92 protein-coding genes, 6 tRNA genes and 8 pseudogenes (1 of these 106 only partly in view) are annotated in these 115,343 nt (G+C 34.0%); 56 read left to right on the top strand and 50 right to left on the bottom strand.

The window, feature by feature from the left end:
• The 6 genes from bamA to lpxB form a co-directional block, all read left to right on the top strand.
• Positions 1 to 579: the end of an outer membrane protein assembly factor BamA gene (gene bamA, locus BJB63x_RS03515; RefSeq protein WP_078719027.1), read on the top strand. The gene continues 1,818 nt to the left of window position 1, outside the view; only the last 579 of its 2,397 coding nucleotides appear in the window; its start codon lies beyond the left edge, outside the window; its stop codon occupies positions 577 to 579.
• A gap of 67 nt (positions 580 to 646) precedes the next feature.
• Positions 647 to 1,693, top strand: a complete 1,047-nt coding sequence (gene lpxD, locus BJB63x_RS03510) for a UDP-3-O-(3-hydroxymyristoyl)glucosamine N-acyltransferase (protein ID WP_078719026.1) — start codon at positions 647 to 649, stop codon at positions 1,691 to 1,693.
• A gap of 1 nt (position 1,694) precedes the next feature.
• The gene (gene fabZ / locus BJB63x_RS03505) at positions 1,695 to 2,171 is read left to right on the top strand and encodes a 3-hydroxyacyl-ACP dehydratase FabZ (RefSeq protein ID WP_078719025.1); all 477 of its coding nucleotides are present in this window, start codon (positions 1,695 to 1,697) and stop codon (positions 2,169 to 2,171) included.
• A 13-nt stretch (positions 2,172 to 2,184) separates the two neighbouring features.
• Positions 2,185 to 3,009: an acyl-ACP--UDP-N-acetylglucosamine O-acyltransferase gene (gene lpxA, locus BJB63x_RS03500; protein WP_078719024.1), complete on the top strand. Its 825-nt coding sequence runs from the start codon at positions 2,185 to 2,187 to the stop codon at positions 3,007 to 3,009.
• Between the two features lie 2 nt (positions 3,010 to 3,011).
• Positions 3,012 to 3,884, top strand: a complete 873-nt coding sequence (locus BJB63x_RS03495; RefSeq protein ID WP_078719023.1) for an LpxI family protein — start codon at positions 3,012 to 3,014, stop codon at positions 3,882 to 3,884.
• Positions 3,877 to 5,070 (top strand): lipid-A-disaccharide synthase, encoded by a 1,194-nt coding sequence (lpxB, locus tag BJB63x_RS03490; protein WP_078719022.1) that lies wholly within the window; start codon positions 3,877 to 3,879, stop codon positions 5,068 to 5,070. The genes BJB63x_RS03495 and lpxB overlap by 8 nt, the downstream gene beginning before the upstream one ends.
• A 9-nt stretch (positions 5,071 to 5,079) precedes the next feature.
• Here lpxB and BJB63x_RS03485 read toward each other — a convergent pair whose 3' ends face one another.
• From BJB63x_RS03485 to gltX (BJB63x_RS03460), 6 genes are all read right to left on the bottom strand, one after another.
• Positions 5,080 to 5,859, bottom strand: a complete 780-nt coding sequence (locus tag BJB63x_RS03485) for an amino acid ABC transporter ATP-binding protein (protein ID WP_078719021.1) — start codon at positions 5,857 to 5,859, stop codon at positions 5,080 to 5,082.
• Between the two features lie 78 nt (positions 5,860 to 5,937).
• On the bottom strand, positions 5,938 to 6,645 hold the full coding sequence (locus BJB63x_RS03480) for an ABC transporter permease (RefSeq protein ID WP_078719020.1): 708 nt from the start codon (positions 6,643 to 6,645) through the stop codon (positions 5,938 to 5,940).
• Positions 6,646 to 6,650: 5 nt separating this feature from the next.
• Positions 6,651 to 7,364, bottom strand: coding sequence for an ABC transporter permease (locus BJB63x_RS03475; RefSeq protein WP_078719019.1), 714 nt, complete (start codon positions 7,362 to 7,364; stop codon positions 6,651 to 6,653).
• Between the two features lie 81 nt (positions 7,365 to 7,445).
• On the bottom strand, positions 7,446 to 8,198 hold the full coding sequence (locus BJB63x_RS03470; RefSeq protein WP_078719018.1) for a transporter substrate-binding domain-containing protein: 753 nt from the start codon (positions 8,196 to 8,198) through the stop codon (positions 7,446 to 7,448).
• A 752-nt stretch (positions 8,199 to 8,950) separates the two neighbouring features.
• On the bottom strand, positions 8,951 to 10,255 hold the full coding sequence (gene gltA / locus BJB63x_RS03465) for a citrate synthase (RefSeq protein ID WP_078719017.1): 1,305 nt from the start codon (positions 10,253 to 10,255) through the stop codon (positions 8,951 to 8,953).
• A gap of 232 nt (positions 10,256 to 10,487) precedes the next feature.
• The gene (gltX, locus tag BJB63x_RS03460; RefSeq protein WP_078719016.1) at positions 10,488 to 11,918 is read right to left on the bottom strand and encodes a glutamate--tRNA ligase; all 1,431 of its coding nucleotides are present in this window, start codon (positions 11,916 to 11,918) and stop codon (positions 10,488 to 10,490) included.
• A 114-nt stretch (positions 11,919 to 12,032) separates the two neighbouring features.
• On the opposite strand from gltX (BJB63x_RS03460), the gene BJB63x_RS03455 reads away from it, so the two are divergent.
• Positions 12,033 to 14,297, top strand: a complete 2,265-nt coding sequence (locus BJB63x_RS03455; RefSeq protein WP_078719015.1) for a ComEC/Rec2 family competence protein — start codon at positions 12,033 to 12,035, stop codon at positions 14,295 to 14,297.
• A gap of 70 nt (positions 14,298 to 14,367) precedes the next feature.
• Here BJB63x_RS03455 and bfr read toward each other — a convergent pair whose 3' ends face one another.
• Positions 14,368 to 14,853: a bacterioferritin gene (gene bfr, locus BJB63x_RS03450; protein ID WP_078719646.1), complete on the bottom strand. Its 486-nt coding sequence runs from the start codon at positions 14,851 to 14,853 to the stop codon at positions 14,368 to 14,370.
• 488 nt (positions 14,854 to 15,341) lie between these two features.
• Here bfr and rpiA point away from each other — a divergent pair, with 488 nt between their 5' ends.
• The 7 genes and pseudogenes from rpiA (at position 15,342) to gltX (BJB63x_RS03420) (ending at position 22,881) form a co-directional block, all read left to right on the top strand.
• On the top strand, positions 15,342 to 16,046 hold the full coding sequence (gene rpiA / locus BJB63x_RS03445) for a ribose-5-phosphate isomerase RpiA (RefSeq protein WP_078719014.1): 705 nt from the start codon (positions 15,342 to 15,344) through the stop codon (positions 16,044 to 16,046).
• Between the two features lie 67 nt (positions 16,047 to 16,113).
• Entirely contained in the window at positions 16,114 to 16,671 is a 558-nt protein-coding gene (locus tag BJB63x_RS03440; protein WP_078719013.1) for a DUF2059 domain-containing protein, read from the top strand.
• Positions 16,672 to 16,866: 195 nt separating this feature from the next.
• A complete protein-coding gene (gor, locus tag BJB63x_RS03435) occupies positions 16,867 to 18,249 on the top strand; it encodes a glutathione-disulfide reductase (RefSeq protein WP_078719012.1) in 1,383 nt (460 codons plus the stop codon).
• A gap of 115 nt (positions 18,250 to 18,364) precedes the next feature.
• Positions 18,365 to 18,859: pseudogene (locus tag BJB63x_RS06795) on the top strand (3-deoxy-7-phosphoheptulonate synthase).
• A gap of 102 nt (positions 18,860 to 18,961) precedes the next feature.
• Positions 18,962 to 19,705: pseudogene (locus BJB63x_RS06790) on the top strand (3-deoxy-7-phosphoheptulonate synthase); the annotation flags it as partial.
• Between the two features lie 99 nt (positions 19,706 to 19,804).
• Positions 19,805 to 21,481: an NAD+ synthase gene (locus tag BJB63x_RS03425; RefSeq protein WP_078719011.1), complete on the top strand. Its 1,677-nt coding sequence runs from the start codon at positions 19,805 to 19,807 to the stop codon at positions 21,479 to 21,481.
• An 11-nt stretch (positions 21,482 to 21,492) separates the two neighbouring features.
• Entirely contained in the window at positions 21,493 to 22,881 is a 1,389-nt protein-coding gene (gene gltX / locus BJB63x_RS03420) for a glutamate--tRNA ligase (RefSeq protein ID WP_078719010.1), read from the top strand.
• A 50-nt stretch (positions 22,882 to 22,931) separates the two neighbouring features.
• Here gltX (BJB63x_RS03420) and BJB63x_RS03415 read toward each other — a convergent pair whose 3' ends face one another.
• Positions 22,932 to 24,329, bottom strand: a complete 1,398-nt coding sequence (locus BJB63x_RS03415) for a DEAD/DEAH box helicase (RefSeq protein ID WP_078719009.1) — start codon at positions 24,327 to 24,329, stop codon at positions 22,932 to 22,934.
• Between the two features lie 150 nt (positions 24,330 to 24,479).
• Complete coding sequence (locus BJB63x_RS03410; RefSeq protein ID WP_078719008.1) at positions 24,480 to 25,253, bottom strand: NAD kinase; 774 nt, start codon at positions 25,251 to 25,253, stop codon at positions 24,480 to 24,482.
• Between the two features lie 252 nt (positions 25,254 to 25,505).
• Here BJB63x_RS03410 and BJB63x_RS03405 point away from each other — a divergent pair.
• The 3 genes and pseudogenes from BJB63x_RS03405 (at position 25,506) to BJB63x_RS03395 (ending at position 28,901) form a co-directional block, all read left to right on the top strand.
• Positions 25,506 to 25,582 (top strand) — tRNA-Arg (locus tag BJB63x_RS03405).
• A gap of 67 nt (positions 25,583 to 25,649) precedes the next feature.
• A pseudogene (locus tag BJB63x_RS03400) lies at positions 25,650 to 27,152 on the top strand (histidine ammonia-lyase).
• A 378-nt stretch (positions 27,153 to 27,530) separates the two neighbouring features.
• Complete coding sequence (locus tag BJB63x_RS03395) at positions 27,531 to 28,901, top strand: amino acid permease (RefSeq protein ID WP_078719007.1); 1,371 nt, start codon at positions 27,531 to 27,533, stop codon at positions 28,899 to 28,901.
• A 302-nt stretch (positions 28,902 to 29,203) separates the two neighbouring features.
• Here BJB63x_RS03395 and BJB63x_RS03390 read toward each other — a convergent pair.
• From BJB63x_RS03390 to BJB63x_RS03380, 3 genes are all read right to left on the bottom strand, one after another.
• Positions 29,204 to 29,278, bottom strand: a tRNA-Val gene (locus BJB63x_RS03390).
• Positions 29,279 to 29,370: 92 nt separating this feature from the next.
• A complete protein-coding gene (cpdR, locus tag BJB63x_RS03385; RefSeq protein WP_078719006.1) occupies positions 29,371 to 29,733 on the bottom strand; it encodes a cell cycle two-component system response regulator CpdR in 363 nt (120 codons plus the stop codon).
• A gap of 393 nt (positions 29,734 to 30,126) precedes the next feature.
• Positions 30,127 to 31,014, bottom strand: a complete 888-nt coding sequence (locus tag BJB63x_RS03380) for a serine aminopeptidase domain-containing protein (protein WP_078719005.1) — start codon at positions 31,012 to 31,014, stop codon at positions 30,127 to 30,129.
• A 276-nt stretch (positions 31,015 to 31,290) separates the two neighbouring features.
• Between BJB63x_RS03380 and BJB63x_RS03370 the strand changes: the two genes are divergently transcribed.
• Complete coding sequence (locus BJB63x_RS03370) at positions 31,291 to 31,788, top strand: Hsp20 family protein (protein WP_078719534.1); 498 nt, start codon at positions 31,291 to 31,293, stop codon at positions 31,786 to 31,788.
• 175 nt (positions 31,789 to 31,963) lie between these two features.
• On the opposite strand, the gene BJB63x_RS03365 is transcribed toward BJB63x_RS03370, so the two are convergent.
• Positions 31,964 to 32,040, bottom strand: a tRNA-Pro gene (locus BJB63x_RS03365).
• A gap of 199 nt (positions 32,041 to 32,239) precedes the next feature.
• Here BJB63x_RS03365 and BJB63x_RS03360 point away from each other — a divergent pair.
• The gene (locus tag BJB63x_RS03360) at positions 32,240 to 32,620 is read left to right on the top strand and encodes an iron-sulfur cluster assembly accessory protein (protein ID WP_078719004.1); all 381 of its coding nucleotides are present in this window, start codon (positions 32,240 to 32,242) and stop codon (positions 32,618 to 32,620) included.
• Positions 32,621 to 33,157: 537 nt separating this feature from the next.
• On the opposite strand, the gene BJB63x_RS06735 is transcribed toward BJB63x_RS03360, so the two are convergent.
• The 8 genes from BJB63x_RS06735 to BJB63x_RS03320 all read right to left on the bottom strand — a co-directional run bounded on the left by BJB63x_RS06735 (position 33,158) and on the right by BJB63x_RS03320 (position 45,696).
• Positions 33,158 to 33,316, bottom strand: a complete 159-nt coding sequence (locus BJB63x_RS06735; RefSeq protein WP_335617787.1) for a hypothetical protein — start codon at positions 33,314 to 33,316, stop codon at positions 33,158 to 33,160.
• A 135-nt stretch (positions 33,317 to 33,451) separates the two neighbouring features.
• Positions 33,452 to 34,381: a lipid A biosynthesis lauroyl acyltransferase gene (locus tag BJB63x_RS03350; RefSeq protein WP_078719686.1), complete on the bottom strand. Its 930-nt coding sequence runs from the start codon at positions 34,379 to 34,381 to the stop codon at positions 33,452 to 33,454.
• 9 nt (positions 34,382 to 34,390) lie between these two features.
• Complete coding sequence (locus BJB63x_RS03345) at positions 34,391 to 35,419, bottom strand: zinc-binding dehydrogenase (RefSeq protein ID WP_078719003.1); 1,029 nt, start codon at positions 35,417 to 35,419, stop codon at positions 34,391 to 34,393.
• 62 nt (positions 35,420 to 35,481) lie between these two features.
• Positions 35,482 to 36,756 (bottom strand): beta-ketoacyl-ACP synthase, encoded by a 1,275-nt coding sequence (locus BJB63x_RS03340; RefSeq protein WP_078719685.1) that lies wholly within the window; start codon positions 36,754 to 36,756, stop codon positions 35,482 to 35,484.
• Positions 36,757 to 36,771: 15 nt separating this feature from the next.
• The gene (locus BJB63x_RS03335; protein WP_078719002.1) at positions 36,772 to 37,947 is read right to left on the bottom strand and encodes a beta-ketoacyl-ACP synthase; all 1,176 of its coding nucleotides are present in this window, start codon (positions 37,945 to 37,947) and stop codon (positions 36,772 to 36,774) included.
• A 10-nt stretch (positions 37,948 to 37,957) separates the two neighbouring features.
• Positions 37,958 to 38,242 carry an acyl carrier protein gene (locus BJB63x_RS03330; RefSeq protein WP_078719001.1) on the bottom strand — a complete coding sequence of 95 codons (285 nt, stop codon included), beginning with the start codon at positions 38,240 to 38,242 and terminating at the stop codon, positions 37,958 to 37,960.
• Positions 38,243 to 38,444: 202 nt separating this feature from the next.
• A complete protein-coding gene (locus BJB63x_RS03325) occupies positions 38,445 to 40,784 on the bottom strand; it encodes an NADP-dependent malic enzyme (RefSeq protein WP_078719000.1) in 2,340 nt (779 codons plus the stop codon).
• 337 nt (positions 40,785 to 41,121) lie between these two features.
• The gene (locus BJB63x_RS03320) at positions 41,122 to 45,696 is read right to left on the bottom strand and encodes a hypothetical protein (RefSeq protein ID WP_078718999.1); all 4,575 of its coding nucleotides are present in this window, start codon (positions 45,694 to 45,696) and stop codon (positions 41,122 to 41,124) included.
• Between the two features lie 727 nt (positions 45,697 to 46,423).
• On the opposite strand from BJB63x_RS03320, the gene hfq reads away from it, so the two are divergent.
• The 4 genes from hfq (at position 46,424) to BJB63x_RS03300 (ending at position 51,159) form a co-directional block, all read left to right on the top strand.
• Positions 46,424 to 46,663 (top strand): RNA chaperone Hfq, encoded by a 240-nt coding sequence (gene hfq / locus BJB63x_RS03315; RefSeq protein WP_078718998.1) that lies wholly within the window; start codon positions 46,424 to 46,426, stop codon positions 46,661 to 46,663.
• A gap of 64 nt (positions 46,664 to 46,727) precedes the next feature.
• A complete protein-coding gene (hflX, locus tag BJB63x_RS03310) occupies positions 46,728 to 48,074 on the top strand; it encodes a GTPase HflX (protein WP_078718997.1) in 1,347 nt (448 codons plus the stop codon).
• 170 nt (positions 48,075 to 48,244) lie between these two features.
• Positions 48,245 to 49,933, top strand: coding sequence for a hypothetical protein (locus BJB63x_RS03305; protein WP_236823839.1), 1,689 nt, complete (start codon positions 48,245 to 48,247; stop codon positions 49,931 to 49,933).
• Between the two features lie 149 nt (positions 49,934 to 50,082).
• Positions 50,083 to 51,159: a COX15/CtaA family protein gene (locus BJB63x_RS03300; protein WP_194284799.1), complete on the top strand. Its 1,077-nt coding sequence runs from the start codon at positions 50,083 to 50,085 to the stop codon at positions 51,157 to 51,159.
• A 21-nt stretch (positions 51,160 to 51,180) separates the two neighbouring features.
• Here BJB63x_RS03300 and argC read toward each other — a convergent pair.
• A pseudogene (argC, locus tag BJB63x_RS03295) lies at positions 51,181 to 52,115 on the bottom strand (N-acetyl-gamma-glutamyl-phosphate reductase).
• A 319-nt stretch (positions 52,116 to 52,434) separates the two neighbouring features.
• Here argC and glyA point away from each other — a divergent pair.
• From glyA to nusB, 6 genes are all read left to right on the top strand, one after another.
• Positions 52,435 to 53,748, top strand: a complete 1,314-nt coding sequence (gene glyA, locus BJB63x_RS03290; protein WP_078718994.1) for a serine hydroxymethyltransferase — start codon at positions 52,435 to 52,437, stop codon at positions 53,746 to 53,748.
• Positions 53,749 to 53,760: 12 nt separating this feature from the next.
• Positions 53,761 to 54,243, top strand: coding sequence for a transcriptional regulator NrdR (gene nrdR, locus BJB63x_RS03285; RefSeq protein ID WP_078718993.1), 483 nt, complete (start codon positions 53,761 to 53,763; stop codon positions 54,241 to 54,243).
• Positions 54,236 to 55,363, top strand: coding sequence for a bifunctional diaminohydroxyphosphoribosylaminopyrimidine deaminase/5-amino-6-(5-phosphoribosylamino)uracil reductase RibD (ribD, locus tag BJB63x_RS03280; protein ID WP_078718992.1), 1,128 nt, complete (start codon positions 54,236 to 54,238; stop codon positions 55,361 to 55,363). The genes nrdR and ribD overlap by 8 nt, the downstream gene beginning before the upstream one ends.
• A complete protein-coding gene (locus BJB63x_RS03275; RefSeq protein ID WP_078718991.1) occupies positions 55,345 to 55,962 on the top strand; it encodes a riboflavin synthase in 618 nt (205 codons plus the stop codon). The genes ribD and BJB63x_RS03275 overlap by 19 nt, the downstream gene beginning before the upstream one ends.
• A gap of 80 nt (positions 55,963 to 56,042) precedes the next feature.
• On the top strand, positions 56,043 to 56,501 hold the full coding sequence (locus BJB63x_RS03270) for a 6,7-dimethyl-8-ribityllumazine synthase (protein WP_078718990.1): 459 nt from the start codon (positions 56,043 to 56,045) through the stop codon (positions 56,499 to 56,501).
• Between the two features lie 2 nt (positions 56,502 to 56,503).
• Positions 56,504 to 56,974, top strand: a complete 471-nt coding sequence (nusB, locus tag BJB63x_RS03265) for a transcription antitermination factor NusB (protein WP_078718989.1) — start codon at positions 56,504 to 56,506, stop codon at positions 56,972 to 56,974.
• A gap of 53 nt (positions 56,975 to 57,027) precedes the next feature.
• Here the strand turns inward: nusB and BJB63x_RS03260 are convergent, their stop codons facing one another.
• Positions 57,028 to 57,546, bottom strand: coding sequence for an outer membrane protein assembly factor BamE (locus BJB63x_RS03260; RefSeq protein ID WP_078719533.1), 519 nt, complete (start codon positions 57,544 to 57,546; stop codon positions 57,028 to 57,030).
• Positions 57,547 to 57,770: 224 nt separating this feature from the next.
• On the opposite strand from BJB63x_RS03260, the gene BJB63x_RS03255 reads away from it, so the two are divergent.
• The 5 genes from BJB63x_RS03255 (at position 57,771) to BJB63x_RS03235 (ending at position 61,595) form a co-directional block, all read left to right on the top strand.
• On the top strand, positions 57,771 to 58,328 hold the full coding sequence (locus BJB63x_RS03255) for a DUF177 domain-containing protein (RefSeq protein WP_078718988.1): 558 nt from the start codon (positions 57,771 to 57,773) through the stop codon (positions 58,326 to 58,328).
• A gap of 140 nt (positions 58,329 to 58,468) precedes the next feature.
• Entirely contained in the window at positions 58,469 to 59,539 is a 1,071-nt protein-coding gene (gene plsX / locus BJB63x_RS03250) for a phosphate acyltransferase PlsX (RefSeq protein ID WP_078718987.1), read from the top strand.
• 49 nt (positions 59,540 to 59,588) lie between these two features.
• The gene (locus tag BJB63x_RS03245) at positions 59,589 to 60,560 is read left to right on the top strand and encodes a beta-ketoacyl-ACP synthase III (RefSeq protein ID WP_078718986.1); all 972 of its coding nucleotides are present in this window, start codon (positions 59,589 to 59,591) and stop codon (positions 60,558 to 60,560) included.
• 75 nt (positions 60,561 to 60,635) lie between these two features.
• Positions 60,636 to 60,947: an integration host factor subunit alpha gene (locus BJB63x_RS03240; RefSeq protein ID WP_078718985.1), complete on the top strand. Its 312-nt coding sequence runs from the start codon at positions 60,636 to 60,638 to the stop codon at positions 60,945 to 60,947.
• A gap of 144 nt (positions 60,948 to 61,091) precedes the next feature.
• The gene (locus BJB63x_RS03235; RefSeq protein ID WP_078718984.1) at positions 61,092 to 61,595 is read left to right on the top strand and encodes a MerR family transcriptional regulator; all 504 of its coding nucleotides are present in this window, start codon (positions 61,092 to 61,094) and stop codon (positions 61,593 to 61,595) included.
• 44 nt (positions 61,596 to 61,639) lie between these two features.
• On the opposite strand, the gene thrS is transcribed toward BJB63x_RS03235, so the two are convergent.
• The 3 genes from thrS to BJB63x_RS03220 all read right to left on the bottom strand — a co-directional run bounded on the left by thrS (position 61,640) and on the right by BJB63x_RS03220 (position 64,524).
• Complete coding sequence (thrS, locus tag BJB63x_RS03230) at positions 61,640 to 63,616, bottom strand: threonine--tRNA ligase (protein ID WP_078718983.1); 1,977 nt, start codon at positions 63,614 to 63,616, stop codon at positions 61,640 to 61,642.
• Between the two features lie 134 nt (positions 63,617 to 63,750).
• Positions 63,751 to 64,095 carry a membrane protein insertion efficiency factor YidD gene (gene yidD, locus BJB63x_RS03225; RefSeq protein WP_078719643.1) on the bottom strand — a complete coding sequence of 115 codons (345 nt, stop codon included), beginning with the start codon at positions 64,093 to 64,095 and terminating at the stop codon, positions 63,751 to 63,753.
• A complete protein-coding gene (locus tag BJB63x_RS03220; RefSeq protein WP_078718982.1) occupies positions 64,096 to 64,524 on the bottom strand; it encodes an iron-sulfur cluster assembly scaffold protein in 429 nt (142 codons plus the stop codon). It lies immediately after the preceding gene.
• A 125-nt stretch (positions 64,525 to 64,649) separates the two neighbouring features.
• Between BJB63x_RS03220 and folE the strand changes: the two genes are divergently transcribed.
• From folE to BJB63x_RS03200, 4 genes are all read left to right on the top strand, one after another.
• Entirely contained in the window at positions 64,650 to 65,252 is a 603-nt protein-coding gene (gene folE, locus BJB63x_RS03215; RefSeq protein ID WP_442855953.1) for a GTP cyclohydrolase I FolE, read from the top strand.
• Positions 65,253 to 65,404: 152 nt separating this feature from the next.
• Positions 65,405 to 65,489 (top strand) — tRNA-Leu (locus BJB63x_RS03210).
• A gap of 201 nt (positions 65,490 to 65,690) precedes the next feature.
• Positions 65,691 to 66,872, top strand: coding sequence for an alpha/beta hydrolase (locus tag BJB63x_RS03205; RefSeq protein ID WP_078719532.1), 1,182 nt, complete (start codon positions 65,691 to 65,693; stop codon positions 66,870 to 66,872).
• Between the two features lie 142 nt (positions 66,873 to 67,014).
• Entirely contained in the window at positions 67,015 to 67,506 is a 492-nt protein-coding gene (locus BJB63x_RS03200; protein ID WP_078718980.1) for a hypothetical protein, read from the top strand.
• A 501-nt stretch (positions 67,507 to 68,007) separates the two neighbouring features.
• Here the strand turns inward: BJB63x_RS03200 and glpD are convergent.
• Positions 68,008 to 69,513: a glycerol-3-phosphate dehydrogenase gene (gene glpD / locus BJB63x_RS03195; RefSeq protein ID WP_078718979.1), complete on the bottom strand. Its 1,506-nt coding sequence runs from the start codon at positions 69,511 to 69,513 to the stop codon at positions 68,008 to 68,010.
• A 269-nt stretch (positions 69,514 to 69,782) separates the two neighbouring features.
• Between glpD and BJB63x_RS03190 the strand changes: the two genes are divergently transcribed.
• From BJB63x_RS03190 to cobT, 6 genes are all read left to right on the top strand, one after another.
• On the top strand, positions 69,783 to 70,652 hold the full coding sequence (locus tag BJB63x_RS03190; protein ID WP_078718978.1) for a DsbA family protein: 870 nt from the start codon (positions 69,783 to 69,785) through the stop codon (positions 70,650 to 70,652).
• Between the two features lie 226 nt (positions 70,653 to 70,878).
• Positions 70,879 to 71,358, top strand: coding sequence for an acetyl-CoA carboxylase biotin carboxyl carrier protein (accB, locus tag BJB63x_RS03185; protein ID WP_078719642.1), 480 nt, complete (start codon positions 70,879 to 70,881; stop codon positions 71,356 to 71,358).
• Between the two features lie 14 nt (positions 71,359 to 71,372).
• A complete protein-coding gene (gene accC, locus BJB63x_RS03180) occupies positions 71,373 to 72,731 on the top strand; it encodes an acetyl-CoA carboxylase biotin carboxylase subunit (RefSeq protein WP_078719641.1) in 1,359 nt (452 codons plus the stop codon).
• Between the two features lie 317 nt (positions 72,732 to 73,048).
• Positions 73,049 to 73,124 (top strand) — tRNA-Thr (locus BJB63x_RS03175).
• A gap of 960 nt (positions 73,125 to 74,084) precedes the next feature.
• A complete protein-coding gene (gene dusA / locus BJB63x_RS03170) occupies positions 74,085 to 75,065 on the top strand; it encodes a tRNA dihydrouridine(20/20a) synthase DusA (protein ID WP_078719531.1) in 981 nt (326 codons plus the stop codon).
• A gap of 358 nt (positions 75,066 to 75,423) precedes the next feature.
• Positions 75,424 to 76,413, top strand: coding sequence for a nicotinate-nucleotide--dimethylbenzimidazole phosphoribosyltransferase (gene cobT / locus BJB63x_RS03165; protein ID WP_078718977.1), 990 nt, complete (start codon positions 75,424 to 75,426; stop codon positions 76,411 to 76,413).
• Between the two features lie 584 nt (positions 76,414 to 76,997).
• On the opposite strand, the gene BJB63x_RS03160 is transcribed toward cobT, so the two are convergent.
• From BJB63x_RS03160 to BJB63x_RS03105, 11 genes and pseudogenes are all read right to left on the bottom strand, one after another.
• Positions 76,998 to 77,633: a uracil-DNA glycosylase family protein gene (locus tag BJB63x_RS03160; RefSeq protein ID WP_078718976.1), complete on the bottom strand. Its 636-nt coding sequence runs from the start codon at positions 77,631 to 77,633 to the stop codon at positions 76,998 to 77,000.
• Between the two features lie 43 nt (positions 77,634 to 77,676).
• Positions 77,677 to 78,180: a thermonuclease family protein gene (locus BJB63x_RS03155; RefSeq protein ID WP_153300751.1), complete on the bottom strand. Its 504-nt coding sequence runs from the start codon at positions 78,178 to 78,180 to the stop codon at positions 77,677 to 77,679.
• A 536-nt stretch (positions 78,181 to 78,716) separates the two neighbouring features.
• Positions 78,717 to 80,347, bottom strand: a pseudogene (locus BJB63x_RS03150) (fumarate hydratase C-terminal domain-containing protein).
• 478 nt (positions 80,348 to 80,825) lie between these two features.
• Positions 80,826 to 80,993: a 50S ribosomal protein L33 gene (rpmG, locus tag BJB63x_RS03145; protein ID WP_041849655.1), complete on the bottom strand. Its 168-nt coding sequence runs from the start codon at positions 80,991 to 80,993 to the stop codon at positions 80,826 to 80,828.
• Between the two features lie 97 nt (positions 80,994 to 81,090).
• A complete protein-coding gene (locus BJB63x_RS03140; protein WP_078718974.1) occupies positions 81,091 to 82,263 on the bottom strand; it encodes an MFS transporter in 1,173 nt (390 codons plus the stop codon).
• Positions 82,264 to 82,803: 540 nt separating this feature from the next.
• The gene (gene rnr, locus BJB63x_RS03135) at positions 82,804 to 85,002 is read right to left on the bottom strand and encodes a ribonuclease R (RefSeq protein WP_078718973.1); all 2,199 of its coding nucleotides are present in this window, start codon (positions 85,000 to 85,002) and stop codon (positions 82,804 to 82,806) included.
• A gap of 3 nt (positions 85,003 to 85,005) precedes the next feature.
• Entirely contained in the window at positions 85,006 to 87,597 is a 2,592-nt protein-coding gene (topA, locus tag BJB63x_RS03130; protein ID WP_078718972.1) for a type I DNA topoisomerase, read from the bottom strand.
• 380 nt (positions 87,598 to 87,977) lie between these two features.
• Positions 87,978 to 89,182: pseudogene (gene dprA / locus BJB63x_RS03120) on the bottom strand (DNA-processing protein DprA).
• Positions 89,169 to 89,795 (bottom strand): glycerol-3-phosphate 1-O-acyltransferase PlsY, encoded by a 627-nt coding sequence (plsY, locus tag BJB63x_RS03115; RefSeq protein WP_078718969.1) that lies wholly within the window; start codon positions 89,793 to 89,795, stop codon positions 89,169 to 89,171. The pseudogene dprA and the gene plsY overlap by 14 nt, the downstream one beginning before the upstream one ends.
• Positions 89,795 to 91,108, bottom strand: a complete 1,314-nt coding sequence (locus BJB63x_RS03110) for a dihydroorotase (RefSeq protein WP_078718968.1) — start codon at positions 91,106 to 91,108, stop codon at positions 89,795 to 89,797. Before BJB63x_RS03110 ends, plsY begins: the two co-directional genes overlap by 1 nt.
• Positions 91,105 to 92,070 carry an aspartate carbamoyltransferase catalytic subunit gene (locus tag BJB63x_RS03105; RefSeq protein WP_078718967.1) on the bottom strand — a complete coding sequence of 322 codons (966 nt, stop codon included), beginning with the start codon at positions 92,068 to 92,070 and terminating at the stop codon, positions 91,105 to 91,107. The genes BJB63x_RS03110 and BJB63x_RS03105 overlap by 4 nt, the downstream gene beginning before the upstream one ends.
• Positions 92,071 to 92,196: 126 nt before the next feature.
• On the opposite strand from BJB63x_RS03105, the gene BJB63x_RS03100 reads away from it, so the two are divergent.
• Positions 92,197 to 93,825: an acyl-CoA dehydrogenase family protein gene (locus tag BJB63x_RS03100; RefSeq protein ID WP_078718966.1), complete on the top strand. Its 1,629-nt coding sequence runs from the start codon at positions 92,197 to 92,199 to the stop codon at positions 93,823 to 93,825.
• On the opposite strand, the gene ruvX is transcribed toward BJB63x_RS03100, so the two are convergent.
• Entirely contained in the window at positions 93,796 to 94,290 is a 495-nt protein-coding gene (gene ruvX / locus BJB63x_RS03095; RefSeq protein WP_078718965.1) for a Holliday junction resolvase RuvX, read from the bottom strand. The genes BJB63x_RS03100 and ruvX overlap by 30 nt on opposite strands.
• A 167-nt stretch (positions 94,291 to 94,457) precedes the next feature.
• Between ruvX and gatC the strand changes: the two genes are divergently transcribed.
• Both gatC and gatA read left to right on the top strand, forming a co-directional pair.
• Positions 94,458 to 94,745, top strand: a complete 288-nt coding sequence (gatC, locus tag BJB63x_RS03090) for an Asp-tRNA(Asn)/Glu-tRNA(Gln) amidotransferase subunit GatC (protein WP_078718964.1) — start codon at positions 94,458 to 94,460, stop codon at positions 94,743 to 94,745.
• 30 nt (positions 94,746 to 94,775) lie between these two features.
• Positions 94,776 to 96,260 (top strand): Asp-tRNA(Asn)/Glu-tRNA(Gln) amidotransferase subunit GatA, encoded by a 1,485-nt coding sequence (gene gatA / locus BJB63x_RS03085; RefSeq protein WP_078718963.1) that lies wholly within the window; start codon positions 94,776 to 94,778, stop codon positions 96,258 to 96,260.
• Between the two features lie 747 nt (positions 96,261 to 97,007).
• Here gatA and BJB63x_RS03080 read toward each other — a convergent pair.
• From BJB63x_RS03080 to BJB63x_RS03060, 5 genes are all read right to left on the bottom strand, one after another.
• Positions 97,008 to 97,718 carry an ABC transporter ATP-binding protein gene (locus BJB63x_RS03080; protein WP_078718962.1) on the bottom strand — a complete coding sequence of 237 codons (711 nt, stop codon included), beginning with the start codon at positions 97,716 to 97,718 and terminating at the stop codon, positions 97,008 to 97,010.
• Positions 97,705 to 98,487 carry an ABC transporter ATP-binding protein gene (locus tag BJB63x_RS03075; protein ID WP_078719530.1) on the bottom strand — a complete coding sequence of 261 codons (783 nt, stop codon included), beginning with the start codon at positions 98,485 to 98,487 and terminating at the stop codon, positions 97,705 to 97,707. Before BJB63x_RS03075 ends, BJB63x_RS03080 begins: the two co-directional genes overlap by 14 nt.
• Positions 98,484 to 99,542 (bottom strand): branched-chain amino acid ABC transporter permease, encoded by a 1,059-nt coding sequence (locus BJB63x_RS03070; protein ID WP_078719640.1) that lies wholly within the window; start codon positions 99,540 to 99,542, stop codon positions 98,484 to 98,486. Before BJB63x_RS03070 ends, BJB63x_RS03075 begins: the two co-directional genes overlap by 4 nt.
• Complete coding sequence (locus BJB63x_RS03065) at positions 99,542 to 100,618, bottom strand: branched-chain amino acid ABC transporter permease (protein WP_078718961.1); 1,077 nt, start codon at positions 100,616 to 100,618, stop codon at positions 99,542 to 99,544. The genes BJB63x_RS03070 and BJB63x_RS03065 overlap by 1 nt, the downstream gene beginning before the upstream one ends.
• A gap of 107 nt (positions 100,619 to 100,725) precedes the next feature.
• A complete protein-coding gene (locus tag BJB63x_RS03060) occupies positions 100,726 to 101,868 on the bottom strand; it encodes an ABC transporter substrate-binding protein (protein ID WP_078719639.1) in 1,143 nt (380 codons plus the stop codon).
• Between the two features lie 329 nt (positions 101,869 to 102,197).
• Here BJB63x_RS03060 and BJB63x_RS03055 point away from each other — a divergent pair, with 329 nt between their 5' ends.
• The 3 genes from BJB63x_RS03055 (at position 102,198) to BJB63x_RS03045 (ending at position 104,151) form a co-directional block, all read left to right on the top strand.
• Positions 102,198 to 102,773, top strand: coding sequence for a cold-shock protein (locus BJB63x_RS03055; RefSeq protein WP_078718960.1), 576 nt, complete (start codon positions 102,198 to 102,200; stop codon positions 102,771 to 102,773).
• A gap of 285 nt (positions 102,774 to 103,058) precedes the next feature.
• Positions 103,059 to 103,397 (top strand): DUF192 domain-containing protein, encoded by a 339-nt coding sequence (locus tag BJB63x_RS06665; protein WP_236823871.1) that lies wholly within the window; start codon positions 103,059 to 103,061, stop codon positions 103,395 to 103,397.
• Positions 103,378 to 104,151 carry an alpha/beta fold hydrolase gene (locus tag BJB63x_RS03045; RefSeq protein WP_078718959.1) on the top strand — a complete coding sequence of 258 codons (774 nt, stop codon included), beginning with the start codon at positions 103,378 to 103,380 and terminating at the stop codon, positions 104,149 to 104,151. The genes BJB63x_RS06665 and BJB63x_RS03045 overlap by 20 nt, the downstream gene beginning before the upstream one ends.
• A 404-nt stretch (positions 104,152 to 104,555) precedes the next feature.
• Here the strand turns inward: BJB63x_RS03045 and BJB63x_RS03040 are convergent, their stop codons facing one another.
• Positions 104,556 to 105,242 (bottom strand): alpha/beta hydrolase, encoded by a 687-nt coding sequence (locus BJB63x_RS03040; protein WP_078718958.1) that lies wholly within the window; start codon positions 105,240 to 105,242, stop codon positions 104,556 to 104,558.
• Between the two features lie 177 nt (positions 105,243 to 105,419).
• On the opposite strand from BJB63x_RS03040, the gene BJB63x_RS03035 reads away from it, so the two are divergent.
• The 6 genes and pseudogenes from BJB63x_RS03035 to BJB63x_RS03010 all read left to right on the top strand — a co-directional run bounded on the left by BJB63x_RS03035 (position 105,420) and on the right by BJB63x_RS03010 (position 111,954).
• Positions 105,420 to 106,568: a cysteine desulfurase family protein gene (locus tag BJB63x_RS03035; RefSeq protein WP_078718957.1), complete on the top strand. Its 1,149-nt coding sequence runs from the start codon at positions 105,420 to 105,422 to the stop codon at positions 106,566 to 106,568.
• 156 nt (positions 106,569 to 106,724) lie between these two features.
• The gene (sufB, locus tag BJB63x_RS03030; protein ID WP_078718956.1) at positions 106,725 to 108,236 is read left to right on the top strand and encodes a Fe-S cluster assembly protein SufB; all 1,512 of its coding nucleotides are present in this window, start codon (positions 106,725 to 106,727) and stop codon (positions 108,234 to 108,236) included.
• 41 nt (positions 108,237 to 108,277) lie between these two features.
• Entirely contained in the window at positions 108,278 to 109,033 is a 756-nt protein-coding gene (gene sufC / locus BJB63x_RS03025; RefSeq protein WP_078718955.1) for a Fe-S cluster assembly ATPase SufC, read from the top strand.
• 11 nt (positions 109,034 to 109,044) lie between these two features.
• Complete coding sequence (gene sufD, locus BJB63x_RS03020; protein ID WP_078718954.1) at positions 109,045 to 110,313, top strand: Fe-S cluster assembly protein SufD; 1,269 nt, start codon at positions 109,045 to 109,047, stop codon at positions 110,311 to 110,313.
• Between the two features lie 156 nt (positions 110,314 to 110,469).
• Positions 110,470 to 111,566 (top strand): annotated as a pseudogene (locus BJB63x_RS03015) (cysteine desulfurase).
• A complete protein-coding gene (locus BJB63x_RS03010) occupies positions 111,559 to 111,954 on the top strand; it encodes an SUF system Fe-S cluster assembly protein (protein WP_078719638.1) in 396 nt (131 codons plus the stop codon). The pseudogene BJB63x_RS03015 and the gene BJB63x_RS03010 overlap by 8 nt, the downstream one beginning before the upstream one ends.
• Positions 111,955 to 111,995: 41 nt before the next feature.
• On the opposite strand, the gene sodC is transcribed toward BJB63x_RS03010, so the two are convergent.
• The 5 genes and pseudogenes from sodC to BJB63x_RS02985 form a co-directional block, all read right to left on the bottom strand.
• The gene (sodC, locus tag BJB63x_RS03005; protein ID WP_078718952.1) at positions 111,996 to 112,517 is read right to left on the bottom strand and encodes a superoxide dismutase family protein; all 522 of its coding nucleotides are present in this window, start codon (positions 112,515 to 112,517) and stop codon (positions 111,996 to 111,998) included.
• A 157-nt stretch (positions 112,518 to 112,674) separates the two neighbouring features.
• Positions 112,675 to 112,764 (bottom strand) — tRNA-Ser (locus BJB63x_RS03000).
• Positions 112,765 to 113,059: 295 nt separating this feature from the next.
• A complete protein-coding gene (locus tag BJB63x_RS02995) occupies positions 113,060 to 113,383 on the bottom strand; it encodes a hypothetical protein (RefSeq protein WP_078718951.1) in 324 nt (107 codons plus the stop codon).
• Positions 113,361 to 113,705 (bottom strand): hypothetical protein, encoded by a 345-nt coding sequence (locus tag BJB63x_RS02990; RefSeq protein ID WP_078718950.1) that lies wholly within the window; start codon positions 113,703 to 113,705, stop codon positions 113,361 to 113,363. Before BJB63x_RS02990 ends, BJB63x_RS02995 begins: the two co-directional genes overlap by 23 nt.
• A gap of 314 nt (positions 113,706 to 114,019) precedes the next feature.
• Positions 114,020 to 115,237, bottom strand: a pseudogene (locus BJB63x_RS02985) (UbiH/UbiF family hydroxylase); the annotation flags it as partial.
• Between the last annotated feature and the right edge of the window lie 106 nt (positions 115,238 to 115,343).

Here is a 115,343-nt window from a genome sequence, read left to right as displayed (position 1 = left end):
TATGCGCGCCTTCTTCAGGAATATGCAGGGCTTGGTGGAGATGCGCAATTCCTGAAGACAACTGGTAAGGCGATGATGTACAAGACACTCTCTGATCGAATGGATGTTGTAGGTTTGTTTTCTATCGGTGCGGGTTATATATATGGAATAGGTGGTAATGGTCTTCGCATTTTTGATATGTTTAAAAGCAACAATGATATGATTCGAGGTTTTAAATATAACGGAATAGGGCCGCGTCAGATTTCTCAGATGGGTGAAATGTATTTCTTAGGTGGTACAACATATATGAATGGAACTGCTGAAATGCAGTTTCCTATACCTATTGTTCCTGAAAGTTTAGGATTCCGTGGTGCTGTATTTTTAGATGCTGCAACACTTTATGGCAATAATTATAAGCCTGTTCTGAAAGATGAAACGCCGGTTACAAATACTCATAGTTCATGGCGTACATCTGCGGGTATTAGTTTAATGTGGGAATCTCCATTTGGTCCGCTTCGTTTTGATTATGCTTGGCCGCTAACTAAGCAGGAAGGCGATAATGTTCAAAATCTGAACTTTGGTATTTCTACCAAATTCTAATTTGGATTTTCTCTAGGAGGGTGAACTTTAAGGGAAATTACATTAGACTGGGAGAGAAAGTGTTTTGATGGCGGATACATTTTTTTTTACGCCGTCTCGGCGGTTGACGGTTGCTGACGTAGTAAAGTTGACGGGTGCAAAACTTCTTAATCCAGAGTTTTCTAATACGGTTATAAATACTCTTTCTTCTGTTGAAAGTGCTGGGGAGGGCTCTCTTGTTTTTATAGAGAATCGGAAGTTTTCTGATGCTTTATTAGGGAGCTCTGCGGTTGCTGTCTTTTGTACAAGTGATATTGTTTTTAAAGTGCCTGAGTCTATTGCAATTTTGGTAACATCTACGCCGCAACGTGATTTTGCTCAAGTGGGACGTATTTTATTTCCTGCTTCTGTTAAGCCAACACCTTGGTTTGGTCAAAAAGAAATTTCGCCGCATGCCCATATTCATTCAAGTGCTAAGCTTGAAGATGATGTGTGTGTTGAGGCGGGAGCTGTTATTGGTAGAAATGTTGAAATTGGTTCGGGTACTCTTATTTCTTCAACAGCTGTCATTGGAGAAAATTGTCGTATTGGACGTGATTGTTATATTGCTCCTAAGGTAACGGTTCAGTATTCTTTAATAGGCAATAGAGTTTATATTTATCCTGGTGTTTGTATTGGGCAGGATGGTTTTGGTTATGTTAGAAGCACTATTTGTGTTGAAAAAATTCCACATCTTGGTCGTGTGATCATTCAAGACGGTGTAGAAATTGGTGCAAACACAACGATTGATCGCGGTACATTTGATGATACAATTATTGGTGAGGGTAGCAAAATTGATAATTTGGTGCAGATCGCTCATAATGTGAAGATTGGTCGTTATTGTCTTATTGCTGCTCAATGTGGAATTGCTGGAAGTACATCTATAGGGGATATGTCTCAGCTTGGCGGAAGTGTTGGGATTGCGGATCATATAACAATAGGTGAATGTGTTCAGATTGCTGCTGGGAGTGGTGTTATGAATGATATTCCAGATGGGGAAAAGTGGGGTGGTAGTCCAGCACGACCATTTAAACAGTGGTTTCGCGAAGTAGCAGCATTGCGTAGTATCGGGAAATTAAAAAGGGAGAAAAGATGATATGACCGATACTAAAGAGACTAGAAGTTTAGGGGCCATCGATATTGATAAATTATTATCAATATTACCTCATCGTTATCCATTTTTATTGGTCGATCGTATAATTGAAATTGATGGTGATCAAAGAGCTATCGGTATTAAAAATATAACAATTAATGAACCACATTTTATGGGACATTTTCCTGAAAAGCCAGTTATGCCTGGTGTTTTGATTTTAGAAGCTATGGCGCAAACAGCAGGAGCAATTTCACTTTTAAATTTAAATGATCAGAAATTAGGTCTAGTTTATCTTATGACTGTTGATAATGCGAAGTTTCGTAAACCGGTTCTACCTGGTGATCAATTGAAAATTCATGTACAGCTATTAAAGAAGCGGTCGAATATTAGGCGTTTTTTATGTATTGCAAAAGTAGAGGATGTTCGCGTTGCTGAAGCAGAAGTTTCTGCAATGATTGTTGAATCAAGGCAAATGGTATAATAGGGATTTAGGAATGTCTGATACAAAAATCCATCCAACTGCTTTTGTAGAAAAAGGTGCACAACTTGGTACAAACGTATCAATAGGACCATTTTGTCATATTGGTTCAAAAGCTATTATTGGTGATGGATGTCATCTAATGAGTCATGTTGTAATAATGGGTGAGACAGTATTAGGTGCGAATAGTAAAGTATTTCCTCATGCAGTTTTGGGCGCAGACCCACAGAATAATAAACATAAAGGAGGGCGTACAACTCTTTCTATTGGTAAAAACTGTATGATTCGTGAAGGTGTCACGATGCATAGAGGTTCTGATTCAAGCTCAGGAACGACGATTGTTGGTGATAATTGTCAATTCTTTTCTTATGCGCATGTCGCACATGATTGTTGTGTAGGGAATCATGTAACATTTGCAAATAATGCAATGATCGGTGGTCATGTTAAAGTTGGCGATTATGCTATTATTGGTGGTGGTGCTGCTGTTCATCAGTTTGTTCGTATTGGACATCATGCATTTATTGGTGGTGTATCTGCTTTGGTTGGGGATTTGATTCCTTATGGAACGGCTGTTGGGGTACAAGCGAAACTTGCTGGTTTAAATATTATTGGTATGAAACGCGCTGGTCTTGCGCGTAAAGAGATTCATGCTTTGCGTCATGCAGTTTCTATGCTTTTTGATCGTAATAAACCCTTTAAAGAACGTGTCAATGATGTTTTTTCTTCATATTATACTTCGCAATCTGTAGTTGATGTAATTAATTTTATTCAAGAAAAAGGAAAGCGTTTTTATTGTACACCTAAATTTGAAGATGACATGATAAATTCAAATAAGGACTAAAAGTGGTTTGTTCTAATACTAAAAATTCTCTTTCCGGTAGAACTGCCATCATAGCTGGAAATGGTGTTTTACCTATTGTAGTTGCTCAAAAACTTGAAAAACGTAGACAAAATCCTTTCCTTGTTCTTTTGCGTGGTGAAGCTGATGTGGCACTTTATAGATATGAGCATTGTGAACTATCAATCGTAGAGTTGGTACGGCTGTTTAAAGTTTTAAAAGCAGCTGAAATTCACAATGTTATTTTGGCGGGTGGTGTAAAAAAGCGTCCATCTCTTTTGCAATTGCGGCCCAATTGGACAACTTTATCGGCTTTATCAAAGTTATTTAAGGCATTGAGAAGTGGAGATGATACGTTATTAAAAGCCTTTATAAACATTGTTGAGAATCGCGGTTTCTGTGTTGTTGGTGCTCATGAAGTTGTTCCAGATTTACTTGCTCCAATAGAATGTAATTTAACATTGCAACGTGCTACTCCTAAGCAGAATGCGGATATTCTTTTGGCAGTTGAAGCAGCAAGACTTTTAGGTCGATTAGATATTGGACAAGCAGCTGTAGCTATTGATGGTCGAGTGATTGCTGTAGAAGATTCAAAGGGAACTGATGATATGTTAAAGCGAGTCCAAGAAATGCGCGAAAGACAACAAATTTTACTGAAAGGTGGTGTTCTTGTAAAATGTGCAAAACCACAACAAGATCATCGGGTAGATTTACCATCAATTGGCCCTACAACAGTAATTAATGCTGCCAGAGCTGGATTGTCTGGAATTGCAGTGGAAGCAAAGAAAAGTTTGATATTGTCTTTAAAAAAAACGATAGAAGAAGCTAACAAACATTCTTTATTTATAGAAACATTTAGGACAACAGACAATGAATAATGGTTCTTTAAAAATTGCTGTTATTGCAGGTGAAGAATCTGGTGATTTGCTTGGAGCAGATTTAATTTCTTCTTTATCCAAACAGACAAGATGCAATATTCGTTTGATTGGTGTTGGAGGTAGACATTTAGAAACATTAGGCTTAAAAAGCTTTTTTAATTTTAATGATATTGCTTTAATAGGTTTAGGGGCAGTGTTAAAGAAACTGCCATTATTATTGATGCATATTTGTAATTTATCTAAATTCATTGCACAGGAACAACCTGATTGTTTAATTATTGTTGATAGTCCTGATTTTACTCATCGTGTTGCAAAAAGAGTACGTATTTTAGCACCTTCTATTCCTATTATTCAATATGTTGCGCCAACTGTTTGGGCATGGCGGCCAGAACGTGCTAAAATTATGCGCAAATTTATTGATCATGTATTGGCAATTTTTCCTTTTGAAGAAAAGATTATGAAAGATTTGAGAGGGCCAGCCACAACCTATGTTGGGCATCGTCTTTTAACTTACCCTCCGCTTTTAGCTGTTCAGTCGGAGAAAAAACGTTTACGTGATGAACAAATATCACAGCCTACAGTTGTTGTTTTACCAGGGTCACGGAATTTAGAGATACGAAATTTGATGCCTATTTTTGGAAAAGCAATAGAGATTGCTAAACAACGCATTCCTCATTTGCGTGTTATTTTACCAACTTTGCCGCATTTAATAAATGAAATTCGCCTTTTAATACAAGATTGGAAAAATGACGTTGATATTGTTATTGGTGAAGATGCGAAATGGTCTGCTTTTGCAGAGGCTAATGTTGCACTTGCGGCGTTAGGAACAGTTTCACTTGAATTGGCACTGGCAAGAATTCCAATGATACTTTGCTATAAACTTGATTATTTTTCTAAATTATTTTTTTTTCCAAAAATATTACTATGGAGTTCTGCTCTTCCAAATATTATTGCTGATAAGCCTGTTGTTTCAGAATATTTTAATGAATTTTTACGACCTGGCATGTTAGCAAGACAGATAGAACAACTTTTATACAACCATTTATTACGACATGCACAATTTTGTTCTTTTGATATAATAGAGAAGAAGATGAAAACAGATGCATCATCAGGAGTCATTGCTGCTCAAACGGTTATAAGCTTTCTTGAGAAAAGATCAGGACATTTAAAATTACTAACACCATAATGTTTATTGTTAATGTTTGATTTTAGCTAGGAAATCACGAGCACGTTGGCTTTTAGGATTAGTAAAGAATGTGCTTGATGCTGTATCTTCGATAATTTTTCCATTTTCTAGAAAAAGTATTCTTTCTGAAACTTTGCGAGCAAAGCCCATTTCATGAGTAACGCAAAGCATCGTTATTCCGGTATTTGCTAGTTGAGACATAACCTCTAAAACTTCTCCAACGCTTTCTGGATCAAGTGCTGATGTTGGTTCATCAAAAAGCATTATTTTTGGTTCCATACAAAGAGCGCGTGCTATAGCCACGCGTTGTTTTTGTCCGCCAGATAGTTGTAAGGGGTATTTATTACAGTGCTTTTCAACACCAACTTGTGTAAGATAATGAATTGCTTTTTCTGTTGCTTTTTGTTTGGAAAGTTTGTGAACTGTTATAGGTGCTAAAATACAATTTTCTATAACTGTCATATGAGGAAATAAATTAAAGTTCTGAAAAAGCATTCCTATTGTGCGTAGGATATTTTTTTGTTGTTGTATGGGAGCATTGTTAATATCAACATTATGGATCCAAATTGAACCCTCTTGTGCTTGTTCTAATTGATTAACACAACGAATTAAAGTTGATTTTCCTGATCCTGAAGGACCACAAATAACAATACGTTCGCCGATTTCTACGTCTAAATTGATATCACGTAATACCTGAAAGTTCCCATACCATTTATTTAGATGGCGAATAGAGATAATGAAGTTTTTTGCAGTGTCAGAAGGGTTATTACTTTTATTTTCCGAATTCATTTTTTATTCTTTCATTGATAAATAAATCAATTCATTTAAATCTTGATTGGGTGAAAAGTTTTTATAGGTTATTTTTATCTAACGTAGATATCGGGTTAGGTAGTGTTCAATTAAAATTATAAAACGATGAATAAGCTCAACGATAATAAGATAAATAATAGCAGCCCAAACATAAACTTGGAAATCAAAAGTGCGTGAGTATATCAGTTTAGTTGTACCCATTAAATCATAGACAGTTACGAGTGAGGCAATAGCACTAGATTTAGTCATTAAAATGAATTCATTTCCTAAGGGTCGTAATGCTATTACCATTGCTTGTGGAAGAATAATTTTGAAAAATGTTATAGAGCGACTGAGTCCTAAAGCTTTTGATGCTTCTCGTTGTTCAGCCGCTACTGCTAGCAAGCTTCCTCTAAAGATTTCAGCTTGATAGGCAGCAGAATTAAGAGAAAAAATAAAAAGACAGCAATACCATGCATTTTGAAAAAACCACCATAAGCCAATTTGTTGCCAGAAAATATTCAATGATCCAAGTCCATAGTAAAAAAGAAAGAGCTGTGCTAATAAAGGGGAACTGCGAAAAAAGTAGATATAGGCACGTGCTAAGTACTGTAAGGGCTTATTATTTGATAAACGTATGAATGTGATTAATATACCAAGAAGAAGGCCCATTAAACAAGAAATAGAAACAAGTTTCAAAGTGACAATAAAACCGTCAATCAATTTTAGGCCATAACAGCTTAAAAGTGAGGGATTTAAAATGAAATAGAGCCATTCAGGAATCATTAGATCTATACCTTTTTATAACCTACTTCGGCGTATGTTTCTAGATAACGTAAGATTGTGGAAGAAACTGCTGAAAATAATAGATAAAGTAAGCATGCTAAAAGATAAAACAGTATGGGTTCATTGGTTGCTGCGGCGGCTAAGTTGGTTTGTCGCATGAGATCAAGAAGTGAAATAGTTGAAACAAGAGATGTATCTTTTAGCAAAGTTAGCCAATTGTTAGAAAGTCCTGGTAAGGCATTGCGGATAAGCTGAGGAAAAACAATCCGAAAAAATGTTGTTGAGCGTGAGAGACCTAGAACTTGAGCTGCTTCATATTGGCTTTTATCAAAAATCTTAAATGCTCCAAGCCAAACTTCACAAGAAAAAGCTGCAAAAACCATGCTGAAAGCAAGAACACCAGCAATAAAAGCATTAATACTAAATCTTATTTCAAGATTTAAGAAATCAAATATAGCTTGAATAAAATTTTGTAAGCCATAATAAACAAAAAACAATGTTAAAAGCTCTGGTAGTCCACGAAATATTGATGAAAATAAAGTTGCTATAGCTTTAGCTATTTTGATATTGGATTGAATCATTATTGCGTTTAGAAGTCCTAAAGGAAGTCCTAAAATTATACAGCACAGAGCTAATGATAATGTCATTCCTGCACTTGAAAGTATTACCATACCCCACCCACCATTGCTAAATGATAGCAATGATAAATTGTCAATCATCTCCAATTCTCCTAATAAAGATTTGAGTAGTTATTTGCTGAAAATATAAATCATCTGCTCAATTTGTAATTAATTTTATATTCAATAAATATCAATTGAAAAATATTTTTTAGTAATTTTATCATATGTTCCGTCAGCACGGATTGCTTTTATGGCTTCATTGAACTGATTTTTAAGAACATCACTATTTTTACGTATAGCAATTGCAATAGGAAGTTGAGTTCCTTCAATACTTCCTAAAAAATGGCAACAGTACTTGCCCTTATTTTTGAACCAATCTAATATTTGTAATTTATCAAGAATAACAATATCAAGGCGTTTACTTAACAGATCGCGTATTACTTCTTTTGATGTAGGATAAAGTTTAATGTTTACTCCTTTAGATGCATAATGATTTTCTGCATATATAGCTTGTGTCGTATTTAATTGTACACCAAGATTTTTTCCTTTAAATGCTTCCGCTGAGATTTCTTTAATTTGTGAATCTTTAGGAACAATTGCAGCTAATTCTGTGTTGTAGTAAGCATCTGTGAAGTCAATTTTTTTAAGTCGCTCTTGTGTAGGGGATAGGGACGCGATAATAGCATCATATTTTTGAGCAAGAAGACCGAGAATAATTCCATCAAAATCTTGAATGGTGATGACACATTCAACTTTCATTTTTTTGCAAAGTGCATAAGTTATATCAATATCAAAACCATGGAGTTTATTATTTGAGTCAATATAACTGAATGGGGGATAGGAGCCTTCAGTTGCAATTTTCAACGTTTTAGAATTAGCCAATTGGGCAAATAGTGCTGCACTTATTATAAGGGCTGTTGCCAATAATTTCATTATCCTCTCCTATGAAGTGCACAAAAAGATACTATGGCTATCACATATTTTATAAAAATCATTACAGATTTTATAATCTGTAAAATTTATTAAAAGAAATACAAAAATTTAGTTGTGTTTATTTTTATTGTAATCATAAGAAGCCTTTAATCATGAGTTTTAAGGAATTATAGCATATGCAAAAGAAAAAGGTGCATAGTAAGTAAAATATGAATTATATTTCGTTATCTTTATACAAGAATTATTTTAAATTATTCAACCTGTTTAAATTAATGATGCTATATTTTAACATTCTGAAAATTGTTAAAGCACTTATTATATCTAGACAGCATGCTTTTGATGTCGTCAACTAGAATTTAGCAAGAAAGATGTCAAGCATAGAAAATACGATAAATAATTTTGTGAGTGGTGAGATATCAACAAGAAAAATAATGACAGAGTAGATTTGCTAGCAAAACGATGATTTTTTTAATAAGATAATTATAACTTTTCATGGTCTGAAGTAACTTGTATCTTTCTGTTTTTTATTGACAATACTAAATAACATCAACATATTGGCACAGCAATTTAAGCAGTGGCTAAGTGAAAGTTAAGTGTAATATAAAGATTTTATTTAAATCTTAATATGATATCTCTATGTTTTAAAAAATAGAAAAAATCAATATCTATACTTAATAAATAAAAACGAGAGTAGTAATTTGAAGGAAATACCAAAAAGAAAGCCACAATAAATTAAGACTTTATTGAATGATTTATTTTTTTGAATTTGTACGATTGTTCATTGGAATATATTCCCGTTCTGCAGGACCTGTATAAAGTTGGCGTGGACGACCAATTTTTTGTGCTGGATCTTCAATCATTTCTTTCCATTGTGCAACCCAGCCAACACTGCGTGCTAATGCAAAGAGAACAGTAAACATTTCAGTTGGGAAGCCTAAGGCTTTTAATGTAATACCAGAATAGAAATCAACATTAGGATAAAGCTTTTTTTCAATAAAGTATTCATCATTTAGAGCAATTTTTTCAAGTTCCATAGCGATATCAAGAAGTGGATCATCTTGAATATTGAGTTCTTTTAAGACTTCATGGCAGGTTTGCTGCATGATTTTCGCACGTGGATCATAATTTTTATAAACACGGTGACCAAAACCCATAAGACGGAAACGGTCATTTTTATCTTTTGCGCGAGCAATAAACTCAGGAATTTTTTGAACAGTGCCTATTTCTTGCAGCATTTTTAGACATGTTTCATTAGCACCACCATGTGCTGGTCCCCAAAGGCATGCTACACCTGCTGCTATACATGCAAATGGATTAGCTCCTGATGAACCAGCAAGACGTACAGTTGATGTAGATGCATTTTGTTCATGATCTGCATGAAGGGTAAAAATTCGGTCCATGGCTCGAGCAAGCACCGGGTTAATTTTATATTTCTCGCAAGGAACAGAAAAGCACATGTGAAGGAAATTTGCGGCGTAACTGAGATCATTTCGCGGATAAACAAATGGCTGCCCAATGCTATATTTATATACCATCGCAGCAAGAGTTGGCACTTTGGAAATAAGACGAATAGAAGCAATCATTCTTTGCTGGGAATCTGTAATATCAATGGAATCGTGATAGAATGCTGACATAGCTCCAAGGCAAGCAACCATAACAGCCATAGGATGAGAATCACGACGAAAACCGTGAAAAAACCTCGCAAATTGTTCATGTACCATTGTGTGTTGCATAATACAGCGGTTAAAATCAGTTTTTTCTTGTTTGTTTGGTAGTTCTCCATAAAGCAAAAGATAGCAGCTTTCGAGAAAGTCTCCTTTTTCAGCAAGCTGGTCAATAGAATAACCACGATAAAGTAAGATCCCCTTATCACCATCGATATAAGTAATTTTTGATTCACAAGAAGCAGTTGAGGTGAAACCAGGATCATAAGTAAAGGTATCTGCTTGTTTATAAAGAGATGCAATCTCAATGACATCAGGGCCAATGGTGCCTTTACGTACAGCTAATTCTATTTTTTTATCATTTACAGTCATATATGCTTTGTTTTCGGACATTAAATATTTCCTTTCAGTGTTTTTTTAACTGATATGTTGTTTTATTAGCTATAGCAATTTATAATTAAAGACTTTTGCACCTATGTTGATAATAGACTGACTCTAAAATTTGGTTTAGGCAATATGAAATATTATTTTAGTTTAATTTTTTTTAAATTTATTTCAATTTTTTAAGTTAAAAAACAATTTTATCTTTCATTAAGAGAATTATACTTTAAATATTTTCTATCTTTTATTGATATGCAGTTCGAATAATTTGGTCATTTATGCGGTTAAGAGATTCATCTCTTCCTAATAAGACAAGCATATCAAAAATTCCTGGTGATGTTACGCGTCCTGTGAGAGCAGCCCGAAGTGGTTGAAGAACAGTTCCAAGTTTAAGTTCTTTTGTTTGTACGTAATTTCGGATGATTTCATCCAAAGTTTTTTCATCCCAATTTTGGCATGATATTAGGACGGAATAAATTCCTTTTAAAAGAGTTTGGCTATTTTCATCTAGGAGTTTTTTTGCTTGTTCATCGAGAGGTAACGGTCGTTGTGTAAAGATGAATGATGCATCATTAATAAGTTCAAGCAATGTTTTTGAACGTTCTTTCAGTTTTGGTATTGCAGCTAGAAATTGAGCACAGCGTTGTTCATCAAGCTTTTTAGTTATTTCTAATTCATTTGCATTTTCTGTTAAAATATTAAGAGCAGCATCAAAAAGATTTTGATCATTGCTTAGACGCATATAGTGTCCGTTGATGGCATCTAATTTTTTGAAATCAAAACGAGCAGCACTTTTATTGATATCATCAATATCAAACCAGGCAATCATATCTTCTATTGAAATGATCTCCTCATTACCATGGCTCCAACCTAGACGAACAAGGTAATTGAGTAAAGCAGCAGGAAGATATCCCATTTTCCGATAGGCATCAATACCTAATGCACCGTGCCGCTTTGACAATTTTGCACCGTTTTCACCATGGATAAGCGGAATATGTGCCATAATAGGGATATCCCATCCCATTGCATTGAATATAATCGCTTGGCGAGCTGCATTCGTAAGATGATCATTACCGCGAATAATATGTGTTATCCCCATATCATGATCATCAACAACAACAGCATGCATGTAAGTTGGCGAACCATTAGAACGTAGAATGATAAAGTCATCTAGATCTTTATTAGGAAATCGAATATCACCTTGAACACGATCGTGCAAAATTGTTTCACCATCCTGTGGGGCTTTAATCCGAATGACAGGTTTGATTCCTTTGGGGGCTTCAGAAATATCACGGTTACGCCAACGCCCATCATAACGTGGTGGAAGGCCTTTTGAACAGGCATTTTCGCGCATTTCAGCTAATTCTTCAGCTGTAGCATAGCAATAATAAGCTTTGCCATTTTTTACTAGTTGTTCAGCGACTTGACGGTGACGCTCTGCTCGTTTGAATTGCGAAATGGGATCTCCATCATAGTTAAGTCCCATCCAGTATAAACCCTCTATGATAGCTTTAACTGCAGCTTCTGTTGAACGCTCTCGATCTGTATCTTCAATACGTAAAAGCATTTTGCCTCCAGTATGTTTAGCATAAAGCCAGTTAAAAAGTGCGGTACGAGCGCTACCAATATGAAGGAAGCCTGTAGGTGATGGTGCGAAGCGGGTGATAACAGACACAGATATTATCCTCTAAAATTGAGATATTATTTATGAAACTTTATTGAAAAACTATGTTAGCATAGGTAATTGGGTGTGCAATAGTCGTATTGCAGGTAAAGTGGGGATTTGCGGGTGTTAGATCAAAATAAAGTTAAAGATGATCTATCAAGAGGTCTTTTATCACAGAGAAAAAGTCTTATTTTGATACAGAAGAGCGATCGGCCTGTTATAGATGGTGCAAGTAATGCTACCTATAATGGGCAAGAGGCTTCTTTATTTTCTTTTTTTAAGGAAAAAGTAGTTTTTTTCTGTAGATGGCTGACAGATTGCATAAACAAGGAAATTTCTTTTGGACTGCTATTCTTATTAGTTTTAGTATTTTTTTCTACAGGCATTATTTTTTATTTCAGTTTAGAACAAGAACCAAGTTGGAAAAAATTTGTTGTATTGATCAGTATATTCCTTAGCTTGTTATATATTTTAAGGTGTTATTGGAAAATATGGATTATAACTGGGTTTTTATTTTGTATTGTGTTGGGCGCTTTGACAGCAAAAATAGAGACATGGCGTATGTCTACACCAATGTTGAGCAGCGATGTTGTTACCATGTTAACAGGACGAATTGTTTCTATTAAGTCTATAGAAAAAGGGGGATTTCGTTTAAAAATAGATGTTTTGAAAACAGAAAAACCTACTTTAAACTGTAAACTAAATCGGGTGCATTTAGTAGCAAAGTCTTTGCCATATGAGTTAGTTCCTGGTGACGGCTTATATGGAAAAGTAAAGCTTCGTGCTTTATCTGGACCAATACGTCCAGGAAGTTATGATTTTAGTTTTCATAATTATTTTAAAAGAATTGGTGCTCAGGGATTTTATTTAGGGAAACCAAGAAAGATATTGGTTTTCCAGTCTAACATGATGCTAGAGATAGTTTTACAGAAAATTGAAAATTTACGAATGCAAATGACTCAAAAAGTTAATAAAGCGGTTAGTGGAGAAGAGGGGAGAGTTTCTGCTGCTTTAATAACAGGAAAGAGAGGAGGTATTTCAAATAATACTAATGAAGCATTACGTATAGCTGGATTGGCACATATTTTGTCAATATCAGGTTTACATATGGCTTTACTAAGTAGCATGGTTTTTATTATTGTGCGGGGCTTTTTTGCGTTTTTTCCAATTTTTTCATCTTATTATTCAGCTAAGAAATTTGCTGCCATTGCTGCATTAATAGTTACAGCTTTTTATTTGATATTATCTGGTGCAAATATTGCTGCACAAAGAAGCTTTTTAATGGTTGCCATTATGTTGATTGCTATATTGTGTAACCGTCCTGCTTTGACATTGCGTAATTTTTCTATTGCTGGTTTGGTAACTTTGGCTGTTAGTCCACATGAGATACTGGGACCTAGTTTTCAAATGTCATTTTCTGCAACCGCAGTTTTGATTGCCGCTTTTTGTTGGTGGAGTGATGGACGTTTTTCTTATAAAGGAAACACAGTATCTTTTTATATTAGAGGTAAGATACTTCATTTTGTCTTTTTATCCATTGTTTCAACTTGTATGTCTTCATTGGTAGCGGGTTCTGCGAGTGGGATTTATGCAGCTTATCATTTTTCTAATGTAGCTCTTTTAGGCGTTATCAGTAATGCTTTAGCTTTGCCTATTGTATCAATTTTCATCATTCCATTTGGGCTGATCTCAGCATTTGCAATGTTTTTTGGACTTGAATGGTTGCCATTACAAATTATGGGATTTGGTACGAGTCTTATGATAAAAATTGCTTATGCTATAAAAGCTATTTCTCCTGTTTTAAACCCTGGATTTATCCCGTTATCTGCATTGATTTTGTTAAGTGTAGGCTTAGTTGGGCTCACTTTTTTAAAAACAGCCATAAGATTCTTTTTTGGTTTCTTTATTTTGGGGGGTATTTTAGTTTGTATGATGCAGTCACCTGCACAATTAATAATAGCAGATAATATGAAAATTGTGGGTGTTTTCAATGAGGATATATTATACATTAATCATTATCATCCTTCTAAGTTTACAATATCTATATGGGAAAAATCGTTTCGAATAAATAAGATCATTAAACCAATAAGGGTTGGTCCACCTCTCAATGGACAGTTTATTTGTGATGATAATATCTGTACAACTTTATTAGAAAATGGATTTAAAATTGCTATTTTATATAGAGAAACAGATCACTGCGTAAAAGCAGATATTATAATTAGAAAATTTGCAACAAGTAATCAAACATGCGATGCAATAAATTCAATAATATTTACACCTCAACAATTATTGTCACGAGGAAGTGTTATACTAACTAAGAATAAAAATACCATTTGGTCTTCTGCAGGCTTTTATAGACCATGGAATATTCATAGAAAAAATTTATAAAAACTAGCTAATTTATAGGCTTTCTATAAAATTTATAAAAACCTCTTATAACAGATAAGTCAATAATTTTCTAACATCCACACTTATCAGAACTTGCATTAAGCTGACTATATTTCTCTTCTCCCATTGTGTTAAAAAGCTGAAGCTGAGTTTCAAGAAAATCAATATGATTTTCTTCATCTTCAAGCAATTCATCAAATAATTTTTTTGAAATATGGTCGGAAAGTTTAGCACAAATTTCACGTGATTTTAAATAAAATTCTCGAGCTTCATATTCACTAGCAAGGTCACATTCTAAAATGTCTTTGAGGTTTTTCCCAATACGTAATGGCGCGTAAACTTGAAGATTAGGATGTCCTTCAAGAAAGGTAATACGTTTAACGAGTTTATCTACATGTTCCATTTCTTCTATAGATTCTTTGCGTTCTATTTTGGCTAATTTTTTATAGCCCCAGTTTTCTATAAGAGAAGAATGCAATAGATATTGATTAACAGCATTAAGCTCAAGAGAAAGAGCTTTATTAAGCTGTTCGATAATTTGTGGATGACCTTTCATAGTATTCTCTTGTCCTGTTTTGTTTTAGTACTGGATAAAGCTAACATAGGAAACGATAATTTATACATTCCCTTTATTAATACATCATACCCCTCTCTTTCCTTGAAAATAGAGTATTCAACAACATGAGGAAGATAACTATCATTTTACTATGTCATTTCACTAATTTATAAATTAATCAGAAAGAATCAATAGTTAACAACATTTTTTTATAGATATTTTTTGCTATCTATCTAATTTAGAATTTTATAAAAAAATTTATTTTCAAATACTTACATTATTATAAATAATAGATTTTTTATTAAAAAACAAATTTGAATATAAAAAAATATACAATAGTTAATTACTGTATTTTATGTGAATATTGTTTTATAGTAATTATTATTTTAGCTAAAAGGTGATGAATAAGTTTATAGTTGATTGAAGCAATAAATCATTTTTTATAATTCATAATGAATATTGCTGATTGAGACAAAGGAAAGTAATTTATGGATATCCAAAAATTAAAAAAAATAGCTGCCGCTAAAGCTCTTGAGTTTGTAAAAGATGATATGCGTCTTGGTATAGGTACCGGCTCTACAGTAAATGAATTTATTCGTCTTCTTGGTAAGCGTATTGCAGATGGCTTAACGATAACTGGTGTTGCTACTTCGTATTATTCTGAGTGGTTATGTCGTCAGTTTGGAGTGCCTGTCACTAATTTAGAAAAAATATCTGAACTTGACCTTTCTATCGATGGAGCTGATGAAATTGGTCCTAAGATGACTTTGATCAAAGGAAGAGGTGGAGCGCTTTTGCATGAAAAAATTGTAGCATCTGCATCTCGTGAGATGCTAGTTATTGCTGATGAAACAAAGATGGTGAAAATACTTGGTGCTTCTGGGGTACCGATAGAAGTTAACCCATTTGGTATGAACACTACATGCAAAGCGATTGAAAAGGTAGTTAATGAGTTAGGACTTTCAGGAAAAATTAAGTTACGTATGAATGAAGATATCCCGTTTGAAACTGACGGTGGTCATTTTATTTTTGATGCTTTTTTAGGATCTATTGTAGATCCAAAGGTATTATCAGATGCGTTATTGAGGGTTCCTGGGGTTGTTGAGCATGGTCTTTTTTTAGGAGTCGCTTCTCGTGCAATTATAGCGATGGCAGATGGTACAATAAAAGTACTAGAATCAGGCGATAATTGAAGAATTATTAAAAAATTTAAATAAGATAATAGGTTTGAACTAAAATATTTATGGAGTCATCGTTATAATGAGAACAACATTTTTTTTTCAGAAGTTTATAAGATTGCTTAGTGCAATTGCTATTTTGATTATGAATATTGGAATAACTTATGCACAGGATGTGAGTGATAAACATTTAGTTTCAGCCAAAAAGATGATGAGCGCGATTCACGCAACTGATCAATTTGATAGTTTTTTGCCAATGGCAGTACGTGATCTTAAAGATAAATTGATAGGTGATGATCCAAACTTAGAAAAAGATATTTCTGAGCTTATTGATAAACAAGCGCTTGCTTTGGTTAAACGGCGGGCTGATTTAGAAAAGGAAATCGCTCATATATATGCAAAGCATTTTAGCCAGGAAGAACTTGATAAAATTGCAGCATTTTATAGTTCTGATGTCGGTAAAAAGTTTTTGACAGAAGTTCCAGGTATTGCACGCGAAGCTTATTCTGTATTTGATTCATGGTGTTCTAATGTAGTGCAAGATCTCATAAAAAATGTAGAACAAGAGATATCCCAAACACTTAATTTAAATAATTCTATTACTCCTACGATGCCTGCTTCTTCAAAATCTCCAACATAATTCATTGATTTCATAGGAATTATGAGCAGTTTTTATTTAAAAAGTAAAAGTTAAATTACTATTTTTAAAGAAAAAAGCACTTTGAAAATATTCTCTTTGTACAAAAATATCTTTGTATAACAAAGAGGAAACTTTTATTTGATGATAAGGAGCAATACCTGTACAGTGCAGATCTATGGGAAGGGATGGTTTGTAATGGTTTTTGATTTATTTGTTATTGGAGGTGGTTCAGGCGGGGTACGTGCTGCTCGTCTTGCTGGGCAACTTGGTAAGCGTGTAGCTATAGCAGAAGAACATCGTATAGGAGGCACTTGTGTTATTCGCGGTTGTGTTCCTAAAAAATTGTTTGTTTATGCATCGCAATATGCACGAGAATTTAAGGACAGTATTGGTTTTGGATGGAAATGTGTTGACCCAGTTTTTGATTGGGAAAAATTGATTGAAGCCAAAAATAAAGAAATATCAAGGTTAGAGGAGCTTTATTGTAGGGGATTAAAAAATAACAATGTTCAAATTTATAAGAGTCGCGCTATTTTTATTGATGATCATACATTAGAGCTTTCTGCGACAGGTGAGCGTGTAAAGGCAGAAAAGATTTTGATCGCAACAGGAGCAACGATTGCTCCAAATTCTGCGATAAAAGGCAGTGAGTTGTGTCTTACTTCTAATCAGATTTTTGATCTTGAGAAATTACCAAAGTCAATAGTTATTGTTGGTGGCGGTTATATTGGTCTTGAATTTGCTGGTATTTTTCACGCATTGGATGTGAAAACAACATTGATTCATCGTGGTGATTTAATCCTTCGTAATTTTGATGATGATTTACGGCGGTTATTAAGTGATGCGATGATTGAAAAGGGAATTTCTATTATCTATGGTGCTACAGTTGTTCAGGTTGAAGCTAAAGATAATAATTATAACGTTGTTTTATCAAATGGACAAATTATTAACACTGATCAAGTTATGTTGGCTACAGGACGTGTGCCAAATACAAAAGGCTTAGAACTTCAGAAGGTAGGTGTTAAACTGAATGAAGATGGTGCTATTATTGTTGATGAAAGAATGACAACAAATGTACCTCATATTTGGGCTGTTGGTGATGTAACAGGTCATGTTCAGTTAACACCTGTTGCTATCCATGAAGCAATGTGTTTTATTAAAACTGCTTTTGGGAATACTCCAACTGTACCAGATTATAATTTAATTGCGACAGCTGTTTTTTCGCAGCCAGAAATTGGAACTGTTGGTCTTTCAGAGGAATATGCCATCCGTTATTATAAACATGTTGAAATTTATCGTACACAATTTCGTTCTTTACGTAATACCCTTTCTGGTAATTCAGAAAAGATGTTTATGAAGCTGATTGTTGATGGTGAGAGCCGTATTGTTGTTGGTGCACATATTTTAGGAGAGGGTGCTGGTGAAATGGCACAAATTGTTGGAATAGCGCTAAAAGGGAAGCTAACGAAAGATATATTTGATGAAACTATGGCGATTCATCCGACAGCAGCAGAAGAGTTGGTAACGATGTATAAGCCAAGTTATATATATGAAAATGGAAGGAAACTAGAAAGTTAAATAGTGGGTGTTATAGAGAATTATGAAGCTTTGCATGCTGGAGCCTGATTATTAGCCTTTAGAGAAAATGCGATGACAAAAAAAATAGGCACCTGAATCTTAGAGAGAAAAACCAATTAAACAAGTTCCGACTTATCCAGATAAATCTGTATTAGCAGAAGTTGAAGAAGAGCTGCATAAATATCCTCCTTTGGTTTTCACTAATGAAGTGTGAAGTTTAAAGAACTAATTAGCATCGGTTGCAAAAGGTCAGGCTTTTTTTTATTGCAGGGGGGATTATGCAGAAAGTTTTGTCGGGCATAAAGTTGATCATATCCACGATTTTTTTCGTGTATTTTTGCAAATGGCAATCATTTTAACTTTTAGTAGTTTTAGGCCAATTGTTAAAATTGGTCGTATTGCTGGTCAATTTGCAAAATCACGCTCCTCTGATATGGAAAGAAAAGATGATGAAGAATTACCATCTTATAGAGGGATATCATTAATAGGATTGAATTTAGTAAAACTGCTCGTACTACTGATTCAAAACGGATGTCTATGGTTTATAGTTAGTTGGCGACGACACTTAATTTATTGCCTACTTTTTCACAGAGTGGGTACCTTAGTTTAGAAAATATCTATAAATCGATGTTAGATTTTATTTCTAATAATCCACAAGGTGAGCGTTATGAGCTATTAGCAAAGCGTACTCTGAAGCAATCGATTTTATGCATTTATAGGGGTTACAGCTAAAATGAGTTCCTCATTACCTGAAATATCTTTTTATACAAGTCACGAAGCGCTTTTATTGGATTATGAGGCTTTCACATGAATTGATTCAACCTCTAGCGGTTGGTATGGGACATTTGGCCATATGTTATGGATTGGTGATTGTATATGCTAAAACTTGATCATGCGCATGTAGACATATTGCTATGATATTAAAAATCCTATTGGATTAAAATGTGGTTCTTCTATTAATCCTGATGAGCTTTTGAAATTGATTGATATTCTCAATCCTGCAAATGAATCAGGCCGACTTATCCTCATTGTTCGTTTTGGTTATAATAGAGTTTAGGATTATCTTCCTAGATTAATTCGTGTGGTTAAACATGAGAATTGCAGTATTTTTTGGTCTTGTGATCCAATACATGGTAATACGATTACTACCAATGGCTGTGAAACACATCCTTTTGGTCATATTTTAAAAGAAGTTAAGAATTTTTTCTCAGTTTATCGGTATCAGGAGTATGGTACTTATCCAGGTGGTATTCATATTGAAATGACATGATGCAATGTAACTGAATACACAGGCGGTGCAAACGCTATTTCAGCAGAAGATCTTTCTGATGTCTATCATACTCATTGTGATCTAAGGTTAAATGTGCATCAATCACTTGAATTAGCTTTTCTTGTTACTGAACTTCTGAAAAATGGTCATGGTGCTGATTCGTTAACTGTTGGAGCAAAAGTTTAGATAACAATTTATTTGTTTCCAATTTTTATGGAATTAAATGCTTGTGATAAAAATGTTTTGATGATTGAAACTAATTTATGGTAACACTAAATTGATACAATGACACAAAAACTTATAAAAGATGATTTGCGGATTGTAATTGCCCAATTAAATCCTATTATTGGTGATATAGAGGGAAATTTAACTTTTGCAGAAATGGCATATAAAAAAGCTTACGAACAGAGTGCTGATCTTGTTTTGTTAACTGAGCTTTTCATAAGTGCTTATCCCCCTGAAGACCTTGTTCTTAAATCTGCTTTTACAAAAGCATGTGAAGATGCCGTCAAAAAATTAGCACCGCTAACGAAAGAGGGGCCAGGAATTATTATTGGTGTCCCGTTAAAACGTGATAACAGCATTTATAATGGTATTATGCTTCTTGATGATGGGCAGTTGATTGCGGAACGTTTTAAGTATGATTTACCTAATTATTGTGAATTTGATGAAAAGCGCTTATTTTCTTCTGGTCCACGTCCTGAACCTATAGTTTATCGTGGGATAACGTTAGGGGTTGTGATTTGTGAAGATATTTGGAACGATCCTTCTATTTGTACTGAGCTTAGCCATAAAGGAGCTGAAATTATTCTTGTTCTTAATGGCTCTCCTTATCACCGTAATAAAACACAAAAGCGTTTAGACATTGTTCGCGCACAAGCTGTTCAATCATGTGTACCAATTATTTATGCTAATCAAGTTGGAGGCCAAGATGAATTAGTATTTGATGGAGGTTCTTTTGCGCTTGATGAACAAGGTCAGATAGCGTTTCAAATGAAGCATTTTGAAAGCCATATTGCTTTGAGTCATTGGCAACGAAAATCTGTTGGGTGGCAATGTATTTCCGGTCCAAATGAAGAACTTTTAGATGGATTGGCTGCTGATTATCATGCCTGTGTTTTGGGTTTAAAGGATTACGTAAATAAAAACCATTTTAAAGATGTTATTCTTGGCTTTTCAGGAGGGATTGATTCAGCACTTTGTGCTGCAATTGCGGTCGATGCCCTTGGAGCTGAAAGAGTTCGTGCTGTGATGATGCCTTATTATTATACATCTCAGGAATCATTGAAAGATGCTAAAGATTGTGCTCACCTTTTAGGTTGTCGTTATGATATAATACCTATTTTTAAACCTGTTGAGAGTTTTTTGAACATAATGGCTCCTATTTTTTCAGGGTTGCAAACTGATGTTACAGAGGAAAATCTTCAAAGTCGTATACGTGGAAGTGTTTTAATGGCTCTTTCAAATAAATTTGGTTCTATGGTAATAACAACAGGCAATAAATCTGAAATGGCAGTTGGGTATGCTACGCTTTATGGGGATATGAATGGTGGTTTTAATCCCATTAAAGATATTTATAAAATGCAGGTTTATAAATTAGCCGAGTGGCGTAATAAAAATTACTTGCAGAATTTATTGGGACCAAAAGGAATTATTATTCCATCTAATATTATAGAGAAAGAACCTTCTGCAGAACTTCGGGAAAATCAAAAAGATGAGGATTTTCTTCCTCCTTATCCTATTTTAGATGATATCTTGCAATCTCTTGTAGAAGATGACATGAGTGTTTGCGATATTGTTAAACGTGGACACTCACGGCAAATAGTTGAGAAAGTTGAACGTTTGCTTTATTTGGCTGAATATAAAAGAAGACAATCTGCACCTGGTGTAAAAATTAGTTATAAAAACTTCGGACGCGACCGTCGTTATCCTATTACTAATCATTTTCGCGATAAAAGTTGAGCATTATTTTGATGATAAAAGTTCGTTTTGCCCCATCTCCAACAGGTTATATTCATATAGGCAATACTCGTATTGCATTATTTAATTGGTTATACGCGAAGGCGTGTAATGGTAAATTTATTTTACGTTATGATGATACAGATATTGAGCGATGCAAACAAGAATACATTGACGCTCTTATGATTGATCTCGAATGGCTTAATATTCAACCGGATGAAGTTTATTATCAGTCTAAACGATTTGATCGATATGGCGAGGTTGCAGAAATTTTAAAGCAGCGTGGTCTTCTTTATCCCTGTTATGAAACAGCGGAAGAATTAGATCGGCGTCGCAAAATACAACTTTCACGTAAATTACCCCCTGTTTATAATCGTGATGCATTAAAATTGACATTAGAAAATAAAAAAGCCTTTGAAAATCAAGGTCGTAGACCTCATTGGCGTTTTCTTTTACCTAATTTTGAAAATAATCCGTTTCAAACTAAACGAACGGAAGTTCATTGGGATGATATCGTAAAAGGTAGGCAGACGATTGATTTAGCTTCTATGTCAGATCCTATCTTAATTCGAGAAGATGGGAGCTATCTTTACACTCTGCCTTCTGTAGTTGATGATATAGATATGGCTATTACACATATTATTCGTGGAGGAGATCACATTGCTAATACTGGTGCGCAGATCCCTATTTTCGAGGCTCTCAATGCAGTGCCTCCAATTTTTGGTCATATTAATTTATTAACGACGGCTTCAGGAGAAGGGCTTTCAAAACGGAATAATGATCTTTCCATTCGTTCTTTGCGTGAAGATGGTTTTGAATCTATGGCTGTTCAGTGTCTTGCAGTGTTAATTGGGACATCGCAAAATGTACAAGCATATCCTAATCAAGCTGCTCTTTTAAGGCATTTTGATCTCAAAGATACATCAAAATCAGCAGCAAAATTTGATGTTACTGATCTTCTTGTGCTGAACAGTCATTTTGTTCATGAATTAACTTATGAAGAAGTCAAAACACGACTTGAAAGATTTTCTATTTATGGAGAACAAGCAGAATATTTTTGGAATACGGTCAAGAACAACATTACTAAGGTAAGTGATGCAGTCCTATGGTGGAAAATTATTCATATTAATGAGAGCTTTGATATAACTTCGCCTGAAGATCGTGCTTACGTGCAACAGTCTGTTTATTCGTTACCTGAGGGGATATTGAATGATAAAAGCTGGAAAATTTGGACAACTGCATTGCAAGAAAAAACGGGTCGTAAAGGAAAAGCTTTGTTTATGCCGTTGCGTCAAGCTCTTACGGGGATGAAACATGGACCTGAAATGGGGAAATTTTTGCCACTTTTAGGGCGAGAAAGGATAATAGAGAGACTAAATACTGCAGGTATTAGAAAACTCTAAGCCCAGTAGAATGTTTAGCTACTGTTATTTCTCAGTAACCAAACTATAGTTTAAGTGTGTTTTTTTATAAGCATAAATGCTGGGATATAATTACCAAATCCGATTGGAAGAGGGTTATTTTTTTTATGACATTGATTTGATGTTCTCTCTTTATTATCTTGAGTTTCAACGTAAGCTAATTTCTCTTTTTTTAACATTTTTTTCATTTGAGCTTTATGCTCTTTTTGAGCAGTTTTCTGTTGTGATTTTGTCGGTTTTGTTTTTGAAATAGTATCTTTTGTTTCATCATGATCTATTAAAGTAGAGAGATCACCATTGAGCCATTCAATTTTTTCTTTGCTTATTTCTTCAATAGCATTGATATATTTTTCGTCAGCTTTTGTGACAATTGTAAAAGCTTTACCACTACGTTTTGCGCGCCCTGTGCGACCGATACGATGAATATAATCTTCTGCATGTGTGGGCACGTCATAGTTAAAAACATGGCTGACTGCTGGAATATCAAGTCCACGAGCAGCAACATCGGAAGCAACAAGAAGTGTAAGTTTATTGTCTTTAAAATTAGCTAATGTGTTTGCACGTGAATACTGATCCATATCACCATGTAGCGCGCCTACACTGAAGTTATGTTTAATAAGAGACCGGAAAAGTTCAGAAATATCTTTTTTTCGATTACAGAAAATGATAGCGTTTTTAAGTTCGTTACCTTCGTTGTGAATAAGTTTTCTTAAAATAGCTCTTTTATTCCATGGTTTACTTCCAGATTTAACAAGTCGTTGTGTGATTGTTTTAGCCGTTGAAGATGATTTTGTAATTTCAACATATACGGGAGAATGTAAAAATTTCTTTGTTAATTGTGTAATTTCTGATTCCATTGTTGCTGAGAAGAACAAAGTTTGACGTGTAAAAGGGGTCAATTTGCAAATGCGTTCAATGTTAGGGATAAAACCCATATCTAGCATACGATCAGCTTCATCAATAACTAGAATTTCAACACCTATCAGGAGTAATTTACCACGCTCAAAATGATCTAACAGACGTCCTGGTGTTGCTATCAAAATATCAGCACCTCGTTCAAGTTTGCGATCTTGGTGCTCAAAAGAAACTCCCCCAATTAACAATGTAACATTTAAATTATGATGAATACCATATTTATCAAAATTTTCTTTAACTTGGGCCGCAAGCTCTCGAGTTGGTTCTAGTATGAGTGTGCGGGGAATTCTTGCTCTTGCACGACCTTTTTCAAGTAAGGTAAGCATGGGGAAGACGAAGGAAGCTGTTTTACCAGTACCTGTCTGAGCAATTCCTAAAACATCTTTTTTTTGAAGAATATGAGGAATTGTCGCACTTTGAATAGGTGTTGGGCTCGTATATCCAGCTGATTTTATAGCTTTAATAACCTTTTTTGAAAGGCCTAAATTATCGAAACTGTCCAAAGGTAGTATCATTCTTTCTTTTTGCTGATTACTCTGCAATTTTAATCTGACTGTTTAGGATATTGCCAAGTCAACATTTCATCCTTTTTAAAATGGGTTAAGGTGCATTTAAAAAAAAGTCAACTGTAACCAATATATATCCGCAGAAAGAATGATAAAAAATTAATAACGAAATTGTTCTGATAAGATGCGTTCATCCCATGAATGATCTGGATCAAAAAGGATAGAGGCTGTTATTTCTGTTGCTGGTGAAATGATAACTGAATAAACAGATTTTACTTCAACGTTATCAGCGGCTGCATTGACAGGGCGTTTATCATATTCAAGCATATCAAAGCACACTGTGGCTGTATTTGGAAGTAAGGCTCCATGCCAACCTCGAGGGCGAAAAGGGCTAACAGGAGTAAGGATCATAAGAGGTGCCATAAGAGGTAGAATAGGTCCCTGTGCTGATAGGTTATATGCGGTAGAACCTGCTGGTGTAGCGACAAGAATACCATCGCAGATTAATTCTTCCATGCGGACTTGATTATCAATGCTAATACGAATTTTAGCAGCCTGATATGATTGACGAAATAATGATACTTCATTGATTGCAAGTGCTTCGATATGTCCTTGGGGTTGTGCATTTGCTATCATGCGTAAAGGATGGATTTCTTTTTTATGTGCGGCAGCAATACGGGTTGGTAGTTTTTTTTCATGAAACTCATTCATCAGAAACCCTATTGAACCTCGATTCATACCATAAATAGGTTTTCCAGTATTCATTACATTTCGTACTGTTTGCAACATTGTTCCGTCACCACCAAGTGCAACGATGACCTCTGCTTCTTCAAGAGAAAAGTGACCATAAGTGGAAGTTAATTTATTGGTAGCTTTGATAGCTTCTTCAGTTTCGGCAGAAATGAAATGAAAACGGCTTGGTAGTGTAGTCATTAAAAATTGTCCTGATATTCACGACTTATTTTTTTAGAATTTGAAAACTTTATATAACGATTGTTTTAGTAAAAGGAAGAATTTTATATGAAAATTAATTTATTAAAACAAAAGCTCATTTATGCAAAATAGCATTAAAAAATAATATAATTCTATCAAGGATAGGTATTTATTATTTTTTGAAAGGATTAATTCATTATTGAAGCTGAGAGTATGATCGGTTAAAAGAGCATAATTAATCTTCATTTTTAAGCACCCGTAGCTCAGCTGGATAGAGCACTGCCCTCCGAAGGCAGAGGTCACAGATTCGAATTCTGTCGGGTGCGCCAAATTTTTCCACTCTATTTTATACTTCTATAAAAATATAAAAACTACTTTAAATTAAGAAAGAAGATTATGACTATTACATTAATCCAGCTAATAGTCACCTTGAATGAGCTTAAATTTATTTATTGGGATGGTAAAATGAGCAAGCTTCATCATGATACACATCTAACTATAAAAAAGGAGCATCTTGTATTGCTGAAATTGCTTCTGGCAGTGAACCAGTTTATGGAATTAATACTGGATTTGGCAAATTAGCTTCGATTAAAATTGATATAAATGATGTGACTATTTTACAAAGAAATCTTATTTTATCACATTGTTGTGGAGTAGGAGAGCCCTTACCTGAAAATGTTATACGACTAATGATGACTTTGAAGCTTATTTCGCTGGGACGAGGTGCTTCGGGTATTCGCTTGGATAGTACATTTGCTAGAGAAAATGCTTGCAAATTGATTTATTCTTGTCATTCCTGAAAAAGAATCAGTAGGTGTATCAGGTGATCTTGCTCCGCTTACTCATATGGCTGCTGTTATGATAGTAGAGGGGGAAGCGTTTTTTCAAAACATTCGTATGAGTGGGAAAGCTGCTTTAGAAAAAGCAGGATTATTCCATATTGTTTTAGAGGCAAAAGAAGGTTTAGCCCTGATTAATGATACTCAAACATCGACAGTGCTTGTTCTTGTAGGTCTTTTCCATAGTTATCGAGCATTGTGTGGTGGACTTCTTTCAGGTGCATTAACGATCGATACTGTGATAGGTTCAACAGCACCATTTCACCCTGATATTCATATTCTACGTAGCCATTATGGATAAATTATTGTGTCACAGGCATTAGAAAAGCTTATAGAAGGTTCAGAAATTCGGGAGGCACATTTGTGTGAAGATAATCGTGTCCAGGATCCTTATTGTATACGTTGTTAACCACAAGTTATGGGTGTATGTTTTGATATTCTGATGGCAGCAGCGAAAACATTAATTATTGAAGCAAATGCACTTACAAATAATTCGCTAATTTAAAGGAAGAGTGATATTGTATCAGGTGGAAATTTTCATGCTGAGCCTTTAGCATTTGCTGCTGATCAGATTACTCTTATGGTTGATCAAGTAATCTCTTATGAACTTCCAGCTTTTTTAGCTGCAAAATGCAGGGCTTAATTCTGGGTTTCATGATTGCTGAAGTGGCAGCAGCTGCTTTAATGTCTGAAAATAAACAAATGGTACGTCCTGCTTTGGTTGATTCAGCACCAACTCAACAAATCAAGAAGATCACGTTTCAATGGCTTTTTATGGCGCTCATCGCTTATTGGTAATGAGTGATTTTACTATTATTGGTATCGAAACACTTATTGCAGCACAAGGAATTGAATATCGCGCTCCTTTTAAAACGAGTCCCTTTTACAATCTGTTATGAATCACTTACGTGCACATATTAAAATTCTAGAGAAAGATCGCTATATAGCTCCAGATCTTGAGAAGGCACGTGCATTTGTAGGTGAAGGATACTTATTATCGATTTTACCAGAAGCAATTAATTTGAAGCTACGATCAGCCAGTTATGAAGAGAGAGGTTAAAGATTCGTTTTTTTATGATGCTTGCTCATTGGATTTTTTTTTGATAAATCGAGAAACTGCTTAGTTTAACTAATAGGGTTTGTGTGTATTATCATAACACAAAGACCCTGTTATCGGTATATTTCCTCAAAGTTGAAGGGGAAGGAAGAATGCAGTTTTTTTATTCTAAACGGTATATGTCACATTACCATACAAAATAAAATTATGTATCTTAGCCGCTATGAATTGTATTCTTTTATAAAAGTAAAGAAAATAAAAATTCAAATCCTTCAGATCTTTTAGAGTTTTTTTCACATTTCAATCGGCTTCGGTTCTTATTAATTTAATCTGCCAATTTCGTTTCTGTAAAGGCTGTGATGATATTGAAGAAGGGTAGAGATGAAAACAAATGAGCTTAAACGGGGTATAAATCAGCGTCAGATTATATTTTTAGCTCTTGGTTCTGCCATTGGGACAGGGCTTTTTTATGGATCTGCACAAGCGATTAATCTTGCTGGACCAAGTGTTTTAATTGCTTATTGTGTTGCGGGCTTAGCTATTTTTATAGTTATGCGTGCTTTAGGTGAGATGATTATTCATAATCCACTGCCTGGTTCTTTTGCTCGTTATGCTACAAATTATATATCGCCATTAGCTGGTTTTTTAACAGGGTGGACATATGTTTTTGAGGTAGTGCTTGTTGGTTTAGCTGATATTACAGCTTTTGCAACTTATATGAGTTTTTGGTATCCTGATGTTGCTTCTTGGATATGGACATTGACTATTACCCTCATCATTACCGGTATTAACCTAGCAGCAGCGAAAGTATATGGTGAGCTAGAATTTTGGCTTTCTTCCGTAAAAATTGTCGCTATTATCACTATGATTATTTTAGGCATAGCAATTATTTTTTTTGATTGGAATACAAATACATTCTCTACTATTGGGATTTATAATTTATGGCAAAATGGTGGAGTATTTCCAAATGGTTTGTTTGGTTTTTTAGCTTGCTTTAGTGTTGTTGTTTTTGCTTTTGGTGGTGTAGAGATTATTGGAATGGCAGCAATGGAAGCACGGGATCCGGATAAAACAATTTCAAAGGCAATTAATTCTATTCCAATTCGAATTTTGCTCTTTTATGTTATAACTTTAGCAGTTTTAATGTCTCTTTATCCTTGGAATGAAATTCGCCTTATTAGTAGCCCTTTTGTTACAATTTTTGAAAGATTTGGTATTTCTTCAGCAGCTCATATTTTAAATATTGTTGTTATTACAGCTGTGGTTTCTGCGATTAATAGTGAAATGTATGGTGCGGTTCGCATGATATATGGTTTATCACAGGAAGGTTATGCATTGAAGAAATTCCAATATTTATCAAAAAACGGTATACCAATTTTTGTTATTTTATTAATATTTGCCATATTTATTTTTGGTGTTATTCTTAATTATTATTATCACAATCATCTTTTTTTTCTCATTGCTGCAATGGCGACATTTGCTACAGTTTTTGTTTGGATGATGATTTTGCTTTCGCAAATTTTTATGCGACTTAAAATGTCTACAGAAGAACACTGTAATTTAAAATTCCCAATACCATTTTGGCCAATAGGATCAATTTTTGCTACTGTATTTATGATTTTTATTTTTGTTTTGTTATGGTTTTTTGATAATACAAGGCCAGTGTTGATTATAGGTGTTATTTGGCTTTCTTCGCTTGTTATTTGTTTTTATGCGCTTAAATTTTATAATTTCAAGAGAAGGAATATGTAAAATTAAGAGCAGCGCAATTTGTATAATGATTTATAGCTGAAAAGAGATACTTTGGAATATAAAAGAAATCATTGCATAATATGTTTTTTAAGATAGTGCTGCTTGTGTTAGGCCTATGTTGAATTTGTAAAAGAATTATTCCTAAAAGATCAATTCACAAAGATTAAAGAGTTTATAAAAACGGAGAAACACTAAGAAAAAGATATTGTTTCAGATACATTTTAGAAGAAAAGTATAAAATCTTATTTCCGCATTTTAAAAAAGACCAGTAAATCGTTATATTACCTGTTAAATAAAAAATCTGGTGGGCGTGACAGGGATTGAACCTGTGACCCCTACGATGTCAACGTAGTGCTCTCCCGCTGAGCTACACGCCCATTTTATACAACATACACATATAAAACTATAAATGTTAATGCTTAATTGAATTTTTATAATAAAATACGAATAATTTAAAAGGGTATTTTTTTCAAGCAGCTATAAGTATTTTTTCAATTTCACTAACTAATTCACGTAAATGAAACGGCTTAGAAAGCACTTTAGCATCAGGAGGAGCATCGTGATTTGGATTTAACGCGACTGCTGCAAATCCTGTAATGAACATTACTCGTAAATCAGGATCAATTTCAGTAGCACGTCGTGCTAATTCAATTCCATCCATTTCTGGCATTACGATATCAGTAAGCAAAAGAGAAAATGGTTCTTCTTGTAAACATTCATATGCGCTAACGCCATTATCAAAGTCTGCAACTTCATAACCTGCACGTTCAAGTGCTTTTGCTAGAAAGCGGCGCATATCGTTATCATCTTCTGCAAGCAAGATTCGTTTCATCATTATGTCCAGTTGCTTTTATTTATCAAAATTTATCATATTGACGTATACAATGTAGAGCGTTTATAGGAAAAGCTAAAAATGCTTATAATAAAAATGAATGGCGAAATGGTTAATTTCTTGTCTATTATTCAGAATTCACATTATTATTTCTAATTTTTAAATTCATAATGTACATAATTTTGATCAGAAATCGAACATTTGAGTATTTTAGATTCACTTAATTACAAGTTTTATTTCTCGTCACTTCTTCTGATTCTAATCAGATAGATTAGATCAATTTCATAATTATGTCAGTTTTAGGAGCTGCTAATATTAAAAAGCTATTTTGTTATTCTCTAATTGAAAGTTTATATGGTAGACTAATATTTTAATAGTGTGAAAAGTGTGTATTTATTGATAATTACTAGGAATAAAAGAATCAAATGAGGACCAAAACTGTTTACGATAGTGTTCTTTACGCATTATCGTATCGAGTTCAGCTCCTATAATTGTGATACTATCTGTTAAGCGCGTTAATCGGCACAATTGTCGCACCTCAATATTATTCGCAATATTATTTTGATTAGCAAGGATAAACAGTGTTGGAATTTGTAAATTTCCGTGAAGTATATTTATTTTTATTGCGCCAATTGCATTGAGTGTTGAGGACATCCATCTGGATGTTGGTGGATTGAAAAGAGGATTAGAGTGCGTATTTGTATTTGCCTGTTTTAATTTTTTTCCACCTTTTACAGGTAAGAAGCCAAGGCCTATATCAGAAAAGAATTGTGTTAATTTATGTTGAAAACTATTTGTTTTATTGCCTAATGGAGCAAAAAGCGGAGAAACGCAAAGTATTCTATTGAATTGGTAATTGATAAGATTTAATCCGTTAAGTGCTATTAACCCTCCCATACCATAAGTAACCATATAGTAAGGTGGAGGACAATTTGGATAAACAAAATTTTTAAGAAATTCTGATAAGTTATTAATATAACTGTTAATATCGAAATAATTATGTCGATTCAATTTCGGTTTATTAGGTTGATTTTCCTCTCGATAAAACCAATCGAATGTCGTAGTATAAAAACCGCGTTGGGAGATTTCATTCATTGGTAAAAAATATTCTTCTATAGCATCTGCATAATTTTTCAGAATAACAACCGTTCCTTTAGCTTTTTCTGTTGCAGAATTTATTATTGCAAATCGAATCTCACGATCATTAGCTATTTTTAAATAGCTACTATGCATATCAGAGAGAGGGAAATTCCAATTTATAGAATAAAAAGGTGTTTTCAATTGGCATCCTTTATTTGATGTACGCGCAAAAGTTGATGCAAGATAAAAAAGTTTCTGTTACTTGTAATGCTGATGAATGGTTAAAAAACAGTTATTTTATTTATAAGTGTTTTTGTAAATTAAGATGCAAAAGAATTGAAAAAAGAGTTGAAATAAAAAAGATCTATTCCCAAATAAACAATACAGTCGCCATGATGGGACTGTTGGTCTGCAAATATGTCTGCCATTTGGAGACTTGAAGGATCAATTATAGTCGCTCTAAAGGAGGGCAATCTTATGCGTCAAGTAGATTTTTCGCCATTTTATCGTTCAACAGTAGGTTTTGACCATCTTCTTAATTGGTTTGATTCTAGGACACAACTAGATGATATTTCTTCTTATCCACCATATAATATTGAGCGTTTAAGTGAGGATTCTTATAGAATTTCTATGGCTGTTGCTGGTTTTTCACAGAATGAAATCGATATTGAAATGCATTGTAATCAGCTGACCATTAAAGGTGAAAAAATGCCTGAAAGTGATGGTGCTGGACGTGAGTTTCTTTATCGAGGAATCGCCTCACGTGCTTTTGAGCGACGTTTTCATTTAGCTGATCATGTTAAGGTTATTGGAGCAGAATTAAGTGATGGCCTTCTTCATATTCAACTTAAAAGAGAGGTGCCAGCTGAATTAAAACCAAGGAAGATAGTTGTGCAAGCAACACCATCTGTTATTAAAAATAGCAATAATCATAGTGCATGTACAGAAAGCTTAGAGTTTAAGGCAAAAGAATAATTATAATTTTCTAAGTTATTTAAGTAACGCGGGATAAAGATCTCGCGTTTTTTATGTTTTCTTGAAGGGAAAGTTTGAAGATTCTTTATATAAAAAGAGTAGGGTTTCAAAATTATATATGAGAATTGGAGAAGTTTTTTCTTTAGGAAGCGTAATTCTTCATATTTTCGATAAATGGTCGGAGCGGCGGGATTCGAACCCACGACCCCTTGACCCCCAGTCAAGTGCGCTACCAAGCTGCGCTACGCTCCGAATTATCCAGCACGACTAAACGACTGTTTCTTTAAAGGCAAGAAAAAAACAAAATCAAATCTATCAAAATACTCTTTTGTGGTAGGAAAAAAGTACTAATATGTACATAATTTGATTTGCTTAGTCTGACATTTATTTTTTAATAGCAAAAAAATATTATTACAGTTAAAATTCTTGTTCAGTGAAAGAAGAGTAAGCGATGAGCCATTTTTCAATAATAAGTTTAACAGAAGCTGCTATAAATCGCATTAAAACTATTATGGAAACAAAAACTGCACACGGTATTCTTGTTGGTGTCAAGAAGGGTGGATGTGTGGGTATGGAGTATACAATAGCTCTTGTAACAGAAGAAATGCATGATGATGCTGATATTGTTGAAGTTAACGGTGCTCGTGTTTTTATTGCACGGGATGCAGTATTATTTTTATTAGGAACGCAGATGGATTATGAGGTTACAACGCTTCGTTCAGGTTTTATATTTAATAATCCTAATCAAGTTTCAGCCTGTGGGTGCGGTGAATCGGTAGAGATTCGTCCTGCTTCACAAAATCAGATAAGTGAGATATATAAGAAAAATTGAATTAAATAACAGTTACTTATATGATATTTTTAATTATATCTTAAGTTATTCTAAATAGCTTTTTCTTATTATTATTTATTTTTGACTTTCTTCCAAAGATCTTTCATTTCCTTTAGAAATACATCGGTCAGCATTTTAGGTTAGGCTGAGCTGGTAGATTTTCCTCAATATTCGCAAAGCAATTCGAAAATTTTATATTAGTTTTTTTTTAAGTACTTTTTATGGATCAATATTCAAGTGATGGTGAGATTCAATATCGTGAAATAAAGATCACAGAATTCTATTTTTATATTTGAATTTTTTTCGATTTTTATTACCTCTTTTAGTTTATTAAATTCTTATTTGATTTTCGTAAAAATTTTATCACTTTCATATTATTCAAAACCAATTTTGGCAGCTGTATTTTGTAAAACGAGTGCTTTTTGATCAGTTAGTTAGGCTAATTTACTTGTGTAAGATAACATGTTAGTATCCTATATTACGTGTTGTTTTTTCTATTCATTTTTCTTTATTTTCTTGATATGTTTCCTATCTCTTCTACGAGACCACAGTTTTTTTGCTCTGTATTTCCAGAAAAATGGGAATGAGAGTAAACATTTTTGCAGTAAAAGTAAAACTTTTTTCTATAGCACGATCATGGTGTATTTGATTGCTTCGTTCAATGGCATCAATAACTTCATAAACTTTTTCAAGCATATAAAGTATAATAGACTCAAAAGTTTGTTTGATATTCTAATCGCAACCATTTTCACGATTTCGTAATGTTAGCTGCAATTGCAATAAGGTCATTGATATCTAGCATTTAATGTCTCTTCTATTGATTAATAATTATTATATATCCCAACGTTTATGAAACCACATCCATTGTCCAGGATATTCACGCACCCAAGTTTCAACAATATCGTTTAATTTTTGTGTGGAAGCGGTTAGATTGACTTCATTGTTTTCATCAAGTGGTAGGTCTACACGCTCGTATAAATCTAAACGATAGCGTCCTCCAGCTAATCGGATACAACGTGCTGGATAAATATCGCAATTATATTGTCGAGCAAGTTTTATAATTAAAGGATTTGTTTTAACTGGTCGGTTGAAAAATGTTCCAGGAATACCTCGACGAAACTTTTGGTCGACAAGTACGCCGGCGTTTTCACCTTTTGCTAATTTAGCTGCTAGTGCCCAAACTGCACCGGCTTTGGATGGTACAAGATGTCCCATAGAAGTTCTGCGAGCTTTAAGAACTTGTTTTGCAATATAAGGATTGTTAGGTGGTCTAAATAATACTGTAACATTAAGATCAAAACTTTGGGCGCATATAGGAAGGAGCTCAAAATTTCCAGTATGGGCTGTGAAAAAAATATGTGGTTTTTTTTCGTTCTTTAATCGTTGAAATATTTCAATGCCGTTGACTTCAACCAATCCTAACTTATCAGTATTGGGGTCAAAATCAAAAATTTTATCAAGAAAAACATATTCGGCTAGAAGTCTCCCCATATTTTCCCACATTTCTATTGCAATTATGCATAGTTCCTGTTCCGTTTTTTCTGGATATGCGGCTTTAAGATTGGCAAGCGCAATTTTATGACGGGGTACTAGAGGACCAAATGTTTTTGCTAACCAGGAAAAGAAAGAAAAACCAATATTAGTAGGAAGATGTCGTAAAATAGTTAAAAAACCGATTAATAGGTATGCCCAAAAAAAATTAAAACAATTTTTTATAATAATTTTAATACGATACATAAAAAATTTAATATAATACTTTATCATCAATAATTAATTAATTTTTAGGATAATTTTTCCAAAGACATCACGACTTTCCATGCGTTTTAAAGCTATATCGATTTTATCGAAGTCTATAATTGTATCAATGACAGGATACACAATTCCTTGCGCCATTTTCTCCATAGCATTTTTCATATTCTCCATACGACAACCAAATGAACCAAATATTTTCAGTTGTTGTTGAAATAATTGCATTAAATTCATAGATGTTGAAACACCAGAAGTAGAACCACAAGTTACCAAACGTGCTCCGCGTTTCATGCTTAGCATAGAACCCGCCCATGTATCAGCACCTACATGCTCAAAAACAACATCAACACCTTTTTTTTGAGTTAATTTACGAACAATACCTTCAAAACGTTCTTTACGGTAATTAATAACGTGATCTGCTCCAAGGGATTGTGCTTTTTCAATTTTATTATCTGCACCTACTGTGGTGATAACTGTACATCCCATGTTTTTTGCAATCTGAATAGCTGCTGATCCAATACCAGAACCACCAGCGTGTATTAAAATTGTTTCTCCAACTTGTAATTTTGCGTTATCAAATAGCATGTGCTCTACAGTGCCAAAGGTAATAGGAGCAACAGCTGCTTTTATTTCATCACATTCTAGAGGTGCTGACACTAATAGACGTGCTGGCAAATTGACAAATTCACAAGCAAATCCATCAAGATGAAAACCGTATATACCTTTTATATGATCGCAAAGGTTATCACGCTTTTCGCAGCAGGCTTTGCATAGACCACAAGTATGTGCTCCATAAATTGAGACGAGTTGCCCAATTTGCAAATTTTCAATACCATCTCCTAATTGAACAATTTCGCCAGAAGCTTCAGCGCCTATAACAAGTGGCATTTTTCTTTTCGCAAAGGCCATACCACGCCATCCCCATATATCAATATGGTTAAGAGCAACAGCCTTTATACGTACTGTGACTTCACCAGGATTTGGTGGTGGTGGTGGAGTAATATCAGTGATTTTAAGTTGGCGTTCATTAAATAATTGCAGTGCACGCATCATTATTCTCTTTGAATGTTTATAAAGATTGATAGTTTTAAGATCGATATAATTATAAAGGATTATCCTTGATACGCTGTAATAACAAGACTAGTATTTTGGCCTCCAAAACCAAATGAGTTGGACAAAATTGTATTTATGCGGGCTTTACGGCTATGATTAGGAACAACATCTAAAGGAATTGCAGGATCGGGATCATCGTAATTAATTGTGGGGGGGAGTATCCCTGTTTGGATGGTTAGAAGTGAAAAAACAGCTTCTATAGCACCTGCAGCAGTTAATGTGTGGCCAATTATTGATTTATTAGAAGAGACTGGGATATGCTCTAAAATATCACCAAAAACTGTTGACAATGCTAGATATTCCATCTTTTCATTTTCGGGTGTAGAAGTTCCATGTGCATTGATGTAATCAATTTCATTGATAGTTATTTTTGCGTCAGCTAATGCTTTACGGACTGATTCAATTGCAGGTGATGCATCGGGCTTTGAACGCGTGCGATGAAAATCATCTGCTGTTTCTCCACAGCCTGCCAAAATTCCTAGAATTTCTACGTTACGAGCTAAAGCACTTTGAACAGACTCAAGGACAAGAGCACCTGATCCTTCTGCCATCACAAAACCATCTCGATCACGGCTAAATGGTTTTGCTGCTTTTTCTGCTGGCTCATTTTGGGTGGAAAGGGCAGATAATAGTGAAAAACGGATCAGGGATTCTGCTGAAACAGAACCATCCGTGGCGATTGTGAGTGCGCGATTTGTTTCACCTCGTCGAATTGATTCAACACCTAACTGGATAGCTGTTGCACCAGATGCGCAAGCGGTTGAAAGTGTAATGGGAAGCCCTTTTGTTCCAAATTTTTCTTGAATTTTCTCTGCAATTATTCCAAATTGCGTGGTTTCAAAAAGCGCATGATGAGGTTTTTGGCGACAAACTTCGAGAAGGTGGGCATAGGCGGGTTCATGACTGGATATCACTTCTTTATCAAGGGCTAAGCGGGCCTTCCATTCAAGTTCAACTGGGGGAGCAGCTAGAAACAACGGTCCATTGAACTCTTCTTTATCAAGTTTTGCTTGTTCTAAAGCTTCTTCTGCAGCAAGATGCGCTAGTTTTTCCGAAAGAGCTACAGCACCGATTGTACTTTCTTCAAGAAAATCAATAGTTCCCGCAATACGTGTATTTAATCCTTCAACAGGAAAACGTGTTATTTTATGAACGCCACTAACACCATTAATTAATTTTTTCCAATTTTCCTGTTTTCCTTGTCCCAGTGATGTTACAACTCCTGCTCCAGTGATTGCTACAAGTGGACGTCCGAGATGATCATTATATTTCATCATAGAAACTTTCTTTTAGGCAGCAGTGAGGCGCACTATGCCTTCAGCTCTTTTTATACCAATTGTTGTGATAAATGCTTCATGTATTTCTTCAGAAAATGGCTTTTCATGAGAACTCAGAGATGGAAAGCTACGTTTTTTTCTAACAGCAATAGCTGCTAATGCAAGGGCTAAAGGAAACTGCGCTTCTCGCATATAACCAAATAATGTTGTAATACCGCGATAAAATATATTGGCATCGTCAAGAGCACGTTGTTCTGCTTTTGTTTCATCGTGACAACCTGAGGCAGCTGAAATTGTAAACGAAGATTCAGCCTTTACCGTTTTTAACATTGTGGTAATTGTACCTTTAAGAGAATTTTTTGTCCTATTTGTTTGGTTAGTAATGATTTGATTAATTTCAGCATAAACGCGTGCATTGCGCTTTTTTGCTTGTTCGCCATTTTCAAGAACAAGAAAAACGCCACCAGAACCAGTAATTAATCCACCACCAGGGCAATTTTTACGGGACCAAACTGGTGTCCATTTACCGCGTGTTAAGAGACCTCCAAGTTCATGAGCTAACAGCATATCATAGCTTTGCGCATTATAAGAACTTCCTACTAGAACGTGTGTGCTTTGTCCTGAGCGAATGCGTGCAGCAGCAATCTGAATAGCAGAAAGTCCGCTTCCTTCTTCACCCATAAAGGTACGAGAAGATCCAGTTACTTTATGAACAATTGAAATATTTCCAGCTAGAAGATTTGATAGTTGTGCTAAAAATAAAGTTGGCCGAAGTTCAGTAGAAAGGGCTAAATTTAACATAGACTCATAGTCAGTTGTTGTACGTGCTTTTGCAAGAATTTGTGTATCGACAGTGATATCACGTTCTCCTCCGCTAGCTGCAACAATCATATCCATTTTTGATGTTAACTGCTGATCATTTTTCATTCCTGCATCATCAAGAGCAAGACCAGCAGCATAGGTACCAAGGCGCTGCCATATTCCCATTTGCCGTTGGTCACTTCGTTTAGGGATTTGCAGGTTCCAATCAACTTCTATCAATTTGTGAACAGCATAGGGGGCAAAAGTTGTACAATCAAGGTTCGGTTTGATTGTAGGATTATTTAATTGATTCCAATGATGAATGACTCCTTCACCTAAAGAGCTTATAAGACCTATACCAGTAATGAATACATTATGATTCTGCATAACGAAAAAATTAGTCGGCTTGTTTTAAAGCAACAAGTTCATCAATTTTTGAGCAAAGGTTTTTAAGGACAAAGTACTCTTCAGTTGCGACTGAACCCTCATTGATTTCTTGAGTCCACTGCTCTAGTGGGATTTTAATTCCAAAGGCCTTATCAATAGCAAAAACAATGTCAAGAAAGTCAAGACTATCAATTCCTAAATCATCAATTGTATGACTTTCATATGTAATTGTACCGCGATCAATTTCACTGATTTCTGCAATAATATCGGCGACTTTGTCAAAAGTAGAAGACAATGTATGATTCCTTATAATGTATGATTCCTTATTATGTTATTAGCTTTATAAAAGACTTTAATTACTATTCTATCTAGCCTTTTTTACCTTAAAAAAAAAGACTTAATCCAGTATATAACTGTTTTTTCGATATTGAAAATGAATTTGCTATGAATTAAACTCTAGTTTTAAAGCGTTTCTGCAAGAAACTTTTAAGTTTTATTTACATGATTTTTGTCTTCAGTTGTTTTATTGCGAGATTTTTTCTATTTGCAGCAAGAACTGCGAGAGCTGTCATATTGACAACACCTCGTGAAGTTACTGAAGGTGTTAGAATATGTGCGGGACGCGCGGCTCCAATCAAAATAGGACCCACATGAAGTGCGTTTGTTAAATTTTTGGCGATGTTAAGTGTGATATTGGCTGCATCAAGTGTTGGAAAGACCAGTAAATTGGCTTCGCTAGTAAGACGTGAATCAGGAAAAACGCGATCACGAAGAATTTTAGAAAGCGCAGCGTCGCCATGCATTTCGCCATCTGCTTCCAAATCTGGGTATAATTCAGCAAGAATTTCGGTAGCACGACGCATTTTACGTGCACTTACTGTATTTTTGGAACCAAAATTTGAATGTGACAATAGAGCTGCTTTTGGTTTTATACCAAATGCTTCAATTTCTTGTGCTGCTAGAATTGTCATTTCTGCTATTTCTTCTGCAGAAGGATTTTCATTAACGTAAGTATCTGTTAGAAAGAGAGTACCACGTGTAGAGATAAGAAGACTAACTGCAGAAAAATGGTTAATATTTGGGTCAAGTCCAATGATTTGTTCAATCAATTCAAGATTACGTTCAAAACGACCTTCTAAACCACAAATCATTGCATCAGCTTCGCCGCGCATAACTGCAAGAGCTGCGATAGCTGTAGTTGATGTTCTTACGATTGTTTTCGCAACTTCGGGTGAAACACCGTGTCTACCCGTATAACGCAGAAATAAATTAACATAATCACGAAAACGTGGATCGTTTTCCGGATTTGTGATTTCAAAATCTATACCGGGACGAATTTTTAAACCGAAGCGTTTTAATCTTGTCTCTACTACATGTGGACGACCAATAAGAAGAGGAATGGCTGTTTGTTCTTCAAGAACAATTTGTGCGGCACGAAGAACACGTTCATCTTCACCATCAGCATAGATTACACGCTTACATTTTGCTGTTTTTGCTGCTGCAAAAACAGGTTTCATTATAAGACCAGAACGGAATACAAAACGATTAAGGATGTCATGATAGGCTTCCATATTTTCGATGGGTCGTACTGCAACACCTGATTCCATTGCTGCTTTGGCGACAGCAGGGGCAATGCGTAGTATTAAACGTGGATCGAAAGGCGAAGGAATGAGGTATTCTGGTCCAAAATTAGGGGGTGCTTTTGAATATGCACATGCCGCAACGTCTGAAGTTTCTTCACGAGCGAGGGCTGCAATTGCGTGAACTGCAGCCATTTTCATTTCTTCATTGATTGCAGTTGCACCAACATCTAATGCACCTCGGAAGATATAAGGAAAACAAAGAACATTATTAACTTGATTAGGATAATCAGAACGTCCTGTGCAGATCATTGCGTCGGGGCGTACTGTGTTGGCTTCTTCTGGCATAATTTCTGGCGTTGGGTTAGCAAGTGCTAGAATTAAGGGCTTGGAAGCCATTTTTTTTAAATACTCAGGTTTCAAGACACCAGCTGCTGAAAGACCTAAAAAGATATCCGCATTATCAATGATGTCGGCTAGGGTCCGTGCATCAGTTTTTTGTGCATAATTAATTTTCCAGCGATCCATAAGTGTTTCGCGACCTTCATACACAACTCCATCTAAGTCGCTAAGCCAGATATTTTCAACTTTTGCTCCAAGACGGACCAAAAGGTTAATACACGCTAAGGCAGCTGCACCCGCGCCTGAAGAAACTATTTTTGCATTTTCAATTTTTTTGTCAGCAAGACTTAAGGCGTTTAATACTGCTGCACAAGCGATAATAGCAGTTCCATGTTGGTCATCATGGAAAACTGGAATATTCATTTTAGCACGAAGTTGCTCTTCAATTTCAAAGCATTCCGGGGCTTTAATGTCTTCAAGATTGATTCCACCAAATGTTGGTTCTAATGCAGATACAGTTTCTACCATTTTTGTGATATCGGGTGCATCAAGTTCGATATCAAAAACATCAATATTTGCAAATTTTTTAAATAAAACAGCTTTTCCTTCCATAACCGGTTTAGAAGCAAGTGGGCCGATATTTCCTAAACCAAGAACGGCAGTTCCATTTGATATAACAGCCACTAAGTTAGAACGAGAAGTATATTGAGCTGCAAGTTTCGGATCATCATGAATTGCAAGACATGGTGCAGCAACACCTGGAGAATAAGCAAGTGCTAGATCACGTTGATTACCAAGGGGCTTTGTTGCTTGTATCTCTAGCTTTCCAGGTTTTGGGTGTTGGTGATAAAAAAGTGCTGCATTTTCAAGTTCAGTTTGCTGCAAACGAGGATTACTATTTTGTTTTTTAGACATTTTGATGATATCCAAGTAATATACATTTATATAATATATAAGCGTTGCTATTTATAATCAGTTTTACTAACTACAGATCCTGATTTCTTTTCATATTAAAGTACAGATGTAGGACAATTTTTCCGAATTGCGAAACCAATTTGTTTAGAGTTTATTGATTAATAAGTTCATTTTAATATTGGCAATATTATTTTTGTCCTTCTTAAGAAAGTTCTATAATGTTTATCAGTTTGAATAGATCACGTTTGCAGTAAAGTATATCATAATTACGTACAATAGATGAAATTGAAAAGAGAAAAAGGTGAAAAAGAGCAACTTTTTCACCTTTCTTTTTATTTTATTGAATTCGTCCACTTGCATGAGCGAGCATAGTATAAACTTTTCCAGTATCTGATATAAGATATTGCCGGGCTAAACGAATATCTCCAGAACTGCGAGATATATCACGTAATAATTTTTCAAAGTCTGAAATATATTGATTAACTGAATCTTTAAAATTTACGTCATTTAAATATTTTTTCCTAATTGTTTCAAATATTAGTTTTCCGTTCGGTGTGTACAGATGTTCAACTACGATATTTTTTTGTCCACGTTTATAACGATTCCATAACTCGATAGCAGCATTGTGATTAATGGTTTGAAGAATACCATTTACTGGTGAGTTAAGAGATTCATTCATAGAATCAGACTTTTCTTGTTCTGGTGAAGAAGCAGACGTATTATTTTCTTCACGTGAAGCTCTTTCTAAAAGATCTGATACCCATTTGTTTTGCTTTGTGTTGTTTTGTTCTGGTTGTGCAATAGGTTGTGGTGGTACTATCTTTTTATTGACTTCAGTAGCTGCACTATTTGGTGTTAACAATGTAGGCGTTATTGGTAATAATTGTTCTTTTTCAGTATTTTGCATAACACTCGTCAAGTCTTTTAGTGCTGTAATTTGTTCACTTAAGGCATGTCGAATTGTTTGTGTTGTTTCTTTTGCTTTTTCTGGTAATTTTTGAACACTTTCATCGATATCATTATTAATTTTTGAAAGCTCTAAACGAATTTCATTGGCTGAGAAGCGTATATTTTCCGCAGCTTCTGAAAAACGTGTTGAGGCCTCATTAATTAATTCATGAAGTGTTTGTTTCAGTGAATCTGTAGAGTTACGTGTATTTTTATCAGTACGCTCAAATATCAAGTTAAGAACATTTTCGTAATGTTTGATAAGTTGATTAACTTCATCAGATTTTGATACAAGAGCATTGCTTAATACAGAAAGCGCATTTTGTTTTTCTTGGAGTGTTATATTAAGTGTATTTTCTGATTGTTCAAGAACACGAATAGCTTCAGAAAGCGTTTTGGCATGTTCGCCAAAATTGCTTGTTATATAGCTAATTTGCTCAAACGTATTTTGAGAAAGCCCTTGCAAAGTCTCTACATTGTTATTGAGCTCTTGATTTGATGTTGATAAGTATTCTGCTACTTGATTGGTATTATGGAAGAAATTATTTGCAGTTTCATTAATCTGACCATCAAGACTTTGAACCGTTGATATCAATATATTACTATTTTCATGAATATTATAAATTGATTGATTCAATTGTTCAAGAACAGCTGAAACATTGTTTATAAGATCTTCTTGCACAGTGGCCATGGTTTGAATAGTTTCAGAATTCTTTTGTGCAAGAGTATTCACTAAGGATTCATTTTGTGCATGAATCCTTTGTTCGGCTTCTTGTGTTGAAAGAGAAAGCTGTTCACCAATTTGCTGTGTTAAATTACCAATTGATTCAGTTGTGTTGTATGCAGTTTGATGCAAATAATCTGTTAATTCTGTTAATTGCTCCATATTTTCTGAAATTGTAGCATATGTTTGGTTTTTTGCATCTTCTAAGCGATTGCTTACATCAGCTAGTTGATGACTTAAATTATTTTCAAAATCTAACATAGATTGATGAAGAATATTTGAACGTTCACTGAGCAATTGATCAATTGCTTCTGCTGAAGCATGAACTGTTTCGTTAATAAGTGTTTGTGCATTATTACTTGCTGTTGCGAAGGCTTCTGCAGTATGAGCTGTCTGTTCAGTCAGGGCAGAAATGACTTTCTCACTAGTTTCATGAACTGTTTGTTCAACATTTGAAACAATACGGTTGCTAGATTCTGAGATAATATTTGTCGCTTTTACAGCAACATCAGCAAAAGATGAAATAAATTGATTACTAGCAGCGACGAGAGAAGTTTCTGATTTTTCTGTTTCATTAGCCATTATTGATGCTAATTTTTCAGAAATGTTTATGAATTTTTCTTGTACGCTGTCTGTGACTGTATTAACAGAATTTTCTAATGAGATACGTATATTACTTACGCTCTCTTCTAACGCTTGTTGGACTGCTTGACTGTGTTCATTATTAAGGGCAATAGATGTTTTTAAATTGTCAGATCGCTCCTCAAAAGTGGATGTTTGCATGTCAATAGTTTCACATACTTTCTCAAGTTTTTCGGATAACGTTTCTTCCAATGTGGCTGCACGTTCAAAAACTTGACGTGCACGACTTTCCAAATTTTCATCGAATAATCCTACACGTGTCTGAAGAGTATCAAGGAATACATCATTTGATTGAGAGAGAGTATTCTTAAGGAGATCAGTATGTCCCTCAAGGTTTTTCATATGATTTTGAACGGTTTCTGTAATGGCCTTGTTATTATTAATAATTGCATTTTCGACCAAGTCTACTTGTTGTTTTAATGCCATATCAATATGTATATCACTTTTAGCGATGAGATTATGGATTGTTTCCATACGTTGTTCGAGTGTACGTGCTTGATCTGCAAGAACTTCATTAAGAGAAAAACTATTGATAGCTAAAGAATCACGAAGAGCATCTGCACGTATATCAATATTTTTAGCTTGTTCTTCTAAAGCATTTTTAGTTATTTCGCAGCTTTGTGTGATGACTTCTTGTAATTTTTCTGTACATTGAACTATGTCGACAGCATGATCTTTAGTATGTTGATCAACAACTTGAATATTCTGATTCAAGATCTTTTCAACGTCTGAAACATTTTTTGTCAATACATCAATTTGATCTTTTAATGTGTCAGCTATTTTATTTTTTTCGCTGTCAAGCATATTTGCTATTACATCTCTTTGATCGGCGATTTGTGCTTTGAAGTCTTGCGAGCGCTCACCTATAATATCGATAATTGCATTATCAACATTTTTAATTTCTTCTTTCAGAACTTTTTTGCTTTCATTAATAGCAGAAAGAATGTGATCATGCCCATTTGTAAATACATTCGCAATATCAGTAGTTATTTCTTTAAGATTTACGTTGATTTGAGAGGCATGAGCTTCCAAGAAGCCACCAAGCTTTTCAGCATTATTTTCTAATTCTTTACTGCGTGCGATAAAGGATTCGATAATGGTATCACTGTGTTCTTTAAGAGATAAGTCAACATTTACTAGACGATTTCCAAACGCTTCAATTGCTTCCGAGGTTATATTATCAAATTTAGAAGAGAGTTTATGTGCTTGTTGATCAAGTTGTATGATTTTTTCATTGAAATCTTGTAATGATTGATTATTACGGTCAATAATCGCTTCGTCCAATGTTCTAAATTTTTCATCAACACTAGATAAAGTTTGATCTGTTGCAGTTTGTATATGTGTTGCAAGTTTGGCAATGTGCATTTCAGCTTTAACAATTGTTTCATCGAAGGTTTTTTCTAATTGTTTTTCATTGTTATCAAAACGTTCTGCAAAAGTATCAAAGGTTTTTCCTAATACATGAAAAAATTCTGTATTTTTCTGCTGAACTTGTATTGTCGTTTCATTAAATTTTTCAAAGAGCTGATTTGTTACACCATCACCTGCACAAGAGAGCTTTTTAATAAGATCTTCCCCTTGTTTTTGTAGAGTTTGAGAAAGAGTTTGCGCAAGTTGTTTAACATTGGTTGCAATTTTAGAAGTAGCTAAGTCAAATTCATCGCTCAGTTGCTCTTGTGTTCCTTTTATTACTGTTTGTACGCGATCAGCATGATTCAAAATCGCTGTACGTTCATTATTTAATTCCTTAATTAAGGTATAAATGCGTGATTCATTTTCAGAGTAGGCCCGTTCAAGATTATGAACTTCGCTTTGGATAATGGCTTCGAGTTCAACAGCACGACCGAGGGTACGTTCGATCCCCTCATTCATTGCAGCTACTTCTTTACGAATGGTTTGACTTATAGCAATAGCCTGCTTTTCAGAGATGTTCTGCGGTTCGCTAAGGCGTTGTGCAGCATTTGTCATGATAACGGCAATATTATGCAATTCATTTGAACGTTTTATCAGTTGAGCAAAACCCCATGACATAAGGATAGGAATTGTAGTTCCTGCCGCTACAGCTAATCCAAGGGGAGATGTAATAAAGGTAATGATATTTGCTAAAGAGTTTAGTCCAGAAGGAGCTAGCTTATGAGCAATAAAAGCACCTCCTGTTGTCCATAAAGCACTAAGAGCTGTTGTACTCCAATAAATTCGAGAAACAGTATTTCGTTTTAGTGATCTGAAATTGAAAGGAACTGTCATATCATCATTAGCAGGGAGAGGCTGCGTAGGTAATAATGTATCACGTACGGTTCCACCCGAAAGTTCATGGATGGGCTTTTGACCAAAAAGCAATTCAACAACTGATTCATCAACAACAGCATTGTCATGAATGTTAGAGGCAATAGACGAAGCTTCATTTTCAGATTCAGAAAGAATTTCTTCTTCCGAAGTAGCAATTTTTTGAATCAAATCATCTACATTAATTAGACTTTCAGCGTTATTTGATGTTATTTTTTCAATCTCTGTATTATTAAAGTCAAAGTTCATTGCCTTTTCAAGAGCTTCTTCGACTTCAATTTCAAATGTTTGCAATTTGGTTCTGCGTGCCATACTCGCCTCATACTCTTACAGATGGAAAAGGATACACCCTTATCCAGACAACTCGATATACTAACCTTTAATTGTTTAGAAAGGAATACATTTAAAGAAAAATTTAAAAACTTATCAAGATAAAGTTAACGCAACTTTTTTTATGTATTCAAAAATAGCAAAAAATATATAAAAAACAATATAATAAAAAATTTTTTCTTATCACAAAACCTCTATAATATATAATCAAGTTGAAAGAAAATATTACAAGTTTAGTGTACCGAATGGAAAAATTTAATAGAAGTTATAGTTAAATATAATGTTCCAGGGGTCATTACAAAATGTGAGGAGATATTAATACGCAATATATGGTATTTATATTGATGCTCAATTGGTGATCATATTACTCTGCCTTCTTCTATGAAAAGGAAACATAGTTAGATAGGCTAATTGTTTATTACTTAAAAAACAAGCATAGTTATTATTTTCTTTAAATAAAAGAAATATAAACTTTTAAATTTATTTATTAATACACAATAAGTGCTTAGAAGATGTCAAACTTGATATCTGATTTCGCTGATTTTTATGCTCATGATTTATAAATATTATATTCTTCATTAAGATTTAAGAAGTATCTTACGAAATTTTTAGTACGGATACATTGACAAGTTAGTACTTTCAGTCGATATATACTTAATATAAATATTATAATAAATATTTATGCGTTTCCTAGCAAAGGTATAAAATAATGGCAGAACGATCACAACATCTGCAAGATGTGTTTTTGAATGCGGTTCGCAAGCAAAAAATTTCTCTTACAATTTTTCTTGTAAATGGTGTTAAATTGACCGGTATTGTCACGTCATTTGATAATTTTTCTATCCTTCTACGCCGTGATGGGCATACCCAGTTAGTCTATAAACATGCTATTTCTACAATTATGCCAGGGCAATCTTTGCAGCTTTTCGAAAATGAAGATAATAAATAAACGACTTATGACATTATATGTCTTTTATCCTTTTTTTATAATATTTTTATAATATTAAGTTATCATGATAAGTAAAAATGAGAAGTCTGGAAAGTTTATTTCACAGCCTGGGGAAGGTATGTGTGTTGTTATTTTTATACCGATTTATTCCTACGGATATAAGAGGCAAAAAACTTCGAATGAATGCTCACTAGATTCTCGAGTAAAAGAAACATTAGGCTTAGCACGCGCTATTAAGTTGAATGTCGTTCATTATGAAACTGTCAATATTACTACGCCATGTTCTTCAACTTTTTTTAGGATAGGTAAGGTGAATGAATTTGCTCATTATATAAGTGAGTATCATATTAAACTTGCCATTGTGGATCATTTTTTAACACCAATACAGCAGCGTAATCTGGAAAAATTATGGAATTGTAAGGTTATTGATAGGACAGCTTTGATTCTTGAAATTTTTGGTGATCGAGCGCGAACAAAGGAAGGAGTGCTACAGGTAGAATTAGCGCATTTATCTTACCAAAAAAGTAGACTTGTAAGGAATTGGACACATTTGGAGAGGCAACGTGGTGGTAGTGGTTTTTTAGGTGGTCCTGGTGAAACTCAAATTGAAACGGATAGACGTCTTTTGCAAAATAAAATTATTCGTATCCGCCGCGAATTAGAAACGGTCGTTAAAACACGTGCTCTTCATAGAGCTAAAAGAAAAAAGATACCTCATCCTGTTATTGCTTTGGTGGGATACACAAATGCAGGAAAGTCAACACTTTTTAACCGTTTGAGTGATTCTAATGTATTGGCAGAGGATATGTTATTTGCAACTCTTGATCCAACTTTACGTAAAATTGTTCTCCCTCATGGACAAAAAGTTCTTTTATCTGATACTGTGGGTTTCATATCTAATTTACCAACACATTTAATTGTGGCTTTTAGAGCGACCCTTGAAGAAGTTATTGAAGCTGATTTAATTCTTCATGTAAGGGATATATCCGATCCTGATCATTATGCTCGTGCCCAAGATGTTTTTGAAATACTTTCAAGTCTTGGTGTTGATATTAATGACATGGATCATATTGTAGAAATTTGGAATAAGATTGATGTATTGGATCAACATGCATTGGGCACTTTGCAGATCAACTCAAAAAAATTATTAAATCCTGCATTGATGATGTCAGCACTTAGTGGTAAAGGTTTGAAAGAATTGTTAGCGCTCATTGAAAAGAAAATTTTTGGCGATATTCAGAGTGTTGAAGTTATTTTAAAGCCTAATGAAATGAGAATTATTGATTGGTTCTATAAAAATTCTGGTCAGATAGAGCAGAAAAGTAATGATGATGGTTCTGTTACTATTAAAGCAGTACTTACTGCTGAAGCAAAAAAACAATTAAATTATATAAAACAAAATATGTATTGAAATTATCCTAAATAAGAAATTTTTCATTCTTATATTTTCTTACCTCTCAATAATATAAGTTTTAATTAAGAGGATAGTTACTACTTTCTCTTAATAAAAGGGTTTAATGTAGTTTTCTGGTTAAAATTAAAATGAATCTTAAGTGCGATAAAAGCTTGTTAGCACGCATAATGCCGCGAAAAACTCTAATTGCTTTGTTATTAGCGATACACTGTGTGTTGTTGATTTCATTATATTATTTTATTTATCCAAAGCCCTATCAAGCAACATTAACATTTATGTTATCGGATTCTAGAGGGATACCATTATCGATTGATAAACAAAATAATATTATCGCATTACTGTTCTCGCAACCTGTTATTCTAAATTATTCAAATTCTGATAAGGCAATCCCTTATAATGGATATTTGAAAGATTTTTATAAAAATATTCAATTGTTACGCAAAGGTGATTTTATTAATCTTTCTTTTGAAGCAAAAACTGTTGAAGATGCTCGAAAAGGCTTAGAAACCTGGTTTTCAGCTTTTTCTGAGAAGATCATTAAGCAAGAGAAACAATATGATAAAAGCACAATTCTTAATATCTTACAGGCATTTCGTTCATCTATTGTTTCTAACATTTATCGTGAAGCAAAACAGGCCGAGTTTAATAGTCTTTATGCACAATTAACGGATACAATTTTGAGACGTATTCGTTTAAAAAGTTTGAATTCAACTATTAAAATGATGCGTCAACAGGGACAATCTCTATTATCTTTATCATTTATTACGAATAATTCCGCTATTATTGCTCTTGAGGCTAAACTTGATCTCTTGAATACACAAAAGGCTCATATGGCTGTTCAATTAGGCTGGGAGCATCCTCAAATCAAGGCGATGATTGCAGAAAAAAAGGAGCTTTCTACTCAGTTAGAAAATAAGATTTCGCAGATTGTTAATCAAATTCATTCAGATGAGATTATCGCAGAGAGTTTTGAAACACAGTTAAGAGGGAAAATTAGTACTTTTGTGGAGAAGCAATCTCAGTCCTTAAGTCAGATGTTGAACGAGTTAGAAAGTAAAATAAAAAAAGTGATAGATGAACAAAGTCAACAAATAAATATCGATACTCCTCCATTACAAAATATAAAGATTCACATGATAACTCCAATAAAAGTAACTCCAATTTCTTTTATGGATTTTTATAGCAGAGATATTTTTGTTATTGTATTTTTAAGCTTAATCGCTTTGGGGGGAGGGCTATTGTTGCAAAAATATTCTAGAGTTCAAAAAATTCAATCGGAGAAGGAAAGTTTTAAAAGCAATGGTAGTATTTCTTTATTCAAGATGAGAAGAAATGCTGAAACTTTGATTACAATAGAGGAATTGTTAGTTTTCCTGAGATCGCGTGTTTCCACAATTGTTTCAATAATTGGTCCAGAAGCAGCACAAATGGCAGCAAAATTATCTCTTTACCTTATCAAGGAACAAAAAAAGATCTTGTTGGTAGATATTTCTGGGCAGCAAATAGAAAAAATGATTGGCCCACGTCGAGGATTAAGCGATATCTTAACAGGATGTGCGCAATTGCATGATGTTATTTATCATGATTATGATACGGGGATTGATATTTTGCCGAAGGGGTTAACAAATGCTAGGTGTGCAAAAAAATTTTCAAATATTATCCCTCTTATATTGGAAGAATTTAAAAAGGATTATGATTTTATTATTTTAGAAATGGCTGTCGGACCTCAATATGGACTTGAGAAAATTGCAGAATCAACAGACTGTTATGTTTGTAGTGTTCCACTTGATAAACATAATTGGATGGCACATATGGTATATAAGTTTCCAAAAGTTGTTTATCACGTAAACTCATAATTGTAATATGAGAAAATAGTAATAATTATATTTTATAATAAGGCTTTGTTTTTATAGAAAATTAATGTTTGAGTATATTAAAATGAATAAAACTTAAATGTTTAAATTTTTGAAATTTGCAGTTTTAGATGAACTGGAGACAATCAAAAGTGATAATAAAAAGATTGAACGATATAGCTTTGACACCGATGCAAAAACAAAATCGAAGACAGATTCAGATATGGCTTTATGCTGTTTTATTGCTTTGTTTAGCGATTGTTTTAATAGGTGGAGCTACCCGTTTAACAGGGTCTGGATTATCGATAACTGAATGGAAGCCGATTTATGGTGTAATTCCTCCGATTAGTATAGAACAATGGCAGGAAGAGTTCTTAAAGTATCAACAGATAGCTCAGTATAAGGTTCTCAATCGCGATATGACTTTAAATGCATTTAAAGTGATTTTTTTGTGGGAATGGGGACACCGTTTTCTTGGCCGTTTTGTTGGTCTTGTAGCTTTGTTTGGTTTAATTTGGTTTTGGGCTACTAAGCGTATTGAAAAAAAGATTTTTTTTCAGCTTATGGCTGTACCAATTCTTATTGCTATTCAAGGTATTATTGGCTGGTGGATGGTAGCTTCTGGTTTAGGTCAAAGCAATTTGACAAGTGTTAGTCAATATCGTTTAGCAATTCACCTAATAACGGCATGTTTTGTTATTATTTTTGTTACTTATTTATCTCGAGGTCTTACAGAATATTCAGAGCAACCTGCAGATCAAGCAGTACAACGTTTTGCTGGTTGGTTGGTTTTTTGCATTTTAATTGAGATTTATTTTGGTGCTTTAGTTGCCGGTCTCCATGCAGGTAAGGTTTATAATACATGGCCATTGATGGATGGACAGATTGTACCTGATGGATTACTAAATTATAATCCGTTTTGGCTCAGTTTATTTGAAAATCCTTTGACAGTGCAATTTATACATCGTTTTTTTGCTTATTTTTTATTTATTATAGCGATTATTCATGTTTTGTATGTAAATAAAAAAAATCCCCACTCAACGCATGCTCGTCGTGCATTTTTGTTATTTATTATCATAGTCGTTCAGGCATTTTTGGGTATTATTACATTATTAAATGAAGTACCAATTAGTTGGGCTCTTATTCATCAAAGTATTGCATTGGTAGTATTGTGCTTTTCAGTTGCTCATTGGCGTGCCACCAAGGGAGCATATCTTGCGCTTAAATGAGAATTCTTCCTTAAGAAAATTTCACTTTGCTGAGATCATTAAATCAAGATTTTGAACAACGGATGCAGATGCTCCCTTTCCCAGATTATCTAATATAGAACAAAGATTGAAAATACCTTCATTTTCATTGCCAAAAACAAAAAGTTTCATATTATCTTTATGTGCTAAAGATTCTGGATCTAGTTTGGTTAGTGTTTCGGTTTCTTCTTTTGATGCAATGGATATTGTATTTTGTCCATTGTAATAAATAGAAAGAATTTCACGAAGATTAGAACAACTAGCTGATTTTATGAATAAATTGCGATGTAGAGGAATATTAACAATCATTCCTTGAGGAAAACGACCAACACTTGGTACAAAAACGGGTGTTTGCTTTATCTGTCCGTGAATTTTGATTTCTGCAATATGTTTATGATTAAGATTCAGGCTATAAATAAAATAGTTTTCCTTTAAGGAGTCTTGCCGAGATTGATTTTCCATTTGAGCAATTAATTGTTTACCACCACCGGTATAACCAGATATAGCGTTAATTGATATTGGGTAATGAGAATCTATTAAACCTGCTTCACGTAATGGTCGAATCAAACTAATTGCACCAGTTGGATAACATCCAGGATTTGCAACGTAGCGTGCTTCTTGTATATGTTTTTTTGTCCTGTTGTCATTTCAGGAAAGCCGTAGACCCAATTTGGAGCAATACGGTGTGCTGTTGAGCTGTCAATAACTCTAATTTTTTTGTTATTTTTAAGTAGTTTAATTGTTTCTCGTGCGGCTTTATCTGGAAGACATAAAATAACAATGTCAGCTTCATTAAGACAATCTTTTCGAGAATCAAGTTTATGTCGATCTTCATGAGGAATAGATAACAACTCTAAATCAGAACGTTTTGCTAATCGTTTTTGTATTTGTAGTCCAGTTGTTCCGTGTTCACCATCAATAAAAATTTTTGTTGCCATCCGTTATCCTTAAATTCAATTTTTTCTGTTAGGTCTAGCTTTTAATATCATATTCAATAAATGATTGGATATCTTAGAACTACAGCTTATTATTTTTCCTGTTTGAAAAGGGTGTAATAAATTACGTATATAAGTTTTAGCATGTAATTTGTGCATTATTTATTTTTGTGAAGATAGCGTTTATTTCTTAAAATAACAAAAGCATAGGCTGAATTCTTACTGTATTTACAGTTTTAAATTTAAATTTTTCAAAAGATTTTGTCTATAAGATTTGCTGTGTTACCTTCTATTACTTTAATTTTAATGTTAGGACATATTTATGACCAAGCCAGCAAATGATCTGCATGAATGTTTTTTTAATGATAGTTTACAAGTTGCTGATTCTGTAATGTTTGATGCAATCAATGGTGAGCTTCAACGTCAGCGCTATGAGATTGAATTAATCGCCTCAGAAAATATTGTTTCAAGGGCAGTTCTTGAAGCACAGGGATCGATTTTGACCAATAAGTACGCAGAGGGTTATCCAGGAAAACGTTATTATGGTGGTTGTCATTTTGTTGATTTGGTTGAAGAATTAGCAATTGAACGAGCAAAAAAGCTTTTTGATGCAGCTTTTGTAAATGTTCAGCCTAATTCTGGTAGCCAAATGAATCAAGCTGTATTTTTAGCCTTGCTTCAGCCCGGTGATACATTTATGGGGCTGGATTTGAATTCTGGTGGTCATCTCACTCATGGTTCACCCGTTAATATGTCAGGCAAATGGTTTAATGTTGTTTCTTATGGTGTGCGTCAAGAAGATCAACTTCTGGATATGGAGGAGGTAGAGCGTTTGGCAAAAGAGCATAAGCCAAAGCTTATTTTAGCAGGTGGATCGGCTTACTCACGCGTATGGGATTGGAAATGGTTTCGTGAAATTGCAGATGAAATTGGAGCGTATTTGATGGTTGATATGGCTCATATTGCAGGTTTAGTTGCTGGTGATGTTCACCCTTCGCCTGTACCATATGCTCATGTTGTAACTACTACAACGCATAAATCATTACGCGGTCCCCATGGTGGTATGATATTGACGAATGATGAAGTCTTAGCCAAAAAAATTAATATGGCAGTTTTTCCCGGTCTTCAAGGTGGCCCTTTAATGCATGTTATTGCAGCTAAGGCTGTTGCATTGAAAGAGGCTTTGCAACCTGCTTTCAAAGATTATATTGCTAATGTAGTTGTTAATGCTAAAACTTTAGCAGAAAGTTTAAAAAATAATGGTTTTAATATTGTTTCTGGTGGTACAGACAATCATCTATTTTTAATAGATTTGCGTTCTAAAAATATAACAGGAAAGGCGGCAGAGCAAGCTTTGGGGCGCGCTAATATTATTTGCAACAAAAATAGTATTCCATTTGATCCCGAGAAGCCATCGATAACTTCAGGGATTCGTTTGGGTACACCTGCAGCAACAACACGTGGTTTTACAGAAAGTGAGTTTACTCAAATTGGAAATTTCATTGCAGAGGTTCTTGATGGTCTTAGTTTGGCACAAAGCGATGGAAATAATACTTCAGTTGAAATGGCTGTCAAAAAGAAGGTAAATGCTATGGTAAGTAAATTTCCTCTTTATTCTTATTTGAGTTCTTGTTGAGGTTTAGAAAAGATGCGTTGCCCTTATTGTCAATGTGAAGATACACAGGTTAAAGATTCACGTCCTACGGAAGAGGCAACAGTCATTCGTCGTCGACGTGTATGTTCTGTTTGTGGTGGTCGTTTTACAACTTTTGAACGTGTTCAACTACGTGAACTTTTTGTTCTAAAAAAAAGTGGTCGGTGTGAGTTGTTCGATCGTGATAAATTAATGCGGTCGGTTAATATAGCAGTACGTAAGCGTGATATTGATCCTGAGTATATTGAACAAGCGATTTCCGGTATTGTGCGCCAGCTTGAAAGTTTGGGAGAGCCTGAGATTCCTTCAGAAAAAATTGGTCATCTTGTGATGGAATCTTTAAAAGGTATTGATGCTATTGCTTATATTCGTTTTGCTTCTGTATATCGCGATTTTCGTAATGCGAGTGATTTTCATAATGTGATAGACGAATTATCAAAAGGTGCAACTGATATAGAATCTTGTTTTGATGAGTAAAGAGGCACAAGATAATCGATTTATGGCTGCTGCTATTCGCTTAGCAGAACGTCATATTGGTCTTACGGGTGAAAATCCTTCTGTTGGTGCATTAATTGTAAAAAATAGTGAGACAGACGCATCTATTGTTGGTTATGGTGTGACTGCTGTTCAGGGAAGACCTCATGCCGAAGTGCAAGCTTTACTGATGGCTGGTTCTTTAGCCCATGGTGCGACTGCCTATATCACTTTGGAGCCGTGTTCACATTATGGAAAAGCTCCACCATGTGTTAATGCACTTATAAGTGCAGGTATTGCTCGAGTTGTTATTGCTCTTTCTGATCCTGATCAGCGAGTGTATGGTCGTGGTATTGCTCTTTTACGTGCAGCGGGTATTGAAGTTGTTGAAGGAGTTTTGGCTGAAGAGGCTTTTGAAACATTAAGTGCTTATTTATGTGTAAAGAAATTGCAGCGTTGTGAAGTCACTTTAAAAATGGCTATTTCCGCAGATAATGGTGTAGGCAAAAAAGGGCAAAATAATGTAGAGATTAGTGGAGAAATTTCTCGCGCACAAACTCATATTCTTCGTGCTCAAAATGATGTTATTATGGTTGGTATTGGTACTATATTAGCAGACGATCCACAATTAGATTGTCGTTTGCCAGGACTTGAAATGCGTTCACCTATACGTGTTATTTTAGATAAAAATTTATGTATTCCTCTTGATGCAAAAGTCGTGCAAACTGCAGCGAATATCCCAACATGGGTGATTTGTGGTACAGTTCTTTCGAAAAGAAGAAAAAAAATAATTTTAGAACAATACGGTGTAACTGTATATTCAGTGGAGGAAGCTAACAATAATTTGATACCGCCTCTTACTATTTTAAAGTTACTTTATCAGCGTAAAATCAATAGTGTTTTACTTGAGGGAGGAGCAAAGACAGGAGAAATATTTTTAAGTTCTGGTTGTGTGGATCGTTTGATATGTTTTTATGCGCCGATTATTTTAGGAGAAGATCGAATTAAGGCTCCTTATTTTGAATCTTATCTTTCAGAGTTTAATGAAATTGAAATGAGAATGCTGGGAAATGACTGTTTGTACAAATGGAGGCGTAAGATATTATGTTCACGGGGATCATAACGGATATTGGTTGTGTTGAAGATATTCAACCTTTAAAGCAAGGAATACGTTTAAATATTTCTACTCATTATGATGTCGAGAGTTTAAAAATAGGCACATCAATTGCATGTTCAGGTATTTGTTTGACAATTGTTGAGCGTGCACTAAAATCTACAACTACTCATTTGTTTGCTGTTGAGGCATGGGAAGAAGCGCTGTGTTTGACTAATCTTACACAATGGACAAAAGGAACTTTTGTTAATTTAGAGCGTTCGTTACGGCTTGGTGATGAAATGGGGGGACATCTGGTTTTTGGCCATATCGATGGTCTAGCTGAGATTATTGACAAAAAAAATGAAGGTGATTCGACTCGTTTTCATTTACAAGTTCCAATGCAATTAGCTCCCTTTATTGCAGAAAAAGGTTCTATTGCACTTAATGGAACATCACTAACTGTTAATTATGTTGAAGATAATATTTTTGATGTTCTTATTATCCGTCATACGCTTAAGATGACAACATGGGGACAAGCTAAAATTGGAGATCAGGTAAATTTAGAAGTTGATCAATTGGCTCGTTATGTAGCTAGACTTTCAGGTTTTAAAATGAAAAATAAATAAGATGGAAAATTATTATATTTTTCTTAGACTTGAGATTGTGTAATTTTAAGTTTCTTTATTAATTTTCTGATGGGAGCTATATGACAAAAAATACACATAAAAAATTGCATGTTTTGATTGTTGAAGCGCGTTTTTATGATAAAATTTCCCACTCTCTTCTTGCAGGTGCGGTTAGTGTTTTGCAAAATGCTGAAGTGAGTTACGATATTGTAACTGTTCCAGGAGCTTTAGAAATTCCAGGGGCAATATCCATTGCTGAAAAAAATAACGAAGTATGCTATGATGGTTATATAGCGCTTGGTTGTATTATTCGAGGTGAAACATATCATTTTGAAATTGTGGCTAATAATTCTTGTCGCGCATTGATGGATTTAACTGTTTATCAACAATTGGCTATTGGCAATGGCATTTTGACCGTTGAAAATGAATTTCAAGCATGGGATCGTGTGAGAAACAATGAAACGAATAAAGGTGGTTTTGCTGCTCAAGCTGCTTTATGTATGATTGCTCTAAAGAAGAAATTTGGAGATAATCATTAAATATGGCTGATATAAAAAGCAAGGATTCTCTACGTTTAGCTAATAAACGAGGAGCAGCAAGGCTCGCTGCTGTGCAAGCACTTTATCAAATGGATATAGTTGGCACTGGCATTATAGAAATAATAGCTGAATATGAAGCTTATCGTTTAGGAAAAAATATTGATGGTGATCAGTATCTTGATGCTGATTTTCAATGGTTTCGTTCTATTATTGTTGGTGTTGTAAAAGATCAAAAACAGCTTGATCCTATGCTTCATCAAAAACTTTCTGAAGAATGGGCGCTCTCACGGCTTGATTCTACATTACGGGCAATTTTACGCGCAGGTTTATGGGAGTTAATAAACCGCAAAAATGTGCCTGTTGCTGTTATTATGAATGAATATGTCGATATAGCAAAAGCTTTTTTTGAAAGTGATGAACCGAGGCTTGTCAATGCAGTTCTTGACAGTATAGCAAAGGAAATTCGCTGCTAAATAACGATAAAATCCCGGTACTATCGGGATTTAAATTGAATATTCTTAAAAAACTAATGACTTACAATCGGATCATCATTAGGATCTGGAGCGCCTTTGATAAGCTGGATCAAAAATGGTTGATCATTGCCACCGGTTGGTGTCGTCTGTGTAATAAAGTCAAAAATTTTCCCATCCTGTAGACCATAATTTGCTATTTTTGTAACTTGACGATTTTTGTTAAAATAAATAGCCAAAACTTTACGGTCGGTAATTTTGGTCTTCATAAATCGCATTTTTCTATATCTAGTTTGTGAAATATAATAGAAAATCTCATTATCATAATTTGTTTTTAGAGAGGGAGATCCTAAAGCTAAAAGAACTTGTTCTTGACTCGAACCTACAGCAACAGAATCAAGGGCATTTTTGTCAAGAATATAACCTTCTTGATATATTTGGCTCGAATTGAGAGAATTATATATCTGATTTGAGCTTAAAGGAATAATTGAATCACAACCTGCAATTCCCATTACGCTTGCTATTGAGAGGCCAATCAATAATTTACGTTTAGTTAAGTTTATTATGTAGGGTATTTCAAACAATGATATCTCCATTTATAATTATAATGTATGATGAAATGTGACCTCAAGTTTTTCTTAAACTTTTGATTTAATATCATTCACCATATCTTACGTTAATTTCCTTATATTATAATGACATATAGAGTTTCTTTAGAAAAGAAGAAATTTCATAAAATATAATCTGGTCAAATAGAAAACACAGTATAATATAATCTATTTACTTTTTGGAGTTTCTAATGGCTGTTTCAAGTATTTCTCAAATGGAATTTACTTTAACTTATCTAGTATCAGTGCGCTCATTACCTATAAAAGGAATAAAGGTCCATATTTGCGCAGATCAGCAGGAATGTGCATATTTGGCTAAGAATCACAATTTAGTTGATATAAAATTTTTTGAGGGAGAATTTTGTATTTTACCATGGAAAAAACGCGGAGTACGTGTAAAAGGTTTATTACAAGCAAGTATAATACAATTATGTGTTATTACATTAGAACCTCTGGAAGATATTATCTATGAGAATATTAATATTGTCTTTGTTCCTGAAGATTCAGATTTGGTTAAACCTAAAATATCCGAGGATACTGGCGAATTATTTTTAGATGCGGAGGGGCCAGATATACCAGAGGTGTTTGATGGTGATAAGATTGATATTGGTGCAATCATGGAAGAATTTCTAGAGTTATCAATTAATCATTATCCACGCAAAGAAGGGATTAATCTAGGTATGATTAAAAATTTGGAAAAAGCTAAACAAAATTCGTCACCCTTTTCTATTTTGAAAAAGTGGAAGTGATTGTAAATCATATAAAAAGAAATTGTTTATTGTATGTTGGTATAAAAACAGTTCTTTTTAAGAAGAAGTTGTAGCGATAATTTTATAATTGTTTGATAGCAAGCAGTTGCGATGTGAATTAAAGATATAGGATAAAAAGCGTGATTAAAATTTCTGTGGATGTAATGGGCGGTGATTATGGTCCAGAAGTTACTCTTGCGGGGGCTGCAATTGCTAAGAAATATTTGCCAAATATTCATTTTTTGTTTTATGGCGTAGGTGAAGTTGTTGAACCGATTTTAAAAAAATACCCTCACTTGGTTGCAGCGTCATGCTTTTATCCTACAGAAGGTTATACACGCATGGATGAAAAACCAAGCCAAGCGCTTCGTACTGGACGTGGTAAATCATCAATGTGGCATGCGATTGAAGCCGTAAAAAATGGCGAGGCTGATGCTTGTGTTTCTGCTGGTAATACTGGTGCACTTATGGCAATGTCTTATTTTTGTTTAAAAATGATGGCAGAAGCTGAACGTCCTGGTATTGCTGGTGTTTGGCCAACTCTTCGTGGTGAGAGTATTGTTTTAGATATTGGTGCGACAATTGGTGCATCTGCTAGTCAGTTGGTTGATTTAGCAGTTATGGGTGCTGGAATGTTCCGGGTTTTATATAATATTGAAAAACCAAGCGTTGGGTTATTAAATGTGGGAGTAGAAGCGGTTAAAGGCTTGGATGAAATAAAGAAAGCAGGAATAATATTACATAAAGTCCAATTAGATGGTTTAGAATATAAAGGATTTATTGAAGGAAATGATATTGGAAAAGGAACCATTGATGTTGTTGTTACTGAGGGATTTTCTGGTAATATTGCTTTAAAGGTTGCAGAAGGAACTGCGCGACAGATAGTGGAACTCTTAAATGTTACTATGCGTAGTTCTATTTTTTCATATTTTGGTTACCTTATATCACGAAGTGCTTTTCGTAAATTGAAACATAAAATGGATCCCGATAGGTTTAATGGTGGTGTTCTTTTAGGCTTAAATGGTATTGTTATAAAAAGTCATGGTGGTGCTACCGCTAGCGGTTTTGCTTCTGCTATTCGTGTTGGTTATGAAATGGTGAGTAATGGACTCTTAAAAGAAATAGCCACAGATTTACGACTCTTTCATGAGAGCAAAGCATCACTTTTGGATGATGAAGGTGAGGCTGTAATGAATATGGAGGTAGTATGATAAGTATTCGCAATATAAAGAAGAAGCTTCAGGAGAAGGTTAAGGAGACATGATTCGATCAGTTATTTGTGGTGTAGGAAGCGCCTTACCAAAAAAAAGCTTATCGAATGATGAGATTGCGAAGTTGGTTAAAACATCTGATTCGTGGATTGTTCAACGCACAGGAATTCGTCAACGTTATATTGCTACTGATAATGAAACTACCGTTTCTTTAGGAATAAAAGCTGCGCAAGCAGCTCTGATAAATTCTGGTATGACAGTAAAAGATATTGATTGTATTATTCTAGCAACTTCAACACCTAACCGTACTTTCCCTGCTTCTGCTGTTGAAATTCAGTGGGCTTTGGGAATGAAACATGGCTTTGCCTTTGATATTCAAGCTGTCTGCTCTGGTTTTATTTTTGCTTTGGTAACAGGAGATGCTTATCTGCGCTGTGGAGCAGCTAAGAGGATTTTAGTGATTGGATCTGATACATTTTCTCGAATTTTAGATTGGCAAGATCGTACAACATGTATTTTATTTGGTGATGGTTCAGGCGCAGCTATTTTAGAAGCAAAAAAATTTGAAGGTACTTCTGCTGATTATGGTATATTATCTGCTAAATTGCGTTCTGATGGTGAATATGCTGATAAGCTGTACGTTGATGGTGGTCCTTCAACAACACAAACAACAGGTTATTTACGTATGGAAGGACGGGAGGTCTTTAAACATGCAGTTAATATAATAACTGATGTCGTTGATGATTGTTTTGCAGCTGTTGAGATGAAGCCTTCTCAATTAGATTGGTTTGTGCCTCATCAAGCTAATAAACGTATTATTGAGGCATCAGCTAAAAAGTTAGGAATCACAAAAGACCGGATTGTCATTACCATTGATCAGCATGGTAATACATCTGCAGCTTCGGTACCACTAGCTTTAGCAACTGCTGTTCAAGATGGAAGAATTAAAAAAGGAGATCTTATTATGCTAGAAGCTATGGGTGGAGGTTTTACATGGGGAGCGATTCTTATCCGCTGGTAAGTTGGCCACTTGATCATATTTAAATGAAACGTATAAATTTCTTTGTAATTTTTAATATTTAAATAGGTGATGATAATGACAAGTAAGACAATAACACGTGCAGATTTGGCTGGCGCTGTTTGTAGAAAAGTGGGCTTGTCACACACTGAATCAGCTGATTTAGTTGAGTTAGTATTGGATGAAATTTGCAATTCACTTATCAAAGGTGAAATGGTTAAATTATCTTCTTTTGCGACTTTTCAAGTTCGTAATAAAAATGAACGAGTTGGACGAAATCCAAAAACAGGGGTTGAAGCGTCCATCCCACCAAGGCGTGTAGTAACATTCAAGGCTGCAAATGTTCTGAAGAAAAGAATTTTAGATACACATCGTGCAAAAAGAAAATAATTTTGTACAAATAAACATTATTAAGATATTTGTTTTTTGTTAAATAATTTTATATTTATTAAACTGATCAATCTCATTAAGAAATCTTAAATTGATCAATAACCATAAAATCATTGATGTAATTTTAGGATGAGGTATTATAAAATGGATAAAAGCCCCGATGCTTTTCGCACAATTAGTGAAGTGGCTGATTTGTTGGGGATTCCGCAGCATGTATTAAGATTCTGGGAAACACGGTTTGGTCAGATTAAACCATTGAAACGTGGGGGTGGGCGTCGTTATTATCGACCTAATGATATTGATTTACTCAATGGTATCAAACAATTACTTTACGGACAGGGTTATACTATAAAAGGTGTACAACGTATTTTAAAGGAGAAAGGTTCTTCTTTTGTTATTGCGCTTGGTAATGGTGATATTGATGCTATGAATGTTGTAATAGAAAAAAAATGTGCAGAACAGGGATTCAAATCTGTTCCAACTAAGTCAAAAAAGACAGCTTTTGGGCTTTTGGGGTTTATGAAGAGTGAAGGGGAAGCATCGGTTGGTGCTATTAATAATCATCGGGATAAAACTGATAAAGTATTATTGCAGGAAGTACTGTTTGAGTTAATTGAGTGTAAACGCGTTCTCGACAAAGCTCGATAATCATAACCGATTATTAATTTGTGGTATTTTTTGTGTTTATAGTATCAGGTGTTGATTAAACGACATAAATCTGGTGGTGTCGATTCATCTAGTAATTTTTTAGTCACTTCTTCTATAGATAAAAAAGTCTGCTCTACACTTCCTAAGCGGCGCATATTGACACTATTTGTTTCAGCTTCGCGTTTACCACACACTAAAATTACAGGAATTTTTTGTAAAGAATGTTCACGTATTTTGTAGTTAATTTTTTCATTACGGCAATCCAATATCACTGAAAGACCAATAGCTTTGAGTTTTGCTGTTATTTTTTTTGCATACTCATTTGCATCGGATGTAATCGTTGCCACAACAATCTGTTGAGGCGCAAGCCAAAACGGTATATGACCAGAAAAGTTTTCGATTAATATACCGAGAAAACGTTCCATTGATCCAAAAATAGCTCGATGGATCATAACAGGCTGACGTTTTTCTGAATCCTTATCAATATAGAATGCTCCAAAGCGCTCAGGTAAATTAAAGTCTACTTGCGTTGTTCCGCATTGCCATTCGCGACCGATAGCATCTTTCAGTGTGTATTCAAATTTTGGTCCATAAAATGCACCCTCACCAGGAAGAATACTTATTTTAATACGCCCTGAAGATTTTTTCTCAATAGTTTTAAGAACAGATGTCATGATATTTTCGGCATGGTCCCATAACTTATCTGAACCAACACGTTTTTCTGGGCGTGTTGAGAGTTTAAGGCTAATTTCTTCAAAACCAAAATCGGCATAGGTTGATAAAATCAAATCATTAATATTAAGGCATTCATCAGCTAATTGTTCTTCAGTGCAAAAAATATGTGCATCATCTTGTGTAAAGCTACGTACTCGCATAAGACCATGTAAAGAGCCTGAAGGCTCATAACGGTGAACAAGCCCAAATTCAGCTAGTCTAATGGGCAAATCACGGTAAGATTTTAAACCATGTTTAAAGATCTGCACATGGCCAGGACAATTCATTGGTTTAAGAGCATAAATATATTCATTCTTCCAATCATCAGCCACTGGAATTGTTTTGAACATATTTTCTTTGTACCATTCCCAGTGACCTGACACTTCCCAAAGTGACTTATCAAGAACTTGAGGTGCCTGAACTTCAGCATATTTATGATCATCGAGACGACGACGCATGTAACTAATCAAATTTTGGAACATTTTCCAACCTTTAGGATGCCAAAAAATCATTCCTGGACTTTCCTCTTGAAAATGAAATAAATCCATTTCACGTCCTAAGCGGCGATGATCTCGTTTTTCAGTCTCTTCTAGCATATGAAGATAGGCTTTTAAGTCATTTTCATTAGTAAATGCTGTACCATAAATTCTCGTTAACATAGGGTTATTAGCATCACCACGCCAATAAGCACCTGCAACTTTCATCAATTTGAATGCATTACCAATTTGTCCAGTAGATTGCATATGCGGACCACGGCAAAGATCAAACCAGTCGCCTTGATAATAGACTTTCAAATCTTGATCATCAGGGACAGCATCAATAAGCTCGATTTTATAGAGTTCATTTTTTTCAAAAAAAATCTTTTTAGCTTTTTCACGAGACCAAATTTCTTTTCTAAAAGGTTGATTTCGTTGAATAATTTCACGCATTTTTTTTTCAATGATAGTGAGGTCATCTAATGTAAAAGGTTGTTTACGTGCAAAATCATAATAAAAACCGTTTTCAATAACTGGACCGATTGTAACTTGCGTTTCAGGAAAAAGCTCTTGTACTGCTTCAGCTAAAACATGGGCGCAATCATGGCGTATCAATTCAAGTGCACGTGGATCATCGCGAATGATAATTTCTACTTTTCCAGATTTTCCTAATGGGTCTGAAAGATCCCTAAGAACTCCATCAAAACTATAGGCAACTGCTTTTTTCGCGAGGGACTTGGAAATAGATTCGGCTAATTCTAAGCCAGTTATTTCGGTTGGGTAATCGCGTTTTGAGCCATCAGGAAAAGAAAGAGAAATAGAGCAAGACATAAGGAACCTTTTTAATCCAATTCCGCTAACGGTTGCGGATGGTTTCGTGAACATTTAGCAAAACAATCAATTAAAACTAATAGGCTAGTTTTCTATCAATTCTTTTTATGCATAACGCTTTAAAAAAGAAAGGATTATTTATTGTGTTTGATAGAAATTTTCCAATAATGCCAAGGCTTATAGGAATTTTCAATAGAGGTTGGTACTGGATCAAAGCCATTTGTTCCAAAGGGACCACAGCGGATAAGACGAAAAAAACCCATCCATGCACCTGCCCATAGACCATGGCGTGCAATTGCTTCATAGGTATATTCTGAACAAGTTGGTCTGTGACGACACTGATTACCTATAAAATTGGACAGTGTTATTTGATAGAAACGTATTAATCCAATACCAAGTAATCGTCCAGGTGTTTTTTGCCAAGGTTCTTTGTAATTTCTTGTGTATGTTTTTTTTGTTTTTACCTGTTGTTTAGCCATTCATTTTTCTTCAATTTGTTTAATACAATCTATGACCGCATCAAAAGTAAGCATTACTGATCCATGACGCGTTTTATAGTCTTTAATAGGTTGTAGGCAAGCAAATGCTTCAAATGGAGCTGAAGGGGGAGGGCCATTTTTTGTTAACATATGCTGAATAATTTCATGTAATATTTTAAGATCTTGTGTTTTTTGGCCAACGATATGATGTGCAAGAATAGAAGATGAAGCTTGTCCAAGTACACATGCGCATATCTCATGAGCAAAATCTATGATGATGCTATTTGCTACTTTTAGGTCTACGGTAACAATCGATCCACAAAAGCGCGCACATTTTTTTGATGTTGCATCCGGATTATTAAGACGGCCAATTTTGCTTATATGTGCAGCATGTTCAAGTATTTTATTACTATAGACATTGTCAATCATAAGCTACTAAACTTTCAAGAGTTAATGCTATTTAAGCTTTTAATTTGTTTATATAAAGATTATGAAAATAGGTATATAATAAACATTTTATACATAATAATTTGGAGTTTTTAATGTGTGATGTGATGGAAGGAAGAGCAAAAAGTTCATTTCTCTTTGAGCAAAAAAAGCCTAGTGTTAAAGAAGTAGAGATGGCGATTCATACATTGCTGTTATGGATAGGAGAAAATCCAAATCGAGAAGGTCTTTTAAAGACGCCAAGTCGTATTGCTAAAGTGTATCGTGAATTTTTTACAGGTTATGACGAATCAGTTGAAGAAATTTTAGGTACAGTTTTTGAAGAAGTTTCAGGATATAATGAACCAGTTATAATGAAGAATATTTCTTTTTATTCACATTGTGAACATCATATGCTTCCAATTATTGGTAAAGCTCATATTGCTTATCTTCCTGATAAAAAGGTTGTTGGACTTTCAAAAATTGCACGTGTTGTAGATGCTTTTTCTCGTCGTTTACAAACACAAGAAACCATGACAGCACAAATAGTTGATGCTCTAGAAACACATCTGAAGCCTCGTGGTGTTGCTGTAGTGGTTGAGGCTGAGCATATGTGTATGGGTATGAGAGGAATACGAAAGCAAGGGACCATGACAATTACAACAAGTTTTCATGGATATTATCAAAGTGATCAAGTCGCACAAGCTAGTTTTATGTCATTGATACGCTAATTATGGTAAACTATTTATGCGCTTTGAGAATTTATTTTATTAAGCATAAATTCACATGAAATGAAATAAATTATAAGAATACAAAAATAAACTTGTGCCCTACTGTGTGATTTGTTAAATGCGGAGAGTAATAATTTTTACTTCTAATTTGTGCGGTCGTGGCGGAATTGGTAGACGCGCAGCGTTGAGGTCGCTGTGGGGCAACTCGTGGAAGTTCGAGTCTTCTCGACCGCACCATTTGTGTTTTTTTGTGATTGATTTTAAAATGCAGATAAAAGCTATGATATTGAGCGTTAGTAGGTGAATTCTGTACATTTTTTTAAATGTCTTGTATAATTACTTTAATTACAGATCGTTAGAAACTGTATCTTTTGTTATTACTATAGGTACGAAATATGAGCTCTTTTTTAATTTTTAATAAGATTGGGTGGTATCATAGTGAAAAGTGTATTGTTTTTTAAATATTTAGTATTTTTTATTTGCATTACTTTATTAGTTGCATGTGATGGGTCACGTGCTGTACTTTGGCATGGAATACATGCAACACCGTCTATGGTTGCGGTACAACAGAAAGTTGAAAAGCCAATTCCTCCGAAAGCTATTATCCCAGTATATGTTGCTACAAGTCGTATGATGCAGGATAATTATTCTCAGCCTTATGGAGCAAAACGGTCAAATAAAGTATACTATAACCGTGTTGATGTAGGAATTCCTCAAAAACATGTGAAAGGTGTGGTTGAGACAAATGCTTATAAACCGAGTCATGATAAATATTTTGCAGCAGTCGCTTTGCAAAAATATGATAATAAAGAGCAATTTAAACAGCAATTAAATATTGCGTTAGCAAAAAAGCCAAAAGGAAAAAAAGAAATTTTCCTTTTTATTCATGGTTACAATAACAATTTTGCAGATGGTACATTTCGTACAGCCCAATTTGCTTACGATTATTCTTTGAATGTTGTTAATGTACACTATTCATGGCCTTCAGCTGGTGCGATACCTCTTTATATTTATGATCGCGATAGCGCCAATTTTGCACGTGATGGATTGATAGAACTTCTGATGATTATAAGTGAAACAAAAGCTGATCAGGTATCAATTATTGCGCATTCTATGGGCAATCTTGTTACAATGGAAGCATTTAGAACTTTAGCATTACAAGGAAAATACAAGCTAATTCATCGCATTACAAGTTTTTTAATGGCTGCTCCGGACATTGATCTTGATGTATTTGAGCGTCAACTTAATGATATTAAACAATTACCTCAACCAACAGCTATTTTGGTATCTCGTAAAGACAAAGCGCTTGCTGTTTCAAGAAAGCTTACAGGTGGACACCCTCGTGTAGGAGATGGCTCAAATATTGAAATATTACGAAAGAATGGAATAGCTATTCTTGATTTATCTAATGTTGACGGTGGGACGCATAATGTATTTGCATCTTCACCAACATTAATGGCTTTATCTCGAGAGGGATCTTTAGCTTCAACGATTATGCAAGAAACAGAATTATCACCTAGTCAAGCCATTCTTTCTGATGGTAGCAATATCTTAAAGAAAACAACAGATTTTATTCTTTATACACCTATGCATCTCCTATCCCCATTAACCAATCCTTAAATATAAAAAAAAACCAAATATAATAATTGGATATAAATAAATTAGAAAAGAGATTTTTTAGCATTTTCTTTAGAATAGTTCTATAGGACTAAAAATGAATAGTGGGATAAATGTATACAATTAATCATTAGGTAGGTTTATGATGGTTAAAAAAAAACACTATACTAATACGCTTACGTTAGTCGATTATTTGTCTTATTCTGCAGTTAGACTATTAAATATTCATGCTATGCTTTTAAAAGTAAGAAAAGACAACATAGGCGGAGCGCCAGATTTATTGCATAAAATTGATGTCACTAAACAGCAGTTAGATGAAATAAGTTATGCTCTTGTTTTAGAATATCGTAAACGTCAAGAAAATGAGCATTTTTTAAAACAAATTTTAATGTCAATTTCAGACCAGATTTTTTCACTTAATAATAGCTTTAGAGAAACTAGCCGCCTTTTATTTCAAGAAATACGAACTCTCCAGTCACAAATTCAGTGTTTTTATGAAGGTGAGGGGAAAAAACATTCATTAACTGATAATCAAGAATCTTCTTATTCTTCGTCGAAAATTGATGAGATTATTCAACGATTACAAAAAGCAAGGCAGAATCTTGCTTTTGAAAACCCACATCTCTTTGAGAAATAATACTGAAGTTCAAAATAAAAGCTGAAATGCATAATAAATTGATTCTTGATGGTATTAATTACAATTTAATTAGATTGATAATACCAAAGCGCTAGTTTTGTTGAAGAGATACTTTTTGTTTTCATTATTTATAAGCACAAAAATTGTGCACATCTTTCTTTGGCCCTTTTTTTTGAATTGATATTTTTGAGAAAATAATTCTATTGGAAACTTAATGAGAAATAGGAATAACTTTGATTATTTATAGATAGTCATAAAAGTCTCAAGAAAAAAAATATTTAATTTTAAGTGATATTATAAATATGATAAAAATTTTAAGTTAACCTGATAGTCCAATCCAAATGTAACCCTGTATATTAATAATTGCTGCTGTCTTAATATCTAAGACTCCATTTATAATTTTTTGACGAAAATGAAGTTGAAATGCCATAATCAAATTTTTACGAACTGATCAAAGTTTAGATATACAAAGTTTTATGTACTCTAGTGAAAAAACACTCTCTATTTTTTTCCTCTTTTATCTTCTATATAGGCGGCAAGAGCATCAGTTTCATGTTTATTAAAAAAAAGGCCAAGTTTTGAACGACGCCATAATATATCTTCACATGTCCTTGCCCATTCTTTTTCCATTAGCCATTTCACTTCTATTTCATAAAGCCCATGCCCAAAATATTTTCCTTTATCCACATTACCATTTGCAAATATTACAAATGTCTCTGAGCCATAGGATCGAGCAAGCCTACGGCAAGTAAAAACATCTAAATCTGGAAGCAAAACAGCAATTCTGTTTTCAATTATATCTAACCTATTGTATGGAAAATCGCCTCCAGGAAGCACAGAATTCAATGTCCATGGTCCTTTCTTAGGACCAAGGGCTTTTTCAATAAATTTCATCACATCTTCAGCCAATATGCGATAAGTCGTGATTTTTCCACCATATAGATTAAGAATTTTTGGTGTATCTTCCACTCCAATTTCTTTTAGAACATAATCACGTGTTATTTCTTGAGCTCTTGAAGAACAATCATCATAAAGAGGACGAACGCCCGAATAAGTCCATATAATGCTCTCACGTAATATTGGTTGTTTGAAATATTCATTTGCTACTGCACAGATATAATCGATTTCTTTATCACTAATAGCTACATTAGCAGGATCACCTTGATAATCACAATCTGTTGTTCCAATTAATGTAAACTCTTCCTGATATGGGATGGCGAAAATAATACGATCATCACTATTTTGCAAAATATAAGCGCGATTATGAATATCGAATTTAGGAACCAAAATATGGGAACCTTTAACAAGCCGCATAGGCGGAAGCTCTGTAGAATTTAAAACATTGGCTAAAACCTGATTTATCCAAGGACCAACCATATTTGCAATATAAGAAGCTGTAACACAATATTTTTTATTATTTAACTTATCATGAAGAGTAATAAGCCATTTTTTCTCTTCTATTTTTAAGGATAGAACTTCTGTTCGTACTTTTATATCAGCGCCCCATTTTTCTGCGTCTCGTGCATTAGCAATAACCAAACGAGCATCATCTACTATCGCATCAGAATATTCAAAACCCTTACGATAATTTTCTTTTAAAAAGGTGTCAAAATTTTTTGACAAATCAATCATCTTGGTCCGCTGAAATATTTGATTCCAACCACCAAGATAATCATAAATAAAAAGTCCAAAGCGTAATATCCAAGGAGACCGTAATTTTTTATGATAAGGTAGGATAAAGCGCAAAGGATGCACAATGTGTGGAGCCATACGCCAAATAATCTCGCGTTCCTTCAATGCTTTACGAACTAATCCAAATTCACAGTGTTCAAGATAACGAAGACCGCCATGAATAAGCTTTGTTGATGCACTTGATGTACCCGATGCGAGATCATTCATTTCAGCTAATCCAACACTAAATCCACGACCAGCTGCATCTCTAGCCACTCCACATCCATTTATTCCACCACCAATGACAAATAGATCATAATGTGTTGAGGCTTTCATTGTTTTTCTTTCATATTAATTTTACTTTGCTCTATCTTGTTAAATTATAGAAACATCTGCACAATCAAGACAAACGTTTTACATCAAATATTGACATATTTTTTTGTTTAAAAAATATGCATAGAAGTATTCTGTATATTAATCGTAAGAAATAGATTATTTCCATAATTTGCTAAATTACATATTACAATTAAATTGGTTGGTTGCATAAATATGATACTTTGTCATATAAGTTTATAAATACTTCAGCCAAATACAAAGACAGATAAATGATTAATCAAACTCAATATTCAAAAATACTATTTGTAAAGAAAATTTTAATAATAATTATATTGAGTGTTTTTATGTATCCATTTTTATCAAATGCGCAAACAAAAGAAAAAACATTAGATCACCTGACTATAGAGAATCTTAAAATACAACTTTTGGAAGATTCTGCTTTTTTATCTAGATTTAGCGATAAAAGCACAAAAAATATCAATGATAATTATATTCGACAAATTGTAAGAGACTATCTACTCAATAATCCAGAAATTATGATTGAAATGCAACTTATCCTTCAAGAAAAGTTTGAGCAGAGTCATCAAAAAGAAGCTGAAAAACAAACTGCAATTATTAAATCATTGGAAAAAAAAATTTTTCAGTCTCCTCATGATGCCATTTTGGGAAATCCAGATGGCAAAATAGTTCTTGTTGAATTTTTTGATTACAATTGCAAACATTGTAAACATTCCTATTCAGATTTAATAAGCCTAACACAAGAATATTCAGATCTACGGATAGTCATTAAAGATTTACCAATTTTAGGACCTGATTCGATGGCAACACATATTATTGCCCAAATTTTTAGAAAACAATTTCCAGATAAGTATTTTCAGTTTCATAAAAAACTCTTAATGAGTCAAAGTCGTACAAATGAAGAAAAAGCTATAAAAATGGCAGTTTTTTTAGGAGCGAATGAAAAAGAATTACGCAATGCAATACAAGATTCGAGCTTACAGAAACTTTTTCAGGAGAATATTCAAATTGCTTCTGCGTTGGGTATTACTGGTGCTCCTGCTTATATCATTGGAGATAAAGTATTTATTGGAGCTGTAAAAAAAAATGTTTTGCAAACAGTAATAGAAGATACGCAATGAAATTCTCTTTATTTGATTCTCTCTATTAAGAGGTACATAAATATGTTGATTCTTTATTTTTGCTTTGTGTTAACAGATTTATAAATATGGGTTTGTTTAGCAGATTAATTTAATTACAATGTGAACAACAATATTAGAAAAGATTTCATTAAAGATTTAAAGCTATTTAGTCATAGCAATAATAAGTACTAGCAATCTTTATCGGTCAAGGAGTTTTAGAAATAAAATGGCAATGAAAAAAATAGATGCTACTAAATATACTGGCATTGATACGGCAATTATCCGCGACCTTGCTGAAATTTTGAATGATACGAATCTAACCAATATTGAAGTTGAACAAGATGGATTACGCATTTGTGTAGCGCGCCAAAATACTACTTCTGAGCAAACAGTTTATGCGCCTGTTTCTTCTTCTACAGTGGTTCCTTCTCCAGTTCCAACAACTGTAGGTTCTACAAAAAAAGAGAAATCAAAAAATGAGATAGCATCTCCAATGGTTGGCACAGCATATCTTGCGCCTGCACCTGGCGCACAGCCTTTTGTAAAGGTAGGGCAAAATGTTTCTGAAGGTCAAACCCTATTGATTATTGAAGCAATGAAAACAATGAATCAAATTCTGTCACCGCATTCAGGTACTGTGACTGCTATTTTGGTTAAAGATGGTCAACCAGTTGAATTTGATGAGCCACTTATTATCGTTGAATAAAGCGAGGGACAGTTATGATTCAAAAAATCCTCATTGCTAATCGAGGAGAAATTGCTCTTCGCATTTTGCGAGCGTGTAAAGAACTTGGAATTAAAACTGTAGCTGTTCATTCAACAGCTGATGCTGATGCTATGCATGTTCGTCTTGCTGATGAAAGCGTCTGTATTGGTCCTCCTCAATCTCGCGATTCTTATTTAAATGTTCATCAACTTATTTCTGCCTGTGAAATTACAGGAGCAGATGCTGTTCATCCAGGCTATGGATTTCTTTCTGAGAATGCAAAGTTTGCAGATGTATTGGAGGCTCATAATATTACATTTATAGGTCCAACAGCTGCGCATATTCGTATAATGGGTGATAAAATAGAAGCTAAAAAAACTGCCAAAAAGCTCGGTATTCCTGTTGTACCAGGTTCAAATGAAGCTATAGTCGAAGAAGAAGAAGCTCTACGCATTGCTAATGAAATTGGCTACCCAGTTATTATTAAAGCTTCTGCAGGTGGTGGCGGACGTGGTATGAAAGTTGTTCATTCTGAGCGGAAACTTTTAATAGCTCTCAAAACAGCACGTTCAGAAGCCTGTGCTGCTTTTAATGATGATGCGGTTTATATTGAAAAATATCTAGAAAAACCACGTCACATTGAAATTCAGGTCATGGGTGATGGAGTTGGTAAAGCTATACACTTAGGAGAACGTGATTGTTCACTTCAACGGCGCCACCAAAAAGTATGGGAAGAGGCTAATTCTCCTGCACTTAATGAAACTGAGCGGAAAAAAATTGGCAATATTGTTGCAAATGCTTGTGCAAAACTTGGATATCGTGGGGCAGGTACCGTTGAGTTTCTTTACGAAAATGGTGAATTCTATTTTATTGAAATGAATACTCGTTTACAAGTTGAGCATCCTGTAACTGAAGCAATTACAGGTATAGATTTAGTTCATGAACAAATTCACATTGCATCTGGTTTAGGGCTTTCAGTCGCACAAAAAGATATTCATTTTTCTGGACATGCTATTGAATGCCGTATTAATGCTGAAGACCCAATTGATTTTACACCATCTCCAGGACTTATTACCCATTTTCATACACCTGGGGGGGTAGGAGTTCGTGTTGATTCAGGTGCTTATTCAGGTTATCGTATTCCTCCCTATTATGACAGCTTAATCGGAAAACTGATTGTTCACGGGCGTACACGTTTGGAATGTATGATGCGTTTACGGCGTGCTTTAAGTGAATTTGTGATTGATGGCATCAAAACTACATTACCTTTATTTTGTGATCTTATTGACAATCAAGATATTGCCAATGGTAATTATGATATCCATTGGTTAGAAAAATATCTCTCTGATAAATCAGTCTCTTCCGATTTATAAACGTTAGGTAAATGGTGAATGTATATAAAATACTTTTGTCTTTTACTTATAATAAATATATTTTAGATATAAAATTTGGGTTCATTAATTTTTGTATTTTTTAACAATCTCTAAAAGAATGGATTTAATTGTTATATTAGAAATTGTTCAATCTAAATGCATTAAAAAAAAAACAATAAATAAGATTGGCATCAGACATATTTATCAAAAAAAATCCAATTAATTTGATTTAGGTATATATATTTTAAATATATAAACGACAATCTATAATTTTTTATTTGCCTTTTTGTGAGTTTATGCTATTCCCGACGCAATATGCCCTTATAGCTCAGTTGGTAGAGCACCTGATTTGTAATCAGGGGGTCGGGAGTTCGAGTCTCTCTGGGGGCACCATCTTTTTTATCAAAATTTTGGAATATATAGATTTTTTTCTTTATTTATATGGGCGGTTTTTTATTTACTTTTCTGCTTGCCTTTTTACTTATACAATTGTGCTCAAATTTCCTCTATATTTTGTTTTGATATAAATGGCAGTGTTTTTGTGTTCTTTTCTTAGCAGTAATTTTTCTTCTCTCAATTTACCTTTATGTACATTTTAGTTTTTGTCTTTATTTTTTAAAAGAAGCAATGTTTTTGAAGCAAATTGTAGCGTAATGACTTTTTTGAGAGCTTTAACAGGAGAACATGCGATGTTTACAAAGTTTTTTGCCTATGTGTTTTAAAAAATAGAACGGAAAATTTCTTTAGCTAGTTTTAAACGTGTAAGCTCTTCATCAGTCAATGGTCTGAGAATTTATAATTTCCCAATCTTTTTATATAATTGTGTCACTTTTCAAAAATTTCTACTTCATCTTTTTGATCAATCAAAATAAAAAATTTTTATTCCATTATTATAATGGATCAATTTCTAAATTTTTTCAAAGATTTAGAAAAATTCTGATAAAAAATAGTATGTTCAATTTTATTTACAAAGTCTTATAAATTAAAAAGCGTTATTTTTAAATTGTTATATATATTCATGAATATGTACTGAGGCAATAATATTTGATTTTACTGTTTAAGATATATTATTTGATTAATTAGAAAAATTAAAAATGCCAGTGTTTATAAATTCAGAAATTATCCTAGAAAAAGAAAATAATCGAATTAAGAGATTATATATTGTATGTACCTTTTTATTAGTTGTTGGAAGAATTTTAGACAATTAAAGATCCATAAAATATGGAATGTATTTTTATTTTTTCAGAAATTGTTCAGAAATAAGAGAGAATAAAATATCTGTATCTGGATAGGAAGAAGAGGTTATTTTTTTGCTTAATAGTATAATAATAGAAATATATGAGTAATGATCCTATGACGTTTTATCATTCTCCATCATTGGTAAAATTTGCGGTAGCACCAATGTTGGGTTGGACAGATCGGCATTGCAGATTTTTTTATCGTCTTTTGACGAAGAAGGCATTACTTTACACTGAAATGTTTGTAGCTGATACTGTGATTCACGGTATTCGTGAAAAATTATTGGCTTTTAATGATGAAGAACATCCAATTGCATTACAATTAGGAGGATCAGAACCACAAAAATTAGCAGAAGCTGCACGCATTGTTGAAGATTTTGGTTATGATGAAATTAACTTAAATATTGGTTGTCCATCAGATCGTGTTCAGGCAGGTACATTTGGTGCTTGTTTAATGTTACATCCTGATATTGTAGCGCGGGCTGTGGAAGCGATGAAACGAGCTGTTACTATAGCTGTGACTGTTAAATGTCGCATTGGTGTAGATGATCAGGATGAAGAATTAGCTTTAGATTTTTTAGCTGATCGTGTGTGGAATGCTGGCTGTGATGCGTTGTGGGTACATGCACGTAAAGCGTGGTTAAAAGGATTAAGTCCAAAAGAAAACCGTGATATTCCACCACTTAATTATAAAAGAGTTTATAATTTAAAACGTAAATATGAAAATAATTTCATTGGATTAAATGGTGGAATAAGATCAATTAGTGAAATAAAAGAACACCTAGGATCATGTGATGCTGCTATGGTTGGACGGCAAGTTTATCATAATCCTATTTTTTTATGCCTTATTGATTCTGAAATATATGGTGAGCCACGGAATAATCTTAGTGATTTTGATCTTATTAACGCTATGTATGATTACACTGCCAAACATATCGCATCAGGAGGGCGTCTTTCTCACGTAACACGTCATATGATTGGTTTGTTTCAAGGGCGTGATGGCGCACGTCGATGGCGACAAATATTATCACATGATGCAACAAGGAGAGATGCTAATGTTCATATTTTAAAAGAAGCTTTTTCTGCTATAAGTTAATATCATTTTATGAAAATTTTTAATTTTATCTTAATATTATATAATAACTATGAATAATTATTGAAAAATTGCAGTAACCTAAAGGAAAGGATAGAATTAATAGCTTGATTTACGATAGTTAAACTCTGTTAAAAGTTAAAAAAGATATAAAAGTTTACTGCAATATTATGTATGGCTATATGTAAGTTTAATATTTTTTCCTTAAAGAGATTTTCAGTATTCGCTACATTATCATAGTAGGTGCTTATTAAATAATGCATCCTACATTTGTAGTATGAAAGAAAAACAATAAATTATTTATATCCTATCTATAAAATAAAGTTTTAATTATGTATTGCAAATTCAAAAAGGTATTTTCATGATTGCTAGGCCATTTGATGATTTTCGTGCTTTATTGATAAATTTACCTGTTGCTGATGAATTTACGATAGCTTTAGCAAAAAAACGGCAGGAACAATTAATGAAAACGCAGGGAGTTCTAGGAAAATTAGAAGATATTGCAGTTTGGTATGCGGGATGGAGAGGTGAAGAAAAGCCAATTATAACGAAACCTTTAGTTGCTGTTTTTTCTGGTAATCATGGTATTACTGATGAGGGTGTTACCCCATTTCCGCAATCTATGACACAACAAATGGTACAAAATTTTACGACAGGTTGTGCTGCTATCAATCAGATTTGTATAGCTTATGATCTTGGATTGAAAATATATGATTTGGCACTGGAATATCCAACAATGAATATTACCAAAGATGCAGCAATGGATGAGCGTAGTGCAGCTGCAACAATGGCATTTGGAATGGAGTCAATTGCTGGAGGAACAGATCTCTTGTGTATCGGGGAAATGGGAATCGGCAATACGACTATAGCTTCAGCTTTATGTCTAGCTTTGTTTGGTGGAGAAGCTGAGGAATGGATAGGATCTGGTATGGGAGCTGTAGGAGAATTTTATCAGCGCAAGGTTATGGCAGTAAAGACAGCGATCTCTTTACACAAAAATTATTTTAATGATCCTTTCGAAATTATGCGCCGTTTAGGAGGGCGTGAGATTGCTGCTATGGTAGGGGCTATTTTAGCTGCAAGAATGCAAAAAATTCCGGTTATTTTGGACGGATTTGTAGCAACAGCTGCAGCAGCTGTGTTGTATAAAATAAATCCAACGGCTCTTGATCATACACTGGTTGGACATGTTTCTTCTGAAGCAGCTCATTGTAAACTTTTAAAAAAAATTGGAAAAGAACCACTTTTGGATTTGGGAATGTGTCTTGGTGAAGGAACAGGTGCAGCTATAGCAGCTGGTATTGTTAAAGCAGCTGTTTTAGTTCACGCGCAAATGGGAATTCATGAGTAGAAAGATTTAGTATTAAAAAAAATTAGTAGAAAAAATTTATCAAAATATAGATTTGAGCTCCCCATTCCTTTTTTATATAAAGGAGGTATTTGATCTTATAATTTTTCATAATTTGATATCTTATATTACCACTTTTTTATTTTGATTTGTTGATTACATATTTTTGGCATCTTTTTTTTAAAAATATCATATGATAAGCTCTTACTCCTTTATAAAATTACTTCTAAAATGAATTTTAAAATTAAAATTGAATTTAAATAGAAAGATTTTTTCTACAGATTGGGGGGATCGGTCACAAATTTTGAATCCTATTTTCTTAAGTGAATTCATATTTAAGATGAGATGTTATTTACATTAGTCATAATAACGATAACTTTTTCTAAACAGAGTTTTGATTAACAGTTTCAAAAGGGAATCGGATATTACACATTAGGTAAAGAGACTTCTGTCATAAAGAGTAGAGTCAGCTTTATAGCAAAAGTTATTAATTATATTTGGCTATTATAGTCTCATATTGTTAATGTGATGTTGTAAACTTTATATAACTTCAGCTAATTATCAAAAATTGATATACAACATTAAACTTATAAGAATTTACGTACTAAACAGCGAAGATGTACAATAAGCTCATTATTAAACCATGGGTGTTTTTGTAACCAAAAAGTATTTCGCCATGATGGATGAGGCAAAGGCATGACATTATATCCTCGGGGTTGACGTATGGATATGATGTTTTTCCAATCACTGACGGTTGCGGAGACAGTCTTATGTTTTAGGTTTGCAATATGCCATTTTTGCGCATAACTTCCAATCGCAAGGACAAGTTTTATTTGTGGCATAGCTTGAAATACTTTTTCATGCCATATTTCTCGACATTCACTTCTTGGCGGTAAATCAGATTTGTTTTGATCGTAACCAGGAAAGCAAAATCCCATAGGAACAATAGCAAATAGGGATCTATTGTAAAATTCATCGCTTGTTACATCAAGCCAATTACGTAATCTTATGCCAGAACGATCATTAAAAGGTATAGAGCTTTCATGCACACGTAATCCTGGCGCTTGCCCTGCAATTGCAATAGAAGCAGTATTGGATAAATAAACAACAGGTCTTGGTTCATGAGGAAGAGGAGGAAGATAATGTGGATGTTTGATACAAATACGGCAAGAATGAATGTCCTTTTCTAATTTGATAATATGATCACATTGTCGTTGGTTCATGATAAATAAGAAATTAGAAAGATATTGTTATGTAGGCAATAGATTACTTTACTTTATTTACACGGGAATGAGATTTACGCCATTTTTGCGGTTTTTGAAAACTTGACTGCCATATTCCTTTTTTTTGTTTTTTGGCTTCTTGTTCTTCTTTACGATAGCTATAGAAGCTTATAGCCCAACCATTACGCACCATCGCTGCGTTAATGTTATTAACTTTTTTTGTTCCACATATAGCAAGAATACGGTGATATTTGTCTTTTTTAGACCAATGACACGTAACAGATTGATTATCTATAAGTTTTTCTAATTTTTTTTTAGCTTGGAAGCCGCATGCATAACGTTCTTTTTTTATGCCGCAAAATTGATTGAGCTCAGGAGCATCGATTCCTGCAAGTCGAATTATAACATCAGCAATCTTAATTGAATCACCATCAATGACTAATACGTTACCTTTTATAGATTTTGGGGGAACGGAAATTATGCTTGGGATTTGTGCTATGGTGGATCTCGAATAAATTGTTTCATTAATAAGAACAATAATTATCATAATGACACTGAAAATGATAAATTTTTTACTGAAACTATTCGAATTATAAGGAAAGGTATTTATTTTCATGAACTAGGAATTATAATGGTGTAATTATGTTATTAGTTAGGTAATATATCGGTAATCTGTTGTACTAACTTTCTAAGTTTGAAAAGGATTTATTGCACTTTATATATAAATATATTTTAGTGCTAATGATGGCGAGATAACATTTGCTATCAAATAAATTATATTGATCATTTGGATATAAATTTATATTTTATGGTAGTTTCTATTAAAAATAGCTGGGAATTTGTTATTTTTCATCATCAATAATAAAAAAAATATTGCAGTTAAAATTATTAAATTAATAAAAAATATTTTTATTAGAATGATAAAAAGATATTATAGAAATGTTTTTTTCATAAATACAAAGAGCTTATTTCTTTATTCAATTAAAAGATTAAAAAACTATTAATTTCAGTATTATAAAAAAATTGTGAGAATTTTACTTTTTTAAAAGAAGTTAGCGATTAATATACTATTGACTTTAATAACTAGCTTAAATTGAATTCTTCAGAGAAATTATTGGTATTTATTATCAATAATGATAAAAGCAGGAAAATCTTCAACTTCAATTCGCTATATAGCCTCTATACCTAATTCTGGGTATTCTACGATGTCAATTTTTTTAATGCAGTTTTGTGCTAGATTGGCTGCTGAGCTACCAATTGAATCGATATAAACGGACCGTGTTTTGAGCAAGAATCACGAACCACTTGTGAACGATTACCTTTTTCTAACATTATCATAGATCCTTTCAGTGATTGAAATTAGTTAGCGAAGGCGTCCATTCGTCTAGCTATTGTAGAGCCAAATGAGCCAGACGTATATCCCTCTGGCGTTTTTGCTGAACCGGCATATGGATCGGCATAGTAAATAGGATGATTATTTAAAATAATCTGGTGTAGGTTCACTTTATTCTAAAGGCTCACCAATTTTTGCATTTGCCAATCGAGGGCAACAATAATTGTCTCCGTAAGAGACACTCTTGTTTTAACAGGGTGTTTTCCTAATTCCTTTAAGATTTTGTCTATGGTTGATTTAGGTCAATTTTAATACATGCTCTGTCAATTTTTTTGATCAATATCAGGCATATTATTACTATTACGCTGCGTCTCTTTCAAGTTGTTCAAGTAAGATACTCTCTTTAGTGATTTTACCGAGTGCTTGGTGATCTGTAGAACAAGATTCTCCTAAACGAATTGGTAGAGAAGCACTATGGCACGGAAGACGAGTAAGATGAATAAAATGAACATCATGACAAAAATATTTTCCACCAAATTGTGCTCTTATTCCCATTTTCTGGGTTAGTTTTTGAATTGTTTTTTCCATTTCAAGGCTATGGAAAGCATACACTTTTTGCGAGCTTTTATTAGGAAGTTTATCAAGATAGTGAGGGGAAGTAAGCTTAACTGTTTTTAAATTCATTTCTGCAGAAGTTCGACCTATGACAATAGCAAGTGGTAGGGAAGGTAGGCTGCTATTCCTAGTGCATGAATTTTGTTTTGTAAAAAGTTAATTAAACGATCATGTGATAGTAAGATGGAATACCTTGATAGAAAAAAGTTTTATTTGCAGATTCACCTTCTTTAGCTATAAAGAAAAACTTATAATAAGTCTTCTCTTTGGTCATAAAGATAAATTTGAGCAGATAGGTTGTTTTGTGTATTTTTTTGTCAAACATAGAAAGAGGAACAATTTGCGAATAGCTCAATTTTTCGTGTATAGGTGCTTAAAACTCCTTCTGATAAAAAAAGCATCAATATCATTTCCATCAGTCCTATATGATGGCCTTTTTTACCCATGATAATTGCTGTTTCTAGTTCTTGGCATATCGAAAGGATGCCACTTGAGGATATATTTTCATTTTTTTAAAGGTCATAGGCAACACATTTATCATTATCAGTAGCTTCAGGATCTGAAAGAATATTTGCTAATTATTTTAGATAACTGGAATGTAATAGATAATATGGTTGATATCCGAAAATGCATAGTCAGCAAGAAGTTTAAGACATTTTTTTTTGACAATAATTATTTCTTGATTTCGATATGTATCAAGTTTTACGTATGAAGCAGAAATTTTTTTATAAACTGTTTTATCTTTTTTATAAGTAAATAAATCCAATTAATTCTTTTCCACTATTCTGTATTCTATGTAGATTTATTAATTTATCTTACTTTTTAAAGGATGAAGAACAGATTAATATCTTAAAATCAGCATTTAAATTTATCTTAATAAAGATAATTTGTAACTTTTAAAAAAACTATAATAATATATATAGTTTTTTTATTATCGTTATGAATAATGAATGATTTTACAAAAAATAAATGTTAAATTTTCGTAAGCTCTTTGTATTTATAGAAAAGTAATTATTCTATTAAAAATAGATGCACCTCTTAATAAGATAAATATTCTTTGATACAAAATATTAAAACTAAAGTTAAAAGATTGTAATTATTCCGCTTATATTTATTTATATTGTAAAGCTTAGAAATAAAAGCGTTTTATGAAGAATCTTTAAATTACGAAACAATTACTGTAATATACTATGTATTCCTATTTATAGTATTACCAATTTAAATAATTTAAACGAAAAACTTAATTATTTAATTTTTGTTTCTTTAAACTCAACATGTTTTTTGACAATTGGGTCATATTTACGTTTGTTCATTTTATCTGTCATTGTGCGGCTATTTTTCTTTGTTACATAAAAAAAACCAGTATCTGCAGTCGACAAAAGCTTAATCTTAATGGTTGCTGCCTTAGCCATAATAAGAGTCCCGTTATATTGAAAATAGTACTACTTCGCTATCAAAATTTACTTTTGATGCAATTACATATAAACACTACGGATGTTCTACAAAAAGTCAAGAGTTGTTTGACTTTCTAATTAGTTGGATGAGCACTAAAATGATATATAAGCTAAAAAAACAGGCGATTGCCAAAGAAAAGCCAAATGGTTTAAACATATCCATTATTTGACCAATAATAGCTGGCCCAATAAGTATACCAATGCCATAGCAAAAAATAAAAGCAGAGTTAGCCGCAGCAAGCTCTTGTCCTTTAAGATATGTACCAAGTTGTGCAAGCCCAATTGTATAAAGACCTGCAGGTATACCACCAAGTAAGAAAAGGTCAATCATCAAAATCAATTGATGCTCTGCTATCCTTGGTATAATAAGAGTTCCAATCAATCCTAAGATGGCACAGCCCATTAGGGAATAGCGCTTATCTTTTAGATAATCACTTATGAAGCTTATAGGAATTAAAAGCAGGATATTTCCGAGAGCAAGGATTTCCATAAAATGTATGGATTCATTTTTATTATATCCAATTGATAAAATAAAAGGTGTTATAAGTGTTAGTGTTCCCATTTGGATAGCACCATAAATAAGTGCTGCCATTGTTGAGGTAGGAACACGAAAAATATGTGAAAAAAATGTTGTATTTTCTTTACTTTGAAATTTTGGGCTTAGTTTCCAGGCAGAAAGAAGGGGTATGATAGCAATTATAATAAGAAGACAGCCAGTACCAAAGGGTATAAAATCTTGTGTTCCTATTTTTTCTAATAGCATTGGGCCTAAAATAAATCCTAGGCCTAAAGTAATAGCATAGATAGAAATTATCAAACTGCGCCTTTGAGGTGGAGAAGCGTTATTGATCCAAAATTCTGATAGAATAAATATAATTGTCATAGCAAAATGCAGTGTAAATCGCAAAATGAACCAAATCCATATCGATTCGAAGAAATAGAATCCTAAAAAGCTTAGAGAACCAAAAACCATCATAAGCAACATTGATTCGACAACACCGAGATATAAGGCTATCCGAGCAGCCAAAGTGGCTGCAATAATTGTTGCTACCCCACCGATTGCTCCACTATAACCGATAATACTGTTTGAAAATCCTTTTTCAGTCATTAGCAACGAAATAAGTTGTGTTCCCATTCCTAACGCTATACCAACAGCACCAATGGTGGTAATCGCGGCAATAATTGCATGCAAAGAATTGTTTGGGAATTTGAAGGTTTTGTTCATCATGAGGGGAGTTTAATTGTAAATTTTATTTTATATTCAGATCTTATGATTAGTGCCAAATTTAGTTGGAAATAGAAAAAGAAAATTGTACTTTAAAAAAGTAGCATTTATAACGTAGCACATAGCCTGCGTAATAATTATGTATATTTTTAGATGATAAAAGGTAGACAGATCTGTATGTTGCATATTTTATAATATATTCAAATAAGAGTTTTTTATCAATCAAGATAAGAATCATATCAAGCCATTACACATAGCTAAATAGAGAAAAAGTATGAATTAAATAATAATACAATGACAAGAGTTTTTAAAATAATCCCTTAATTTAGAAATATTGGTGATATAGTTATTTCTTAATAGTGCTTTTTATTTATATCTTATTTAAAAAAATGTTGAGAAATAAAGATTTTTCTTAAATCACTGTTAGTGTAGTAATACTATAAATGACTTGATAGGAATAATAACCTTAAAATAATTTATACAAATGTAGTAAACAATCAATTGCTTTTTTAAGTAAATATTGTTTTTGATTTATTATAGCTTTTAATTTTTTGATCTTTCATTTAGTGTTGTCTTCTTTGTATCAAAAACATGATTTCGTTTTTTTACTATAGATTTATTTTTTTTGTAGGAGATAGGTGAAAAAGTTATCTGACGAGGTTTTGTTAACATTTCAAAATATAAAGAGCCAGAAAAAGGTTGTACTTCTAGAATCTTTACTTCGACTATATCACCAAGTTGATAACATTTACGGCTACGTTTTCCTATAAGGGCGTGCTGTACTTCGTCGAAATAGTAATAATCACTTTTAAGTGTAGCAATAGGCACGAAACCATCTACGTTTAATTTATCAAGCGCGATAAAAAGACCTGCTTTTATAACTCCTGAAACACGGGCTCCAAATGAATGTCCAATTTTATTAGCTAAATAATGCGCAACAAGCCGATCAACAGTTTCTCGTTCTGCTATTATTGCACGGCGTTCATGTAAAGAAATCTGAGTGGCGATTTTTGCAAGATTTTGCTCTTGTTCATCTGTGAGTGCATCATTACCTAATTGCAGAGCTTTTATAAGTGCTCGATGAATAATTAAATCAGCATAACGGCGAATTGGTGAGGTAAAATGTGTATAATTATGTAAATTTAAACCAAAATGGCCTATATTTTTAGGATTATACTCAGCTTGAGATTGCGAGCGTAAAATAACCTGGTTTACTAGTTCCTGTTGTTGTGTGTTCATAACTTTTATAAGGATATTATTAAGCTGTGCTGATGTAAGCTCAGTTCCTCTAGCAGTTGATATTCGCAGACTTTTGAGAAAGTTCTGGAGCATTTTCTGTTTTGCAAGAGATGGCCTATCATGAATACGATAAATGAAGGGTTGATGATATTCTTTTAATGTTTCAGCAGCTGCAATATTAGCTTGTATCATGAATTCTTCAATTAAGCGATGTGCCTCTAGGTGAGGTAAAATCATAACATCTTTAATATATCCATTTTGATCAAGAATAATTTTTGTTTCTGGTACTTCTAATTCTAATGGTTGTCGGTGATTGCGCGCAATTTTAAGGCAGGAATAAGCATCCCATAATGGTTGCAAAATGTTTTTAAGTAGGGGAGCCGTTTTCTTATTCGTATTTCCTTCAATTGCACATTGTACTTCTTGATAAGATAGTTTGGCTGCTGTACGCATTACAATACGATGGAAACTATGTTTACGTTTGTTTCCATTCGCATCAAAAATCATACGAACAGCTAATGCAGGCCTATCTTTTCCTTCATGCAATGAGCATAAATCATTAGAAATATGTTCTGGTAGCATTGGTATAACACAATCAGGAAAATAAACAGAGTTTCCTCGTTTTAATGCTTCCTGGTCTAGAGTACTTCCTGCTTTTATATAGCAAGAAACATCCGCAATCGCGATATTAATAATCCAGCCTCCAATATTGGTAGGGCTTTCATCTTTTATTGCATAAACTGCATCATCATGGTCTTTTGCATCTGGGGGATCAATTGTAATAAAAGATAATTGTCGCCAATCTTCACGGTTAATTGTATTATCAGGCTTTAGATTTTTGGCTTGATCAAGGGCATCTGAAGAAAAAATATAAGGAATTTCTTTTGATATAAGAGCAATCATTGAAAGTTCTGTTTCATTATCAATGTGCCCTAGAATATTTCTTATTTTTGCATACTTGAGTCTGTCATTAGGAATGTCTTTAATTTCAACTTCGACAAGATCACCAGCTTTTATATCTATTTTCGTAGACATATCAATAATAAGTTCATTATTTTTACGTTCTATTGGATCAAGCTGCCATTCTCCGTTTTCTAATTTTCTCACTATACCAAGCATTTTTCTTTTTTTCCTATCAATCTTGCGGATAATTCGTCCTGTATAGTGGGAATTTTGAAAAACTTTATTTCGAAAAATTTTTACAAGAACGTGATCTCCAATACTAATGCTTATTCGTTTTGTGCGATGAGAAGAAGATATCCGAATATTGGGCTTTGGATCATTTGGCCATTCAACAGGTTTTGCAATAAAATCACCGTCTTTATTAAGTGCACTAACTTTGACTAAAGTAATAGGTGGTAATGCCTTTTTGATAATTAAATTTTTTTGTTTACTTGATTGGCTAGGATTATTAGTAATAGAGGGTAGAATTTTTGATTTATTAGGTAGCCGCTTAATATTAGATAATTGAAAATATTTTGTTTTTTTCTCGCTTTTAGCCAAAATTTATGCTTTCTCTTTTTGGGATGAAGCTTTTTTAGATGCTAGCTTCTTTTTTGAAGTGGCTTTTCGTGCTGTTTTTTTAGTCGATGCTTTAGCTGATATAAGTTCTAATGCTTCTGAAAGTGTTACTGTAACTGGATCTTTATCCTTTGGTAAAGTGGCATTAATTTTATTCCAGTTAACATATGGACCGTAACGTCCATCACGTATAGTAATTGTTCCACCTTCTGGGTGATCTCCTAATGTTGCTAGCGCGGCAGGTGTTATTCTACATTGGTTTGTTTCATTGTTTTTTTTCTCAGCAAGTATTGTAATAGCGCGATTAATGCCAATATCAAAGGCTTCATCTATACTAAAAAGGTTTACATATTGTCCATCATGAACAAGATAAGGACCATACCGTCCAATTGCAGCTATAATTGTTTTTCCTGTTTCAGGATGAATTCCAACTTCACGAGGTAGAGATAATAAAGCTAAAGCTTTATTGAAATCAATATTTTCTATTTGCCATCCTTTAGGTAAACTTGCACGCTTAATTTCTTTACTTTCACCAAGTTGAATATATGGACCAAAGCGGCCATTACGAAGGGAAATATCTTTTCCTGTTTTAGGATCAATACCAAGTATAATAGGTTCATCATTATGCACAGCTTTACTTTGCTCTTCTATATCTATTCCCAATTGACATGTATATTTACATTCAGGATAATTAGAACAGCCAACAAATGCGCCGTAACGTCCTAATTTTAGTGACAGTTGGCCATTTGTACAAAGGGGGCAAGAGCGGCAATCACTTCCATCTTCACGTGCGGGGAAAGCTAGAGGAGCTAACGTTACGTTTAAAACATCAAGAACATTCATTATACGAAGTTCTTGGATATTAGTAATAGATGCATTAAATTCATCCCAAAAATCGCGTAAAACATCTTTCCAAGAAAGCTTTCCATCTGATATAAGATCTAATTTTTCTTCAAGGTCTGCTGTAAAGCCGTATTCTACATAGCGATTAAAAAAATTTTCAAGAAAGGCTGTAACGATACGTCCTTTAACAGCAGGAATAAGTTTCCGTTTATCCGTTATGATATACCCACGATCACAAAGTGTACTTAATGTAGATGCATAAGTTGAAGGTCTGCCAATTCCTAATTCTTCAAGCTTTTTAATTAATGCAGATTCGGAATAACGAGGAGGAGGTTCTGTAGTATGTTGTATCGACTCAACTTTTTCTTTTTTAAGTGATTCTCCAACATTAATCTGCGGAAGACGTGTTGCTTCATCTTCCTCATTGTTTTCTTCTTCTTTTGGATCTGTATAAGCAGAAATGAAGCCATCAAAACGAATAACGGAACCTATTGCACGCAAATTAGCGTGGTTTTCTTCTTGAAATGCTTCAATTTCAACTGTTGTACGTTCAATTTCAGCAGAACGCATTTGGCTTGCAATAGCGCGTTTCCATATTAATTCATAGAGTTTTGCTTGATCGCTATCGAGAACATTGCATACTTGATTAGGATGACGTTTAAAATCTGTAGGACGAATAGCCTCATGTGCTTCTTGTGCATTCTTAGCTTTTGTTGAATAAAAACGGGGCTTCTCAGGAACATAATGGCTTCCAAAGGAATCAATAATTGCCTTTCGTGCTGTATCAATAGCTTCTGTAGCCATTTGTACCCCATCAGTACGCATATAAGTAATAAGCCCTGCTGTTTCACCATTGATTTCAATACCTTCATAAAGCTTTTGGGCAACCTGCATTGTGCGAGAAGCTGAAAAACCTAATTTTGAAGAAGCAGCCTGTTGTAATGTAGATGTTGTAAATGGTGGAGAAGGATTCCTTTTTACGGGCTTTGCTTCAATATTTAATGTGCGATAATTTGCTTTTTTCAACATAAAGAGGATTTGATCTGCTTGTTCTTGGGATCTAATATCAAGCTTACCAAGTTTTTTATGGTTAAATTCTGTTAATCGTGCATGAAAAATGTTATCTTGAGGTGTTTTTAAGTACGTCGTAATTGACCAATAATCTTCTTTAATGAATTGCTCTATCTCTGATTCGCGATTGCAAATGATACGTAAGGCAACAGATTGGACGCGACCAGCGGAACGAGCACCTGGTAGTTTGCGCCATAAAACAGGTGAGAGAGTAAAACCAACCAGATAGTCAAGAGCTCGACGTGCAAGATAAGCGTCTACAAGCGATGTATCAATATCGCGGGGGTTCTTCATAGCATCAAGAACGGATTTTTTTGTGATTGCATTAAAAACAACTCGTTTAATAGGTTTGTTATTTAAAACTTTTTTTTGTTTTAGAATATCGAGAATATGCCATGAAATAGCTTCTCCCTCACGATCAGGGTCTGTTGCTAAGATAAGGTTATCGGCTTCTTTGATTGCCTTTGCTATTTCGTTCAAACGTTTTGCGGAAGCAGCATCGATATCCCATTTCATAGCAAAATCTTTATCAGGAAGAACAGAGCCGTTTTTTGCAGATAAATCACGTACATGCCCAAAAGATGCTATGACTTTGTATTGAGATCCAAGATACTTATTAATTGTTTTTGCTTTTGCTGGAGATTCAACGATAACAATGTTCATAATTTTATCCAAATGTTGGAACAAAATTTTCCTTATAAACTCCTTTCGAATGAATAGCTAATGACAATTGGTCAAGAGCGTATAAAAAAATATATTATACAACTTTTAGTTGTTATTATTAAAAATACACTTTATAAAAAGAAATCGTATAACTTATTTTCCATAGCTAATATAAAAAGCATACGGTAAAATATTAAGATAACATCTATTGAGAGGTGGGGAGAATGCTCAAGGATAAAAGATTATGTTTATAAATCATTTAAAGATTATCCACTATATTACAGATATGTCAAAACAAATGAGTCAGATGGCACGTCAAGCTCATAGTCCGCTTTTGGCGTTGCTTTTGGATATGGTGGCTGAAGAGGGGCAAAGTATTATTAATAGTGCTGAGGCTCTTGGAGAAGATTCAAAAACTCGACAATGATACATAACCGCCAGAGTGCCGAATAAGCTTTCCAGCAAGATCGAGTTCAATTAACAAGAGGTAGAGTTTTTGTAAAGGAACACCTGAATAAATGCTGAGTGTATCTAAATCAATTGGAGTACTTGATAGAGCTGCAAGGACAGCTGTGCGTTCTATATCATCTCCAATTAAAGGAGTTTCATGAGTTATTTTCTTGGGTGAATGAGCGTTTTCTTGTGGAAGTTGAATTGAACATGATTCTTCGAAAAAGCTGAGTTGTCGATTGGTATTATCCGAAGTTAATGGTGTGAGTGTTTCTATAATTTCAGAAGGATGTGTGACCAGCAAAGCACCTTCTTTGATAAGATTATTTGTGCCAATTGCTCTTGGATCAAGTGGAGAACCAGGAATAGCGAAAATTAATCGCCCTATTTCAACAGCTTGACGTGCTGTAATTAAAGAGCCTGATCGTATGGCTGCTTCTACCACTAAAAGGCCAAGTGATAGACCTGCAATAATACGATTTCTTCTTGAAAAATCGATAGCACGTGCTTTCCAGCCAATAGGCATTTCACTAATAATTGCTCCACCATTAGCAAGAATATCATCATAGAGCTTTTTATTTTCAGGAGGATAAATGTGATCGATGCCGCCAGCCATAACTGCAACTGTGCCTGTCAGCAAGCTCGCTTGATGAGCAATGCTATCAATTCCACGTGCCAGCCCAGAAATAATTGTAAAACCAGCATTACCAATAAAATGAGCAAACTGATTAGTTAATTTTTTACCAACTGCAGAGGCATTTCGAGAACCAACAATCCCAACAGAAGGTTTTTGAAAAATCGAACAATTACCTTTTATAGCAATAAGTGGAGGTGATGCTTCCACTACTTTAAGGAATTGTGGGTAATCTGGTTCTCCGATACCAACAAACCGAATACTTTGTTTTTCAGCTTGTTGCATCTCTTTTTCAGCGTCATCTAATGTTGCGATTCGAATAGATTTAGGAAACCCTCCTTTTTTACTGATCTTAGGAAGCATAGCAAGAGCATTTTCTGCTGTTTTATAATGGTCAATCAAATTGCGAAAAGTAACTGCTCCAATATTTTCGCTGCGTAATAACCGCAACCAATTTAGTCGTTGCTGATCAGTAAGTAAGATTCCTTTATTTGTTCCTATTTGTGATACCAACTTTGTTTTCTTCCCTTGCTAATAATCTACGAATATTGCCATGATGTTTTATAATAACAAGTATGCTCATTGTTATTATTATGCAAGCAACATAGAGGGAAGAGGAATAATAATAAACAAAAGTTGGAGTAATAATAACAGCCATAAGTGAAGAAAATGAAGAATAGCGCATCACTATAAACGCTCCTATCCAGATAATAGTAAAAATAAGAGCTGTTAACCAATAAAAACCTAGGCATATTCCTAAATAAGTTGCAACACCTTTACCTCCTTTAAATTTGAGCCATATGGGAAAAATATGCCCTAAGAAGGCTAAAAATCCAGCTAGAAGAGCAATTTCTACAGTATAGACTAGGTGTTTTGCCATCAAAATAACAAAAGCTCCTTTTAATATATCACACAAAAGAGTAAGAGCCGCGATTTTTTTATTTCCTGTTCGTAAAACATTTGTTGCTCCAATATTTCCAGAACCAATTTCTCTTATATCACCAAGTTTAGAAAATTTTGTAAAAAGCAGTCCAAATGGTGTAGAACCAATCAGATAAGATATCAGAAAAATAAGCCATGTATTGAATTGAAAAAGTGTTTCTACTTCAATCATCAAGAATCTCGTTTGCTTTGTCGGTTAATTTTAAATACTGATTTTCCTTTTACAAAGGTTTGGAGAACACGTCCTTGAAAACAAGTATTTTCGAAAGGCGTATTTTTTGAACGTGAATGTAGCATATCTAAGGATAAAACCCATGGCTCTTCCAAATCAACTAAAATAAGGTCTGCATGAGCACCTTTCATGAGTGTTCCAGCATTAAGACCAAAGAGTTTTGCAGGCGCTGTTGATAAAAGTTCAGCTAATCGTAAAAGAGGTACGGTTTTATCGTGATAAAGGCGTAAAGCTGCACTTAATAAAGTTTCCATGCCAATAGCACCTGTTTCAGCTTCTTGGAATGGTAAACATTTTGTATCAATCCCTTGAGGATCATGCGAAGAAGTAATAACGTCCAATGTCCCATCTTTTATTGCTTTAATCATTGCTATACGATCTTCTTCTGCACGTAATGGGGGCATTAAGCGGAAAAAAGTGCGATATTCACCAATATCATTTTCATTTAAGGATAAATGATTAATGGATACACCAACTGAAATCTTTTCACTATGCTGTTTTGCTAAGCGAATAGCATCAGCAGACATAGCTGTCGATATTTGTGCTGCATGGTAGCGCGTTTGTGTGAGAACAGCTAGCCGTAAATCTCTTTCTAGTGGAATCACTTCTGCTTCACGAGGAATTCCGGAAAAACCAAGCCAACTAGCTAATAAACCCTCATTCATAACGCCTTGATCACTAAGATCATGATCTTGTGTTTCGTGGATTAATGCGACATCAAAATCGCGTGCGTAAGTCATTGCACGCCGCATAACAGCTGAATTTTGAAGTGTTTTTTTTCCTTCACTAAAGGCGATAGCTCCTGCATCTTTCAATAAACCAAATTCAGTTATTTTTTGCCCTTTTAGACCTTGAGTAATAGTAGCAACTGGATGAATATTAACCAATGATGTTTCATGTGCTGTGCATGTAATAAATTTGATAAGAGCCACATTATCAATTACCATCCGTGTATCAGGCATCATAAAAAACGACGTAATACCACCGGCTGCTGCGGATTGGCTTGCTGAAATGATCGTTTCATGGTATTCAGCTCCCAGTTCACCGATAAAGACTTGAACATCAACAAGTCCAGGGAGAATAGCTTTATCTTGTGCATCAATGATTTCTGCCCCTTCTGGTATCCCTTGATTTAGAGCTTCTTTTCCAGCTGTTAAAATCAGTCCATTCTCGATGATAACTGTACCAATTTCATCAAGTGCACGTGAAGGATCAACGATACGGGCGTTTTTAAAAACTATAGGCCTTGTCATTTCTTTTCTTTACTCCAATTATGGCGCAAATCTAATAAAGCTTCCATTACAGCCATGCGTACAGCAACACCTAATTCTACTTGTGTATGAATGACACTTTGTGCACTATCTGCTATATCAGAAGCAATTTCTACACCACGGTTTATCGGCCCAGGATGCATAATAATGCAATCATTTTTAGCATATGCTAGGTTTTCTTTATGCAAACCAAAATAATTGAAATATTCATGAATAGAAGGAATGAAGGCGCCTGTCATACGTTCGAGCTGTAAGCGCAGCATCATGATAACATCAACACCTTTAAGACCTTCCTTCATTGTATTAAATACTTCAACGCTCATATTTGAGATTCCAGTGGGTAGAAGGGTTGATGGAGCAACAACACGAACGCGAGCTCCTAAAGCATTGAGGCTGATAATATTAGAACGTGCGACGCGTGAATGTAAAATATCTCCACAAATTGCAATGGTTAATCCTTCAATATGGCCTTTTATTCTTCTAATGGTTAGAGCATCTAATAAAGCCTGTGTTGGGTGTTCATGTGCACCATCACCTGCATTAATTACGCAACAATCAACTTTTTGTGCTAAAAGGCCTGCTGTTCCAGCACAGCTATGGCGAATGACTAGTATATCGGTCTTCATTGCATTAAGAGTTGTCGCTGTATCGATTAATGTTTCTCCTTTTTTAACGGATGAATTGCTAATAACTATATTCATCACGTTTGCCCCTAGTCGTTTTCCAGCTAATTCGAATGAAGATTGAGTTCTTGTAGAGGCTTCAAAGAAGAGATTAATTTGAGTGAGTCCATGCAAAGTAGATTTTTTTTTATCAATTTTTTGGGAAAAAAGGATATTCTCATCTGCGCGATCAAGTAATATGTTAAGATCTTTTACACTAAGGTTTTTAATACCTAAAAGATGCCGGTGGGGAAAAATTGGAAAAGTAGTATTATGAATCATAGCATTCTTTTCTATAGCTCTCTAAAGTGCTTAAACAAGCATTTATTTAAATATCATAAATGTTTTTAGCCGTAAAAAGACAAATAGTCTATGATGTGAGTGATTCTAATAATAGGAATATACTATATGAGTGTTATATCCACGCAGAATATTCACCGAAAAAATGCATTTCTTAGTGATACGCTTATGTTTCGTATTGCATCTACTTTGCCTACTTCTTTATTAGCAAGTTTTGAGGAAATAGGAGCTTTTGTGGCGAGTGATGAAGCGTGGGATCTTGCTCGTTTAGCAAATAGCCACAGGCCGACATTGCGCTATAACAATGAATGGGGGCAATCAAAAGAAGAGTTAGATATTCATCCTTCTTACCATACTCTGCAACGATATTCCAGACAAGTAGGTTTAGTTGCTTCACTTTGGGAAAATACAACTTCAGAAAATGGAGTACGTTATCAGGCACGTGCTATTCGTTTGGCTCTGTTAGCTGGTTTAGAAACGGGACATTTGAATGAAATCACTGTAGCCAGTGCCGCTATTGCAGTGTTAATTGGAGATGTTGAGTTATTTAAAAAATGGCAAGATATGCTTTTATCACGCCAGTATGATTTGTCTTCTAATCCTATTGATAATAAAAAAGGAGCTTCACTGACCTATGCTTTCGATAACATTGAAAAAAGTGAAAAATATGCTTTGAATGTTCCACCTGTTCAGAGAATTTCTTTTGATGAAAAAATGGGGCGTGACCTATATCGTTTAAATATTATAAAAACAAAAGTTATTAATCCAATAGCTGACGGATATATCATTAGTGCCGAAATAGACGGTATTTTAAGCTGCTTTTTAGTTCCACGCATGCAAGAAAATGGCTTATTAAATGGTATTATATTAGTTCGTTATTTAATTCAGCGATCTGGAGAATATTCAGTGCCAGAAGGAGTTGTTGAATTTCGAGATTGTTGTGGTTGGCTTTTGGGTAATATCGGAGAAGGAGCTAAGGTGATCAAGGATATCGAAACCATGATGCGTTTCGATCAAGCTATAATATCAGCAGGTGTTCTGCGGGCTGCACTTCAGCTTAGTATAAATTTTCTTCGGCAGAAAATGCCAAATCAGCCTTTTCCACCATTAACAGAGCGTATTTTTGCTGATATTGCACTTGATATAGCTGCTTCACAAGCTTTGGTTATGCGTTTAGCACGAGCGTTTGATAACGCTGCAAATGATCGTTCTGAGGCAGCCTTTGCACGTATTATGACGCCTATAGTCGCTTGTCATGTTAGTCAATTAGTTATTCCAATTGTTGGTGAAATTATTGCACAAGTTGGTATAGAAAGTTTTATGGATAACAATCCCTTGTTACAAATATTGCGTGATAGTCCTGCACGAATAGTTAAAAATAATGGTGTTAATCAATTGGTAAAGGATGCAATTCTTATAGGGGATAAAGCGCCTGGATTATTTCAGCAATTATTAGAAAAAATTTCAGCGGATATCGGACCAGCAGGTCCACGAGCGATTGAAATTATTAAATCCGCTGTGAATATGGCCTCGACAAATGAGGGAGCTGGTAGGTTTTTTGTTGAGCAAATGGCCTACGCATCTGCTACTGCAGCATTACGTTATACAGAGGTGGAACATGTTGTAAACGCTTATATGGAAAGTCGCCTTGGAGGACAATGGAGATCATCTTATGGCATGTTAATTGCGCGATATAATCCAACACAATTATTGGATGTTCTCTATCCTACTGTTTGATGGCAGATTCTGAATCCTATCGAGAGCACCTTGCAAAATGAAAGCGGCTGCAGCTGAATCAATGCGTGATTTTCTCTTAAGGCGCGACACATCTATTTCTAAAAGGTAGCGTTCTGCAGCAGTTGTTGATAATCGTTCATCCCAAAAAACAAATGGGATTTTTGTATACATTGCCATATTACTGACAAAGGTTTTTGTTGCTTGAACACGTGGGCCATTGCTTCCATCCATATTAATGGGTAGGCCAATAATAATAGCTCCCACGTTTTCATGGTTAAAAAATTTTAAAAGTGTGAAAGCATCTAATGTAAATTTTTTTCGATGAATAACAGGTCGTGGATTTGAAAATGTTAAACTAATGTCAGAAATGGCAACTCCAATTGTTTTTGTACCTAAATCTAAGCTTGCTATTGTTTGCCCAAGTAAAAGGTGTTTAGTAACTTCATTTATGCTGATAATTGCCATGTTTATATACTTATTTATATACTTAGGATATCCTAATATTTTGGTTAGTTATTATGACAAAGTTTTGTTGTAAATACCAATATTCTTGCACTTATAGACGTAGACTTGTATAGCCAAGAAACGAATAGATTAATAATGTTAGAATAAATCAAGTAGAAAGGCATAATATGTCTGTTGATAGTAAAACAGTCAAGCGGGTAGCAAAGTTGGCACGTATCGCTATCCGTAATGATGAAGTTGAACGCATGACAGAGGAATTTAATACCGTTTTAGATTTTGTAAAGCAACTTAATGAAATTGATGTTAATGGAGTTGAACTGTTGACGTCAGTAATTCCGATGGCTTTACGAAGACGTGAGGATAAGGTAACAGATGGTAATAAGGCCACGGATATTATAGTGAATGCGCCTTTAGCAGAAGAAAATTTTTTTCTTGTTCCAAAAGTAGTCGAATAATTTTTTACATTTTAAAATTCGAGAATCAATATGACTGATTTAACAACCTTAACAATTGCGCAAGCCCGTGACGTTTTAAAAAAGGGAGATTTGAAGGCAGTTGAATTGACAGAAGCTTATTTGAAAGCGATTAAATTAGCTAATCCAATTCTGAACGCTTATGTAACAGTAACTGAAGAACAAGCAAGAAAAATGGCAGCTGAATCAGATGTTCGCTTGGCTAAAGGGGAAGCTGGTGCTTTAGAAGGTATTCCATTAGGGATTAAAGATCTTTTTGCAACGCAAGATATACATACTCAGGCTTGCTCATATATTCTTGATGGTTTTAAGCCGAAATATGAATCAACTGTAACTGCTAATTTATGGAAAGATGGTGCAGTTATGTTGGGCAAGCTGAATATGGATGAGTTTGCTATGGGGTCATCCAATGAAACATCATGTTATGGTCCAACTATTAATCCATGGCGAAAAAAAGAATCAGATGAAAGGCTTGTTCCTGGTGGTTCTTCAGGAGGTTCTGCTGCTGCTGTTGCAGCTCATATTTGTGCTGGAGCAACAGCAACCGATACCGGTGGATCAATACGTCAGCCAGCAGCTTTTACTGGTACTGTAGGAATAAAGCCAACTTATGGGAGGTGTTCGCGTTGGGGAATGATAGCTTATGCTTCATCACTTGATCAGGCAGGGCCTGTTGGGCGAGATGTTCGTGATTGTGCAATTATGTTAAAATCAATGGCTTCTTTTGATGATAAAGATTCAACTTCAGTTAATTTACCAGTACCTGATTATGAACATTATCTTGGTCAATCAATCAAAGGCATGAAAATTGGTATCCCAAAGGAATATTACATTGAAGGAATGTCTAATGAGATTGTTGACCTTTGGCAAAAAGGAATTAATTGGCTAAAAGAGGCAGGAGCAAAAATCATTGATATTTCATTACCTCATACAAAATATGCTTTACCTGCTTATTATATTGTAGCTCCTGCAGAAGCATCTTCTAATTTAGCCCGTTATGATGGTGTTCGTTTTGGGCTTCGTGTACCAGGAAAAGATGTTATTGAAATGTATGAAAACACTCGTTCAGTTGGCTTTGGTGATGAGGTTAAGCGGCGTATTCTGATTGGAACTTATGTTCTTTCAGCAGGATATTATGATGCTTATTATCTTAAAGCTCAGAGAGTACGAACATTAATTAAACGTGATTTCGATTATTGTTTTAGTCTTGGTATCGATGCTATTCTAACCCCTGCAACACCGACTCCTGCTTTTGATATTGCGGATAAAAAAATAAAGAATGATACAATAGCTATGTATCTTAATGATATTTTTACTGTGCCAGTTAATATGGCTGGCTTGCCAGGAATTTCTGTCCCCGCAGGTTTATCATTAAATGGTTTGCCTTTAGGATTACAATTGATAGGTAGATCTTTTTCTGAGGAAGTTATTTTTAAAATAGCATATATTATAGAACAGGCAGCAGGAATATTAAATGCTGAAAAATGGTGGCTATAAAAACAAGAAATTTTAGCAATAATGATACAGCTCTATTTTAAATGTTGTTTTAGATAATAGCATTTTTCTAAATTAAACACAATACACTATCTATAATCAATTAAATCATGATTATAAAAGTAAAATCAATGCTGTGTAAATTATATGTTTCCATTTGCAATTTAAAATAATTATAAATATTAATCAATATGTGTATTTTATTCAAAATAAAGTTAAAAATTGCATCAATAAACACTATGATTTTTAAACTACGTCAGAAAAGTAAAAATAATTAGAATAAAAAAATTTTTTGCTTATTACTTTCAAAGTATAATAAAAAAAGCTATATCCTAATAAGAGACAAAGTTTTAAAAACTTCTCCAAGTATTCAATTACAAATAACTAATCAAGATGCATGATCCTAATTTCAATTGGAAGTGTAAGAAAAGCTGCACTTCAGTTTAGAAATTTGTTTCAGAAATAGAAAAATAAACTTGTTTCAATATGAGAATAGAACAACGCTTAATTGTGAAATACTTTAAAAAGAAAAAAGTCTTTTATATCAGAAGCCAATTTAACTTTATAAGTAAGATAATAATAGATAAGCCTATCGTAGAGGTTTTTTGATATTTTACAAAAGGTGCACTAAGGTTATGGACCGCATTACAATTACAAATGAAGATTATGATCAAGGATAACAGTAAGAGTTTACATAAGAGTATATAAGAGAAAGGTAATTAAAATTTATTCAACTGCTGCATTGTAATTTTAATCGCCGAGATATGCATTTTTGACACGTGGATCAGAAAGCATAGTTTTGCCTTCACCGTGGAATAAAATTTTTCCTATTTCTAAAATATAGGCATAATTAGCAATGGAAAGTGCTGCAAATGCATTCTGTTCAACAAGAAGAATAGTTTTTCCCATATTATTAATTTTTTTAATAATCGAAAAGATTTCTTTTACAAGAAGTGGTGCTAGACCAAGAGATGGCTCATCTAGTATAATCATATCAGGATTACTCATAAGAGTACGACCTACAGCTAGCATTTGCTGTTCACCGCCTGACATTGTGCCACTTAGTTGCGTGGATCTTTCACGCAAGCGTGGGAATAAATCAAATATCCATTCAATATTACGAGTAATAGTAACTTTATCATTACATATATAAGCTCCTAGCTTAAGATTCTCTAAAACAGTAAAGTGGGGTATAATACGCCTTCCTTCAGGGGTTAATGCAATACCCAATCGCAAAATTTCTTCCGGCTGTTTTCCTATAATTGATTCACCTTTATATATAATTTCTCCGTGAATTGATCGATTAAGACCTACAATAGAGTGTATAGTGCTGCTTTTTCCTGCTCCATTAGCTCCAATTAGAGTAACTATGCTGCCTTTTTTTATAGACATAGAAAGATCTTGAATAACTTTAATAGCACCATAATTAACATGAAGATTTTTTATTTCAAGAATATTCATATATATCTCCACCAAGATAAGCTTCAATAACTCTACGGTTATTGCGTACTTCATCTGCTGTGCCATTAGCGATACAACGGCCATATTCTAGCACACAAATATATTGGCAAAGTTTCATAACAACTTTCATATCATGTTCAATCAGAAGGATTGTAAGATCAAATTCTTTTTTGACTTTTTCTATAAATTGTCTTAATTCGTCACTCTCTTGTGGATTCATACCTGCTACAGGTTCATCAAGAAGCAGAAGTTTTGGTTTCGTTGCTAGGGCTCGAGCGATTTCTAAACGTCGTTGTGCGCCATAGGGTAAAGTGATTGCTTTTTGATTAGCAAGATGGTCAAGTTGAAGTTGCTCAAGAAGCTCCATTGCATTTTTACGAATTTGTTTTTGCTCTTTAAGCGCGTTCGGTAATAATAATACAGCAGAAAACCATGGTTGTTTTTGTCGGATATGAGCACCTACCATAATGTTTTGTAAGACCGTTAATCCTGAAAAAAGGCGAATGTTTTGAAACGTTCGTGCAATATGGCGTTTGCAAATAGTATAAGGTGGAAGGCCACAAATTTTCTTATTGTCTAACAGAATTTGTCCATTTGTTGGTATGTAAAAGCCGGAAATCATATTAAAAATTGTGGTTTTTCCAGCACCATTTGGGCCAATTAATCCAGTAATTGTTCCTCGTTTAATGGCTATATTAACGTTGTTTACAGCAATTAACCCGCCGAAATGCATTGTAAGATTATTGAGTGAGAGGATCGTATCATTCATGTTTTTTTCTCGTTCTTGAAAAGATTTCTCCTCATTAAAAAATTGCAAAACCAATTCCATGAAAATTCATGTTGGCCTAATAATCCTTTTCGCCAATATAAGATAATTGCTAACAATATAAGTGAAAAAATAACCATCCGTAAGCCTGGCATTCCGGGAATATATATAAAGCCTAAGTTTAATGGATTTTCAACAATGCGAAGCCACTCAAGCATTATTGTAATAATAATGCTGCTTATAACGCTGCCTGTAATAGAACCAAGACCACCAGCCACAACAATCATCAAAATATTAAAAGTTAGGATAAAATTGAACATTTTAGGATCGATGGTTGAAATAAGAGCGGCGGTTAGTGCACCACCAATACCTGCAAAAAATGCGCCAATAGTAAAGGAAAAACAGCGATAGAAAAAAGCATTTATTCCCATCATTTTCGCAGCGATTTCATCATCGCGAATAGCACGTAACACATTACCTGTATTGCTTCGTAATAAAAGAATAATAAAAATTATTGTAAATGCTAACCAACCATAATTCCACCATAATGTAGCATATTGAGGTATTCCTTTGATTCCTAATGAACCATTTGTTAAAGGTGTAGCATTAATAATGAGAACACGAATAATTTCTGCAAAGCCTAATGTCGCAATTCCAAGATAATCACCACCAAGGCGCAAAACAGAGAAAGCGATTAGCAAACCTATAATTGCAGCAGATAGGCCACTTATAATAACTGCAACGAAAAACGATAGTTGCAAATTTTTTAGTGGTTCAGCTATCGGTTCTAAAATCCACATCATTTCTTTTTGTTCAGGAGAAAGAAGAAAAATTGCACATACATAAGCACCAATTGCTATAAAACCAGCATGTCCAAGAGAAAACATGCCTGTAACTCCATAAATCAAATTGAGTGAAATTGCTAATATTGCATTAATAGCGATAAGATTAATAATACGAAGCGTATAGTCGTTAAAATGGTTATTAGCGTAAAATAAAAAACTAATAAAAATTATAATGCTAAAAAATGATAGAAAAATACTTAATGATTTTGCCATTAAATTTTCTCCTGATTTTTCTTACCCATTAAACCATTTGGCATTACTAGTAAGATAAGAATCAATAGGATAAAAGCAAAAGCATCCCGATATCCAGATAAACTTGGAGAAAAGGCAACGGTCATAATTTCAATAAATCCTAATAATAGGCCTCCAAGCATTGCTCCTGGAATTGATCCAATACCTCCAATAACAGCAGCAATAAAAGCTTTTAACCCAGGAAGTGAACCCATATAAGGATGAATTTGAGGATAACGTAAAGACCACATAATACCTGCTATGGCACCTAATGCAGAACCTATACAAAATGTGAATGCAATAATCTTATTAACAGAAACACCCATTAAACGAGTAGTTTCAATATCGTATGATATTGCACGCATAGCAAGACCAGGTTTTGTTTTATTAATAATCCATAACAAAATAATAACAAGAATAAATGAAACAATAGGAACGATAAGAGACATGGGAGCAATTCGAATAATGCTATTTGAATCTTGTCCAAAATACCATAAGATTGGTGTTACAAGAAAGTCTGGCTGTTTTACAGCTTTTGGAACACTACTAAAAAACATGATTGCAAGGCTTTCAATAAGAAAAGAAATGCCAATCGCACCAATAAGCACTGAAATACGTGGAGCATTACGCAAGGGTTTATAGGCTAATTGATCAACAAGAATTCCTACTGCACTTGTAATAAAAATGGAAAAATAAATCGCTAGAAACCAAAAGGGCTTAAAGCCTTGCTGAGCAATTTGTAAATAATAAATAAGTCCTGAAACAAGAATAAAAAAGGCTGAAATCCAATAGAGTTTTTGTTGTTTTTTAAATCCTATAAATATTGAATAATAAATTAATACTGCGAACAATATAAGTAAAATAGCAGTCCATGCAGGCATAAAGCTAATTGTGGAAAAGGAAAAAAAATATGCTCCTAGCATTAAGAAATCACCGTGAGCAAAATTAATTAACCTTAAGACACCATAAACCATGGTATAACCAATTGCAATAAGCCCATAAAGTGATCCTAATGCTAGCGCATTAAAGAAATATTGAATGAACATTTCAGTGCTCATTTCTTGTTCCTTATATGTTGTATGAAATATGATAGCTTTAAATGATCTAGTCTCGGAATATATTAATCAGTCTTATAACTGCGATTAAGTAACTTAATTATTTTGCATTATTTTTTTAAGTCAGTAGACTGTATTTCGTGTAAATAAATGCGTTTTCCATTTTTTATCTCAATTACACCAATAGAAATTTGAGGGTTGTGATTTTCATCTATGGACATAGTTCCAAAAGGGGTTTGAAAATCTTTTAATTTGCTAAGTTCAGCTGTAATTTCCTCACGATCAGCACTGCCAGCATTTTCAATAGCTTGCATAAACATCATATATGCTGTATATCCCAAAACTGAATTAACGTTTGGTTTTTCATTAGGATAAGCAGTTTTCCATTCATTTGTAAATTCTTGTGCTGCTTTTGACATGTTTGGTACAGTCTCATCGTAAGGAAGTGTTGTGTGCAAGAAGCCTTCCGCAGCGTGTCCTGCAATTGTAATAGTTTCTGGATTATCCATAGCATCACCACCCATAATTCGGAATTTTGCTCCCAACTCACGTGCTTGCTTCATAATTATAGCACCTTCAGAAAAATAAGATGGAATGAATAAGATATCAGGTTTTTGTGCTATAATTTGTGTAAGAGCTGCTGAGAAATCTTGATCTCCAGAATTATAATTTAAATTTGAAATAACTTCACCGCCTAATTTTTTAAATGAACTGATGAAATAACGCGCAAGACCAATTGCATAGTCGCTAGATATATCTTTTAAGATAGCTGCCTTTTTTGCATGTAAAGTTTCAGCTGCATAAATTGCAGCACCTATGCCTTGATAGGAGTCAGTGAAACATGCACGAAAATAATATTTTTTCCCTTGTGTAACGAATGAATTTGTTGATGAAGTTGTGATCGTAGGTGTTTTTGCTTTTTCAGATACTTCTCCACCTGCTAATGACAATGAAGAGCCATAAGTTCCGATGATTCCATTAACTTTGTCATGAGCAGTTAAACGTACGACAGCATTGGCTGCTTCTACTTTATCAGATTTATTATCAACAACAATCAGCTCAACTTTGCGTCCTAGTATTTCTGGAGTTTTTTTATGTGCTAGCTGTATACCTTTAAGTTCAAGTTGTCCTCCAAATGCATTTTGTCCAGTTAATGGAAGATAAACACCAATTTTAATAGGATTTTTCGCAGAGGCATTTGTTAGAAACGCCGCTATCATAAAAGCGACTGCAAGAATTTTCCTCAGTTGCATTGCGCACTTTTCCTTATTCTCAGTTATTTTTATCATAAACTTCAGACATTATCTTGAACTTTATTGTTATGCAAGTTATACATCTGTAAAATTGATCAGTGTGTACGAAGTGTGTACGAAAAGTCTTTGAAATTACCATTTTTTTATTATGCGTCATGTTGTATAAACTTTTTGGGTGAAATTTTATGATTTATGAGCTGGCATTACAAAGTAGATGCGACAATATGGGGAAATCTTATCTTAGGTCTTGCTTGTTGATGTAACTACAATGTCTACTTACGCAGAAGAATCAATTTGTAGAATTCAAACCTACAGGATCACGTTTGGTTATGACAAGTAAGGATACATTAAAAGATTATTCTCTAGCTGAAGATAATCTCAATGTTTATGGTGAAATTATTGAAATTAGTGGTGTCATTAAATGGTTTGATGGCAGTAAGGGGTATGGGTTTATAGTTCCTGATTTTCAGGGGCTTCCTGATATATTATTGCATGTGACTGTGATGCGGCGAGATGGCTTTCAAACAGCTTTAGAAGGAGCTAAAGTTGTCTGTATCGTAAAACAAACTGAGAGAGGATTAAAGTGTATCCAAGTTAAGTCTATTGATTGCTCGTCTGCTACCCATCCTTCAGAAATTCCAGCGCGTACACATGTTGTAGTAACTCCTGAAAGTGGTTTAGAACGTGCAATTGTTAAATGGTTTAATCGTGAAAAAGGGTTTGGTTTCCTTAGTCGAGGGCAGGGGACAGAGGATATTTTCATTCATATGGAAACATTACGTCGTTTTGGTTTAGCAGAACTCCGTTCTGGTCAGGTTGTTCTTGTGCGTTTTGGTAAGGGAGAAAAAGGCTTGATGACAGCGGAAATTTATCCTGATATAGCACTTCCATTTGTTACAAATTAGATTTCTGGTATCACAAGGCAGCAGCTGAAAATTTTATACTTTATCTTCAAAAATCTTTAAAAAAATAATAATGATGCGGGGTCAGAATTTTGAGATTTTTAAAGAAAAAACAAATTATCCAGTTTATCCTGTTTTTTTGTATCAATATTTCAAATTTAGTTATAGCAGGACAACCCATACAGATTCCTATTGGTGCGACTTCTCTAATAATCAATGCAGAACAGAATATAATTTTTTATGATGTAAGAGATTGCTTTTTCGCAAGTTCAAGCAAGTGCTGGTTTGATGTATCGTACTCATTTTCCTCGTAATCGTGCAATGTTATTCAAGAATTTTCTCAATAATATACCAGACGGTGAGCAAAAAATGTTTATGTGGATAGCTCATACATTTTTAGCTTTGGATATAATTTTTTTAGATTCTAAGGGAGGTATTGTTTCAATTATTGAAAATACTCTTCCATTTTCAAAGAATATAATTTCGTCAAAAGTATCTGCAGCTTTCGCTATTGAGCTTAATGCTGGTGAAGTTGCTGATAAAAAGATACAGAAGGGACAATGTGTGATTCATCCTGTTATTTATGAGAAATACGAAGGTAATAAATATGACGGCATCAGAGATTGATTTTTTTGAACACGACGGTTTTCGTTTTGCTTACCGTGAAGAAGGGCAAGGCACTCCTATATTATTGATTCATGGTTTTGGATCTTCTGCACGTGTTAATTGGTGTGCAACAGGTTGGTTTTGTAGCCTTGTTGAGGCAGGTTATCGTGTTATTGCTTTTGATAATCGCGGTCATGGTGATTCCGATAAAAGTTATGATCCTTCATGTTATACGCCTCGGGCTATGGCTAGTGATGCGGTTAAGTTGCTCCAACATTTAGGTTTGTCGAAAGCTCATGTCATGGGATATTCTATGGGAGCTCGAATTAGTGCATTTATGGCTTTTTTGTATCCAACATATGTGCATAGTGTTGTTTTTGGTGGTTTAGGAATTGGTATGGTAACGGGGGCAGGTGATTGGGAGCCTGTTGCTCAGGCTCTTTTAGCAGAAGATATTTCAACCATTACTAATCCGCGTGGTTTGATGTTTCGTAAATTTGTAGATCAAACTAAAAGTGATAGACATGCTCTTGCTGTTTGTATCATGGCATCAAAGCAGGAATTGACAGAGGCTGAAGTACATAAAATTAAACAACCTGCGCTTGTTGCAGTTGGTTCATTGGATGAAATCAGTGGTGAGGCTGAACCATTAGCAGCTTTGTTACCACGTGGCGAAGCTTTACAAATTCCTGGTCGTAATCACATGCTTGCTGTTGGAGATAAAGTCTATAAAAAAGGTGTTATTGATTTTCTTGCTCGTCATCCTATTGTTTAAAAGATGTTAGAAATATAAATAAAAGATCCATTTTTTAGAATCTTATTCTAGTCATTTTGAACAGTTTTTACAAAAGTTAAGATTTTCATTTTGTTTGTTAAAGTTCTCGATAAGGTTTTAAATTATATTACGAATCCACAAAAAATCACTTGTTTGATAGACTTAGATAATGTTGATTAATGAGCTTTGCCATGGTCTTTTTAATAAATTTCTGAAAAAAATCAAAACATAACAATGTATATTGCATAAATTCTTTGAGAAGATAAACTACTCGCGATTAGGTAATAATATCTAAATTTGTCATCTTTGTTTAATTCCACTTTAAGATTTTCAGAAAATAAGCAATTTTTTATTTATTGTGGATGATTCAAAATTCAGTTTCCTTTGTTTATTCGGTAATTTTATTATTTTAAAAGTGCAGGTATTTCATGTGAGGAAAGAGTTGATAAGTCACTTGCAATATGGCTATCTAAATATTGTGCACATCGTTCAATAAGTTCTTTATTAAATCCACTGAAAAAGTGGTTTGCTCCTTTTAGGATTTCTTGTGTGATGGTAATACCTTTTTGCATTTTCAGTTTATCTACAAGACTCTGAACATCTTTCGAGGGTGCAACTTTGTCGATGTCACCGTGAATTATTAAGCCAGATGAAGGACAAGGAGCAAGGAATGAAAAGTCGTAAATATTCGGTTGCGGAGCAACAGATATAAAGCTCTCAATTTCAGGTCTGCGCATTAGAAGTTGCATTCCAATCCAAGCACCAAACGAATAGCCAGCTACCCAACAATTTTTAGAGTTAGGATGCTGTGTTTGTACCCAATCAAGAGCAGCAGCGGCATCTGAAAGTTCTCCTGTCCCATAATCAAATTCTCCTTGACTTCGACCAATACCACGAAAATTGAAACGCAATGTAGTAAAACCACGTTGTTGAAACATATAAAATAAATCATAAACAATTTTATTGTTCATTGTTCCACCGAATTGAGGGTGAGGATGCAGAACAATCGCAATTGGAGCATTTTTTTGTTGAGAAGGTTGATAACGTCCTTCAAGACGACCTGCGGGACCATTAAAAATGATTTCTGGCATTAAATGCTCCTTAAAACTATAAATGTTTTCATTGACCTTGGTCGACTTTTGCAATAAAATCCACCTTGTTGAATATTTTATTTAATTAATCACTAGATATCCTTTTTTGAATGCATTTTTCAAGAAAATTGCATTATTTTTTTAACCAAGTTGTAGGATAGATAATTAGGATTTAAAATGGCTGTAAAACGCCGGTATCTTGATCATAATGCAACGACACCGCTTACAAAAATGGCAAAAACGGCATTATTAGAATCTTTGGAAATATTCGGTAATCCATCATCTGTTCATGCAGAAGGGCGTGCTGCTAAAGCGCTTTTACAGAAATCCCGTAAACAAATTGCTGATAGACTCAAGGCAAATTCGGATCATGTTGTCTTTACATCTGGTGCAAGTGAAGCAGCAATGACTCTGTTAACACCTTTTTATCACATGGGATGTTCTGAAGTACAATTTTCTCATCTTTATATTGGTGCGAGTGAACATCCATCTATTGCAGAAGGGGGACGTTTTTCTAAAGAATTAATTAGTGTAATTGACGTTGATCAGCATGGCTTGATCCAGCAGGATAAGTTAAAATCCTTATTAACAGCTCATGATAAAGCAAAAGGTCTACCTCTTATCGCTATTCAAGCTGCAAATAGTGAAACTGGTGTTATTCAAAACATTCAAGAAATAGCTGCTATTGTTCGGGATGCTGGAGGTACTCTAATTGTTGATGTAGTCCAATATGTAGATAAACATCCCATTGATATTAATCATTTTGGAGGTGATTTTTTTATACTGTCAGCTCATAAAATTGGAGGACCTAAAGGAATTGGTGCATTTGTTTCATGTAGTAATCTTCTCATGCCTTTTCCTCTTATTACTGCTGGTGGACAAGAAAAAGGACACCGTGGAGGAACAGAAGCTTTACCACTTATTGCATCTTTTGGAGCAGCAATGGCGGATTGTTTTACTCAAGAAGAAATAAAGCAGTTAATCTATTTACGTAACAGATTGGAAGATGGTTTAACAAAAATTAGTCATGATGTTACAATTTTTGGTAAGGATGTTCAACGTTTGCCAAATACTACTTATTTTACTGTACATGGTATAAAAGCTGAAACGATGCAAATTGGTTTTGATTTAGCAGGATTTTCTGTATCAGCAGGTTCTGCTTGTTCTTCAGGAAAAGTAAGACAAAGCAAAGTTTTGGAAGCAATGGGATACCATATATTAAATGGCGCAATTCGTGTTTCAACAGGACGATGTACGACTTCTAAAGATATTGATGATTTTTTATTGATTTTTTCTCAAATTATAGCTAACAAAAAACAGAGTTAGTTATTTAAGAAATTGAGCATTATTATAAAAAGTTGAGTAAGCTTGATTGAAATTTTCCCATTTTGCATATAGAACCGCGTGTTTTAATTTATGAAGAAAATAAAATCTTTATCTTTGATCACCGGTTTTTGATACCGACAAAAATGGAGAAAGCCGATGCCGGCAGTGCAGGAAACAATACGTCAGGTACGTGAAATAGACGTTGATCAATATAAATATGGTTTTGAAACTAATATTGAAGTAGACAAGGCTCCAAAAGGGCTAAACGAAGATATTATCCGATTCATTTCCGCTAAAAAATGTGAACCTGAATGGATGTTGGCATGGCGTTTGCAGGCTTTTCGTCGGTGGTCTAAAATGGAAGTACCTCATTGGGCACGAATTAAATATCCAAAAATCAATTTTCAAGAACTTTATTATTACGCTGCTCCTAAAAATCATACAGGACCAAAATCTTTAGATGAGGTTGATCCTGAGTTATTAGAAACTTATAAAAAACTTGGTATTCCCTTAAAAGAGCAAGAAATTTTAGCAGGGGTAAAAAAACAGACAGATTCTTTCACACCCGATAATAATATCTATGCATCAGGGCAAGTGGCTGTTGATGCCGTCTTTGATTCTGTTTCAGTTGTGACAACATTTAAAGAAGAATTAGCACGTGTGGGAGTCATTTTTTGTTCTATTTCAGAGGCTATTATTGAACACCCTGCTTTTATTCAGAAGTATTTAGGAGCAGTTGTTCCGGCGGGTGATAATTATTATGCTGCCTTAAATGCGGCTGTTTTCACAGATGGTTCATTTGTTTATATTCCCAAAGGAGTGCGTTGTCCTATGGAACTTTCATCCTATTTTAGGATTAACGAACGCAATACAGGACAATTTGAGCGAACATTGATTATTGCAGATGAAGATTCATATGTCTCTTATTTGGAAGGGTGTACTGCACCTCAGCGTGATGAAAATCAATTACATGCTGCTGTTGTTGAACTTATCTCTCTAAAAAATGCAGAAATTAAATATTCGACAGTACAAAATTGGTATCCTGGTGATAAAGAAGGAAGGGGAGGCATCTATAATTTTGTAACTAAAAGAGGGGATTGTAGAGGAGATAATTCCAAAATTTCGTGGACTCAAATTGAGACAGGTTCTGCTATTACTTGGAAATATCCATCTTGTTTATTACGGGGTAATAACTCACGTGGAGAATTTTATTCTATTGCTGTTGCAAATGGTCATCAACAAATTGATTCTGGTACAAAAATGATCCATTTAGGAGAAAATACATCGAGTCGTATTATCTCAAAGGGAATTTCTGCTGGTTTTTCAAGCAATACTTATCGTGGACAAGTTACTGCACATAAAAGAGCTAAGAATGCACGTAATTTTACTCAATGTGATAGTTTGTTAATTGGTAATGATTGTGGTGCCCATACAGTACCCTATATTGAGGCAAAAAATGCAACAACTCATTTTGAACATGAGGCAACAACATCAAAGATCTCTGATGATCAACTTTTTTATGTTATGCAACGGGGGATTCCTGAAGAAGAGGCAATTGCGTTAATCGTTAATGGGTTTGTAAAAGAAGTCATTCAAAAATTACCAATGGAGTTCGCTGTTGAAGCGCAGAAACTGATTGGCATTAGCCTTGAAGGTAGCGTAGGTTAATTGCTTATTAAATAAAATACAGCACAACAGGGGATTAAATTATGTTAGAAATCAAGAATTTGCATGCTCGTATTGCTGGAACTAATACAGAAATCATTTGCGGTTTAAATTTAACTATTCAGGATGGTGAGGTAGCTGCCATTATGGGGCAGAATGGAGCAGGAAAATCTACTTTATCTTATTTGCTTTCTGGTCGTGATGATTATGAAGTAACAGAAGGTGATATCCTTTATAATGGGCAATCCATTTTAGAAATGAGTCCAACAGAACGAGCAGTGTGCGGTGTTTTTTTGGCATTTCAATATCCAATGGAAATACCTGGTGTTGCAACAATGGAATTTTTAAAAGTTGCAATAAATTCTCAACGTAAAGCTCGGGGTGATAAAGAACTTAAAGTTTCTGAATTTATTCAGTATGTTAAAGAAACTGCTTCTGAACTTGAAATAGATATGGCTATGCTTAAACGTTCACTGAACGTTGGTTTTTCAGGTGGGGAAAAAAAGCGTACTGAAATTCTTCAAATGGCTCTGCTTAAACCCAAGCTTTGTATTTTAGATGAAACGGATTCTGGGTTAGATATTGATGCCTTAAAAATTGTTGCAGATGGCGTTAATAAACTTCGTAATCATGAACGCTCATTTTTGGTTATTACTCATTATCAACGTCTTCTTGATTATATTATACCTGATACAGTGCATGTTCTTTATAAAGGTCGTATTATTGAAAGTGGAGATAAATCTTTGGCACTGTATTTAGAACAAAACGGGTATGCCGATATTATCAGTAAAACTGCTTGAGGTTATTAAATATGAGCACAAACTCACAACCAAAATTGATAGCAGTTGAAGAAGATATTATCAGTAATTTTAATCAACGTATTGGTGATTTACCTGGTAATGAAACAGTACAAGTTATACGTAAGAAGGCTATTGAATTATTTCAAAAGACGCGCCTTCCTTCACGTAAAATGGAGTATTGGCATTATACTAATTTACGCGTTTTATTAAAATCTGTAAGTGATTTTTCAGAATTTAATAGTGAACAGTCGGTTGATAAATTACTTCCAGAAAATATTGTTTTTTCTATTGAAAATGGTAAAGCGCTTACGCTGACTAGAATAGTAGGTGTTGAAGTAGAACATCTTGCGACAGCATTGGATAAAAATAGAGCTAAAATAAATTCAACGATTGCTGATGAAAATTTTATTGGACAATTAAATACAGCTTTCTTTACAGATGGTTGGCTTTTCCAAGTTGCTGACAATACTACATTAGATACGCCGATTGAATTGCAAAATATTCAAATGGGAGGGCAGTCACATATTTTTTCAAAAATCAAAGTTGGAAAAAATAGTCAGGTTGTAATTATTGAACGCCAAATCGGCAATGATAAAGATACTTTTGTTAGTTCAGTGTTTTCATTAAATCTCGCTGCTAACAGCAATGTGACATGGATTCTTATTCGTGATAGAGGTAGCAATGCTAAACAATTTGGTCAATTTCGTGCTAGACTTGCTGAAAATTCTCAATTAACGCTTTATGTAATTAATATAGGTAGCCAACTTAATCGTCAAGAAATTGATATTGAGTTGCTGGGAAAAAAATCCAATTTTCAATTGCGAGCAATAAATTTATTATCTGGAAAAACGCATAGTGATCTTACGATGACTGTTCGCCATGTTGAAGAAAAGTCAATTTCAAGAGAAATTGTGCGTAATGTTGTTACAAATAAGGCACATGGTGCTTTTCAAGGGATAATACGTGTTGAAAAAAAAGCGCAAGAAACAGATGCTCGTATGGCTTGCAATAGTCTTATTCTTTCAGATGATGCAGAATTTGATATAAAACCTGAACTAGAAATTTTTGCTGATGATGTTGCTTGCTCCCACGGAGCAACAGTTGCTAAAATTAATCATGATCATCTTTTTTATCTAATGGCGCGTGGTATCTCTTATAAAACTGCCTGTGAACTTTTGGTAAAAGGATTTATTTCAGAATTAATTGATGACATTAAGCAAGATAGCATGCACACTATTTTGAGCAATATCATTATTCAATGGTTAGAAAAGAACATTTAAAGCAGAAAAATGGAAAATAAGACAAAAACATTGAATTATAATGTAGAAGAAATTAGACATGATTTTCCTATTTTGCAAAATAATATTTATGGTAACCGATTAGCTTATCTTGATAGCGGAGCTTCTGCTCAAAAGCCAGTATCAGTTCTTAATGTCATGGATAATTTTTATCGATATCATTATGCTAATGTACATCGAGGAATGCATTCTTTATCAAATACAGCAACACAATTTTATGAAAATGCTCGTGAAACAGTTAGGGCTTTTTTAAACGCTCAAATAGTCGAAGAAATTGTCTTTACGAAAAGCGCGACAGAAGCTATTAACACTGTAGCTTATGGCTGGGGAATGTCTAAATTAAATGAAGGTGATGAAATTATTCTCACTATTATGGAGCATCATTCAAATATTATTCCTTGGCATTTTATTCGTGAACAAAAAGGTGTAAAGCTTATTTTTGTACCTGTTGATGAGGATGGTTCTTTACATATTAAAGCTTTTCAAAGTGCTTTAAGTAATAGAACACGTCTTATTGCTGTTACACATATGTCCAATATATTGGGAAGCGTGTCTCCTATTAAAGCAATAGTTGAGTTAGCACATCAAAATGCCATTCCTGTTCTTGTTGATGGTTCTCAAGGAGCTGTACATTTAACAGTTGATATGCAAGATCTTGACTGTGATTGGTATGTTTTTACTGGTCATAAAATTTATGGGCCTACAGGTATTGGTGTTCTTTATGGTAAAAAATGTCGGTTAGAAGAAATGCGTCCTTTTCAGGGGGAGGGCAAATGCCTGAGGAGGTAACATTTGATAAAGTTTATTATAATGATCCTCCGTATCGTTTTGAAGCTGGCACTCCTCCCATAGTTGAAGCTATTGGGTTAGCAGCAGCTATCGATTATATACAAAAAAAGGATAGAGATGCTATTTATACACATGAAATGGCGCTTTTAAATTATGCTCATGAAAGACTTGAATCAGTTCAGTCATTATATATCTATGGACGAGCCCTTAACAAAGGTGCTATTATATCTTTTGAGCTTGAGGGTATCCATGCACATGATGTTGCTACGTTTGTTGATCGACAGGGAGTTGCTATACGTGCGGGAACACATTGTGCACAACCTTTATTGAAACATTTGGGGCTGACATCGATCTGTCGTGCATCGTTAGCAATGTATAGTAATCGTGAAGATATCGATCAATTAGTTGAAGCATTAGAAAAAGCAAGGATATTTTTTAATGGTTAGATTAATTAGAAAGTGTCATTTGGCTAATGATATAGAAGGTGAAGAGGGAAAATCTTTTTTATCAGTAATTCCAGAAGATGAAATTAATCGTCTAACAAGTGATATTATTGCTGCTCTTAAGACAGTCTACGATCCGGAGATACCTGCTGATATTTATGAATTGGGATTGATTTATCGGATTGATATTGAAGATGATCGTTCAGTGAAAATTGAAATGACACTTACAGCACCTGGATGCCCTGTTGCGGGTGAAATGCCAGGCTGGGTGGAAAATGCTGTAAGCGCAGTTGAAGGAGTCTTAAGTGTTGAAGTGATTATGACATTTGATCCACCGTGGACACCTGAATGTATGTCAGAAGAAGCACAGATTACTGTCGGATGGTATTAAACTGGAAAATATTAGATTTATAACATAACAGGAACAGCTTATTATTTAATAATACCGCATGCTAGGCGCGCACCACCTCCACCAAGTGGTAAAGGTTTATCTGATTGATTATCTCCTCCTACGTGTATCATTAATGAACGATCTTTAATTTCAGAAATTCGCTTAATCTTTGGTGCAAGAGTACTCATTTTTGCTTGTCCTTTGTCATCAACATAAAGTGTGGGCAAATCACCAAAATGACCATTAACATTATAAGGTCCAAGATGTTGATTAGTGTTTTTCGGATCATAATGTCCTCCTGCTGCACCACCAATTATATCATCTTTCATATCACATGAGGGATTTTCGTGGATATGAAAACCATGTAAACCCTCCGGCAAAGAAGATAAATTTGGTATGAAAATCAGACCGTAAGCATTTTCTTTAATTTTAATCGTACCGATTGGCTCTTTTACGTTATTTTCTTTAAGAGTATAAATTTCCACTTGGGTTGATCCTGCTAATGCAACACTAGAACTTAAAAATGTGATTAAGGCCAATAAGAGACATTTTTTTATATTCATACAACACCTCAAAATTAAAAATAAAATTTGTCAATAAATATATAATTCAATTTTTGCTTTTTTTTTATGATATGAATAAATTATAAAAATACTTTTTAGTACTAGTCTTATGTTTATATTAAGACCTATTAAGATTTTCATATCATAAAAACCCTAATGGCGGAGGAGGTGGGATTCGAACCCACGGTACAGTTCCCTGCACGCCGGTTTTCAAGACCGGTGCCTTAAACCACTCGACCACCCCTCCAAAAATAAATATAATTTATCTGAAGAACGATATACTTTATTACAAGGTTCTTTTAAAAGGTCAATGACCTAAATTGTAATTTAAACATTTTAATTAAATCGTTTTAGTATTTTTATCAAAATGAATCATCATCAATAAAATAAATCATTTAATTTAGTTTTTTAACACATGAAAAAATTATCTTAATCAAATCAATTATTATTGATAGCTCTTTATAAAGGTTAATATTTTCATGGTTGATCATACTTAAGTAATTAAAATTTTCTATTCGTTACGAAATTGAAAAAATCAATTATTACAAGGTATACAAACTACTTAAAAAACTGAAAAAAATACTCATAGTTATACCTATGATTGATCCTATCGTAATCCCAATTATCATGCTAGCAGGAAGTGCTATATTTATACCCATTGCGATAATTGGTCCAAATCCTGGAAGAGCAATATAACCATAATTCGCAAGAATTGCTGCAAGTGCTCCTGATAGACTACCATTGAGAGCTCCGATAAATGCTGAATCTTTAATATAAGGATAAAATTTTTTCAAAAAATTTCTTGTACAATTGTTTGAGTTAAAAGCGCTATAAATTTTTGAATTAATCATACTTTTTTCTTTCATTTTGAATACTAATTGTTCCAGAATAATCAACTGATATAAGAAAATAACGCTTTTTAAGTTCCACTAAAGCACGCCAAATACCTTTATCATCTAAACGTAATCGTTTAATATTTTGAAAACCATTTTCCATAAGATGATTTTTGATTTGTGAAGCAGTGAATGAATTTTTTCCTGCTTTGATGGTTTTTTGAAAGAAAATATACTTGGATGTTTGACAATAGGGATCATAATAAACTTCTATTGGTACAGCTATGACCATAGGCGAGATACAAACAATCATTATAAAAAGAATAATTGATCTCAAAAAAATATTTAATTTCATTATGTTACCATTAATTGAAACAATTCTTTCAAATATTTACTTTCATACTAACTTAACCTTTTTATTCTTAACGGGTTCCTTAGTTATTTTATTTTTTAATATTATGCTTAAGAACAAAGCTTTTAGGATTTAAGTTAAACTCATTTATTACCTTATTTATATATTGCGTAGGCTTTGTTTAGGTCGTTTGGGAACCAATAACTTCTTATTAATAATGAAGAGTAGGTCGCCTTGTAAGACTTGTAAGAGAAATTTGTCTCCAATTATAAGCATGAATATGCCTAGCTATATCAAGCTCTGTTCATTTTTTCTTATTATTCAATCTGATTATTAGGTAATTTTGTTGTAAAAATACTCATAATCGTTTTTAAGCCATAACCATAATTCATTCCTTCTCGCATAAATAAATTGCGTAATGGTGAGCAATTACGCAACAGTTCAAGCCCAGCGCTGCGTAAAATATGAAAAGGAAGTAGATTGGAGAGGAAAGCATAGCTAAGTGCATGAACGAATCCACTCCTAATAAATATATCACATTTACGATATTGATTATAATTCGTCGTGATTTCTTTGTAGTCAGCAGCAGATATTTCATCGGGTATAAGGTCAACTAGGGTCTTAATATCACGCATCCCTAGATTAAATCCCTGTGCACCAATTGGAGGAAAAACATGGGCTGTTTCACCAATTAAAATTATTCGGTTAGCAGCGAAGAGATTAGGAATAAGACCTAAAAGAGGCCATGTTTGAATTGTAGTTTCTATTTTTATTTCACCAAGAAGCGAGTGCATTTGATTTTCAATCATTTTTGCAATCGCTTCTAATTTCATATTCAAAATTTCTTCGGCACGAGAGGGCTTAACAATCCATATAAGACTAGATTTATTACCTGGTAAAGGAACTTGTGTAAAAAGACCATCTTTTGTATAAAATTCAGTTGATATATTTTGATGAGGTAAATTATGTAAAAAGTTGAAAACAAGCGCTATTTGTGGATAGTTCCATTTTTTTGCACTAATTCCAGCAGCTGCTCTTGTTGGAGAGTGACGTCCATCAGCTGCAACAACAAGTGGTGTTTCAATAACTTTGCCATCTTTAAGAGTAATGCAAATATGATCTTTTTGATGATCAAACGATTCTGCTGAAGAAAAAAACCTGATAATATTTGGTGTGCGTTTAATAGCATTGATCAAAGCATCGTTTAATTTTAAATTAGGTATATTATAACCAAAAGCTTTTTCTCCAATTTCAGTGGAGTGAAAGTTTACAGTAGGAGCTCGTACAAACTGAGATGTTATATCAATAATTCTAATTGAAGATAAGGCTGCTGCGTAACATTTAATAGTATTCCAAATATTGAGTGTTTGCAGCATATGGATTGTAGGCATCATAATAGCAGTTGTTCGTAATTCATCTACATTAGCAGGTGGACCAATCAGAGATACAGAGTGCCCTTTATGAGCAAGATTAAGTGCTGCTAACATACCAATTTGACCTGCACCAATGATAGCAATGTTTTTATGTGTTTTTTTTTAGATATCACTATTTTGTCTAAGCCTTCTTGATAATAATTGTTATAACATCTTCAAATAAGTTATATCTTATTATATTACCTAAATAAATATTACGATATAAAAG

It is taken from the genome of Bartonella sp. JB63 (genome assembly GCF_002022665.1).
Lineage (GTDB): Bacteria > Pseudomonadota > Alphaproteobacteria > Rhizobiales > Rhizobiaceae > Bartonella.
This window is presented reverse-complemented; position numbering and strand designations above follow the sequence as displayed.

What these genes read in the sequence shown, in the direction of transcription:
- nrdR (WP_078718993.1), top strand. Translation starts at nt 53,761, where the DNA reads ATGCGTTGCCCTTATTGTCAATGTGAAGATACACAGGTTAAAGATTCA.
- BJB63x_RS03325 (WP_078719000.1), bottom strand. Translation starts at nt 40,784, where the DNA reads ATGTCTAAAAAACAAAATAGTAATCCTCGTTTGCAGCAAACTGAACTT.
- hfq (WP_078718998.1), top strand. Translation starts at nt 46,424, where the DNA reads ATGGCAGAACGATCACAACATCTGCAAGATGTGTTTTTGAATGCGGTT.
- BJB63x_RS03415 (WP_078719009.1), bottom strand. Translation starts at nt 24,329, where the DNA reads ATGATACTACCTTTGGACAGTTTCGATAATTTAGGCCTTTCAAAAAAG.
- BJB63x_RS03470 (WP_078719018.1), bottom strand. Translation starts at nt 8,198, where the DNA reads ATGAAATTATTGGCAACAGCCCTTATAATAAGTGCAGCACTATTTGCC.
- cpdR (WP_078719006.1), bottom strand. Translation starts at nt 29,733, where the DNA reads ATGAAACGAATCTTGCTTGCAGAAGATGATAACGATATGCGCCGCTTT.
- BJB63x_RS02995 (WP_078718951.1), bottom strand. Translation starts at nt 113,383, where the DNA reads ATGAAAGAAAAAAGTATGATTAATTCAAAAATTTATAGCGCTTTTAAC.
- gatC (WP_078718964.1), top strand. Translation starts at nt 94,458, where the DNA reads ATGTCTGTTGATAGTAAAACAGTCAAGCGGGTAGCAAAGTTGGCACGT.
- yidD (WP_078719643.1), bottom strand. Translation starts at nt 64,095, where the DNA reads ATGGCTAAACAACAGGTAAAAACAAAAAAAACATACACAAGAAATTAC.
- BJB63x_RS02990 (WP_078718950.1), bottom strand. Translation starts at nt 113,705, where the DNA reads ATGAAATTAAATATTTTTTTGAGATCAATTATTCTTTTTATAATGATT.
- BJB63x_RS03410 (WP_078719008.1), bottom strand. Translation starts at nt 25,253, where the DNA reads ATGACTACACTACCAAGCCGTTTTCATTTCATTTCTGCCGAAACTGAA.
- BJB63x_RS03270 (WP_078718990.1), top strand. Translation starts at nt 56,043, where the DNA reads ATGACAAAAAATACACATAAAAAATTGCATGTTTTGATTGTTGAAGCG.
- rpmG (WP_041849655.1), bottom strand. Translation starts at nt 80,993, where the DNA reads ATGGCTAAGGCAGCAACCATTAAGATTAAGCTTTTGTCGACTGCAGAT.
- glpD (WP_078718979.1), bottom strand. Translation starts at nt 69,513, where the DNA reads ATGAAAGCCTCAACACATTATGATCTATTTGTCATTGGTGGTGGAATA.
- accC (WP_078719641.1), top strand. Translation starts at nt 71,373, where the DNA reads ATGATTCAAAAAATCCTCATTGCTAATCGAGGAGAAATTGCTCTTCGC.
- BJB63x_RS06735 (WP_335617787.1), bottom strand. Translation starts at nt 33,316, where the DNA reads ATGCTTGAAAAAGTTTATGAAGTTATTGATGCCATTGAACGAAGCAAT.
- BJB63x_RS03485 (WP_078719021.1), bottom strand. Translation starts at nt 5,859, where the DNA reads ATGAATTCGGAAAATAAAAGTAATAACCCTTCTGACACTGCAAAAAAC.
- BJB63x_RS03200 (WP_078718980.1), top strand. Translation starts at nt 67,015, where the DNA reads ATGGTTAAAAAAAAACACTATACTAATACGCTTACGTTAGTCGATTAT.
- BJB63x_RS03360 (WP_078719004.1), top strand. Translation starts at nt 32,240, where the DNA reads ATGAGCCATTTTTCAATAATAAGTTTAACAGAAGCTGCTATAAATCGC.
- thrS (WP_078718983.1), bottom strand. Translation starts at nt 63,616, where the DNA reads ATGTCTTGCTCTATTTCTCTTTCTTTTCCTGATGGCTCAAAACGCGAT.
- hflX (WP_078718997.1), top strand. Translation starts at nt 46,728, where the DNA reads ATGATAAGTAAAAATGAGAAGTCTGGAAAGTTTATTTCACAGCCTGGG.
- sufD (WP_078718954.1), top strand. Translation starts at nt 109,045, where the DNA reads ATGAGCACAAACTCACAACCAAAATTGATAGCAGTTGAAGAAGATATT.
- BJB63x_RS03370 (WP_078719534.1), top strand. Translation starts at nt 31,291, where the DNA reads ATGCGTCAAGTAGATTTTTCGCCATTTTATCGTTCAACAGTAGGTTTT.
- ribD (WP_078718992.1), top strand. Translation starts at nt 54,236, where the DNA reads ATGAGTAAAGAGGCACAAGATAATCGATTTATGGCTGCTGCTATTCGC.
- glyA (WP_078718994.1), top strand. Translation starts at nt 52,435, where the DNA reads ATGACCAAGCCAGCAAATGATCTGCATGAATGTTTTTTTAATGATAGT.
- BJB63x_RS03440 (WP_078719013.1), top strand. Translation starts at nt 16,114, where the DNA reads ATGAGAACAACATTTTTTTTTCAGAAGTTTATAAGATTGCTTAGTGCA.
- BJB63x_RS03395 (WP_078719007.1), top strand. Translation starts at nt 27,531, where the DNA reads ATGAAAACAAATGAGCTTAAACGGGGTATAAATCAGCGTCAGATTATA.
- sufC (WP_078718955.1), top strand. Translation starts at nt 108,278, where the DNA reads ATGTTAGAAATCAAGAATTTGCATGCTCGTATTGCTGGAACTAATACA.
- bfr (WP_078719646.1), bottom strand. Translation starts at nt 14,853, where the DNA reads ATGAAAGGTCATCCACAAATTATCGAACAGCTTAATAAAGCTCTTTCT.
- BJB63x_RS03070 (WP_078719640.1), bottom strand. Translation starts at nt 99,542, where the DNA reads ATGGCAAAATCATTAAGTATTTTTCTATCATTTTTTAGCATTATAATT.
- BJB63x_RS03160 (WP_078718976.1), bottom strand. Translation starts at nt 77,633, where the DNA reads ATGAACCAACGACAATGTGATCATATTATCAAATTAGAAAAGGACATT.
- topA (WP_078718972.1), bottom strand. Translation starts at nt 87,597, where the DNA reads ATGAACATTGTTATCGTTGAATCTCCAGCAAAAGCAAAAACAATTAAT.
- BJB63x_RS03320 (WP_078718999.1), bottom strand. Translation starts at nt 45,696, where the DNA reads ATGGCACGCAGAACCAAATTGCAAACATTTGAAATTGAAGTCGAAGAA.
- BJB63x_RS03110 (WP_078718968.1), bottom strand. Translation starts at nt 91,108, where the DNA reads ATGACAAGGCCTATAGTTTTTAAAAACGCCCGTATCGTTGATCCTTCA.
- gatA (WP_078718963.1), top strand. Translation starts at nt 94,776, where the DNA reads ATGACTGATTTAACAACCTTAACAATTGCGCAAGCCCGTGACGTTTTA.
- BJB63x_RS03275 (WP_078718991.1), top strand. Translation starts at nt 55,345, where the DNA reads ATGTTCACGGGGATCATAACGGATATTGGTTGTGTTGAAGATATTCAA.
- BJB63x_RS03010 (WP_078719638.1), top strand. Translation starts at nt 111,559, where the DNA reads ATGGTTAGATTAATTAGAAAGTGTCATTTGGCTAATGATATAGAAGGT.
- gor (WP_078719012.1), top strand. Translation starts at nt 16,867, where the DNA reads ATGGTTTTTGATTTATTTGTTATTGGAGGTGGTTCAGGCGGGGTACGT.
- BJB63x_RS03060 (WP_078719639.1), bottom strand. Translation starts at nt 101,868, where the DNA reads ATGCAACTGAGGAAAATTCTTGCAGTCGCTTTTATGATAGCGGCGTTT.
- BJB63x_RS03190 (WP_078718978.1), top strand. Translation starts at nt 69,783, where the DNA reads ATGATTAATCAAACTCAATATTCAAAAATACTATTTGTAAAGAAAATT.
- accB (WP_078719642.1), top strand. Translation starts at nt 70,879, where the DNA reads ATGGCAATGAAAAAAATAGATGCTACTAAATATACTGGCATTGATACG.
- BJB63x_RS06665 (WP_236823871.1), top strand. Translation starts at nt 103,059, where the DNA reads ATGTATCGTACTCATTTTCCTCGTAATCGTGCAATGTTATTCAAGAAT.
- BJB63x_RS03040 (WP_078718958.1), bottom strand. Translation starts at nt 105,242, where the DNA reads ATGCCAGAAATCATTTTTAATGGTCCCGCAGGTCGTCTTGAAGGACGT.
- BJB63x_RS03425 (WP_078719011.1), top strand. Translation starts at nt 19,805, where the DNA reads ATGACACAAAAACTTATAAAAGATGATTTGCGGATTGTAATTGCCCAA.
- BJB63x_RS03305 (WP_236823839.1), top strand. Translation starts at nt 48,245, where the DNA reads ATGCCGCGAAAAACTCTAATTGCTTTGTTATTAGCGATACACTGTGTG.
- BJB63x_RS03140 (WP_078718974.1), bottom strand. Translation starts at nt 82,263, where the DNA reads ATGATGAACAAAACCTTCAAATTCCCAAACAATTCTTTGCATGCAATT.
- BJB63x_RS03055 (WP_078718960.1), top strand. Translation starts at nt 102,198, where the DNA reads ATGACAAGTAAGGATACATTAAAAGATTATTCTCTAGCTGAAGATAAT.
- gltX (WP_078719010.1), top strand. Translation starts at nt 21,493, where the DNA reads ATGATAAAAGTTCGTTTTGCCCCATCTCCAACAGGTTATATTCATATA.
- BJB63x_RS03240 (WP_078718985.1), top strand. Translation starts at nt 60,636, where the DNA reads ATGACAAGTAAGACAATAACACGTGCAGATTTGGCTGGCGCTGTTTGT.
- ruvX (WP_078718965.1), bottom strand. Translation starts at nt 94,290, where the DNA reads ATGGCAATTATCAGCATAAATGAAGTTACTAAACACCTTTTACTTGGG.
- BJB63x_RS03480 (WP_078719020.1), bottom strand. Translation starts at nt 6,645, where the DNA reads ATGATTCCTGAATGGCTCTATTTCATTTTAAATCCCTCACTTTTAAGC.
- BJB63x_RS03080 (WP_078718962.1), bottom strand. Translation starts at nt 97,718, where the DNA reads ATGAATATTCTTGAAATAAAAAATCTTCATGTTAATTATGGTGCTATT.
- BJB63x_RS03235 (WP_078718984.1), top strand. Translation starts at nt 61,092, where the DNA reads ATGGATAAAAGCCCCGATGCTTTTCGCACAATTAGTGAAGTGGCTGAT.
- fabZ (WP_078719025.1), top strand. Translation starts at nt 1,695, where the DNA reads ATGACCGATACTAAAGAGACTAGAAGTTTAGGGGCCATCGATATTGAT.
- rpiA (WP_078719014.1), top strand. Translation starts at nt 15,342, where the DNA reads ATGGATATCCAAAAATTAAAAAAAATAGCTGCCGCTAAAGCTCTTGAG.
- BJB63x_RS03100 (WP_078718966.1), top strand. Translation starts at nt 92,197, where the DNA reads ATGAGTGTTATATCCACGCAGAATATTCACCGAAAAAATGCATTTCTT.
- cobT (WP_078718977.1), top strand. Translation starts at nt 75,424, where the DNA reads ATGATTGCTAGGCCATTTGATGATTTTCGTGCTTTATTGATAAATTTA.
- lpxD (WP_078719026.1), top strand. Translation starts at nt 647, where the DNA reads ATGGCGGATACATTTTTTTTTACGCCGTCTCGGCGGTTGACGGTTGCT.
- BJB63x_RS03220 (WP_078718982.1), bottom strand. Translation starts at nt 64,524, where the DNA reads ATGATTGACAATGTCTATAGTAATAAAATACTTGAACATGCTGCACAT.
- sodC (WP_078718952.1), bottom strand. Translation starts at nt 112,517, where the DNA reads ATGAATATAAAAAAATGTCTCTTATTGGCCTTAATCACATTTTTAAGT.
- gltA (WP_078719017.1), bottom strand. Translation starts at nt 10,255, where the DNA reads ATGTCCGAAAACAAAGCATATATGACTGTAAATGATAAAAAAATAGAA.
- BJB63x_RS03255 (WP_078718988.1), top strand. Translation starts at nt 57,771, where the DNA reads ATGGCTGTTTCAAGTATTTCTCAAATGGAATTTACTTTAACTTATCTA.
- BJB63x_RS03155 (WP_153300751.1), bottom strand. Translation starts at nt 78,180, where the DNA reads ATGATAATTATTGTTCTTATTAATGAAACAATTTATTCGAGATCCACC.
- BJB63x_RS03035 (WP_078718957.1), top strand. Translation starts at nt 105,420, where the DNA reads ATGGCTGTAAAACGCCGGTATCTTGATCATAATGCAACGACACCGCTT.
- folE (WP_442855953.1), top strand. Translation starts at nt 64,650, where the DNA reads ATGGAAGGAAGAGCAAAAAGTTCATTTCTCTTTGAGCAAAAAAAGCCT.
- plsY (WP_078718969.1), bottom strand. Translation starts at nt 89,795, where the DNA reads ATGATTGAAGTAGAAACACTTTTTCAATTCAATACATGGCTTATTTTT.
- BJB63x_RS03105 (WP_078718967.1), bottom strand. Translation starts at nt 92,070, where the DNA reads ATGATTCATAATACTACTTTTCCAATTTTTCCCCACCGGCATCTTTTA.
- lpxB (WP_078719022.1), top strand. Translation starts at nt 3,877, where the DNA reads ATGAATAATGGTTCTTTAAAAATTGCTGTTATTGCAGGTGAAGAATCT.
- BJB63x_RS03075 (WP_078719530.1), bottom strand. Translation starts at nt 98,487, where the DNA reads ATGAATGATACGATCCTCTCACTCAATAATCTTACAATGCATTTCGGC.
- BJB63x_RS03340 (WP_078719685.1), bottom strand. Translation starts at nt 36,756, where the DNA reads ATGAAATATAATGATCATCTCGGACGTCCACTTGTAGCAATCACTGGA.
- dusA (WP_078719531.1), top strand. Translation starts at nt 74,085, where the DNA reads ATGACGTTTTATCATTCTCCATCATTGGTAAAATTTGCGGTAGCACCA.
- sufB (WP_078718956.1), top strand. Translation starts at nt 106,725, where the DNA reads ATGCCGGCAGTGCAGGAAACAATACGTCAGGTACGTGAAATAGACGTT.
- BJB63x_RS03245 (WP_078718986.1), top strand. Translation starts at nt 59,589, where the DNA reads ATGATTCGATCAGTTATTTGTGGTGTAGGAAGCGCCTTACCAAAAAAA.
- BJB63x_RS03045 (WP_078718959.1), top strand. Translation starts at nt 103,378, where the DNA reads ATGACGGCATCAGAGATTGATTTTTTTGAACACGACGGTTTTCGTTTT.
- lpxA (WP_078719024.1), top strand. Translation starts at nt 2,185, where the DNA reads ATGTCTGATACAAAAATCCATCCAACTGCTTTTGTAGAAAAAGGTGCA.
- BJB63x_RS03335 (WP_078719002.1), bottom strand. Translation starts at nt 37,947, where the DNA reads ATGCAGAATCATAATGTATTCATTACTGGTATAGGTCTTATAAGCTCT.
- BJB63x_RS03475 (WP_078719019.1), bottom strand. Translation starts at nt 7,364, where the DNA reads ATGATTGACAATTTATCATTGCTATCATTTAGCAATGGTGGGTGGGGT.
- BJB63x_RS03065 (WP_078718961.1), bottom strand. Translation starts at nt 100,618, where the DNA reads ATGAGCACTGAAATGTTCATTCAATATTTCTTTAATGCGCTAGCATTA.
- nusB (WP_078718989.1), top strand. Translation starts at nt 56,504, where the DNA reads ATGGCTGATATAAAAAGCAAGGATTCTCTACGTTTAGCTAATAAACGA.
- BJB63x_RS03345 (WP_078719003.1), bottom strand. Translation starts at nt 35,419, where the DNA reads ATGCGTGCACTGCAATTATTTAATGAACGCCAACTTAAAATCACTGAT.